The organism is Pseudomonas paraglycinae (genome assembly GCF_021601625.1).
GTDB classification, from domain to species: domain Bacteria; phylum Pseudomonadota; class Gammaproteobacteria; order Pseudomonadales; family Pseudomonadaceae; genus Aquipseudomonas; species Aquipseudomonas paraglycinae.
Genome location: NZ_BQHR01000001.1, coordinates 403,133 through 506,878, shown reverse-complemented (window position 1 = coordinate 506,878; position 103,746 = coordinate 403,133). Strand labels below are relative to the sequence as shown.

General features: G+C 61.9%; 85 protein-coding genes (1 of these 85 running past the window's edge). 54 read left to right on the top strand and 31 right to left on the bottom strand.

Annotation, left to right across the window (positions count from 1 at the left end):
- Positions 1-190: 190 nt before the first annotated feature.
- From speA to L6D82_RS02155, 4 genes are all read right to left on the bottom strand, one after another.
- On the bottom strand, positions 191-2,104 hold the full coding sequence (gene speA, locus L6D82_RS02170; RefSeq protein WP_011332271.1) for an arginine decarboxylase: 1,914 nt from the start codon (positions 2,102-2,104) through the stop codon (positions 191-193).
- Positions 2,105-2,322: 218 nt separating this feature from the next.
- Positions 2,323-2,694 carry a translation initiation factor Sui1 gene (locus tag L6D82_RS02165; protein WP_007951016.1) on the bottom strand — a complete coding sequence of 124 codons (372 nt, stop codon included), beginning with the start codon at positions 2,692-2,694 and terminating at the stop codon, positions 2,323-2,325.
- A gap of 186 nt (positions 2,695-2,880) precedes the next feature.
- Positions 2,881-3,438 (bottom strand): NUDIX hydrolase, encoded by a 558-nt coding sequence (locus tag L6D82_RS02160; protein WP_085746565.1) that lies wholly within the window; start codon positions 3,436-3,438, stop codon positions 2,881-2,883.
- A 3-nt stretch (positions 3,439-3,441) separates the two neighbouring features.
- Positions 3,442-4,509: a DUF2333 family protein gene (locus L6D82_RS02155; protein ID WP_102688343.1), complete on the bottom strand. Its 1,068-nt coding sequence runs from the start codon at positions 4,507-4,509 to the stop codon at positions 3,442-3,444.
- Between the two features lie 428 nt (positions 4,510-4,937).
- Here L6D82_RS02155 and gcbA point away from each other — a divergent pair, with 428 nt between their 5' ends.
- From gcbA to L6D82_RS02085, 14 genes are all read left to right on the top strand, one after another.
- Positions 4,938-6,608 carry a diguanylate cyclase GcbA gene (gene gcbA / locus L6D82_RS02150; RefSeq protein WP_102718619.1) on the top strand — a complete coding sequence of 557 codons (1,671 nt, stop codon included), beginning with the start codon at positions 4,938-4,940 and terminating at the stop codon, positions 6,606-6,608.
- 50 nt (positions 6,609-6,658) lie between these two features.
- Positions 6,659-8,605, top strand: coding sequence for a methyl-accepting chemotaxis protein (locus tag L6D82_RS02145; protein ID WP_102718618.1), 1,947 nt, complete (start codon positions 6,659-6,661; stop codon positions 8,603-8,605).
- Positions 8,606-8,663: 58 nt separating this feature from the next.
- Positions 8,664-10,421 (top strand): protein-disulfide reductase DsbD, encoded by a 1,758-nt coding sequence (locus tag L6D82_RS02140; protein WP_236187954.1) that lies wholly within the window; start codon positions 8,664-8,666, stop codon positions 10,419-10,421.
- 132 nt (positions 10,422-10,553) lie between these two features.
- On the top strand, positions 10,554-11,009 hold the full coding sequence (aroQ, locus tag L6D82_RS02135) for a type II 3-dehydroquinate dehydratase (RefSeq protein WP_007951022.1): 456 nt from the start codon (positions 10,554-10,556) through the stop codon (positions 11,007-11,009).
- A gap of 24 nt (positions 11,010-11,033) precedes the next feature.
- Positions 11,034-11,501 (top strand): acetyl-CoA carboxylase biotin carboxyl carrier protein, encoded by a 468-nt coding sequence (gene accB / locus L6D82_RS02130; RefSeq protein WP_007951023.1) that lies wholly within the window; start codon positions 11,034-11,036, stop codon positions 11,499-11,501.
- A 17-nt stretch (positions 11,502-11,518) separates the two neighbouring features.
- Complete coding sequence (gene accC / locus L6D82_RS02125) at positions 11,519-12,877, top strand: acetyl-CoA carboxylase biotin carboxylase subunit (RefSeq protein WP_064593229.1); 1,359 nt, start codon at positions 11,519-11,521, stop codon at positions 12,875-12,877.
- A 166-nt stretch (positions 12,878-13,043) separates the two neighbouring features.
- Positions 13,044-13,922: a 50S ribosomal protein L11 methyltransferase gene (gene prmA / locus L6D82_RS02120; protein WP_007951025.1), complete on the top strand. Its 879-nt coding sequence runs from the start codon at positions 13,044-13,046 to the stop codon at positions 13,920-13,922.
- A gap of 30 nt (positions 13,923-13,952) precedes the next feature.
- Positions 13,953-15,221 (top strand): DUF3426 domain-containing protein, encoded by a 1,269-nt coding sequence (locus tag L6D82_RS02115; protein WP_236187952.1) that lies wholly within the window; start codon positions 13,953-13,955, stop codon positions 15,219-15,221.
- 185 nt (positions 15,222-15,406) lie between these two features.
- On the top strand, positions 15,407-16,417 hold the full coding sequence (gene dusB, locus L6D82_RS02110) for a tRNA dihydrouridine synthase DusB (RefSeq protein WP_007951027.1): 1,011 nt from the start codon (positions 15,407-15,409) through the stop codon (positions 16,415-16,417).
- Entirely contained in the window at positions 16,414-16,734 is a 321-nt protein-coding gene (gene fis, locus L6D82_RS02105; RefSeq protein WP_002555375.1) for a DNA-binding transcriptional regulator Fis, read from the top strand. The genes dusB and fis overlap by 4 nt, the downstream gene beginning before the upstream one ends.
- Before the next feature lie 82 nt (positions 16,735-16,816).
- A complete protein-coding gene (gene purH / locus L6D82_RS02100) occupies positions 16,817-18,424 on the top strand; it encodes a bifunctional phosphoribosylaminoimidazolecarboxamide formyltransferase/IMP cyclohydrolase (protein ID WP_102688348.1) in 1,608 nt (535 codons plus the stop codon).
- Between the two features lie 172 nt (positions 18,425-18,596).
- Positions 18,597-19,889, top strand: coding sequence for a phosphoribosylamine--glycine ligase (gene purD / locus L6D82_RS02095; RefSeq protein WP_007951030.1), 1,293 nt, complete (start codon positions 18,597-18,599; stop codon positions 19,887-19,889).
- 102 nt (positions 19,890-19,991) lie between these two features.
- Positions 19,992-22,769, top strand: a complete 2,778-nt coding sequence (locus L6D82_RS02090) for a hybrid sensor histidine kinase/response regulator (RefSeq protein ID WP_236187951.1) — start codon at positions 19,992-19,994, stop codon at positions 22,767-22,769.
- Between the two features lie 63 nt (positions 22,770-22,832).
- Positions 22,833-23,429, top strand: a complete 597-nt coding sequence (locus tag L6D82_RS02085; RefSeq protein WP_007951032.1) for a MarC family protein — start codon at positions 22,833-22,835, stop codon at positions 23,427-23,429.
- 66 nt (positions 23,430-23,495) lie between these two features.
- Here the strand turns inward: L6D82_RS02085 and L6D82_RS02080 are convergent, their stop codons facing one another.
- From L6D82_RS02080 to cobG, 5 genes are all read right to left on the bottom strand, one after another.
- On the bottom strand, positions 23,496-30,635 hold the full coding sequence (locus L6D82_RS02080; RefSeq protein ID WP_373870895.1) for a TcdA/TcdB pore-forming domain-containing protein: 7,140 nt from the start codon (positions 30,633-30,635) through the stop codon (positions 23,496-23,498).
- Positions 30,636-30,959: 324 nt separating this feature from the next.
- On the bottom strand, positions 30,960-32,663 hold the full coding sequence (gene cobJ / locus L6D82_RS02075) for a precorrin-3B C(17)-methyltransferase (protein ID WP_102688351.1): 1,704 nt from the start codon (positions 32,661-32,663) through the stop codon (positions 30,960-30,962).
- The gene (locus L6D82_RS02070) at positions 32,663-33,397 is read right to left on the bottom strand and encodes a precorrin-2 C(20)-methyltransferase (RefSeq protein ID WP_007951035.1); all 735 of its coding nucleotides are present in this window, start codon (positions 33,395-33,397) and stop codon (positions 32,663-32,665) included. Before L6D82_RS02070 ends, cobJ begins: the two co-directional genes overlap by 1 nt.
- A complete protein-coding gene (locus tag L6D82_RS02065) occupies positions 33,394-34,020 on the bottom strand; it encodes a precorrin-8X methylmutase (protein ID WP_085609238.1) in 627 nt (208 codons plus the stop codon). The genes L6D82_RS02070 and L6D82_RS02065 overlap by 4 nt, the downstream gene beginning before the upstream one ends.
- Positions 34,013-35,311: a precorrin-3B synthase gene (gene cobG, locus L6D82_RS02060; RefSeq protein WP_102688352.1), complete on the bottom strand. Its 1,299-nt coding sequence runs from the start codon at positions 35,309-35,311 to the stop codon at positions 34,013-34,015. Before cobG ends, L6D82_RS02065 begins: the two co-directional genes overlap by 8 nt.
- A 144-nt stretch (positions 35,312-35,455) precedes the next feature.
- On the opposite strand from cobG, the gene cbiE reads away from it, so the two are divergent.
- The 23 genes from cbiE (at position 35,456) to ureC (ending at position 59,631) form a co-directional block, all read left to right on the top strand.
- The gene (cbiE, locus tag L6D82_RS02055; protein WP_102688353.1) at positions 35,456-36,667 is read left to right on the top strand and encodes a precorrin-6y C5,15-methyltransferase (decarboxylating) subunit CbiE; all 1,212 of its coding nucleotides are present in this window, start codon (positions 35,456-35,458) and stop codon (positions 36,665-36,667) included.
- Entirely contained in the window at positions 36,660-37,757 is a 1,098-nt protein-coding gene (locus L6D82_RS02050) for a cobalt-precorrin-5B (C(1))-methyltransferase (RefSeq protein WP_102688354.1), read from the top strand. Before cbiE ends, L6D82_RS02050 begins: the two co-directional genes overlap by 8 nt.
- The gene (locus L6D82_RS02045; RefSeq protein WP_102688355.1) at positions 37,754-38,473 is read left to right on the top strand and encodes a cobalt-precorrin-6A reductase; all 720 of its coding nucleotides are present in this window, start codon (positions 37,754-37,756) and stop codon (positions 38,471-38,473) included. Before L6D82_RS02050 ends, L6D82_RS02045 begins: the two co-directional genes overlap by 4 nt.
- Before the next feature lie 186 nt (positions 38,474-38,659).
- Positions 38,660-39,061: a DUF2946 domain-containing protein gene (locus tag L6D82_RS02040; RefSeq protein ID WP_102688356.1), complete on the top strand. Its 402-nt coding sequence runs from the start codon at positions 38,660-38,662 to the stop codon at positions 39,059-39,061.
- Between the two features lie 48 nt (positions 39,062-39,109).
- The gene (locus L6D82_RS02035) at positions 39,110-39,589 is read left to right on the top strand and encodes a copper chaperone PCu(A)C (protein WP_102688357.1); all 480 of its coding nucleotides are present in this window, start codon (positions 39,110-39,112) and stop codon (positions 39,587-39,589) included.
- A gap of 21 nt (positions 39,590-39,610) precedes the next feature.
- Positions 39,611-40,057, top strand: coding sequence for a DUF2946 domain-containing protein (locus L6D82_RS02030; protein WP_102688358.1), 447 nt, complete (start codon positions 39,611-39,613; stop codon positions 40,055-40,057).
- Positions 40,058-40,141: 84 nt separating this feature from the next.
- The gene (locus L6D82_RS02025) at positions 40,142-42,262 is read left to right on the top strand and encodes a TonB-dependent copper receptor (protein WP_102688359.1); all 2,121 of its coding nucleotides are present in this window, start codon (positions 40,142-40,144) and stop codon (positions 42,260-42,262) included.
- Between the two features lie 79 nt (positions 42,263-42,341).
- Positions 42,342-43,721 (top strand): PepSY-associated TM helix domain-containing protein, encoded by a 1,380-nt coding sequence (locus L6D82_RS02020; protein ID WP_102688360.1) that lies wholly within the window; start codon positions 42,342-42,344, stop codon positions 43,719-43,721.
- A gap of 162 nt (positions 43,722-43,883) precedes the next feature.
- Positions 43,884-46,010 (top strand): TonB-dependent receptor, encoded by a 2,127-nt coding sequence (locus tag L6D82_RS02015; RefSeq protein WP_102688361.1) that lies wholly within the window; start codon positions 43,884-43,886, stop codon positions 46,008-46,010.
- Positions 46,011-46,334: 324 nt separating this feature from the next.
- Positions 46,335-47,123 (top strand): ABC transporter ATP-binding protein, encoded by a 789-nt coding sequence (locus L6D82_RS02010; RefSeq protein WP_102688362.1) that lies wholly within the window; start codon positions 46,335-46,337, stop codon positions 47,121-47,123.
- On the top strand, positions 47,120-48,067 hold the full coding sequence (locus L6D82_RS02005) for an ABC transporter substrate-binding protein (RefSeq protein ID WP_102688363.1): 948 nt from the start codon (positions 47,120-47,122) through the stop codon (positions 48,065-48,067). Before L6D82_RS02010 ends, L6D82_RS02005 begins: the two co-directional genes overlap by 4 nt.
- Complete coding sequence (locus L6D82_RS02000) at positions 48,064-49,074, top strand: FecCD family ABC transporter permease (RefSeq protein WP_102688364.1); 1,011 nt, start codon at positions 48,064-48,066, stop codon at positions 49,072-49,074. Before L6D82_RS02005 ends, L6D82_RS02000 begins: the two co-directional genes overlap by 4 nt.
- Positions 49,075-49,279: 205 nt before the next feature.
- Positions 49,280-50,545: an urea ABC transporter substrate-binding protein gene (gene urtA / locus L6D82_RS01995; RefSeq protein WP_236187949.1), complete on the top strand. Its 1,266-nt coding sequence runs from the start codon at positions 49,280-49,282 to the stop codon at positions 50,543-50,545.
- A 142-nt stretch (positions 50,546-50,687) separates the two neighbouring features.
- Entirely contained in the window at positions 50,688-52,190 is a 1,503-nt protein-coding gene (gene urtB, locus L6D82_RS01990) for an urea ABC transporter permease subunit UrtB (RefSeq protein WP_373870892.1), read from the top strand.
- Positions 52,190-53,269, top strand: coding sequence for an urea ABC transporter permease subunit UrtC (gene urtC, locus L6D82_RS01985; protein WP_102688366.1), 1,080 nt, complete (start codon positions 52,190-52,192; stop codon positions 53,267-53,269). Before urtB ends, urtC begins: the two co-directional genes overlap by 1 nt.
- Positions 53,266-54,135 carry an urea ABC transporter ATP-binding protein UrtD gene (gene urtD, locus L6D82_RS01980; protein ID WP_085746541.1) on the top strand — a complete coding sequence of 290 codons (870 nt, stop codon included), beginning with the start codon at positions 53,266-53,268 and terminating at the stop codon, positions 54,133-54,135. The genes urtC and urtD overlap by 4 nt, the downstream gene beginning before the upstream one ends.
- 142 nt (positions 54,136-54,277) lie before the next feature.
- Positions 54,278-54,976 (top strand): urea ABC transporter ATP-binding subunit UrtE, encoded by a 699-nt coding sequence (gene urtE, locus L6D82_RS01975; protein ID WP_007950600.1) that lies wholly within the window; start codon positions 54,278-54,280, stop codon positions 54,974-54,976.
- Between the two features lie 43 nt (positions 54,977-55,019).
- Positions 55,020-55,859, top strand: a complete 840-nt coding sequence (locus tag L6D82_RS01970; RefSeq protein ID WP_236187946.1) for an urease accessory protein UreD — start codon at positions 55,020-55,022, stop codon at positions 55,857-55,859.
- Positions 55,860-56,085: 226 nt separating this feature from the next.
- Positions 56,086-56,388 (top strand): urease subunit gamma, encoded by a 303-nt coding sequence (gene ureA, locus L6D82_RS01965; RefSeq protein ID WP_039766748.1) that lies wholly within the window; start codon positions 56,086-56,088, stop codon positions 56,386-56,388.
- A 9-nt stretch (positions 56,389-56,397) separates the two neighbouring features.
- Positions 56,398-56,931: a GNAT family N-acetyltransferase gene (locus L6D82_RS01960; protein WP_007950603.1), complete on the top strand. Its 534-nt coding sequence runs from the start codon at positions 56,398-56,400 to the stop codon at positions 56,929-56,931.
- Between the two features lie 5 nt (positions 56,932-56,936).
- The gene (locus L6D82_RS01955; RefSeq protein WP_102716986.1) at positions 56,937-57,470 is read left to right on the top strand and encodes a GNAT family N-acetyltransferase; all 534 of its coding nucleotides are present in this window, start codon (positions 56,937-56,939) and stop codon (positions 57,468-57,470) included.
- Positions 57,470-57,775, top strand: coding sequence for an urease subunit beta (locus L6D82_RS01950; protein ID WP_064593167.1), 306 nt, complete (start codon positions 57,470-57,472; stop codon positions 57,773-57,775). Before L6D82_RS01955 ends, L6D82_RS01950 begins: the two co-directional genes overlap by 1 nt.
- Before the next feature lie 155 nt (positions 57,776-57,930).
- A complete protein-coding gene (gene ureC, locus L6D82_RS01945) occupies positions 57,931-59,631 on the top strand; it encodes an urease subunit alpha (RefSeq protein ID WP_085685440.1) in 1,701 nt (566 codons plus the stop codon).
- A gap of 48 nt (positions 59,632-59,679) precedes the next feature.
- On the opposite strand, the gene L6D82_RS01940 is transcribed toward ureC, so the two are convergent.
- Complete coding sequence (locus L6D82_RS01940) at positions 59,680-66,732, bottom strand: NEL-type E3 ubiquitin ligase domain-containing protein (RefSeq protein ID WP_236187944.1); 7,053 nt, start codon at positions 66,730-66,732, stop codon at positions 59,680-59,682.
- A 178-nt stretch (positions 66,733-66,910) separates the two neighbouring features.
- Between L6D82_RS01940 and L6D82_RS01935 the strand changes: the two genes are divergently transcribed.
- Entirely contained in the window at positions 66,911-68,038 is a 1,128-nt protein-coding gene (locus L6D82_RS01935) for a sensor histidine kinase (RefSeq protein WP_085746537.1), read from the top strand.
- Positions 68,039-68,042: 4 nt separating this feature from the next.
- Here the strand turns inward: L6D82_RS01935 and L6D82_RS01930 are convergent, their stop codons facing one another.
- Both L6D82_RS01930 and L6D82_RS01925 read right to left on the bottom strand, forming a co-directional pair.
- Positions 68,043-68,348, bottom strand: a complete 306-nt coding sequence (locus L6D82_RS01930) for a chaperone modulator CbpM (RefSeq protein ID WP_236187942.1) — start codon at positions 68,346-68,348, stop codon at positions 68,043-68,045.
- 23 nt (positions 68,349-68,371) lie between these two features.
- On the bottom strand, positions 68,372-69,325 hold the full coding sequence (locus L6D82_RS01925) for a DnaJ C-terminal domain-containing protein (RefSeq protein WP_102688381.1): 954 nt from the start codon (positions 69,323-69,325) through the stop codon (positions 68,372-68,374).
- Between the two features lie 293 nt (positions 69,326-69,618).
- On the opposite strand from L6D82_RS01925, the gene L6D82_RS01920 reads away from it, so the two are divergent.
- The gene (locus L6D82_RS01920; RefSeq protein WP_129973473.1) at positions 69,619-70,887 is read left to right on the top strand and encodes an Hsp70 family protein; all 1,269 of its coding nucleotides are present in this window, start codon (positions 69,619-69,621) and stop codon (positions 70,885-70,887) included.
- A 108-nt stretch (positions 70,888-70,995) separates the two neighbouring features.
- Here the strand turns inward: L6D82_RS01920 and L6D82_RS01915 are convergent, their stop codons facing one another.
- The 3 genes from L6D82_RS01915 to L6D82_RS01905 form a co-directional block, all read right to left on the bottom strand.
- Positions 70,996-72,009 carry an AI-2E family transporter gene (locus tag L6D82_RS01915; protein WP_007950612.1) on the bottom strand — a complete coding sequence of 338 codons (1,014 nt, stop codon included), beginning with the start codon at positions 72,007-72,009 and terminating at the stop codon, positions 70,996-70,998.
- Between the two features lie 347 nt (positions 72,010-72,356).
- Complete coding sequence (locus L6D82_RS01910; RefSeq protein WP_085746533.1) at positions 72,357-72,662, bottom strand: PsiF family protein; 306 nt, start codon at positions 72,660-72,662, stop codon at positions 72,357-72,359.
- A gap of 63 nt (positions 72,663-72,725) precedes the next feature.
- Complete coding sequence (locus L6D82_RS01905) at positions 72,726-73,520, bottom strand: AraC family transcriptional regulator (protein ID WP_085746532.1); 795 nt, start codon at positions 73,518-73,520, stop codon at positions 72,726-72,728.
- Positions 73,521-73,618: 98 nt separating this feature from the next.
- Between L6D82_RS01905 and L6D82_RS01900 the strand changes: the two genes are divergently transcribed.
- The gene (locus L6D82_RS01900; protein WP_236187941.1) at positions 73,619-74,512 is read left to right on the top strand and encodes a DMT family transporter; all 894 of its coding nucleotides are present in this window, start codon (positions 73,619-73,621) and stop codon (positions 74,510-74,512) included.
- On the opposite strand, the gene L6D82_RS01895 is transcribed toward L6D82_RS01900, so the two are convergent.
- The 3 genes from L6D82_RS01895 to L6D82_RS01885 form a co-directional block, all read right to left on the bottom strand.
- The gene (locus L6D82_RS01895; protein WP_236187940.1) at positions 74,509-75,399 is read right to left on the bottom strand and encodes an esterase/lipase family protein; all 891 of its coding nucleotides are present in this window, start codon (positions 75,397-75,399) and stop codon (positions 74,509-74,511) included. The genes L6D82_RS01900 and L6D82_RS01895 overlap by 4 nt on opposite strands.
- Positions 75,400-75,490: 91 nt before the next feature.
- Positions 75,491-75,796 carry a DMT family transporter gene (locus tag L6D82_RS01890; RefSeq protein ID WP_011332220.1) on the bottom strand — a complete coding sequence of 102 codons (306 nt, stop codon included), beginning with the start codon at positions 75,794-75,796 and terminating at the stop codon, positions 75,491-75,493.
- Positions 75,797-76,435: an FMN-dependent NADH-azoreductase gene (locus L6D82_RS01885; RefSeq protein WP_236187939.1), complete on the bottom strand. Its 639-nt coding sequence runs from the start codon at positions 76,433-76,435 to the stop codon at positions 75,797-75,799.
- Positions 76,436-76,554: 119 nt separating this feature from the next.
- On the opposite strand from L6D82_RS01885, the gene L6D82_RS01880 reads away from it, so the two are divergent.
- Positions 76,555-77,457 carry a LysR substrate-binding domain-containing protein gene (locus L6D82_RS01880; protein WP_064593150.1) on the top strand — a complete coding sequence of 301 codons (903 nt, stop codon included), beginning with the start codon at positions 76,555-76,557 and terminating at the stop codon, positions 77,455-77,457.
- 98 nt (positions 77,458-77,555) lie between these two features.
- The gene (locus L6D82_RS01875; protein ID WP_236187938.1) at positions 77,556-78,086 is read left to right on the top strand and encodes a ferritin-like domain-containing protein; all 531 of its coding nucleotides are present in this window, start codon (positions 77,556-77,558) and stop codon (positions 78,084-78,086) included.
- 155 nt (positions 78,087-78,241) lie between these two features.
- Here L6D82_RS01875 and L6D82_RS01870 read toward each other — a convergent pair whose 3' ends face one another.
- Entirely contained in the window at positions 78,242-80,317 is a 2,076-nt protein-coding gene (locus tag L6D82_RS01870; protein ID WP_236187937.1) for an AsmA family protein, read from the bottom strand.
- 381 nt (positions 80,318-80,698) lie between these two features.
- Between L6D82_RS01870 and L6D82_RS01865 the strand changes: the two genes are divergently transcribed.
- From L6D82_RS01865 to L6D82_RS01835, 7 genes are all read left to right on the top strand, one after another.
- A complete protein-coding gene (locus L6D82_RS01865) occupies positions 80,699-81,163 on the top strand; it encodes a hypothetical protein (RefSeq protein WP_064379127.1) in 465 nt (154 codons plus the stop codon).
- Positions 81,164-81,337: 174 nt separating this feature from the next.
- A complete protein-coding gene (locus L6D82_RS01860) occupies positions 81,338-81,970 on the top strand; it encodes a TetR family transcriptional regulator (RefSeq protein ID WP_007950628.1) in 633 nt (210 codons plus the stop codon).
- Between the two features lie 203 nt (positions 81,971-82,173).
- On the top strand, positions 82,174-82,674 hold the full coding sequence (ureE, locus tag L6D82_RS01855) for an urease accessory protein UreE (RefSeq protein ID WP_102688378.1): 501 nt from the start codon (positions 82,174-82,176) through the stop codon (positions 82,672-82,674).
- Positions 82,671-83,345, top strand: coding sequence for an urease accessory protein UreF (locus L6D82_RS01850; RefSeq protein WP_102716976.1), 675 nt, complete (start codon positions 82,671-82,673; stop codon positions 83,343-83,345). The genes ureE and L6D82_RS01850 overlap by 4 nt, the downstream gene beginning before the upstream one ends.
- A gap of 22 nt (positions 83,346-83,367) precedes the next feature.
- Positions 83,368-83,982 carry an urease accessory protein UreG gene (gene ureG / locus L6D82_RS01845; protein ID WP_236187935.1) on the top strand — a complete coding sequence of 205 codons (615 nt, stop codon included), beginning with the start codon at positions 83,368-83,370 and terminating at the stop codon, positions 83,980-83,982.
- Positions 83,983-84,009: 27 nt separating this feature from the next.
- Positions 84,010-84,582, top strand: coding sequence for a HupE/UreJ family protein (locus L6D82_RS01840; RefSeq protein ID WP_236187934.1), 573 nt, complete (start codon positions 84,010-84,012; stop codon positions 84,580-84,582).
- Positions 84,583-84,682: 100 nt separating this feature from the next.
- Positions 84,683-85,810 (top strand): AGE family epimerase/isomerase, encoded by a 1,128-nt coding sequence (locus L6D82_RS01835; RefSeq protein WP_102716974.1) that lies wholly within the window; start codon positions 84,683-84,685, stop codon positions 85,808-85,810.
- 39 nt (positions 85,811-85,849) lie between these two features.
- Here L6D82_RS01835 and L6D82_RS01830 read toward each other — a convergent pair whose 3' ends face one another.
- The 9 genes from L6D82_RS01830 to amaB all read right to left on the bottom strand — a co-directional run bounded on the left by L6D82_RS01830 (position 85,850) and on the right by amaB (position 96,858).
- Complete coding sequence (locus L6D82_RS01830) at positions 85,850-86,755, bottom strand: cation diffusion facilitator family transporter (protein ID WP_102686769.1); 906 nt, start codon at positions 86,753-86,755, stop codon at positions 85,850-85,852.
- Between the two features lie 129 nt (positions 86,756-86,884).
- Positions 86,885-87,649 (bottom strand): SDR family oxidoreductase, encoded by a 765-nt coding sequence (locus L6D82_RS01825; RefSeq protein WP_236187933.1) that lies wholly within the window; start codon positions 87,647-87,649, stop codon positions 86,885-86,887.
- 739 nt (positions 87,650-88,388) lie between these two features.
- Complete coding sequence (locus L6D82_RS01820; protein ID WP_102716973.1) at positions 88,389-89,105, bottom strand: ABC transporter ATP-binding protein; 717 nt, start codon at positions 89,103-89,105, stop codon at positions 88,389-88,391.
- A complete protein-coding gene (locus tag L6D82_RS01815; protein ID WP_007950657.1) occupies positions 89,102-89,974 on the bottom strand; it encodes an ATP-binding cassette domain-containing protein in 873 nt (290 codons plus the stop codon). Before L6D82_RS01815 ends, L6D82_RS01820 begins: the two co-directional genes overlap by 4 nt.
- The gene (gene livM, locus L6D82_RS01810; protein ID WP_039766706.1) at positions 89,971-91,272 is read right to left on the bottom strand and encodes a high-affinity branched-chain amino acid ABC transporter permease LivM; all 1,302 of its coding nucleotides are present in this window, start codon (positions 91,270-91,272) and stop codon (positions 89,971-89,973) included. Before livM ends, L6D82_RS01815 begins: the two co-directional genes overlap by 4 nt.
- A 3-nt stretch (positions 91,273-91,275) precedes the next feature.
- Positions 91,276-92,190, bottom strand: a complete 915-nt coding sequence (locus tag L6D82_RS01805; protein ID WP_007915894.1) for an ABC transporter permease subunit — start codon at positions 92,188-92,190, stop codon at positions 91,276-91,278.
- Positions 92,191-92,419: 229 nt separating this feature from the next.
- Positions 92,420-93,553, bottom strand: a complete 1,134-nt coding sequence (locus L6D82_RS01800; protein ID WP_011332206.1) for an ABC transporter substrate-binding protein — start codon at positions 93,551-93,553, stop codon at positions 92,420-92,422.
- A gap of 364 nt (positions 93,554-93,917) precedes the next feature.
- Positions 93,918-95,201, bottom strand: coding sequence for an L-pipecolate oxidase (amaA, locus tag L6D82_RS01795; protein WP_102686774.1), 1,284 nt, complete (start codon positions 95,199-95,201; stop codon positions 93,918-93,920).
- 166 nt (positions 95,202-95,367) lie between these two features.
- A complete protein-coding gene (amaB, locus tag L6D82_RS01790) occupies positions 95,368-96,858 on the bottom strand; it encodes an L-piperidine-6-carboxylate dehydrogenase (protein ID WP_236187932.1) in 1,491 nt (496 codons plus the stop codon).
- A 161-nt stretch (positions 96,859-97,019) separates the two neighbouring features.
- Here amaB and L6D82_RS01785 point away from each other — a divergent pair, with 161 nt between their 5' ends.
- The 3 genes from L6D82_RS01785 (at position 97,020) to nadE (ending at position 100,088) form a co-directional block, all read left to right on the top strand.
- Positions 97,020-97,925, top strand: coding sequence for a LysR family transcriptional regulator (locus L6D82_RS01785; RefSeq protein WP_236187930.1), 906 nt, complete (start codon positions 97,020-97,022; stop codon positions 97,923-97,925).
- Positions 97,926-98,032: 107 nt separating this feature from the next.
- Positions 98,033-99,256, top strand: coding sequence for a nicotinate phosphoribosyltransferase (gene pncB / locus L6D82_RS01780; RefSeq protein WP_085685119.1), 1,224 nt, complete (start codon positions 98,033-98,035; stop codon positions 99,254-99,256).
- Positions 99,257-99,260: 4 nt separating this feature from the next.
- Complete coding sequence (nadE, locus tag L6D82_RS01775; RefSeq protein WP_236187929.1) at positions 99,261-100,088, top strand: ammonia-dependent NAD(+) synthetase; 828 nt, start codon at positions 99,261-99,263, stop codon at positions 100,086-100,088.
- A 59-nt stretch (positions 100,089-100,147) separates the two neighbouring features.
- On the opposite strand, the gene azu is transcribed toward nadE, so the two are convergent.
- Entirely contained in the window at positions 100,148-100,594 is a 447-nt protein-coding gene (azu, locus tag L6D82_RS01770; protein WP_007950684.1) for an azurin, read from the bottom strand.
- Between the two features lie 341 nt (positions 100,595-100,935).
- Between azu and L6D82_RS01765 the strand changes: the two genes are divergently transcribed.
- Both L6D82_RS01765 and L6D82_RS01760 read left to right on the top strand, forming a co-directional pair.
- A complete protein-coding gene (locus L6D82_RS01765; RefSeq protein ID WP_085746516.1) occupies positions 100,936-101,523 on the top strand; it encodes an LOG family protein in 588 nt (195 codons plus the stop codon).
- A gap of 68 nt (positions 101,524-101,591) precedes the next feature.
- Entirely contained in the window at positions 101,592-101,771 is a 180-nt protein-coding gene (locus L6D82_RS01760) for a hypothetical protein (RefSeq protein ID WP_007950694.1), read from the top strand.
- 64 nt (positions 101,772-101,835) lie between these two features.
- On the opposite strand, the gene L6D82_RS01755 is transcribed toward L6D82_RS01760, so the two are convergent.
- Positions 101,836-102,726, bottom strand: a complete 891-nt coding sequence (locus L6D82_RS01755) for a transglutaminase family protein (protein WP_102686776.1) — start codon at positions 102,724-102,726, stop codon at positions 101,836-101,838.
- Positions 102,726-103,746, bottom strand: the end of a protein-coding gene (locus tag L6D82_RS01750) for a circularly permuted type 2 ATP-grasp protein (protein WP_236187927.1). Its footprint extends 1,466 nt past the window's final position; the window shows 1,021 of its 2,487 coding nt (coding positions 1,467-2,487); its start codon lies beyond the right edge, outside the window; it ends in the stop codon at positions 102,726-102,728. The genes L6D82_RS01755 and L6D82_RS01750 overlap by 1 nt, the downstream gene beginning before the upstream one ends.

The following is a 103,746-nucleotide window of genomic DNA, read 5'->3' as shown; positions in this document are numbered from 1 at the left end:
GAGCCATGGCCGAGTAGAGAGCCGAAGTACAAATTCGGAAATGACCTACGCGAAAAGCAGACGACATCACTTTGCTCGTCTGGACGAAAGCATTTTCGCGAAGAGAAAAAGAAGCGTCTCACCTGGTTGTCTGAAACGTCCGCAGTAAGCGGAACAATTTCAGACAACCAGATGAAAGCAGAACCTGGCCTCAGGAAGACAGGTAAGAGGAGCGGGTCAGACCCAGACGCAATGCATCGAGAAACTGAGTGCGCTCGCTGGCGCTGATGCGGGCACTGGCGCACTTGTCGCGGTAGTGGGTCATCAGCTCTTCCGGCGACAGGTGCACGTAGCGCAGCATGTCTTCGATGGTGTCGTGGGTTTCAATACCGGCGTGGTACACGCTGCCGTCGGCGTTCTGGTAGATGTTCACCGAGTCGGTGTCACCGAACAGGTTGTGCATGTCGCCGAGGATTTCCTGATAGGCGCCGACCAGGAATACGCCCAGCAAGTAATCTTCACCTTCGTTCAGCGCGTGCACCGGCAGGCTGGTCTCGATGCTCTGCTCGTCGACGTACTGATTGATCTTGCCGTCGGAGTCGCAGGTCAGGTCTTGCAGAACGGCACGACGCAGCGGCTCTTCGTCGAGACGGTGCAGCGGGATGATCGGCAGGACCTGATCGATCGCCCAGGTGTCCGGCAGGCTCTGGAACACCGAGAAATTGCAGATGTACTTGTCGGCCAGCTTGTCGTTGAGTTCGTCCAGCACCTGACGGTGCGAACGCTGACGCGCCTTCAGCGAGTTGTGCAGGCGACGGCACACGGCGAAGTAGCACTGCTCGGCCAGGGCTTTCTCGGCCAGGGTCAGTTTGCCGTCGGCGTACTGGGCGGCCACGTCGCTCATGTAGTGGGTGGCGCGCCAGTAGGTTTCGGTGACCATTTCGATGTCGGTCGGGCCCAGCAGGTCAACCAGCCACTGCACGGTTTCCGGCAGCGCTTCCTTGTTCTCGATCTGTGGCACGTCGTCGTTGTGCTTCTCGACGTCGGTCACCTGCACCACCAACATCGCGTGGTGGGCGGTCAGCGAGCGGCCGCTTTCGGAGAAAATGTGCGGATGCGGCAGGGCCTGCGCGTCGCAGAACTCTTTGAGCATGCCGACCACGACACCGGCGTAGTCGTCCATGTCGTAGTTGATCGAACTGGCGTTGCGCGAGTGGGTGCCGTCGTAGTCGACGCCCAGACCGCCACCGACGTCGATGTGATCGACCGGCAGACCGAGGTTGCGCAGCTCGCCGTAGTAACGGATCGCTTCCTTGAAGCCGTGCTGGTAGTCAGCGAGGTTGGCGATCTGCGAACCCATGTGGAAGTGCAGCAGACGAATGCCCTGATCCAGGCCCGCCGCGCGGAAGCGCTCGACCACCGACAGCAGTTGCGCCGCCGACAGGCCGAACTTGGATTTCTCGCCACCGGTGTCCGCCCACTTCGACGACGCCAGCGACGACAGACGCACGCGCAGGCCGACCTGTGGCTTGACCTTCAGCGAGGCGGCTTCTTCGATCACCAGTCCGACTTCGGATTCTTTCTCGATCACGATGAACACGTTGTGGCCGAGCTTCTGGCCCATCAGCGCCAGACGGATGAACTCGCGGTCCTTGTAACCGTTGCAGACGATGGTGCCGCCCTTCGGCGCCAGCGCCAGCACCGCCAGCAGCTCAGGCTTGGAGCCGGCTTCCAGACCGATGGAAACGTTCTGGGTGGCGATGATGTTCTCGATCACCGCTTCCTGCTGGTTGACCTTGATCGGGTACAGGGCGGTGTATTTGCTCTGGTATTCCAGACGCTCGATGTTCGCATCGAAAGCGCCGGTCAGCTGACGGACGCGGTCTTGCAGGATGTCGGGGAAACGCACCAGCAGCGGCAGGGACAAGCCACTCTTGCGCAACTGGTCGACTTGTTCGAACAGATCGATAGGCGAGCTGCTCGGGCCGTTCGGACGAACTTCGACGCGACCGGCGTCATTGATCGCGAAATACCCGGCCCCCCAATGGCGAATCCCGTAAACACTGCGGCTGTCCGCAACTGTCCATTGGCTGCCATCGTCTTTGCGTGTGCGTCGTACGGACATCGAAGTCCCCTATAAAGAAGTCATAGTGCGTCGCCTGATCTCAGGCCGGCGCAGTCTAAAGAATGAAAATGACGGTTCGTCAGCGGGGCGGTAGACCGCGCTGACAGCGTTGAGTTTAGAAACCGGTCATGAACAGGCTCTGTGAAAACCATGGAAACGACGTCAGGCCCAGGAACGCTGGAGCTGAATCAAGCCGCCGGTGGGTTTCACAGAGGCTGCTAGCCGCCGGACTTCTTCGCCTTGAAACCGTGCTTGACCAACTCGGCCAGGAGCAGCTCGACATGGTCGCCCTGAATCTCGATGATCCCGTCTTTCAACGCGCCGCCGGTGCCGCAACGTTTCTTCAACGTTGTCGCCAGCTCCTTGAGTGCGTCTTCGGCCAGGGGCACGCCGGTGATGGTGGTCACCGTCTTGCCGCCACGGCCCTTGCTCTCGCGGCGCACGCGGGCAATGCCGTCGCCGGCCGGGATCACGGTTTGTTTGCAGATACAGGCGTCCACCGGCTTGCTGCATTCCGGGCAATGACGACCTGCGTCGGTGGAAAATACCAGGCCGCCCAGGGCGGCGAAGGATGCGGCTTTTTTGGCCACCGGCAATCCTCTCGGGAGGACAAAGACTGATCGCAGCCTTGGGCAAGGCTATCGACCGCGAAGCCCCACTCAGGCAGGGGCAGCGCTACTGTGCCATCGGCTCGTGAAAGCGGGCCGGCACAGCTTGAAAAGGTCGCGCAGTGTAACGGCAAAAACGCCGATTGCTAAGTGCCAATCGGCGCCAATTTATGTGTTCTTTGCGACGTCGCTTTGCTGAGCCTTCAGATAGCGTTTCAACGCGGCCAGAGAGTCCGGGCAATAAGGCTTTTGCTGGATTTCCAGCATGACCTGCGCGACCGGAATGAAGCGCGCTTCGAGCACTTCTTCCGGCTGCAGGATCAGCGGCCCGTCCCACACCGCCGAAAACGCCGAACACCACAGGCGATTGCCGGTGTCTTCGAAGTAGAAATGGTCGTGGGCCGTCAGCTCGACGCCGCTCACCCCCAACTCTTCCTCCAGTTCACGGGCCGCCGACTCGGCGTACGTCTCGTTCGCCTGCACCATGCCGCCTGCCGCCACGTCCCAGTAACCGGGATAAATGGCTTTACTCAACGTGCGCCGATGCACGCAAAGTTCACCGGCGGAGTTGAACAGCATGATGTAGGTGCCACGGCCGATCAGCCCGCGCTCGCGCAGGTCGGCGCGCACCAGGGAACCGAGCAGGTTGTCCTGCTCGTCGACCCACGCAATCTGCTCGGCATCCGAGGCGGCGCGGTGGGCCGCCTCTCTGGCGCTCTCGTCCATGACTCAGCCCTGATTGAGCAGTTGACGCAAATCGATCACGGCGGCGTTGGCCCGGGAAATGTAGTTGGCCATCACCAGCGAGTGGTTGGCCAGCACACCGAAGCCGCTGCCATTGAGGATCATCGGGCTCCAGACCGGCTCCTGGGAGGCTTCCAGCTCACGAATGATCTGACGCACGCTGACGGTCGCGTTCTTCTTCGCCAGCACGTCGGCGAAATCGACCTCGATTGCGCGCAGCAGGTGCGACAGCGCCCAGGCCTGGCCGCGGGCTTCGTAGAACACGTTGTCGATCTGCATCCACGGAGTCTCGACGACTTCCTCGTCGACCTGCGGCACTTCACCCACCGCCGGCACTTCGGTTTTCAGCGCGGTGTTGAGCTTGACCCGGCCAACGCTGGCCGACAGCCGTTGCGACAGCGAACCGAGACGGGTGCCAACATCGCCCAGCCAGTTGTTCAGGTTGTCGGCGCGGGCGTAGAACAGCGCGTTTTTCTGGGTCGGGTCGGACAGGCGCGCCTGATAACGGCTCAGGGAATTGATGCCTTCCTGATATTCCGACTCGCTGGACGGCAGGATCCAACTCTTGTTGTCGAAGTTGAAGCGCGGCTCGGCCTTGGCCAGGTCGGCGTCTTCAGCCGATTGCGACTGCGAGCGGGCGAAGTCCTTGCGCAGGGCGCGGGTCAAATCGCGAACCTGCACCAGCACGCCGTATTCCCAGCTCGGCATGTTGTCCATCCACAGGCCCGGCGGGAAACGGTCGTTGGAAATGTAGCCGCCCGGCTTGTCGAGCAACGTGCCGGCAACGGTTTTCAGGGTTTCGACGGTGGTGTAGCCGACCACCATCTGCTTGCCCTCTTTCTCGGCGGCAACCTGAGCGTTCTGCGCCACGGGAAACAGCGCCGGCTCCTGGCTCCAGTACCAGCCAAGGGCAATAGTCACCAACAGGTAAATGGCGACCAGCGTGGCCAGCGCCCGGCTGAACAACAGCCCGCCGACATAGCTGCGGGTGGCCGACTTGGGCTCGGCGGCACGTTCAGGCGCGCTGCCCGCGCGGTTCTTCCAGTCCAGCATGGCGATATCCTTTCAATCTTGGGTTCAACGGTTCGACCACAACCATACAACAACGTGCCTCGACCGGGCACCCGTCAATATTGACAGGCGTTATCTCGCTACCCGACACGAGGCCTGTACAGACCGCCCTAAGGGATTCCCCGATATCCAATTCACCACCAATTCGATGCCGATACCCGCAACGCGACAGCACAAACACCCTGCCCCACCTTTCTCATACTCCGATAAATTCACCGGCGTACAGATCGGCAAATGTCCGGTAGATGGGGACTTCCGCGACGATCAGGGTCAAATTGAAACCCGGGAGTCAGAAACTGAATGATGTCGTACCGCAGATTATTGACGTACGACACTCATGTAAGGGAAAAGAGGTGCTAGCATAGAGCCACCAGTCGATCTCAGCATGCACCCTAACTAGTAGTCAGGATATGACCGAGCCAGAAGACCCCAGCCGTGAGCGCCTCAAGCACCACTTTGCCCAGCGGGTAATTCATCAGGCACGTCAGATTCTTGAGATATGGCAGCGCCTGCAACGCAGTGAGTGGTCCACTGCCGATCTCGCCGAACTGAGCGAGGCCAATTTGCGCCTGCTGCGTTTTGCCGAGCGTTTCGAACAGCCCGAACACACGCAGCTGGCCCGCCACATCAGCCAGTCGCTGGACGCGGTGGACGCCAATCGCGGACGCCTGAGCAGCGGCCTGATCACCGATCTCAACCGTTTGATGCAGCGTCTGTCGCGCACCGGCCTGCGCCATGGCGATCAGCTTGATCAAACCTTCCTGCCGCCCCTGCGCAAACCGATCTACGTGATGCTGCAGGATCACGACCGCGCCGAGCGGCTGGCCAAACAGCTGGAGTTTTTCGGTCTGAGCGCCCAGGCGCTGGACAGCGTGTCGGCGTTTCGCTCGTCGATGGTCGAGCGCCTGCCGGCCGCGATCGTCATGGACGTGGATTTCAGCGGCGTCGGCGTCGGCCTGAAACTCGCCGCCGAAGCCCAGCAAGGTCTGGAAGAACCGCTGCCCCTGCTGTTCTTCAGCCTGCACGAAACCGACACCCCGACCCGCCTCGCGGCAGTGCGCGCCGGTGGCCAGGAATTCCTCACCGGCACCCTCGAAGCCTCGAGCCTGCTGGAGAAGATCGAGGTCCTGACCTGCGTCGCCCAGTACGAACCCTATAAAGTGCTGATCATCGACGACTCCCGCGCCCAGGCCCTGCACACCGAACGCCTGCTCAACAGCGCCGGGATCGTCACCCGCACCCTGATCGAACCGATCCAGGCCATGGCCGAGCTGGCGGACTTCCAGCCGGACCTGATCATCCTCGACATGTACATGCCGGCCTGCACCGGCACCGAGCTGGCCAAGGTCATCCGTCACAACGACCGCTATGTCAGCGTGCCGATCATTTATCTGTCGGCCGAGGACGATCTGGACAAACAGCTCGACGCCATGAGCGAAGGCGGCGATGACTTCCTGACCAAGCCGATCAAGCCGCGCCACCTGATCACCACCGTGCGCAACCGCGCCGCCCGTGCGCGTAACCTGAAAGCACGGATGGTTCGCGACAGCCTCACCGGCCTGTACAACCACACGCACATTCTGCAATTGCTCGAAGACTGCTCGTTCCGCGCCCGCCGCGAGAACAAGCCGTTGAGCTTTGCGATGCTCGACATCGACCACTTCAAGCGGGTCAATGACAGCCACGGCCATCCCATGGGCGACCGGGTGATCAAGAGCCTGGCGCTGTTTCTCAAGCAGCGTCTGCGCAAGACCGATTTCATCGGTCGTTACGGCGGCGAAGAATTCGCCATCGTCATGCCGGACACCGATATAGAAGCGGCGCACAAAGTGCTCGACGAGATCCGCCAGCGCTTTGCCGAGATTCACTATCCGGCCCAGCCGCAGGATCTGTGGTGCACCTTCAGCGCCGGCGTGGTGGAAATGCACGACGACTCCGACAGCCTGATGATGGCCAGCCAGGCCGACGAGGCGCTGTATCGCGCCAAGGGCGAAGGACGCAATCGGGTGCAGACCGCGCGCGACTCAAAGCAAAGTGCCACTTTTTCATCGGATTCGACCCAATCGGTCATAACCCTGTAACAGAACCGCAATAAATTCAGGCGCTTACCATTCTGCCGTTGGTAGCCGTCATGCGCCTGAAGTTGCTCACCAATCTCAATACTCTGTTGCTGGTCGCCGTCTGCGTGGCCCTCGGCGCCACGCTGTGGTGGTCGCAGAAAGCCCTGGAGCGCCCGTATCTGTTGATGGAGCGATACCTGGGGCTGTCGCAGCAATTTCAGAATGACGTGGCACGCAACGTCGAGGATTACCTCGCCAGCGGCGACGCCCTGCGCCTGAGCAGAGCCAGCCAGGCCATCGATCAGTTGCAGAAGGAGCTCGACGAGCTGCCGCCGGCGCTGGCCGACACCTTGCGCCCGAGCCTCACCGGCCTCGATGAATTCAGCAAGACCGACCTGCTGGCCGCCGGCAAACTGGCCGGCGATCCGCAGGCCCTGCTGTTGCAGGCCGAGCGCGAATTGAGCGCCAGCCTCGATCAGCTCAGCACGTATGCAGGCGGCAACGCGACCTATCTCACGCCTCTGCTCGTTGCCTCTCAACATCTGGGCAAACTGTCGCTGGCCCGAGACAAACTGGTCAGCAGCGGGCGCAGTGAACTGGCTGCCGATGTCGAACGCGAAGTCAGCAACATCCGCGCCCAGGCCCAGACGATCGATGCCCTGCCCTTGCTCGGCGTGGTCGCCAGCAGTGAATCCGGCAGCGACGATTTCGCCGCGATGATGGGCATCGAAAGCACGGAAAAAGCCGCTGCCGAAGATGCTGGTGTCGGCCTCAAACGCGAGCTCAACAGCCTGCTGGGGCGTTACCCGGCGGAGCTGGCGCGCACCCGCGAGCAGATCCAGAAACGCACCGACCTGAGCACCGCGACCCACCAGAAAATCGCCGCCGTGCAGCAGGCCATCGCCGGTCTCGAACCCGTGGTGCGCGCCCAGCACGGGCAGATCCAGGGCGAAGTGCGGCTGATGCAAGGCGTGATGATCGGCCTGATTCTGCTGATCGCGCTGCTGATCGACACCCTGCAGCGACGCCTCGCCCGCACCCTGACCAACCTCGCGCCGGCGCTGTCGACCTGGGCCGAAGGCGACTTCAGCCGCGACATTCATCTGGGCAAGACCAACCGCGAACTGCACGACATCGAAGCCTCGCTCAATCGCCTGCGCGCCTATCTGGTGGATCTGGTCGGGACGATTCGCGGCAATGCCGAGCAAGTGGCCGGCAGCAGCCGCACCCTCGCCGAGCTGAGCAATGACTTGCACAGCGGCGCCGAACATCAGGCCGGCGATACCGCGCTGATCCGTGACTCCCTCGGCGAACTGGAAGCGACCATCCAGCAAGTGGCCGGCGATGCGCGCCAGGCCGCCGACGCCAGTCGCCATGCCGGGCTGGCCGTCGAACACGGGCAACAAGTGATCGGCCAGAGCCTCACCGGCTTGCACGCGCTGGTCGGCGAAGTGCAAGGCAACGCGCAGATGATCGAACACCTGGCCGAAGAATCGGCAACCATCGGCGGCGTGCTGACGGTGATCCGCTCGATTGCCGACCAGACCAACCTGCTGGCGCTCAACGCGGCGATCGAAGCCGCTCGGGCCGGGGAAATGGGCCGTGGGTTTGCCGTGGTGGCCGAGGAAGTGCGCTCGCTGGCGCAACGTACCGCCGGCGCCACCGCCGAAATCCAGACCCTGATCGCCGGCCTGCAAACCGCCGCCCGGCAATCGGTCGAGGGCATGCGCGCGCAGGTCGAACACGCCGAGGCCACGGCCAATCAGGCGCAATCGGCGGACGGTGCGCTGGACAAGATTGTCGGCGCGATCCAGACCATCTCCGACACCGCGATCCGCATCGCCGACATCACCGCGCAACAGAGCGGCGCGGTCAGCGAGATCCGCGATCACAGCGAACGGATTCACCAGTTGGGCGGGGACAATCTGCTGCGCATCGGCCAGGGCCGCGAGCAAGGCGAGAACCTGCTGTTGCTGGGCGGTCAGCTGCACACTGCCGTGCAAGCGTTCCGCGTGTGACACACAGCGCAGGGCCAAGTCCGCTATCATTCCCGCACCTTTGATTCGCGAGATTGTCATGCGCCGTCTGCTCTGCCTGCTGTTTTTCGTCTTCGCCCTGCCGGCCGGCGCCGCCGGTCTGTTTGACAGCAAACCCAGCGCCACACTGGGCTCGGTCAACAACAGCGCCGATTTCCTGCCGGTGCGCGAAGCCTTTCAACTGAGCCTGATCGAGAGCACGCCGCAATCGGTCAAACTGCGCTTCGTCGCCACCGAAGGCTATTACCTCTACCGCCATCGTTTCCAGTTTCGTGCCGAGCCTGCCGAGGTAAAACTTGGCGCCGCACAACTGCCCCAAGGCGAACAGAAACACGACGAGTATTTCGGCGACGTCGAGGTCTACCACGGCATTCTCGATGTGGAACTGCCGCGCAATGATTCCAGAGCCTTCACGCTGGCCGTCACCTATCAGGGCTGTGCCGACAAGGGTTTGTGCTACCCACCGGAAACCGAACGCCTGAGCATCGAGGGCAACGCAGCGGCGAATGACGCGCCCGCTCCGGTGAAGGGTTGGGACTGGCGTGATCTGGCGCTGTTTTTTCTGGCTGGCCTGGGCTTGACCTTCACGCCTTGTGTATTGCCGATGCTGCCGATCCTGTCCGGCGTGGTGTTACGCGGTCAGGTCGGTGGTTTGCGTGGCTTCAATCTGTCCCTCGCTTATGTGCTGCCGATGGCTGCGTGCTTCGCGCTGCTTGGGGCGCTGATGGGGCTGTTCGGCGCGCAACTGAATTTGCAGGCGCGGCTGCAGTCAGCGTGGGTGCTTGTGCCGTTCGCGATGTTCTTTGCGGTGTTCGCGCTGGCGATGTTCGGCGTATTCGAGCTGAAACTGCCGCACTTCATCAGCAGCCGTCTCGACCGGATCGCCGGCCGCACTGAAGGCGGCTCGCTGTGGGGTGCCGCGGTATTGGGTGTGGTGTCGAGTCTGCTGGTATCGCCATGCGTTTCCGCCCCGCTGGCCGGCGCGCTGCTTTATATAAGCGCCAGCGGCGATGCGCTGGGCGGCGGCCTGAAGCTGTTCATGCTCGGGCTGGGCATGGGCGCACCGCTGTTGCTGGTGGCTACCGGCGGCGCGGCGTGGCTGCCGAAAAGCGGGCCGTGGATGATGTACGTGAAGAATGGCATCGGCGTGTTGCTGCTCGGGCTGGCCATCGGCCTGCTCAGCCGCGTGTTGCCGGGGCAGATCACCTTGCTGCTGATCGGCTTGCTGGCTGGTGGCGTTGGCCTGTTCCTCGGTGCTCTGGAATTTGTCTACAAACCGCCGCGCAAACGCCTCGGCCAGCTGCTCGGCCTGTTCCTGCTGTTTTATGCGCTGGCCTGCTGGTACGGCGCGTTCAGCGGGCAGACCGACCCGTTGAATCCGATAGCCCCGGCACGCCTTGCCGACAGCGGCTCGACTGCGCAAAACAGCGGTTCGTGGCAGACCGTCAGCACCCCGACGGAACTGGATCGAGTGCTGCTCGAAGCGAAAACCGCCGGCATCCCGCTGCTGCTCGACTGGTACGCCGACTGGTGCATCAGTTGCAAAGTCATCGAACACGAAGTGCTCAATGACGCGACAGTCGTGGATCGGCTCAAGGGTTACCGGCTGATCCGCTTCGACATCACCGCGAGCAATGCCGAACAGCGCACCCTGCTCGACCGCTACAACCTGTTCGGCCCACCGGCGCTGATGTTCTTCGGCAAGGACGGGGCGGAACGTCGCGATGTGCGGGTGATCGGCGAGATCAACGCCAGCGACTTCGCCGAACGTGTTGCCAAAGCGAATGACCGGATTTAATCAGTCAGTCACATATTTTGCGCAAACATCGGTCATCGTGCTGGCTATTGCAGAGAACTGGACAGTCACAAAGTCTTTGCGGCATAGTCGCCGGGTTCTGACGAAGGCTCACCCATAACAAGGAACACGCAGATGGCAACGCTACTGGTGCTGCACGGCCCCAACCTGAACCTGCTCGGCACCCGGGAACCCGGGACCTACGGGTCGACCACCCTGGCGCAGATCAATCAGGATCTGGAACGCCGCGCCCGTGAAGCCGGCCATCATCTGCTGTATCTGCAAAGCAACGCCGAGTACGAATTGATCGACCGCATCCACGCCGCACGCGGCGAGGGCGTGGACTTCATTCTGATCAACCCGGCAGCATTTACACACACAAGTGTCGCATTACGTGACGCGCTGCTGGGAGTGAGCATCCCATTCATCGAAGTGCATTTGTCCAACGTGCACAAACGCGAACCTTTCCGCCATCACTCTTACTTCTCCGACGTAGCGGTAGGAGTGATCTGCGGCCTTGGCGCCAGCGGTTATCGACTGGCCCTGGAGGCTGCACTAGAGCAGCTTGAACAACAAGCTATACGCCCCTGACCGACCCTTGGGAGTTGATGATTCATGGATATCCGTAAAGTTAAGAAACTGATCGAATTGCTGGAAGAGTCCGGCATCGACGAGCTCGAGATCAAGGAAGGCGAAGAGTCCGTACGCATCAGCCGTCACAGCAAGACCCCGGCGCAGCAGTACTACGCTCCGGCTCCGATGCAGGCTCCGGCCGCTGCACCTGCCGCCGCTGCCGCTCCGGTTGCTGCTGCCGCAGCTCCAGCTGCCGCTGCTGCTCCAGCGCTGAACGGCACCGTTGCCCGTTCGCCGATGGTCGGCACCTTCTATCGCAAATCTTCGCCAACCTCGCCGTCCTTCGTTGAAGTCGGCCAGACCGTGAAGAAAGGCGACACCCTGTGCATCGTCGAAGCCATGAAGATGATGAACCACATCGAAGCTGAAACCAGCGGTGTGATCGAGTCCATCCTCGTCGAAGACGGCCAGCCGGTTGAGTACGACCAACCGCTGTTCACCATCGTTTGAACTGCGGAGAGCCTTTGATGACTGCGAAGTTGGAAAAAGTTCTGATCGCTAACCGCGGTGAGATCGCCCTGCGGATTCTGCGTGCCTGCAAAGAGATGGGCATCAAGACCGTCGCCGTTTACTCCAAGGCCGACAAAGAGCTGATGCACCTGGGTCTGGCAGACGAATCCGTCTGCATCGGCCCGGCTTCTGCCGCTCAGTCCTACCTGCACATCCCGGCAATCATTGCGGCCGCTGAAGTGACTGGCGCTACCGCCATTCACCCAGGCTACGGTTTCCTCGCGGAAAACGCTGATTTCGCCGAGCAGGTCGAGAACTCCGGCTTCGCCTTCATCGGCCCGAAAGCCGAAACCATTCGCCTGATGGGCGACAAGGTATCGGCCAAGCACGCGATGATCGAAGCGGGCGTGCCAACCGTTCCAGGTTCCGACGGCCCGCTGCCGGAAGACGAGGAAACGGCACTGCGCATCGGTCGTGAAGTCGGCTACCCGGTGATCATCAAGGCCGCCGGCGGCGGTGGTGGTCGCGGCATGCGCGTGGTGCACAAGGAAGAAGACCTGATCGCCTCGGCGAAACTGACCCGCTCCGAAGCAGGCGCGGCGTTCGGCAACCCGATGGTCTATCTGGAAAAATTCCTGACCAACCCGCGTCACGTCGAAGTGCAGGTTCTGTCCGACGGCCAGGGCAACGCCATCCATCTGGGTGACCGCGATTGCTCGCTGCAACGCCGTCACCAGAAGGTTCTCGAAGAAGCGCCGGCACCGGGCATCGACGAGAACGCGCGCAAGGAAGTCCTGGCCCGCTGCGTCAAGGCGTGCATCGACATCGGCTACCGTGGCGCCGGCACCTTCGAGTTCCTGTACGAGAACGGTCGTTTCTACTTCATCGAAATGAACACCCGTGTTCAGGTGGAGCACCCGGTTTCGGAAATGGTCACCGGTATCGACATCGTCAAGGAGATGCTCAGCATCGCCGCTGGCAACAAGCTGTCGTATACCCAGGATGATGTGGTGATCCGCGGTCACTCGCTGGAATGCCGGATCAACGCTGAAGATCCAAAGACCTTCATGCCGAGCCCGGGTACGGTCAAGCATTTCCACGCTCCAGGCGGCAACGGCGTTCGCGTCGATTCGCACCTGTACAGCGGTTATGCCGTTCCGCCGAACTACGACTCGCTGATCGGCAAGCTGATCACTTACGGCGCGACCCGCGACGAAGCCATGGCCCGCATGCGCAATGCCCTGGACGAAATCGTGGTCGACGGGATCAAGACCAACATCCCGCTGCACCGTGATCTGACCCGTGACGAAGGCTTCTGCAAAGGGGGCGTGAACATTCACTACCTCGAGCACAAGCTGGCTGGCGAGAAGCACTAAGCTTCAGCCCGCACCAGACAAGGCCGCCTTCGGGCGGCTTTGTTGTTTCCGAAGGTTTCATCTGCTCACACATTCCCCGCTCCCACAAAACCGTCGCGCTCGCGTAAACTTGCGCGCTTCTCGCAGGCCGCTAGGCTGCAATCAATCTTTTTCACAGGTGCCCGCCATGCCTTGGCTGCAAGTCCGTCTCGCCATCAGCCCAGAACAAGCCGAAACCTACGAAGACGCTTTCCTTGAAGTGGGCGCCGTTTCGGTGACCTTCATGGACGCCGAAGATCAGCCGATCTTCGAACCGGAACTCAATACCACCCCGCTGTGGGCGCACACCCACCTGCTGGCCCTGTTCGAGGGCGGCACCGAAGCCGCTCCGGTACTGGCCCATCTGGAACTGCTGACTGGCAGCCCGCTGCCCGAGCACCACAGCGAAGTGATCGAAGACCAGGACTGGGAACGCAGCTGGATGGACGGTTTCCAGCCAATGCGTTTCGGTCAGCGCCTGTGGATCGTGCCGAGCTGGCACGCCGCACCGGAGCCGGACGCGGTCAACCTGCTGCTGGATCCGGGCCTGGCGTTCGGCACCGGCACTCACCCGACCACCGCCCTGTGCCTGGAATGGCTGGACGGCCAGGACCTGAAAGACTGCAACGTGCTGGACTTCGGCTGCGGCTCGGGGATTCTGGCGATTGCCGCCCTGCTGCTCGGCGCGAAAGAAGCCGTGGGCACCGACATCGACGTGCAGGCACTTGAAGCCTCCCGCGACAACGCCGGGCGCAACAACATCGCTGACGAATTGTTCCCGCTGTACCTGCCGGAAGACCTGCCGCAGGTCAAAGCCGACGTGCTGGTGGCCAACATTCTGGCCGGCCCGCTGGTTTCCCTGGCGCCGCAACTGTCCGGCCTGGTCAAGTCCGGCGGGCGTCTGGCGCTGTCAGGGATTCTTGCCGAACAAGGTGACGAAGTCGCTGCCGCCTACGCGCAGGACTTCGATCTCGACCCGATCGCCAATCGTGATGGCTGGGTGCGCATCACCGGCCGTCGGCGCTAGAATGACCGCCTGCTCAATCCGGATCGCCGCATGACCGACAGCTTCGTCACCCAGTGCCCGCATTGCCAAACCAGTTTCCGTGTCAGCCACGCTCAGTTGAGCGTGGCCCGCGGGGTGGTTCGTTGCGGCTCCTGCCTGCAAGTGTTCAATGCCGCCAAGCAATTGCTGGAGCAACACGCAGGCAAGGAAGCAGTCACGCCGGTGGCACCGTTAATCAGCGAGCCGCCACCGATCAGCGAGCCGGCGCCTGTCGAGCCACCGGCCATCGTCGAAACGCCCGAGCCGCGCGCCATCAGCCAGAAGCAATGGAGCGCCGCCGAGCTGGATCTGGACAGCCTGGATCTGGACGAAGAACTGGCCCGCCTCGAACAACGGGAAATCCAGCCGACCACCGAGTTCGGTCGCCCGCGCGAAGACGCCCTGAGCGCTCGCCGCGATAGCCACGAACCGGAAGACACGACGTGGCCGGACAGCCTGTTCAGCGAACCGGCAGATGAGCGCGCCCCCGAAGCCGAAGATGAACCCGAAGCCATCGAGCCCGAACCGGTCCGACCGGAGCGCACCGAACCTTCGCTGTCGCTGGAGCCGGTGGATCTCGACGACGAACCGCCGATTCCGCAACTGCGCCTGCACGATCCGATCGACCCGAATGCCCGCCGCGAACGCCTGTCGGCCAGCGACGACGTCGATGACGAACTGCCACTGATCGAAGCCCCGCGCAAAAAGCGCGAACGCGTCGAAACCAGTGTCCGCGCCGAAGCCTTGCAGGATCTGACCGACGACCCGCTGCAACTGGACTGGCAGAAACGCCGCTCGCCCTGGGGCCGTCGCCTGCTCTGGCTGTTGCTCATCGTGCTGGCCGCCGCCGGCCTGGGCGGACAATACATCGCCTATCACTTCGACGAACTGGCGCGCCAGGATCAATACCGGCCGTGGTTCCAGCAACTCTGCCCGCAAGTCGGCTGCACGGTGCCGTCCAAGGTGGATATCGCCAAGATCAAGAGCAGCAACCTGGTGGTGCGCAGCCACCCGGAATTCAGCGGTGCGCTGGTGGTGGACGCGATCATTTACAACCGTGCGCCGTTCTCGCAGCCGTTTCCGCTGCTGGAGCTGCGCTTCGCCGACCTCAACGGTCACCTGATCGCCAGTCGTCGCTTCAAGCCCGGCGAATACCTCAACGGCGACCTCGAAGGCATGGCGGAAATGCCGCCGCAGACGCCGATCCACATCGCCCTGGACATCCTCGATCCAGGCCCGAAAGCCGTGAACTACAGCCTGAGTTTCCACTCGCCCGAGTGAAACGCTTCACCGCTCCCGGATTGACGGCAGTTTTCTGACTGCGCAGCGCGCGACCAAACCGCCGGTAATAACAGAATAACTGTTCAGATTTTGTTCAATTCAGCCTTTATCCAGTCATCGAGAGCGGGTATCATGCCAACCCTTTTTCGAACTCTCATGATCCGGCCCCACTTCAGGGAAGTCCTATGTCGGCGGTACGCATCGGCCCATATACATTGCAGAACGGCTTGATCCTCGCCCCGATGGCGGGAGTCACCGACCAGCCCTTTCGTCAGCTGTGCAAGCGTTTGGGCGCAGGGCTTGTAGTCTCGGAAATGGTCACCAGTGACATGAGCCTGTGGAACACCCGCAAGTCGCGCATGCGCATGATCCACGAAGGCGATCCCGAGCCACGCTCGGTGCAGATCGCCGGTGGCGATGCGCAGATGCTGGCGGATGCGGCCCGGGCCAACGTCGAACTGGGCGCACAGATTATTGATATCAACATGGGTTGCCCGGCGAAGAAGGTCTGCAACAAGGCCGCCGGCTCCGCGTTGTTGAAGGATGAAGCACTGGTTACCGAGATCCTGCATGCCGTCGTGGCGGCAGTTGATGTGCCGGTGACCCTGAAGATCCGCACCGGATGGGATCGCGACAACAAGAACGGCCTGACCGTGGCGAAGATCGCCGAGCAGGCCGGGATCACGGCGCTGGCGGTGCATGGCCGCACCCGCGCCGACTTGTACACCGGCGAAGCCGAGTACGACACCATTGCCGCGATCAAGCAGGCGGTGTCGATTCCGGTCTTTGCCAACGGCGACATCGTATCGCCGGAAAAGGCCCGCTACGTGCTCGACGCGACCGGTGCCGATGGCCTGTTGATCGGCCGGGCCGCCCAGGGGCGGCCATGGATTTTTCGCGAGATCGAACACTTCCTGCGTACCGGCGAAAAACTGCCGGCGCCGGAGCTGATCGAGGTGGAACGCATTCTGCTTGAGCATCTGGCCGCCCTCCACGCCTTCTATGGGGACGTGATGGGCGTGCGAATTGCCCGCAAGCATGTGGGCTGGTATCTCGCAACCTTGCCGGGCGCCAGGGAATTTCGCGCCCACTTCAATCGTTTGGATGGTACGGAAACACAATGCGCCAACGTTCGGGAGTTCTTCGCCGAACGTTACAAGAGCCTGACAGGGGACGGAGAAGGGGTGGCCGCATGACGATGATGACCGAGACTTTAGTGAGTGGAACAACACCCGTGAGCGACAACGTGAATTTGAAACAGCACCTCAATACCCCGAGCGAAGAAGGCCAGACCCTTCGCGGGAGTGTCGAGAAGGCGCTGCACAATTATTTCGCCCACCTTGAGGGCGCGTCCGTCACGGACGTGTACAACCTGGTGCTCTCCGAAGTCGAGGCTCCCCTGCTCGAAAGCGTGATGAACTACGTCAAGGGCAACCAGACCAAGGCCAGCGAGCTGCTCGGACTGAACCGCGGCACGCTGCGCAAGAAACTCAAACAGTACGATCTGCTGTAAGCATTCAATCAAACCAGAAAGGCGCCCGCGTAAAACCGGTCGCCTTTTTTGCTGACTTCCCTTGCTTTTGATGGAAATTGAGATGACCGACCAGACTACCCGCCTGCCGATCCGCCGCGCCTTGATCAGTGTTTCCGACAAGACCGGGATCCTCGAATTCGCCAGGGAGCTGGAAGCCCTGGGCGTGGAAATCCTTTCCACCGGCGGGACCTTCAAACTGCTGCAGGACAACGGCGTGGCCGCAGTGGAAGTCGCGGATTACACCGGTTTCGCAGAGATGATGGACGGTCGGGTGAAAACCCTGCACCCGAAAATCCACGGCGGGATCCTCGGTCGTCGCGGTATCGACGACGCGATCATGAACGAGCACGGCATCAAGCCGATCGATCTGGTAGCCGTCAACCTGTACCCGTTCGAAGCCACCATCAGCAAGCCAGGCTGCGACCTGCCGACCGCCATCGAGAACATCGACATCGGCGGCCCGACCATGGTCCGTTCGGCGGCGAAAAACCACAAAGACGTGGCCATCGTGGTGAATGCCAGCGATTACGCCAACGTCCTGGAAAACCTCAAGGCCGGCGGCCTGACCTACGCTCAGCGTTTCGACCTGATGCTCAAGGCGTTCGAACACACCGCCGCCTACGACGGCATGATCGCCAACTACATGGGCACCGTGAACCAGGCTGCTGACACCCTGAGCACCGAAGGTCGCAGCGAATTCCCGCGCACCTTCAACAGCCAGTTCATCAAGGCCCAGGAAATGCGCTACGGCGAGAACCCGCACCAGAGCGCGGCGTTCTATGTTGAAGCCAAGCCTGCCGAAGTCGGCATCGCCACCGCCACCCAGCTGCAAGGCAAAGAACTGTCGTACAACAACGTGGCCGACACCGACGCCGCGCTGGAATGCGTGAAGAGCTTCGTCAAACCGGCCTGCGTGATCGTCAAGCACGCCAACCCGTGCGGCGTGGCCGTGAGCCCGGACGCCGAAGGCGGCATCCGTCAGGCCTACGAACTGGCCTACGCCACTGACACCGAATCGGCGTTCGGCGGCATCATCGCCTTCAACCGTGAACTGGATGCCGAGACCGCCAAGGCGATCGTCGAGCGTCAGTTCGTTGAAGTGATCATCGCACCAAGCGTCAGCGAAGAAGCCCGCGCCATCGTTGCTGCCAAAGCCAACGTACGCCTGCTGGCCTGCGGCGAGTGGTCGGCGGATCGCGTTCCGGCCTGGGACTACAAGCGCGTCAACGGCGGCCTGCTGGTACAGAGCCGCGACATCGGCATGATCGGCGCCGACGACCTGAAAGTGGTGACCAAGCGCGCGCCGACCGAACAGGAAGTCCACGACCTGATCTTCGCCTGGAAAGTGGCCAAGTTCGTCAAATCCAACGCCATCGTCTACGCCAAAAACCGCCAGACCATCGGTGTCGGCGCCGGCCAGATGAGCCGCGTGAACTCCGCGCGTATCGCGGCGATCAAGGCTGAGCACGCCGGTCTGCAAGTGGCGGGTTCGGTAATGGCGTCGGACGCGTTCTTCCCGTTCCGCGACGGTCTGGACAATGCGGCCAAGGTCGGTATCACGGCGGTGATCCAGCCAGGTGGCTCGATGCGTGATGCTGAAGTGATTGCTGCTGCTGATGAAGCCGGCATCGCGATGGTGTTCACGGGAATGCGTCATTTCCGTCACTGATACACGGCAGCTACAAGCCTCAAGCTGCAAGCTGCAAGAAAGAGCAGTCAGGTATCGCTCCTTCTTGCAGTTGCAGCCTCATTAATTCAGAGCCATAAGCTGTAATCGAGAGTCACACACTCGCTCTTGCTTGCAGCTTGTAGCTTGCAGCTTTCTCCGAAGGAGTCTCTCTTTGAACGTTTTGATCATTGGCAGCGGTGGCCGCGAACACGCCCTGGCCTGGAAAGTGGCTCAGGATCCACGTGTGCAGAAGGTTTTCGTCGCACCGGGCAACGCCGGCACCGCGATTGAAGCCAAGTGCGAGAACGTGGCCATCGACGTGCTGGCCCTCGAGCAGCTCGCTGACTTCGCCGAGAAAAACGTTTCCCTGACCATCGTCGGTCCGGAAGTGCCATTGGTGGCCGGCGTCGTCGACCTCTTCCGCTCCCGTGGCCTGGACTGCTTCGGCCCGACCGCTGGTGCCGCGCAGCTGGAAGGCTCGAAAGCCTTCACCAAGGATTTCCTGGCGCGCCACAAGATCCCGACGGCCGATTACCAGAACTTCACCGAGATCGAGCCGGCCCTGGCTTATCTGCGTGAAAAAGGCGCACCGATCGTGATCAAGGCCGACGGCCTGGCCGCCGGTAAAGGCGTGATCGTCGCCATGACCCTGGCCGAAGCCGAAGATGCCGTGCGCGACATGCTCGCCGGCAATTCCTTCGGCGACGCCGGTTCGCGCGTTGTCATCGAAGAATTCCTCGACGGCGAAGAAGCCAGCTTCATCGTCATGGTCGATGGCAAGAACGTTCTGCCGATGGCCACCAGCCAGGACCACAAACGCGTCGGCGACGGCGACAGCGGCCCGAACACCGGCGGCATGGGTGCTTACTCCCCTGCTCCGGTGGTCACCGCCGACGTGCACCAGCGCGTGATGGACCAGGTGATCTGGCCGACCGTGCGCGGCATGGCCGACGAAGGCAACGTCTACACCGGTTTCCTGTACGCCGGTCTGATGATCGACAAGGCCGGCAATCCGAAGGTCATCGAGTTCAACTGCCGTTTCGGCGACCCGGAAACCCAACCGGTGATGCTGCGTCTGCAATCGAGCCTGGTGCTGCTGGTCGAAGCTGCTCTGGCTCAAGCGCTGGACAAGGTTGAAGCACAGTGGGATCCACGTCCGAGCGTCGGCATCGTGCTGGCCGCTGGCGGCTACCCGGGCGACTACGCCAAGGGCGCGCCGATCAACGGTCTGGACGCAGCCGCCGCACTGGAAGGCAAGGTCTTCCACGCCGGTACTGCGCTCAAGGACGGCAACGTCGTGACGGCCGGTGGTCGGGTGCTTTGCGCCACCGCCATGGGCGCCAGCGTCGGCGCCGCCCAGGAGCAGGCCTACAAACTGGCCAAGGCCATCGACTGGGAAGGCTGCTTCTACCGCACCGACATTGGCTACCGTGCCATTGCCCGTGAACGCGGTGAGTCTCAGTAATAAGCTACGCTGTGTTTCCGGCAGGGGCTCATCGCCCTTGCCGGACTGTTCCGACGCTGCGCATCGTTATATTCTGGCATCAACCTACGAAGGGATTTCGCCGTGCGCTGGCTCAGGATTGCCATAGGCTTCACCGTCACGCTGTTGACCTTGCTCTGCATGCTCCCGGCCCAGGCCGCGCAAGGCAGTGGCTGGTCGGTATTGCTTGACGATCAGGGCAACCTCCAGCTGAGCGACATCCGCTCCGCCCGCTACACCAATCAATTCAGCCCTATCGAACTTGACCGCCTGACCGCGGCCGAACCCGATGGCGCCCTGTGGCTGCGCTTCAGGCTGGCGCCCGGCAAGCACGAACAAGTGCTGCGGATCTTCGCCCCCGACCTGTCGCACCTCAATCTGTATGTCCTCGACGGCGATCGCCTGATCGAGCAACGCGACACCGGCACCACCCAGCCCCAGGTGGAGCGGCCGCTGCCCAGCAGCGACTTCATGCTGCCGTTGCCGCAGAGCGACAAACCCCTCGACGTCTACCTGCGACTGGTTTCCGATCACCAGTTGCGCCCTTACATCACCTTGCAATCGGCGGTGATGGCCGCGGCCAATCACAACCAGACGCTGATCTACGGCCTGCTGTTCGGCTGTCTGGCGATGCTGATCCTGCATAACCTGATCCGCTACGCCTACACCCGCTCGCGCAGCAGCCTGTGGCTCGCAGTGTGTGAAGGCCTGTTGAGCCTGAGCCTGTTGCTGTTGCTCAACCTCGCCGGTCCGTGGCTGCCGAACTGGCATGCGATCCAGACCCCCGGCGCCTATCTGGCCCTGCTGCTGACCGCTCCGGCGGGCCTGATGTTCGCCTACCGTTTCTTCGCGCCGCTCGGCCCGCATCCGCTGAACAAGCTGCTGATCGGCGACATCCTGTTCATCGTGATCTGCAGCCTGCTGCTGTTGTTCGTCAACACCCTGCCGCTGAACATCATTACCTACGCGCTGGTGGCCCTGGCCGGGCTGAGCATGTTGCTGGTGGGTTTCTATCACTGGCAGAAAGGCTACCGCCCTGCCCGGCTGTTCGTTGCCGCGATGGTGGTGTTCAACATCGGCACGCTGATCATCCTCCCGGCCTTGCTGGGGCTGACCCTGGTGGCGCCGCAAGGCCTGATCATGACCCTGATGGGTTTCATCTGCATCAGCGGCCTGCTGATGAGCATCGCCCTCGGCGAGCGTCAGCGCAGCATCACCGAAAGCCGTTTCAGCATCAGCCGCGACCTCGCGGCGAGCAACGCCGAGATTAATGCCAAGGCCGAGTTCCTGGCCAAGATCAGCCACGAGATCCGCACGCCGATGAACGGCGTACTGGGCATGACCGAACTGCTGCTCGGCACGCCGCTGTCGGTGAAACAGCGCGATTACGTGCAAACCATCCACAGCGCCGGCAACGAACTGCTGACCCTGATCAACGAGATCCTCGACATCTCGCGGCTCGAGTCCGGGCAGATCGAACTGGACGATGTACAGTTCGACCTCAACGCGCTGATCGACGATTGCCTGAGCATCTACCGCGCCAAGGCCGAACAGCAGAACGTCGAGCTGATCAGCTTTATCCAGCCGCAAGTGCCACGGGTCATCAGTGGTGATCCGACGCGCCTGCGCCAGACGTTGCTGAGCCTGCTGGAAAACGCCCTGAAGAAAACCGAAGAAGGCGAAGTGCTGGTGGTCGTCGCCCTCGACGAACGCAGCACCGGGCCACGCCTGCGCATTGCCGTGCAGGACAGCGGCCAGCCGATGGATCAGGAAGAACGCGACGCGCTGATGCACGCCGAGTTGCACAGCAAGCACTTCCTGTCGGCCAACCGTCTGGGCGGCAACCTCGGTCTGGTGATCGCCCGCCAATTGATCCGTCTGATGCAGGGCGAGTTCGGCATCAAGAGCGGCGCCAGCCAGGGCAGCACGCTGTGGCTGACCCTGCCGCTGGACCCTGATCGTCTGGAGCATCCGACCTCGGACCTCGACAGCCCGCTGCAAGGCGCACGCGTGCTGGTGGTCGACGACAACGACACCTGCCGCAAGGTGCTGGTGCAACAATGCAGCGCCTGGGGCCTGAACGTCAGCGCCGTGCCGTCGGGCAAGGAAGCGCTGGCCCTGCTACGCACCAAGGCGCATTTGCGTGATTACTTCGACGTGGTCCTGCTCGACCAGAACATGCCCGGCATGACCGGCATGCAACTGGCCGCCAAGATCAAGGAAGACCCGAGTCTGAACCACGACATCCTGCTGATCATGCTCACCGGCATCAGCAATGCGCCGAGCAAGATCATCGCGCGCAACTCGGGGATCAAGCGCATCCTGGCCAAACCGGTGGCCGGCTACACCCTCAAGACCACGCTGGCTGACGAACTGAACCAGCGCAATCGTGGCCAGGTGGTGTTCCAGCCACAGGTTGCGAGCCCCGCAGCACCGGTCAAGGTACCGAGTGACTTCCGCATCCTGGTGGCCGAAGACAACACCATTTCGACCAAGGTGATCCGGGGCATGCTCGGTAAACTCAACCTGCAGCCAGACACCGCCAGCAACGGCGAGGAAGCCTTGCAAGCGATGAAAGCCCAACGCTACGACCTGGTGCTGATGGACTGCGAAATGCCGATCCTCGACGGGTTCTCCGCCACCCAGCAACTGCGGGCCTGGGAAGTCGGCAATCAGCGCATCCGCACGCCGATCGTGGCGCTGACCGCGCACATCCTCGCCGAACACAAGGAGCGTGCGCGCCAGGCCGGGATGGACGGGCACATGGCCAAACCGGTGGAGCTGTCGCAACTGCGTGAGCTGATCGAGCACTGGGTGGCCCAGCGTGATCAGCAGAACCGTGCGACGACACAACCGTCGTGAGCCGACAGACACGATAGCGCCTGTTAGACTCCCCCCGACTTTCCCCGCCAGCGAGCCCGCGCCATGCTCCACGTGTTATTCAGTGTTTACCTGAAGATGCTGGTGCTCTACAGCCCGTTCTTCGTGTTGTCCTGCTTCATCAGCCTGACCCGCGGTTACTCGCGCAAGGAGCAACGCCGTCTGGCCTGGAAAGTGGCGGTCGCCACCCTGGTTTCGAGCGTGTTGCTCTACCTGTTCGGGCGGGTGATTTTCGATGTGTTCGGCATCACGGTGGACGCCTTCCGCATCGGCGCCGGCAGCGTGCTGTTCATTTCCGCTCTGGGCATGGCGCAGGGCAAGTCGGCCGTGCAGACCGACAACGTGCAGCAGGACGTGACGATCGTTCCGCTGACCATTCCACTGACCGTCGGCCCCGGCACCATCGGTGCGTTGCTGGTGATGGGCGTCAGCCAGCCGCACTGGGACGACAAGCTGTTCGCGATCATGAGCATCGCCCTCGCCAGTTTCACGGTTGGCGTGGTGCTGTACCTGTCGAACCGCATCGAACGCATTCTCGGCGATCAGGGTTTGCAGATCGTCAGCCGCCTGATGGGGCTGTTCGTGTGCGCACTGGCGGCGCAGATCATCTTCACCGGGGTCAAAGGCTATCTGGTGCCTTGAACCCTGAAACGAAAAGACCGCCGACGGCAACGTCGGCGGTCTTTTTTCGTCAGCGCCCGCGCACCGTCAACCCGCAGACTCGACGGTTTTCTTCGCATCCGCCTGATCGATCAGCGCTTTCAGCGTCACGCCCTCGGCGCCCTCCTTGCGCGCCTTCAGCCAGCGCACCAGCGTCGACACCTGGCACGGACGCAGGCCCTTGACCTCAAGCATGGCATCGCCCCGCAGCGAGGGATCTGATGCATCCGCATTGCGTATCAGCACACAGTGCTCACTGTCGGGATCGATCACCACCAGGTGATCGTCGACCATCCCCACTTCGAGCTTGTGTGGATCAGCCATGGTCAGGATCAAGCGACTCATGACCGCGGGAAACCCCACCAGCGGATAACGGCAATCAACCACCAATGAATCGAGCTTGCGCATCAGCGCCTCGGACAGATGCCACTTCATCCAACCGCGCCCTACCCGCAGAACCAGCGTGCGCACATCGTCCGGGATCACCGGCAGAAGATCGTAGACATCCACCCGTCCCTCGAGCACCAGCACGTCACCCGTGCGCTGGACGTAATCCAGCGGCTTGATCTGGCGCATGCTCGGATAACCCTGAACGACCCGCTCGCGCGATTCATGCAACAAGACTTCAGCGTACTTTCGGGTTCCAAGCAGCTCGTAATCCTCCGGCAGGTCGACAGCGGGAATCTGGATCAGCCGTGCACTGTCAGCGATATACCACTGCACACTGGCCTCCTGAGAAGCGATAGAGATGAATGGACGATGCGCTGCGTTCGCCAGCAAGGCTTGCAAGTCTCTGATCAGATGCTCGCCATGGGCCGCCAGCCAATCGTGTTGCACGCCAATGATCTGCGGTGGTTCCTGATGCTCCAGTTGCAGCACCACGCCTTCGCGCGTCGTGCCCAAGAGACCGGCACCGTCGACCCGTACATCGGCAAAGCGCCACGCCGTCCACTGCCGCTCTGGTTTTGGCAGCATCCGGCTTTGCAACAACTGCGAGCCGTCTCCGAATGCCGCCTGCAGTTGATGCGGATCGATAAACGTCTGGCGCCAGACCTCGCCACTTTCGGGCTCGAACAGCCACGCCGATTGATTGTCCGGTGTCATGCCCAGCAACCGGAGCTGTGTTGGTTGCGCGTCACACAACAACAAGCGGTTGTCCACGTACCAGGCGTGCAAGCGCGCATCCCCGGCAGTATTGGCAATGCCGACAATCGGGAACTTCTCCACTGCATATTGTCGGGCGATGGCGTCGAGCGCCAGCCACCATTGTTTGCGCCCCTTGAGCCAGGACTCGGTCAGACCCGCAAAACGCACTTCACCGTCAGCGCCGATTTCGAATGACAATCCGTCCCCGGTGCGGGCCTGATAGCCATTGTGTTCAGCCGTCACCTGCTTCAGGCGCTCGGGCTGCACCCAGCGGTGCGACCACTGAATCTGTTCCAGCGTCACGGTGCGCTGCACCCGGCACAGGCTCTGGAACTGCCGGTCGTAGATGACAAACACGTCGCCGTCATCACTGGGCGTCAGCAGCATCAGCTCGTTCAGGTTCTGGATCGAGTCGGGCCAGGCGCGGGCATGGTGGCGGCGCGGTACCGGGCGCACGATCAGGTTGTCACGAGTACGGACCCAGGCCATGTCCCGAGCGTTGTCTTCGATCTTCCAGCAGACCGAAACGTAAGCAGCGAACTGCCAGTCGACCGTGGCGTAGCCTTTGTCTGCATCGACCGGTTTGAGCGATACCCAATCACCCAGTACCGATGTCCAGGCAGGCAACGGCGTGCCGTCATCGAGCAACATCTGGAAACCCGGCTCAAGTCCACGGGTAACCGAGCTCAGCCACAGTTCACCTTCATGAATCAGGTAGTTGAGGCGCTCACGCGTACCGTCCTCATACGCGTATTCCTGCACCACATGGACGACACCCTGCCCATCGGCTTCGACGCTAAGAATCGTGCTGACGCCGGTGCGTCGAAACATCAAACGAAAGCGATGACTGAGCAGGCCGGTGCCGGCATCGACCTGACAGATTTCGTAGCCAATCGGATCATGGAAAAATGCCGAATCGCCGGCCACCACCGACAACAGCCCTTCATCGTCGAACACCTCGTCGTTGCGGATATAGAGGATCCGGTCCTGCACAGCGTCATACCAGCCATTGGTGTAACGCGGCGCCTTGATGTTCTCGAACGGAATCAGGTAGTCGTGGATCGGCGTATAGCGCAGCGCCAATCGATGGGCTCGCGCCAGGTCTTGCAGATGATCCTGCAGGACCTGGCCGTCCAGGCCTCTGGGCGCCTGTTCTTCCAGAAGATCCAGTTCAGTCCGTTTATTGCCGGCAATCCGGAAGAGCCGGCCATTTTCGATCAGCAGGGAAATCTCCGGGGCAATGTCCGCCGTCACCTTGAACTCGCAACCTTTGATACCGAACTGCCCGTTGTTGCCCAGCACGATGTCCTTCTCGACGGCCCACGGCGCGACAATGATCCAGCGGTCCTTTTGTTTGCCCACTGACGTCAGTCCGACATTGACGCCGGGGTTGAGCACGAGTGTGCATGTGCCTCCACCACCCTGAATCCGATAGCTGACCTGCTCGCGCCAAGGCTCGGGGATCACCGGCACAACCAGTTTGCGCGCCTGCGCATCCAGCGTGACCCGGATCTCGGTCGGGCGATAATCGGGGTACATCCGATGGACAATGTAATGGCTGGGGAACGAGTAGAACGAAAACAGGAACAGCCACTGACCGTCCGCTTTTTTCTTCTCCAGACGCCGGGCGATGTCGAAACCCTTGTCGTGGCGCTGTGATGCGAACGGCAGGATCTGGTACTCGTAGCGATAGCAGGTAAGCGGCGTGCACGGCAAGACAATGGCCTGCTCGGCGGACGGTGAGAACTTCATCTCGGCTGGATAGCCCAGTTCTTTGCTGAGGTGGATCGCTCGCGGGTAATCGACCTCGAAATCCGGCACGCCGAAATGATCGCGCAGCGGGTAAAGACGGGTGCTGTCGAGCAGCAGCTTGCCCGTACTAAGGTCCAGATCGTTGATGATCAGCGAGGGTCGCGGCAACCAGGCACCTTGCTCGCCGCTGTAGTGAAATCCGTCCCCGTGATGCGCCTGCTCCAGTTCCGCAAAAAACAGCCCGACCGCCTTCGCTTCTTCAGCGATAGTGGCAAAGCTCTGCGCCAGCGCAGTCACGCCGACCGCAAGGCCACCCAGAATCACCCCGGCGCCTCCCAGCACCGCTGCTGCCGTACCCGCACCGGCAAACGCTGCGCCAAGTCCCGCGCCGGTGAGGGCCAGACTGCTGGCATCGAAGGTCAGCTGGGTGGCGTAGGTGGCTGTCTCCACATCATTACGTGCCGTCGCCAACTGATAGATATCGAAACCGACATTGGCCAGACCCAACACCGCGCCGACGCCTTCGTTGCCCAAATGCCCGGCCACAGCGCCGAGGGATCTGCCGGTCAACGGCTCGAGCGCTTCGCCGACCACCTTCGCAGTGGTGCGGGCGATCAGTTTTTCATCGCGCAGCGCGGCCTGCACCAGACCGATCAGTCCCGCCACATCGACCACATTGCCATGCACCAGTTGTGCGTAATTGACGTAGGCATGCCACTGCACCGCCGTTGTCAGTGTGCGGTCTTCACCTTCGCGACCACGCAAAGCATTCATCAAGGCCTGCACCGCGAAACCGGCATTGAGCGTATGCACTGCCGCTGCCTCGGTCGGATCCACAGCATCACCGACCGGACGCTTGCGCCCGAGGCTCGAAAACAGGTCAGTCAGGTAATTTTTGATTCGCAGCAGGCGATCATCCCGGCTGACGACCGTGGCGACCAACTCGCCGGTCTGTGGATCGATCATGCCCACCCGATAACTGCCCTCGGGCGTCACTTCCAGCGAGTCGAACAACGGCACAAGAGGCGTCACCGAGTCATGGCCCTCCTGCAACCGCGCCGTCATGTCGGCAATCTCCCCGCCCCACCAGTCATTGTCTGAAGACAACAGTGCCTTGCCCAGCCGCGAGTTCTCCATCAGCGTTCGTCCGTGAGCACTGTTCATCCTCTGGCGAACCGACCTGAACGGTTTGTCCGGCAGCGGCTCGTCCCTGAGCAATTGACTTACCTTGCTGCCGTTCGACAGGTTCAGATCGGCGACTTTTTCCCCATGCACATCGATCAGATCGAACTGTGGCCGGCCAGGTTTGCCGTACACGGCGTAATGACGGGCGATCTGTGCCTGCTTGAAAAATTGCCCAAGGGCCATTCTGAAGGTTACGGAGCTGTCGAACTGGAACAGGCCGAAGTTCGGATCGTAGAAGTGATAAATGACCGTACTCCCGTGTACAGTCCGAGCCACCAGCATCGAGTGGTTATCCGAGTTGAGCATCAGGGTTCGCGGCCCCACGGACGCCTCGAGTGTCGCGACCATCTTGTCCAGATCGCCCCGCCCCAGCGCCGTGCCCACATCGGCTGCGTTCACGCCACGCATTTCCTCCAGCGCGGCCAGAAACGCCTTCGAGTCCGGGTGCTCCGGCTCAAGCACCGCCAGAAAGAATCGCTCGCGCAATTGCCGGGTCGCTCCCTCGCCCTGTGTGAGGGCGGCCCCCATCGCCAGCGCCAGCGGAAAACAGCGGCCGGCCGCAGTGTCACCCGGCCCGTGCATCAACAAATCCTGAGGCACCATTTTGACAGTGCCGGCCTCGAACTGACTGAGCACCTGTTCCAGCCGCTCCAGAACCTGTTCGCGGTGTTCCTGAGTAGCGAGCCGCTGGATCTGCGCCACCTGACGCCCCCAGTCAAACAGTGTCGCAGTGTTGGCCAAGGCATTCTTTTTCAGGCCAAGTGCGGTGATCGGATGCGCGGGCAATTCATCACCCACACTGGACATGCCTGCCATGAACGCAGGTGCGCGGTGCTGATAGAGATGCTGTTCAATCGCCGCATAGCGCCCTGCCGTACCGCGCTCACTGAGGCTGTTGATCAGATTGTCCAGCGTACTGCGCAAGGCGGAAAAGCTTTGAGCGTCCAGTGAATCAGCGCCCAGCAATGCTCCGATGGTCAAACGCTGCAACGGGGTGAGCTGTTCGAGTTGCCAGGAACCGGCGCCCAACCCGATCAACAGCTCATCCAGTGCGAGGCTCTGGGCAACCGGATTTTTCGGGAATGCCGGTGGCCGCAGGCGAGTGTCCTGATTGCGGATGGCCTGACGATCATCGAAGCTCAGCGGCAATCTTTCAGCGAACACAAGGGTGCCGTCGTGACCGTTCGTCATCGCCTTGGTGAACGGCTCGCCGAGGTGATCAGCCATCCGCTGCAACAGCTCGGTATTCAGGACATGACGTCCTTCGATGAGCGGCCAGCCGAGTTCGAATTCGACGGTCGTCTGTTTCAACAACTCAGCGATGTTCCCGGCGTAGCGGCTCTTGAATTGGCCATCGCGCCAGCGTTGCTGCTCAGTCTCGAGCCACTTCTGAGTATCGGTTTCGTTTTCCTTCCAGGAGTGATCCAGTTCCTCTTCAGTGAGTTGATTGACCGTCTGCAGAGGTGCGATGGCCATTTCCCGCCGTGACGCCTGCGCGCCCTCGGGCGTTAAAAATGCCTTTTCGAAATCGCCGGTGCCATCCTTGATCGCGACCGGTCCGGTCAAATAAATGGTCCCCTCATTTTTTGGTCGGATACCTTCGTTGTGGTATCCGGCTGCGGCATTTGCCAGATAAGACGCAAAGATGGCTTCCATTCCGGGCAAATCAAACAAAGGCCCGTAAGACTTTTCCAGCACTTCACCAGCCAGTGTATCCATGGCTTCATGCTCTTGAAGACTGATACCTTTGTCAGTGGCCAACCGTGCGGTGTCATCGATCAATTCATAGTTGAACCTGAAGCGCTGGAGCACGGACTCAAGTACCGCCGAGCCGGCATGCGCCATCATGTAGGCATTGCTGATCGTGTTTCCCTTTGCCACCGCGCGCAATGCGTAGGGACGGACAAGCAGATCCTGTGGAGGCTGAAACACTTGGGTCAAAGGCGGCCGGCTTTTGGCAAACGCTTGCAGTACCGTGCGATGCTCTTCGGGTATTTGCAACAGCTTGTCTCTGTATTGCCCCCGCAACGCTTGTCGACCTGGCATCCAGTCAGGATTCTGATCCAGCATCAACTGCAAAACACCGAGTCGAGCATCCTCACCAAAGTCGCTTATATCGACACCTGCAATTTCCTTCAGCAACGGCGGCAAGTTATCGACATCGGTGTAACTGCCGCCCTCAAAGTACAAGACCTCTGCTCTTACGATATCCGATGCCGCCGCCAGGTTGCCCCGCATGCGCATTTCCCGCTGGTAAATATCCCGCAACTTCAAAGGTATTTCCGAACCCGCCAGATCGCGCACGCGAACGTCACCTCCGACCAGCGCATCAATACTTTCACGGTTCTTTGCCTTCAACACCCGTAAGTCCTGAGAACTCTGACCATAAGCACGGCTCAACAACTGCACCCTTGCTTCATCGGCTGATTCGCCCTTCGCAACTGCCGCATCAATGTGTTCGCTCATTTGTTGCTTCAACGCAATAGCGCGGGCCACATACATTTCGCCCAATACCTTATCGGAAGTGCTATCGACGCCCCCGTGCTCCATGGCGTCCGCCTTCGCCGCATCGACCATCAAGCGATTGGCCTGCCAGGCCAGCAACGCATCACTGTCATACCAGACGTTGATCTGATAACCCTGACCAGCCAATACCTGCTTCCAGACATTGATGTAGTCGCGCTGAATCTCGCCGATGCCGCCACCCAGCCAGATGAAGTGCAGGATCTTCGGCACTTGCGTAGCGGGCGTTTTCATCAGTTCGACGCTGTAACTCAGACGCGACTCAAAATCGGCGACTCTGGCGCCGATTTCTGAAAGATCAGGTGTCTTCTTGCTGTCCAGGCCCGGAGCAGGCGCCTGTTCCACTTCACGTCGTACCCGCAGGCCATCGAACTCTGCAAGCGCCCGCTTGAATAGCGCGAGCGGTTGCAGAAGCCTTGGCGAATCGAGCAAACCGACACAAGCAAAGTAGTAACGGATCACTTCGTCATGACGAACAGTATTCTTGTAGGGCAACAGCGCCTGTTCAAGATCAGACAACTTGAACAGATTGACGAACTTCACATAGCCGCCATCGACAACATCAACATTAGCATCCTGCATTTTAATACTTCCCTGAGTGGTGAACCATGTGCACTGCCAATCGGCTGGCACACGTCTGCACTGCAAGTAACAAGACTTGCAACACTTAAAAATCATCAATATAAAAAATTGAGCAAGCTTCACAAAATTGAAACTAGTACAAAACAAAAACCAAAAACACACACAAAACACTTCAAACAATGTCCAGGGAAATATTCAATAACATCGAGCCAACTATCGAAATAAACAAGCCATTAAAAAGCACATAAAAAAACAAGGCCGCGAATGGCGAATTCGCGGCCTTGTTTGTTTTATCGATCATTGCCACTCGACAGTGCGGGGATATCAGCCGGCCGGTTTTTCCCCGTACCAGCGCGGCGTATAAACCCACTCCCCGCCCTCGGCTCGAGGGAAAGTGCAGGTAGTGGAAGAACCGATCAGCACCATGGTGCGCATGTCCACTTGCTCCGGAGTCAGCGCGCCCAGTGTCGTGACGCGCAGCGTCTGCCCCGGCCGACCGATATCGCGGCCCAGCACCACCGGTGTTTGCGGCGTGCGGTGTTGCGCGACGATTTCCAGCGCTCGCCCCAGTTGCCACGGACGGGCACGGGAGATCGGGTTATAGAAGGCCAATGCCAGATCCGCCTCGGCGGCCAGATCCAGACGCTTCTCGATGATCGACCACGGTTTGAGGTTGTCCGACAGCGACATCACGCAGAAGTCATGGCCCAGCGGCGCACCGGCCTGAGCGGCGGTGGCGAGCGACGCCGAAACACCCGGCAGGATTTCCAGATCGACGCTGTGCCACGCCGGATCCGTCGACTCGTGCAATGCTTCAAGCACCGCCGCCGCCATGGCGAACACGCCCGGATCGCCGGACGAAACCACGATCACCGAACGACCCTCAGCGGCCAACCGGAAGGCGTGACGGGCACGCTGCATTTCTTCGCGGTTGTCGGTGCAATGCTGCACCTGATCGTCGCGGAACGGGCCGGCCATGCGCACATAGGTTTCGTAACCCAGCACGTCAGTGGCGCGGGCCAGTTCGGCTTTCACCGCCGGCACCATCAACTCTGCCGCACCCGGGCCAAGGCCAATGACAGCAAGGCGACCACGCGGACGACCGATCTGCGAAACATCCAGCGGCTGTTCGGCCACGGCGATGGCAAGGTCGCGGGATGTTGTGATGATTCGAGCGTCGGGGACTGCATCGCGAACCAGCTCAACGATGTCACTCGCCGGCGCGACAAAGCGCAACGGCACAGCCAGTTCAAGCGCGGCGTCACGCAACGCCGGACTGGCCATCTGAGTATCAGCCGCCACCAGACAGGCCAGCGATTGAATTGCCACACCGGCCTGAAGTAACGCATCGCGAATTACATCCGGTAGATCGGCCACATCTGTATCGACCGCCACCGCCACGCTACGCGGATAAATCAGCAACTCACTGGCGTTCGCCGCGCGGGCATCGCTGCCCACATGAATCGAGCGCTGCGCCTGTGGATCTTCCGGCAGTTGCGCCTGCTCAAGCCACGGCGCAGCACCGTCGATGCGTACGCTGTGGCCGGCGAGCAAGTCGGAGACAAAACGCTTGCCCTGCTCCAGATCGCCGAGGGCATAACCGCCGGGCGGGTTGAGCAGGCAGGTGCCGAAACGCAACTCGCCGCTGGTGGTAATCGCCGCTGCCACTTCAAGCGCAGACGCAATCTCGCGGGCCATGACGTTCACCCCGCCGAGGCCACCGAGCAGCGGCACCACGGCGCTGCCGTCTTCAGCCACGGCGAGCACCGCTGGCTCGACGCCTTTTTCCAGCAACAGCGGCACCAGGGTGCGAATGACAATGCCGGCCGCGCACAGGGCAATGATCGGCGTGTCCTGTTGATACAGCTCGCGCAGGGTTGCGCCGAAGTCGCTGTAAGTCAGGTCCGCGCCTTCGACGCGCCCTTTTAGTCCATGAATCTGCGCGGCCGGATAGACCTGCTGAAGACGACGGGCCGTGCCCAGTGCGCCCTGGCCGAGAATGACGATGGCCGGTGTGGAATGGGTCATCAGCCTTGCCACCGTTCGCCGGGCACAATGATCAGCGAGAAGTACGGCGACGACATCGGCTCGACCTCATCCAGCGGTACGATCTTCTGGTTGGCCATGGTCGCGCGCTCGACGTACAGCGCACGCTCGGCCAGACCCAGCTCTGCCAACACGTCGCGCACCTTCGGGAAGTTGCGCCCCAGTTTCATGATCACCGCCGCATCGGCATCCGCCAGGCGACGCTTGAGTTCATCGTGAGGCAGCACGCCGGACAGCACCGACAGGCTCTGATTGCGATACACCAGCGGCGCGCCCAGTACCGAAGCGCCGCCGAGCATCGAGCAGACGCCCGGCACCACTTCGGCTTCGTAACGGCTGGCGAGGCGATCGTGCAGGTACATGTAGGAGCCGTAGAAGAACGGGTCACCTTCGCAGATCACCGCCACGTCGCGACCGGCGTCCAGATGCGCGGCCACTTCTTCTGCCGCGTCATCGTAGAAATCGCTGATCACCTGTTCGTAGGACAGCGGCGCCGGCAGCACTTCGGTGGTCACCGGGTACACCAGCGGCAGTAGATTCTGGGCGTCCTGCAGGTGCGCTTCGATGATGCCGAACGCGTTGCCCTTCTTGCCCTTGGCCACGAAGTACGCCACCACCGGCGATTCGCGCAGCAGGCGCAAGGCCTTGACGGTAATCAGTTCCGGATCACCGGGGCCGACGCCCAGGCCAATCAAACGTCCTTGAGCCTGCATCATTCGATCTCCGTGGCGAGAGCATTGACCGCAGCGGCGGCCATGGCGCTGCCGCCGAGGCGGCCCTGCATGATCACGAACGGCACGCCACGGCTGTTGGCGGCCAGTTCGGCCTTGGATTCGGCGGCGCCGACGAAGCCCACCGGGAAGCCGAGGATCAACGCCGGTTTCGGGGCGCCGGCGTCGAGCATTTCCAGCAGATAGAACAGCGCGGTCGGCGCGTTGCCGATCACCACCACGCTGCCTTCCAGATGCGGACGCCACAGTTCCAGCGCGGCAGCGGAGCGGGTGTTGCCCAGCTCGCGCGCCAGCTCCGGCACGCTGTCATCGCGCAAGGTGCAAATCACCTCGTTGTTGGCCGGCAGGCGCGCACGGGTCACGCCCTCGGAAACCATCCGCGCATCGCACAGGATCGGCGCGCCAGCGGCCAGCGCATCGCGCCCGGCCTTGCCGGCGCCTTCGGAGAATTGCAACCCGTCGATGGCCTCGACCATGCCGCAGGCGTGGATCACCCGCACCGCGAGTTTTTCCAGGTCGGCCGGGATGCGAGCCAGGTTGGCCTCGCTGCGAATGATCGCGAAGGAGTTGCGATAGATCTCCTGACCGTCGCGGATGTAATCAAGCATCAAGGGGGCTCCGTGAGCGGGCGGCGAGCAGGGTCGCGGCCGCTTCGATAGTAAGGTTGTGAGCGTGCAGCGCGCCGAAACCCGGCAGGGCTGCACCGCGAAAATAGAGATCGTAGTGGCCGGGGCCGACCGCCAGCAGAGTCACCGCTGCCCGATGTGCGGCGGCGCAGGAACGCGGGCAACCGGACAGGTGCACATCAACGGCGTGTGGCAACAGCGTAGCCAGCAGGCGGGCATCGTGTTTGGTGTCGGCCAGGCCTTTGCCGCAGCCGTTGGCGCCGGTGCAGGCGATCAGGTGTGACAGGGGGTCTTCGATGCGGGTCAGCAGGTTCAGCTTGCTCAATTTGTCGAGCACTTGAACCGCATCGGTTTCCTGCACATTGGGCAGCAACAGACTCTGCCAAGGGGTGAAACGCAGGCTGCCGTCACCAAAGGTTCTGGCCAGGTGTGCGGCGCCACGCAGCATGTCCGGATCAAGGCGGCCAAGCGCCGGGGCAGCACCGACATAGACCTGACCGGCCGATTGCTGAGGGTGGATGCCAAGGTGCAAACCCTCCGGTCCGGCTTCGCGCTGCCAATCAGCAGCGGCTTTCAGGCTGATCCGCTGAGCGATTTTTTCCAGGAACACCGGCGCCGGGCATTCATCCAGCAGATGGCGCATTCGCGTCTGCTCCGGTCGGGCCAGATCGAGGAACAGTTCCAGCACCGCGACCACCAGCGCATGTCCGTGCGCAAGCGCCACAGCGGCCAGCGGTCGATCCGTCGGACAACCCGCCAGGCCGAACGCCAGCAGCGTGTCGCCGCGATCTTCGAATGCCGACAACCACAGGTCATGGGGATGTTCGAGCATCGCCAGCGCTTCACCGCCGTCCAGTTGCACGGCGAACTTGGCGCTCAGCTCGTGGAAGCGCGGATGACTTTGCAGGGTTTCGAGGATCTGCCCGGCCAGTGGACGAGTATCGAAGCGCATCTGCGGGTCGATGCCGGCGGCGGGGCTGAGCATCAGGTTGCGCACATCGTCGCCCGCTGCGGTTCGCGGCCCGAGACCGGCGGCCAGCAGGCTTTCGATCAGCGCGGCGGACTGCTCGCCGATCCCGCGAATCTGCAGATTGCCCCGGTTGGTCGCCTCGATCGCCCCGCCGGCAAACCGCTCGGCGGCATTGGCCACCGCATCGGCCTGATCGGCCGTGATCGAACCGCCATCGAGCTTGATCCGGCAGATCCCGCCGTCCAGCGCCTGGACGATACGCAGCAACCCCGGACAGGCCGAGGGGCGTATGGCGTTGGACATCGGACGTTCGTTCAAGGGCTGGCAGCTCTGTGGGAAAGGCGCTTCGCGGGCGAAGGCGCGGTATTATGCCTGCTTTGTCCGACGGCATGAAAAGTCTGCCCGTCGGAACGGCGCGTTTGCGGACACTTTTTTGAGGGGCTACAGATGTCACCCTGGCTGACAGTAGTAGGAATCGGTGAAGACGGCTTCAAGGGCCTGGGCAAGAATGCCCGGCGCGCCTTGATGGGCGCTTCGCGGATCATCGGCGGTCAGCGTCAGCTGGATCTGTTGCCGGTGTGCATCCGTGGCGAGCGCCAGTTGTGGCCGAGCCCGTTTTCCCTGGCCCCGGTGCTCGAGCATCGCGGTGAAGCGGTGTGCGTGCTGGCCAGCGGTGATCCGATGTTCTACGGCGTTGGCGCAAGCCTGGCGCGGCAGGTGCCGGGGGCCGAAATGCTGGTTCTGCCGGCGCCGTCGTCCTGCTCGCTGGCGGCGGCCCGACTGGGCTGGCCGTTGCAGGATGTCAGTGTGCTGTCTCTGGTGGCTCGCCCGCTGGCGGCCCTCAACGCACAACTATTCAGCGGCGTGCGCCTGTTGTTGCTGAGCAATGACGGACAAAGTCCGGCGGCTGTTGCCGCGTTACTGCGTGAGCGCGGATTCGGCGCCAGTCGCCTGAGCATCCTGGAACATCTGGGCGGCAGCGACGAGCGCCGCATCGACGGCACCGCCAACGACTGGAATGATCCGCTCATTGCCGACCTCAACGTGATCGCCATCGAGTGCCTGGGCGATCCAGATACACCACGTCTGTCGCGCCTCGCCGGCCTGCCTGACTCGGCTTTCCAGCATGACGGCCAACTGACCAAACGCGACGTGCGCGCAATCACCCTCGCCCGCCTCGCCCCGACACCGGGCGAACTGCTGTGGGACGTCGGCGCGGGCAGCGGCTCGATCGGCATCGAGTGGATGCGCGCTCACCCGAGCTGCCGCGCTCTGGCCATCGAGGCCGATGATGGCCGACAACAGTTGATCGAACACAACCGCGACGCTTTGGGCGTTCCCGGTCTGCAACTGATTCGCGGCAGTGCCCCGCAGGCTCTCGCCGGGCTGGAATGTCCGGACGCGATTTTCATCGGCGGCGGCGTGACGCGCGAAGGCGTGCTCGACACCTGCTGGGAACAACTCAAACCCGGCGGCCGACTGGTCGCCAACGCCGTGACCCTGCAAAGCGAAATGACCTTGATGAGCTGGCGCGAACGCCACGGCGGCGAACTGACCCGCATCCACATTGCCCAGGCGCAGCCGCTGGGCGAGTTCGACACCTGGCGCCAGGCCCTGCCGATCACCCTGCTCGATCTGGTCAAACCCCTCGATGCGTGACGAAACCGCCGAACAACCCGCGCCCTTGCGCAGCGGCCTGACCACCGGCAGCTGCGCCACGGCCACCAGCCTCGCCGCGGCGCGCCTGCTGCTCGGCGGAGCGGTGGCGGACGCCGTGCAGATCGTGTTGCCCAAGGGCAAGCAGGTGCAGATGCGTCTGGAGTTCTGCCGGCTGACCGAAGACGGCGCTGAAGCCGGGACGATCAAAGATGCGGGCGACGACCCGGACGTGACTCACGGTGCCCTGCTTTATTCGCGAGTGCGGCTGATGGCCGAGCCGGGAATCCGCTTCATTGCCGGCAAAGGCGTCGGCACCGTCACTCGGCCGGGGCTGGTGCTGGGCGTCGGCGAGCCGGCGATCAATCCAGTGCCGCGCAAGATGATCAGCGATCACCTGACGCTGCTCGCCGAAGAAACCGGCTATCGCGGCGGCTTCGAGGTGACGGTCAATGTCGAGGGTGGCGAAGCCCTGGCGCTGAAAACCATGAACCCGCGTCTGGGCATTCTCGGCGGCCTGTCGATCCTCGGCACCAGCGGCATCGTCAGGCCGTTTTCCTGCGCGGCATACATTGCCTCGATCCATCAAGGCATCGACGTCGCGAAAACCAACGGCTACCTGCACATCGCCGCCTGTACCGGCAACGCCAGCGAGGACACCATGCGCCGGGTCTACAACCTGCCGGAAATCGCCCTGATCGAAATGGGCGACTTCGTCGGCGCCGTGCTCAAGCACCTGCGCAAAGTGCCTGTGGATAAACTCAGCCTGTGCGGCGGCTTCGGCAAGATCAGCAAACTGGCGGCCGGGCACATGGATCTGCACTCGCGCCATTCGAGCATCGACTTGCCGCAACTGGCCGAATGGGCGGCGGCGATTGGTGCCGACGACGATTTGCAGCAAGCCATTCGCGGGGCGAACACCAGTCAGCAGGCATTGGCGATGGCCAGTGCGGCGGGCGTTGCGCTGGGCGATGAAGTCTGCCGCCATGCTTTGGAGTTCGCCCGTAGCGTGGTGCCGGCGCAGGTTCAGGTCGAGGTGTTTGCGATTGATCGTCAGGGCGGCATCGTTGGCCATGCGGGAGCCTTTGTATGAAGCGAATCTTGTTGCTCGGCGGCGTGACTGAAGCGCTGGCCATCGCGCGCACGTTGGGGCCGGAACACATTTACAGCCTGGCCGGGGTCGGCCGGGTGCCGACCGATCTGACGTGTCAGGTGCGCGTCGGCGGCTACGGTGGCGCCGAAGGTCTGGCGCAGTTCATTCGCGACGAAGGCATCACACTTTTGCTCGACGCGACCCACCCCTACGCCGCACAGATCAGCCAGAACGCCGCCACCGCTGCGCAACTCACCGGCACCCCCTGCTGGGCCCTGCGCCGCCCCGCGTGGCAACCGCAACCCGGCGATGACTGGCGCGAAGTCGCCGACTGGGCCGAACTGATCACCGCCCTCGAACCCTTCCGCCGCCCACTGTTCACCCTTGGCCGCGAACCGCTGCAACACCTCGACGAAATCCCCGCGCACCAGTTCTGGACCCTGCGCGCCCTCGACGTCTACCCCGGCAACGAACGCTGCGAAGTCATCGGCGCCCGTGGGCCGTTTCTGCTGGAAGATGAGCGGGCACTGTTCGAACGCCGGCAGATCGACGTGCTGATCAGCAAGAACAGCGGCAGCACCGCAACCGAGCCGAAACTGGAAGTGGCGCGGGAGCTTGGGGTGCCGGTGCTGGTGTTGAAGCGGCCGGTGTTGGCGGGGGTTGATCGGGAGTTTGCGACGGTTGATGACGTCAGCTCGGCTCTTGAAAAACCTTGATCAGGACGGAGCTTTTCCTCTCGCGATAGCTTCAGTTGTTGATGCAAGTCCCATGCAATGCAAATTCGAGCCGCTACACTCTCTTGAAAGATCGCTGCGACACCAAACCGCACGACGCTTTTTTACTTATCGGCCCTGATCAGGCTAAATAGCCGCGCCTGATCGCCCACCCTACGGATCTGTCCCATGAACCGACACCGGCTCGCATTTGCCTGGATCGCCTGCTTTGCAGTGCTGTTCAACATGCTCGCCATGCCGTTGACGGGAGCGATGGCGCAGGCGGCGCAGACGCCGGCCGAGCAGTTGCTGTGGAGCAGTTTCTGCACCGGCAGCGGGACGAAGATGGTGGCGATCGACATCGGCAGCCTCGATCAGAAAGCGCCGCAGAGTGGTGACAGTCATTCGACCATGCAGCATTGCTGGTGCTGTTCCGGATCGGCGCCGGTGGTGGCGTTGCCGGGGCATTCGCCGCAGCTGTATTTCGCTCAATACGAAAGCAATCGCAGCGTGGCGCCCGCCGTGCTGCAAACTCCGACACCGCGTCAGCAATGGCCGAGCCTCAATCCCCGCGCTTCCCCTCTGGTTTGATTTGTTCCCGCATTTGACCTGCGTTTCAAATCGTTCTGGAGAACTGCCATGTTGAACAAATTCATCGTCATCGCTGCGCTGTTGCTGCCTGCGTGCTTCGCCCATGCCCACGAATACAAGGCCGGCGAGCTGGAAATCGCCCACCCGTGGTCACAGGAACTGCCGCCGAACGCGCCGACGGTTGCCGCGTATTTCATCATTCACAACGGTGGCAAGACGGCTGACCGCCTGCTCAGCGTCGACTCGCCGATCGCCCCGACAGCGGAACTGCACGAGCACGTGATGCAGGGTGATCTGATGAAGATGCAACAGGTGTCGAACGTGGCCATCCCGGCCGGTGGAAACGTGACCTTCGCGCCGATGGCCTATCACGTGATGCTGATGAATCCGACCGACCGCAGTCTGCTGACCGACGGCAAGCGCTTCCCGCTGACCCTGCACTTCGAAAAGGCCGGTGACGTGACCGTCGAAGTCGCCGTGCAGAAGAAGCCGCCGGAAGCCACGCAAGCCCACGCGCACGCCCAGTAACCGTTCCGGCAGACTCCGCCCATGCGCCCCCTGAGCGCCAGGCCCTCCCTGCAACGCCGTCAGACTGAACACCTGACCCGCGGCAGCTGGATCGCCCTGTTCGCCATGTTGATGATCTTCATCGGCCCGCTGATTTCCCAGTCGATGCCGATGGATCAGCACGCCTCGACCTCCATGCCGATGAGCATGGACATGTCGATGGACATGCCGGGCATGGATCATTCCGGGCACAGTGCACAGCCCTCCACCGAACACTGCCCACCGCAATCCTCGCACCATGTGCTGTGGGAAAAGTGCGGCTATTGCAGCCTGCTGTTCAACTGCCCAGCGCTGACCGGTGGCGGCAGCTTCGCCACTTTCAGCATTCCACTCGTCAACACCTTCACCCCGCCCTCCCCGCGTCTGGGCCATGCCCGGCAGACCTTCTTCCCCGGCGCCCGCACCCGCGCCCCGCCCGTCGCAGCGTAAACACCCACCTCTGATTGCACACGGTTGAGAAGACAGCTTCAGGCTGCCGGCCGTGTCGTTTACGACTGTTTGATGGAAATTGTCATGTCCAGGTTTTCTGCTGTCCCACGCCCGGGTTCTGCCCCGGCGTCCTTTGCCCTGAACGAATCCCGCGTTCGTTTCAGGCACGCTACCGCCGTCCTTTGCGGCGTCCTGCTGTCCCCGCTGGTCCACGCCGACGAACACGCCGGCCACACTGATGAGCTGAGCCCGACGGTGATCACCGCCATCGCCCCGAGCTCGCCGCTGACCATCGTCACCAACCCGAAAGACCCGCGCCAACCGGTGCCGGCCAGCGACGGCGGCGACTACCTGAAGACCATTCCCGGCTTCGCCCTGGTGCGCAACGGCGGCACCAACGGTGATCCGGTGCTGCGCGGGATGTTCGGTTCGCGCCTGAACATCCTCACCAACGGCAGCATGATGCTCGGCGCCTGCCCCGGCCGGATGGACGCGCCGACCTCGTACATCTCACCCGAGACCTACGACAAACTCACCGTGATCAAAGGCCCGCAAACCGTGCTCTACGGGCCCGGCGCGTCGGCCGGCACGATCCTGTTCGACCGCGAGCCGGAAAGCTTCGGCGAGCTCGGCACCCGCGTGAACGCCAGCGTGCTGGCCGGCTCCCACGGGCGCCTCGACAAAGTCGTCGATGCGGCAGCCGGCGGCTCGCTGGGCTACGTGCGGGTGATCGGCAACACCGCGCATTCCGACGACTACCGCGACGGCAACAACGACATCGCTGCCTCGCGCTATGACAAGTGGAACGGCGACGTGGCGCTGGGCTGGACCCCGGATGCCGACACCCTGATCGAACTCACCGCCGGCAAGGGCGACGGCGAAGCACGCTACGCAGGACGCGGCATGGACGGCTCGCAATTCCTGCGCGAAAGCCTCGGTCTGCGCGTCGAGAAATCCAACATCACCGATGTGCTGGAGAAGCTCGAAGCCCAGGTCTACTACAACTACGCCGACCACGTGATGGACAACTACACCCTGCGCACGCCGTCCGGCACGGGGATGATGGCCGGGCCCATGGCGTCCAACGTCGACCGCCGCACCCTCGGCGCACAGATCAAGGCCACCTGGCGCTGGGCCGATATCCAGCTGATCACCGGCCTCGACGCGCAGACCAACGAACACCGGCAGCGCAGCGGCATGGGCATCGATACCTACAAGGATCAGCCGTACACCAAGGACGCCGACTTCCATAACTACGGGGTGTTCAGCGAAATGACCTGGTACGCCGCCGACCGCGACCGGCTGATCACCGGCGCCCGGGTCGACCGTGCCTCGGCCAGGGATTTCCGGCAGACCACCGGCTCGGGAATGATGTCCCGGCCGAATCCGACCGCTGGCGATACCCGCGCCGACACCCTGCCGAGCGGCTTCGTCCGTTACGAGCATGACCTGGCCGACAGCCCGACCACGCTCTACGCCGGCCTCGGCCACGCCCAGCGTTTCCCGGATTACTGGGAGCTGTTTTCGCCCAAATCCGGCCCGGCCGGTTCGGTCAATGCGTTCGATTCGATCAAGCCGGAAAAGACCACTCAGCTCGACTTCGGCGTGAACTACAAGAGCGCCGAGCTCGAAGCCTGGGCCTCCGGTTACATCGGCCAGGTGCGCGATTACATCCTCTTCGATTACACCCCCGGGATGATGGGCATGAGCACGTCCCGCGCCGAGAACATCGACGCGCGGATCATGGGCGGCGAACTCGGTGCCGCCTACAAACTCACCGACAACTGGAAAGCCGATGCGACCCTGGCCTACGCCTGGGGCAAGAACAGCAGCGACGGCAAGGCTCTGCCGCAGATGCCGCCGCTGGATGCGCGCTTCGGTCTGACCTATACCGAAGACAACTGGAGCGCCGGCGCACTGTGGAGGGTGGTTGCCGCGCAAAACCGTATCGACCAGAACAAGGGCAACGTGGTCGGCAAGGATTACGACAAGAGTTCGGGCTTCGGCGTGTTCTCGCTCAACGGCGCCTACCGGATCAACAAACACTGGAAGGTCAGTACCGGCGTCGACAACCTGTTCGGCAAGGCTTACGCCGAACACCTGAACCTGGCGGGCAACGCCGGGTTCGGCTACCCGGCCAACGACCCGCAAGCGATCAATGAACCGGGGCGCACGCTCTGGACCAAGGTGGACATGAGTTTCTAACCCTCAAGGGCGCTCGCTCCCTTGAGGGAGCGGGCGGCAACAGACAACGAGAAGATCCAAGCCAAGCGGAGCACACGTGATGAAACAGCCCAAACCGAATTTCTACAACCTGGCCTGGCGTTGGCATTTCTATGCCGGATTGTTCGTCGCGCCATTCATGGTGATGCTGGCCCTGACCGGCATCATTTACCTGTTCAAGCCGCAGCTCGATTCGCTGATGTACAGCAGCCTGCTGAACGTCCCCGCCGGGCATCACACCGTGCCGGCCGATGACTTGCTGCAAAAGGTCAAAAGCGCTTATCCACAGGGCCAGGTCACCCAGTACCTGCCACCGGCGAATGCCGAGCGCAGCGCGCAGTTTGTCGTGGCCAATGCCGGCCATGAACTGAACGTATTCGTCGATCCGTACCACGGCGACATCCTCGGCGAGCAGGATGCCAAGCAGAACCTGCAAGCCATCGCCCGGGCGATTCACGGCGAACTGATGATCGGCACCGTCGGTGACCGACTGATCGAAATGGCCGCCGGCTGGGGCGTGGTGCTGGTGGTGTCCGGGGTTTTCCTGTGGTGGCCGCGAGGTCAGGCAGCGGGAATTTTGTGGCCACGCCTGAGCAGTCGCGGCCGCGTGCTGTGGCGTGACCTGCATGCCGTGACCGGATTCTGGGGCGCGGCCTTGCTGCTGGTGATGCTGCTCAGCGGCATGACCTGGACCGGCTTCTGGGGCAAGCAGTACGCGCAGGTGTGGAACGTGTTCCCGGCGGCGATGTGGGACAACGTGCCGACCTCCGACGTCGAGGCCGGCAGCCTCAACAACGCTGCGCGCCAGACCGTACCGTGGGCGATGGAAAACACGCCGATGCCGATGTCCGGCGACCACGCCGAACACATGGCCCACGGCGGCATGCAACACGGCCCCGCTGCACCGACCATCCGCCTGCAGGATGTGCAAAACATCGCCATCGAGCGCAAGGTCGAGCCGGGCTACAGCATCACCCTGCCGACCACTGCCACCGGCGTGTTCACCATCGCGGTATTCGCCGACGACCCGCGTAACGATGCGACCCTGCACGTCGATCAGTACACCGGCAAAGTTTTGGCCGACGTGCGCTTCGAGCAGTACGGCGCTGTTGCCCGGGCTACCGAGATCGGCGTGATGCTCCACGAAGGCAAGATGTTCGGCACCTTCAACCAGATCATCGTGTTGCTGATCTGCCTGATGATCCTGCTCAGCGCTGTCAGCGGCGTGGTGATCTGGTGGAAGCGCCGGCCACAGGGCAAGTTCGGCGTGCCGCCGCTGCGCCACGACCTGCCGAAGTGGAAAACCGGGGTGGCGATCATGCTGGTGCTGGCGGTGGTGTTTCCGCTGGTGGGGGCTTCGCTGGTGGTGGTGTGGTTGCTGGATCGGCTGCTGGTGTCGCGTCTGGGCCGACAAGCTGAATCTGCCTCAACTTCATCATGAAACAGGCGAGATGCGCGATTTAGACAGATCTTTAAACTGCCGGGGCTTAAACTCCGGCAATTTTTAGTGTTACTGTATAACGCAAATTTGCTGCTCTGCCCGCAGCCATGCACCGTCATGAGCCTGCGGGCTTTTCTTTTGAAGAAGTGATTCACCGCCCCGATGAACAAGTACCTCTTGTCCAGCCTCTGTCTGTTCGCCTTGAACAACAGCGCCCACGCCGACAATGCCCCGCTGACGCTGCCCACCGGCACCATCACCGCCCCGGCCAATGACGACCAGACCGTCAGCCTGACCACGCCGACCAGTGCCGGCTCGCGTCTCAACCTCAGCGCGATGGAAACCCCGGCCAGCGTCGAAAGCCTCAGCGGCGAGCAAGTCCGCGCCCGTGGCGATCGCAGCGTGCAGGACGCGGTGTCGCGCAGCACCGGCATCAGCCGCACCGGCACGCCGGGCGATGGCGGCACCTCGTTGCAGGCTCGGGGTTTTACTGGGCAGAGTTCGGTGATGCAGTTGTATGACGGTAACCGCATGTACACCGGCATGGGCACCGTGACGTTCCCGGTCGACACCTGGTCGGTGGAGCGCGTCGATGTCCTGCGCGGCCCGGCCTCGGTGCTGTACGGCGAAGGCGCGACCGGTGCGGTGGTCAACGTGATCCCGAAGAAACCGTTCGAAGGCGAAATCGAAAACCACGTGCGCGTCGGCTACGGCTCGTTCGACCGCCAGCAACAGGCGTTCGACAGCGGCGGTTCGCTGACCGACACCCTGAGCTATCGCCTCAACCTCAACCGCCTGCGCAGCAATGGCTGGGTCGATCGCGGTGATTCATTCAGCGACTTCATCAGCGCCGCCCTGCGCTGGCAGGCCACTGACGACCTGACCTTCACCTTCGCCCACGATTACGGCGATCAACGCCCACAGAACTACTTCGGCACGCCGCTGATCAACGGCCAGTTGAAAGACAGCCTGCGCAACAAAAACTACAACGTGCACGACGACAAGCAGCACTACAACGATCAATGGACGCGCCTGACCACGGACTGGCAGATCAACGATGCAGTCAGCGCCAGCAACGAGCTGTACTACCTCAAGGCCCAACGCCGCTGGCAGAACGCCGAGAACTACAACTTCGACGCTGGCAGCCAACAACTCAGCCGCAGCGGTTACTTCGGCATCGGCCACAAACAGGAACAGGTCGGCGACCGCCAGACCTTCACCTTCAAGCATTCGCTGTTCGGCCTCGACAGCCAGACCGTGACCGGCGTCGACTACAACCGCATACGCTTCCAGCTCGACAGCAACTCGCCATTCAATGACGTATTGCCGAACGGCCAACCGCTGGATCTGTACCACCCGCAAACCGGTTACTTCGAGAGCGCCGACCCGTATCGCGATCAGTTCGACAGCACCACCAGACAGATGTCGGTGTTCGCCGAAAACCGCACGCAACTGAGCGAACGCTGGTCGTTGGTAACCGGTGTGCGCCGCGACTACGTGCATGTGGATCGCAACAACCTGGTCGACGGCAGCCAGAGTGACAAGACCCTGACCGGCAACAACTGGAAGGCCGGCCTGGTGTTCGCACTGACGCAGGACACTTCGTTCTATGGCCAGGTCGCCACCAGCACCGATGGCATCGGCGGTCTGATTTCCCTGAGCCCGAGTCAGCAGCAATATGATCTATCCACCGCGCGGCAAACCGAGATCGGCTTGAAGCAGCTGTTCTGGGATCAGCGCGGCGAGTTCACCCTGGCGGCGTATCGCATCGTGAAGAAGAAGCTGCTGACCGACGATCCGGGCAACCCGACGCTCAAGCAGCAGGTCGGCCAGCAATCGTCGAACGGCCTGGAAGCCAGCCTCGATCTGCAATTGCCGAACGCCTGGCAGCTGCAGGCCAACGCCGCCATCGTCAAAGCCAAGTACGACGATTTCGAAGAAGTGGTCGGTGGCGTCCCCGTGTCGCGCAACGGCAATCGCCCGGTGGACGTACCACGGCGCACCGCCAATCTTTGGCTGAGCAAGGCGCTGACCGATGACCTGAAAGCCGGTGCCGGTGTGCGTTACGTCGATGCGCGCTACGCCGACATGGCCAACCGTAACGAGCTGCCGAGCTACACCGTAATCGATGCGACGCTGTCGTGGAAAGCCCTGCGCAACACCACGCTGGGATTGCAGGTGAACAATCTGTTTGACCGAACGTACGCGCAAAGCCAATACAATGAGGGCCAGCAGTGGATTCTGGGTGAACCTCGTTCGTTCTTTGTCACGGCTGACTACACCTTTTGACTCACTGGCCCCGCCCTCACCCTAACCCTCTCCCGGAGGGAGAGGGGACTGACCGAGGTGTTTGGGCAAGTTACACCGACCTGAAATACCGGGTCGAACTCAGGATTTGAAGAGCACGAAGATCGGCTCCCATTTCCCCTATGGACGGGGCTGACCGAGGTGTTTGGGCAAGTTACACCGACCTGAAATACCGAGTCGAACTCAGGATTTGAAGAGCACGAAGATCGGCTCCCTTTCCCCCTCGCCCCCTTGGGGGAGAGGGCTGGGGTGAGGGGGATGGATCTACCAGACAGACATAACCTTAGAAATCACACTGAACCTCACATGACCTCACTGTCCCTCACTAATCTCGCTTGGTCCCCCTTGGGCCACGGCCACTGTCATCACCAGTTCCAGCTGCGTGACGCCTCGCTGCAAGTGGCCGCCGGTGAGTTCGTCGGGCTGATCGGGCCCAATGGCAGCGGCAAGACCAGCCTGTTGCGTTGCGCCTACCGCTTCAGTCAGCCGGAAACCGGTGAGGTCAGACTCGATCACCACAACGTGTGGAAGCAATCCTCGCGCTGGTGCGCGCAACGCATCGCCGTGGTGCTGCAGGAATTCCCCGACGCCTTCGGCCTGACCGTCGAAGAAGTGGTCGCCATGGGCCGCACGCCGCACAAAGGCCTGTTCGACGGCGACACGCTGGAAGACCGCCACCTCGCCACCCAGGCCCTCAAATCCGTGGGCCTCGACGGCTTCGAAGACCACGCGTTCGCCACGTTGTCCGGTGGTGAAAAACAACGCGTGATCCTCGCCCGGGCCCTGACCCAGCAACCGCAACTGCTGATCCTCGACGAGCCGACCAACCACCTCGACCCGCGCTATCAGCTGGAACTGCTGCAACTGGTCAAGCGTTTGCAGATCGGCACGCTGGCGAGCATCCACGACCTGAACCTGGCTGCCGCGTTCTGCGACCGGCTGTATGTGATCAACCACGGTCGCATCGTCGCCAGCGGCACCCCGCAACAAGTCCTGACCGTCGAACTGCTGCGCGACGTGTTCGGCGTCGAAGCATTGATCGATCCTCACCCCCTTCACGGCTACCCGCGAATCACCTGGATAACCCGACCATGACTGTGCGCTCCCTGCTTTGCCTCGCTCTGTTGCTGGGCACCACCCACGCCTTCGCCGAGGCCACGAAGTACCCGCTGACGATCCAGAGCTGCAACCGTGAAGTCACCTTCAAGGAAGCGCCGAAGCACGCGGTCAGTCACGACATCAACATGACCCAGATGATGCTCGCCCTCGGCCTCAAGTCGAAGATGGCCGGCTACAGCGGCGTCAGTGGCTGGAAGTCGGTAACGCCTGAAATGCAGAGTCTTCTCGACGGTCTGCCGGAGCTGGCAGCCAAGTACCCGTCGGTGGAAACCCTGCTCAACGCCAACGTCGATTTCTTCTTCGCCGGCTGGGATTACGGCATGCGTGTCGGCGGCGATCTCACGCCGCAGACCCTGCAACCGCTGGGCATCAACGTCTATGAACTGACCGAGTCCTGCGCCTTCGTGATGAATCGCCCGGCCGCGACGTTGGACGACACCTACAACGACCTGCGCAATCTCGGAAAGATTTTCGACGTGCAGGATCGCGCCAACGCGCTGATCGCTGACATGCAAAGTCAGGTCGCCGAAATCCGCAAAGACCTGCCCGCTGAAAAACCACGGGTGTTCCTGTACGACAGCGGCGAAGACCGCGCCATGACCTCCGGCCGCCTCGGCATGCCGCAAGCGCTGATCGACGCGGCCGGTGGGCGCAACGTTCTCAATGACGTCGAAGCGAGCTGGACCCGGGTCAACTGGGAAACCGTGGTCGAGCGCAATCCGCAGGTGATCGTGATCGTCGACTACAGCGAAATCACAGCCGAGCAGAAGATTGAATTCCTGCTGAAGAACAAGGCGCTGCAATCGGTGGACGCGATCAAGAACCAGCGCTTCATCGTCATCCCTTACGTGCAGGCCACGCCGGGGATCGACAACGTGCTGGCGGTGGAAACCCTGGCCAAAGGTTTCCACGGCGAATGATCAATCGTCGTTACGGCTGGTTGCTGATAGCCCTCGGTGCGGTGCTGCTGGTGTCGTGCGTGGTGTCGCTGGGCTTCGGTCCGGCACGGGTGCCGGTGGACGTGGTGTGGCGGATTCTGCTGCACAAACTGTTCGGCCTCGGTGTGCCGGACTGGAGCGCCGGTCAGGAACACATCGTCTGGCTGATCCGCGTACCGCGCATGCTGCTCGGTGCATTGGTCGGTGCCGGGCTGGCGCTGATCGGCGCGGTGTTGCAAGCGGTTACGCGCAATCCGCTGGCCGATCCGCACCTGCTTGGCGTCACCTCCGGCGCCACCCTCGGCGCAGTGATCGTGGTGCTGCACGTCGGTGAAATCGTCGGCCTGCTGACCTTGCCGATTGCCGCATTCATCGGCGCATTGTTGAGCATGTTTCTGGTACTGGGCATCGCCAACCGTCACGGACGACTGGACAGTGATCGCCTGCTGCTGTGTGGCGTGGCGGTGTCGTTCGTAATGATGGCGATCGCCAATCTGCTGTTGTTCATGGGCGATCACCGGGCCAGTTCGGCGGTGATGTTCTGGATGCTCGGCGGCCTGGGTCTGGCGCGCTGGGAGTTGTTGGCGGTGCCGGCGCTCAGTGTGTTGCTCGGACTGATTCTGCTGATCGGCATGGCCCGTCCGCTGAACGCCTTGATGGCCGGCGAACAGACCGCCGTCACCCTCGGCCTGAACGCCCGGGCGGTGCGTCTGCGGGTGTTCGTGATTGCTTCATTGATGACCGGGGTGCTGGTGTCGATCAGCGGCTCCATCGGCTTTGTCGGGCTGATGGTGCCGCACATTGCCCGGCGCCTGATCGGTGCCGAGCACCGACGTCTGCTGCCAGTGTGCGTGTTGCTCGGCAGTGTGTTTCTGGTGTGGGTCGACGTCGCGGCGCGGACGCTGATCGCCCCCGAAGACCTGCCCATCGGCGTCGCCACCGCCGCCCTCGGCGGGCTGTTCTTCATCGGCTTGATGCGCCGCCGCTGAATCCTCCGGGTGCGCCCCAATCTGGCGCACCCCGCTGCACCTTTGCATGCAACACGTCCCCTCATGGTGCGCCAACTCCGTGCACAACCGCTCTAAACCGACATTTCCCTGCCCAAACCCGACCGGGCACAGCCCTTGCAAAACAGCCTTCAGTCGTTCGCATCTGCCAACCATAAAAAACTTTAACGTTCATGGAGATCGCACAATGAAGCGTCGCAGTTTGATCAAGGCTTTCACACTCACGGCATCCATTGCCGCGATGGGCATGACCTGGACCGTACAGGCCGCCGAGACCATCAAGGTCGGGATTCTGCATTCGTTGTCCGGCACCATGGCGATCTCCGAAACGTCGCTCAAGGACATGGCGTTGATGACCATCGACGAGATCAACGCCAAGGGCGGGGTGAACGGCAAGATGCTTGAGCCGGTGGTGGTCGACCCGGCGTCGAACTGGCCGCTGTTCGCGGAAAAGGGCCGGCAGTTGCTGACCCAGGACAAGGTCGCGGTGGTGTTCGGCTGCTGGACCTCGGTGTCGCGCAAATCGGTGCTGCCGGTGTTCGAAGAACTCAACGGCCTGCTGTTCTACCCGGTGCAATACGAAGGTGAAGAGATGTCGCCGAACGTGTTCTACACCGGCGCCGCGCCAAACCAGCAAGCGATCCCGGCGGTTGAATACCTGATGAGCGAAGAAGGCGGCAGCGCCAAGCGCTACTTCCTGCTCGGCACCGACTATGTATACCCGCGCACCACCAACAAGATCCTGCGTTCGTTCCTGCATTCCAAAGGCGTAGCGGACAAAGACATCGAAGAGGTCTACACCCCGTTCGGTCATAGCGACTATCAAACCATCGTCGCCAACATCAAAAAATTCTCGGCCGGCGGCAAGACCGCTGTGATCTCCACCGTCAACGGCGACTCCAACGTGCCGTTCTACAAAGAGCTGGCCAACCAGGGCCTGAAGGCCACCGACGTACCGGTGGTGGCGTTCTCGGTGGGTGAAGAAGAACTGCGCGGCATCGACACCAAGCCGCTGGTGGGCAACCTCGCGGCGTGGAACTACTTCGAGTCGGTGGATAACCCGGCTAACAAGAAATTCGTCGCCGACTGGAAAGCCTACGCGAAGAAACACAACCTGCCGGGCGCCGACAAAGCGGTGACCAACGACCCGATGGAAGCCACTTACGTCGGCATCCACATGTGGGCGCAGGCGGCGGAGAAAGCCAAATCGACCGACGTCGACAAGGTCCGCGAAGCCCTCGGCGGCCAGACCTTTGCCGCGCCGTCCGGCTACACCCTGACCATGGACAAGATCAATCACCACCTGCACAAACCGGTGATGATCGGCGAAATCCAGAGCGATGGTCAGTTCAACGTGGTGTGGCAGACCGAGGGGCCGATTCGTGCGCAGCCTTGGAGCCCGTTCATTCCGGGTAATGACAAGAAGCCGGAGTATGCGGTGAAGAGCAACTGAGTTAACCCGCTCAACCTGATCGTTCCCACGCTCTGCGTGGGAATGCAGCCGGGGACGCTCTGCGTCCCAAGAGCGGACGCGGAGCGTCCGTTGAGGCATTCCCACGCAGAGCGTGGGAACGATCAATACAGGAATGCCCGTTATGCCCACTGCCCTTTACCGCTTGATCCTGGCCGTCGCACTTTTGCTGCCGATGGCCGTCCATGCCGGAGATGCGGAAGACTTCGTCGCCGCCAACCCGATGCAACAGGCCAAACTGCTGGAAGCCTGGGCCGCGCAGCCCGATCCGGCGCGTATCGAACTGATCAACGCCCTGCAACAAGGCGAACTGACCGTCGACGGCCAACCCAAAACCCTGCGCCTGAACAACCGCCTGCGGGGTCTGATCGACACCGCTCTGGCCAGCCACCAATTGCTCGCCGCCGACGCCAAAACCCGTCTGACCGCCGCGCAGCAATTGCAGAAAAGCGCCAAACCGGCGCAGCTGAAATTCCTCGACCAGCAACTGGCTGGCGAACAAGACGAAAGCGTCCACGCCGCCCTGAGCCTTGCGCTGGCCAACCTGCAACTGGTCGACACCGACCCGGCGGTGCGCCTCGCGGCCGTGCGTCTGCTCGGTGAAACCGGCGATCCACTGGCCCGCACCCGCCTCGAAGGCCTGCTCGAACCCGGCGTCGAAACCGATGCCAACGTGCGCACCGCCGCCGAAACCAGCCTCGCCCAGGTCAAGCGCAAACTGCTGGTCGGCGAACTGCTCGGCCAGGCCTTCAGTGGCATGTCTCTCGGTTCGATTCTGTTGCTCGCGGCGCTGGGTCTGGCGATCACTTTCGGCCTGCTGGGTGTGATCAACATGGCCCACGGCGAGATGCTGATGCTCGGCGCCTACTCGACCTACGTCATGCAGCTGATGTTCCAGCGCTACGCGCCGAATGCCATCGAGTTCTATCCGCTGATCGCGCTGCCGGTGGCGTTCTTCGTCACGGCCGCCATCGGCATGGCGCTGGAGCGCACGGTGATCCGTCACCTCTACGGTCGACCACTGGAAACCCTGCTCGCCACCTGGGGCATCAGCCTGATGCTGATTCAGCTGGTGCGACTGGTGTTCGGTGCGCAGAACGTTGAAGTGGCGAACCCGGCGTGGCTGTCCGGCGGGATTCAGGTGCTGCCGAATCTGGTGCTGCCGTACAACCGCATCGTGATCATCGCTTTTGCGTTGTTCGTGGTGGTGCTGACCTGGCTGCTGCTGAACAAGACCCGCCTCGGCCTGAACGTGCGCGCCGTCACCCAGAATCGCAACATGGCCGCCTGCTGCGGCGTGCCGACAGGGCGCGTCGACATGCTCGCCTTCGGCCTCGGTTCGGGCATCGCCGGGCTCGGTGGCGTGGCGCTGAGCCAGATTGGCAACGTCGGCCCTGACCTCGGCCAGAGCTACATCATCGACTCGTTCCTGGTGGTGGTGCTCGGCGGCGTCGGCCAACTGGCCGGCAGCGTGTTCGCCGCATTCGGCCTGGGCATCGCCAACAAGATTCTCGAACCGCAGATCGGTGCGGTGCTCGGCAAGATCCTGATCCTCGCGCTGATCATTCTGTTCATCCAGAAACGTCCGCAAGGCCTCTTCGCACTGAAAGGACGGGTGATCGACTGATGAACCAGCCTCTACTAGTCACGGCCACACAAAAGGCCGGCCCGAAAGTCACCCTCGCCATCGGCGCGGTGGTGCTCGCCTTGCTGATCGCCCTGCCGCTGCTGTCGCTGTTGCCGGCGGACAGTGCGCTGCATGTTTCGGCCTACACCCTGACGCTGGTCGGCAAGATTCTCTGCTACGCCATCGTCGCCCTGGCGCTGGATCTGGTCTGGGGTTACGCAGGTCTCTTGTCGCTGGGTCACGGTCTGTTCTTCGCCCTCGGCGGTTATGCAATGGGCATGTACCTGATGCGTCAGGCCGCCGGTGATGGTCTGCCGGCGTTCATGACCTTTCTGTCGTGGACCGAGTTGCCGTGGTACTGGAGCGGCACCGGCAGCTTCCTCTGGGCGATGTGCCTGGTGGTGTTGGCGCCGGGGTTGCTGGCGCTGGTGTTCGGTTTCTTCGCCTTCCGTTCGCGGATCAAGGGCGTGTATTTCTCGATCATGACCCAGGCCCTGACCTTCGCCGGGATGCTGCTGTTTTTCCGCAACGAGACCGGCTTCGGCGGCAACAACGGTTTCACCAATTTCCGCACGATCCTCGGTTTCGGCATCACCGAACCCGGCACTCGCGCGGTGCTGTTTCTGGCGACGGTGTTGCTGCTGGTGGCGAGCCTGTTCATCGGCTGGCGCCTGGCCCGCAGCAAGTTCGGCCGGGTGCTGACCGCGCTGCGCGATGCAGAGAACCGCTTGATGTTCTGCGGCTACGACCCGCGTGGTTTCAAGCTGTTCGTCTGGGTGTTGAGCGCGGTGTTGTGTGGTCTGGCTGGCGCGTTGTACGTGCCGCAGGTGGGGATCATCAACCCGAGCGAAATGTCGCCGACCAACTCGATCGAAGCTGCCGTGTGGGTAGCCCTTGGCGGGCGCGGTACCCTGATCGGCCCGCTGCTCGGCGCCGGCGTGGTCAACGGCATGAAGAGCTGGTTCACCGTGGCGTTCCCCGAATACTGGCTGTTCTTCCTCGGCGCGCTGTTCATCGTCGTGACGTTGTACCTGCCCAAGGGTGTGATCGGTCTGCTGAAGAAACGAGGTGAATCATGAGAGTCACGGCGAGCGCTGAATTCATGCTGGAACCGGCCTTTTTCCCGGTGGAGCCGAACAAGGACGAAGGCACCAGCCGCGACTCGATCGGCCTCGGGCAACGCGTCGGTCCGGGCCTCGACACCCGCCACGGCACAATCCTGACCCTGGAAGACATCAGCGTCAGCTTCGACGGCTTCCGGGCGCTGAACAATCTGAACCTGTACATCGGCGTCGGCGAACTGCGCTGCATCATCGGCCCCAACGGCGCGGGCAAAACCACGCTGATGGACGTGATCACCGGCAAGACCCGGCCGAGCCACGGCAAGGCGTGGTTCGGTGAAACCCTCGACCTGACGCAGATGAGCGAAGTGCAGATCGCCCAGGCCGGCATCGGGCGCAAGTTCCAGAAGCCGACGGTGTTCGAAGCGCTGAGCGTGTTCGAGAACCTGGAGCTGGCGCAGAAAACCGACAAGTCGGTGTGGGCCAGCCTGCGGGCGAGGTTGAGCGGCGAGCAGAAAGACCGGATCAGCGAAGTGCTCGACACCATTCGCCTGACCACCTCGGTCAATCGCCCGGCGGGGCTGCTGTCCCACGGACAGAAACAGTTTCTGGAAATCGGCATGTTGCTGATGCAGGACCCGCAACTGCTGCTGCTCGATGAACCGGTGGCCGGCATGACCGACGCCGAAACCGAGTTCACCGCCGAGCTGTTCAAGTCGCTCGCGGGCAAGCATTCGCTGATGGTGGTGGAACACGACATGGGCTTCGTCGGCTCGATTGCCGACCACGTCACCGTGTTGCACCAGGGCAGCGTGCTGGCCGAGGGGTCGCTGGAACAGGTGCAGGACAACGAGCGAGTGATCGAGGTTTACCTCGGCCGCTGAAGAGGAATCCGATCAGATCGTTCCCACGCTCCGCGTGGGAATGCATCCCGTGACGCTCCGCGTCACATCACGGCGGACGCAGAGCGTCCATGGCGGCATTCCCACGCAGAGCGTGGGAACGATCACCGGGGAGAATTTGAACATGCTGCAAGTCGACAAGCTGCACCAGTACTACGGCGGTAGCCACATCCTGCGCGGCCTGAGCTTTGACGTGAAGGTCGGCGAAGTGACCTGCCTGCTCGGGCGTAACGGTGTGGGCAAGACCACGCTGCTCAAATGCCTGATGGGCCTGTTGCCGGCCAAGGAAGGCGCGGTGAACTGGGAAGGCAAACCGATCACCACGTTCAAGCCGCATCAACGGGTGCACGCCGGGATCGCCTACGTGCCGCAGGGCCGGGAAATTTTCGGCCGGCTGACCGTGGAAGAAAACCTGCTGATGGGTCTGTCACGTTTCCCCGGCAGCGAAGCCAAAGAAGTGCCGGCGTTCATCTACGAGCTGTTCCCGGTGCTGTTGCAAATGAAACAGCGGCGCGGCGGCGACTTGTCCGGTGGTCAGCAACAGCAGCTCGCCATCGGCCGCGCACTGGCCAGCCGTCCGCGTTTGCTGATTCTCGACGAACCCACCGAAGGCATCCAGCCGTCGGTGATCAAGGAAATCGGCGCGGTGATCAAGAAGCTCGCGGCCCGGGGCGACATGGCGATTCTGCTGGTGGAGCAGTTCTACGATTTCGCCGCCGAACTGGCCGATCAGTACCTGGTGATGTCCCGGGGCGAGATCGTGCAGCAGGGCCGTGGCGAAAATATGGAAGCCGAAGGTGTACGCGGGCTGGTGACTATTTGAGGTTACGGTCTAATCTGTAGCGTCCTAACGATAATCAGAAAACATGAACTTACCTGTTGCGACTGCCCTGTTTACCCCGAGCTGGCACGCCGAGCTGGAGCTGGCCTACGCCCGCTTCGGCGATTGCACGCGGCCGACCCGACGCCGGCACCTCGGCCCGTTGCGGGTGCAAAAGCATCTGTATGCCGAAGGGCCCGAGGTCTGTCAGCACATCATCGTCCACCCGCCGGGCGGGATCGCCGGCGGTGACCGGCTGGACATCAGCGCCCGCGTCGAACAAGGCGCCTGGGCGCAGATCACCAGCCCCGGCGCGGCCAAGTGGTATCGCGCGGCAGGGCCCGCTTATCAGTCGCTGAACCTGCATGTCGCCGATGGCGCGACACTGGAATGGCTGCCCCAGGAAACCATCGTCTACAGCGCCGCCCAGGCTGAACTCACGACCTCGATCGAGCTTGAAGGCGATGCGCGACTGTTTTACTGGGACGTGGTGGCCCTCGGGCGTCCGGCCAGTGGCGAGCGTTTCGACCTCGGGCATTTCCAGGCGCATCTGGATATTCGCCGTGATGGGCGGTTGTTGTGGCATGAGCGCCAGCGCATCGTCGGCGATGACGGCTTGCTTGATTCGCCGATCGGACTGGACGGCAATCCGGTGTTTGCGACGTTGCTGGTCACCGGTGAGATTGATGCTGAATTGCTGGAGCGCTGCCGCTCGCTAAACCACCACGTGCGTGGGGATCTGACGCAACTTCCCGGACTTTTGGTCGCCCGTTGTCTGGCCGGTGAAGCGTTGCTGGCGCGGGCGTGGCTTATTGAATTGTGGCGCTTGTTGCGGCCGAAATTGATGGGACGCGAGGCTGTACCGCCAAGAATATGGAACACCTGAAAACCAGCCCTCACCCCCCGCCCTCTCCCGGAGGGAGAGGGGGCCTGACCGAGGTGACCGCTGGAAATGTTTCAGACACGAGAATTCAACTGACTGAACTGGCCACTGAAAACGACCGAGATCAGTCCCCTCTCCCTCCGGGAGAGGGTTAGGGTGAGGGCTGGGTCTGACTGGCACCCCACTCACCACAAGAACCACACAAATCTGCCCAAATGGATTTAAAACGATGGACCTGACCCCACGCGAAAAAGACAAGCTGCTGATCTTCACCGCCGGCCTCGTTGCCGAGCGGCGACTGGCCCGTGGCGTGAAGCTCAACTACCCGGAAGCCATGGCCTACATCTCGGCGGCGCTGCTCGAAGGCGCTCGTGACGGCCAGACCGTGGCCGAACTGATGCACTACGGCACCACCCTGCTGACCCGCGATCAGGTGATGGAAGGCATCCCGGAAATGATCCCGGAGATCCAGGTCGAAGCGACGTTCCCCGACGGCACCAAACTGGTCACCGTCCACCAACCGATCGTCTGAGGCCGCGCCATGACTTACACCATCCGCGATGCCCTGCACGCCGACCTGCCGGCGATCCGCGACATCTACAACGACGCCGTGCTCAACACCACGGCGATCTGGAATGAGTCCGCCGTCGACCTCGGCAACCGTCAGGCGTGGTTCAGCGCGCGTCAGGCCCAGGGTTATCCGATCCTGGTGATCGTCGACGCCGACAACACCACCCTCGGCTACGCTTCGTTCGGTGACTGGCGGCCGTTCGACGGTTTCCGCCACACCGTCGAGCACTCGGTCTACGTGCGCAGCGACCAGCGCGGCAACGGCCTCGGCCCGCAACTGATGACCGCGCTGATCGAACGCGCGAAAACCTGCGACAAGCACGTCATGGTCGCCGCTATCGAGAGCGGCAACGCTGCGTCTATCCGCCTGCACGAGCGCGCCGGTTTCATCACCACCGGGCAGATGCCGCAAGTCGGCACCAAGTTCGGCCGCTGGCTCGACCTGACCTTCATGCAACTGACCCTCAATCCTGGCGCGGAGCCGCCGCCCGCCCACAAGGAGTGACACCGATGAACCCCGCCCAACTGCGACGCGTCAATGCTGAAAGTTTTGCGCACTATCGTCAGGGCCTGATCGACCTGCTGCTCGACGCCGTGGGTTATGGCGCCAGCGTCGGCTTCATGGCCGACCTCGATGCCGCGCAGGCCCGCGCCTATTTCGACGATGTGCAGGACAACCTGAACAAGGGCAACGTCTTGCTGTGGGTGGTGGTCAAGGACGAACAGGTGCAAGCCAGCGTCCAGTTGAGCCTGTGCCAGAAGGCCAACGGCCTGAACCGCGCCGAGGTGCAGAAACTGCTGGTGCGCGAACACGCCCGGCGACGCGGCCTCGGCCAGCAGTTGATGCAAGCACTGGAACAGACCGCGCGTCAGTACAAGCGCGGCATGCTTTACCTCGACACCGAGGCCGGCTCCCCCGCCGAAGATTTCTACAAGGCCCTGGGTTACACCCGCGCCGGGGAAATTCCCGACTACGCCTGCGACCCGAACGGCACCTACCGCCCGACGGCCCTCTATTACAAAGTCCTGCAAGGAGCGAACTGATGATTCCCGGCGAATACCGGATCCAGCCCGGCGACATCGAACTCAACGTCGGTCGTCGCACCGTCAGCCTGAAAGTGGCGAACAGCGGCGACCGACCGATCCAGGTCGGCTCGCACTACCATTTTTTCGAGACCAACGACGCCCTGACCTTCGACCGCGCCGCCAGCCGTGGCATGCGCCTGAACATTCCGGCGGGCACCGCCGTGCGCTTCGAGCCTGGGCAGAGCCGCGAGGTGGAACTGGTGGACTATGCCGGGCACCGGCGGGTGTTCGGGTTTGCCGGGCGGGTCATGGGTGACCTCTGAGTCCGCGTGTACCGCAGCCCCTCACCCCAGCCCTCTCCCAGGGGAGAGGGAGCCAACCACCGATAACTGCCTCACCGCGATCAGTCCCCTCTCCCTCCGGGAGAGGGTTAGGGTGAGGGTCAATGGCTCACCGCTATTTTCCTGAAGGACGCCAGATGAAGATTTCCAGACAAGCCTACGCCGACATGTTCGGCCCCACCGTCGGCGACAAGGTGCGCCTGGCCGACACCGAGCTGTGGATCGAGGTCGAACAGGACTTCACCACCTACGGCGAAGAAGTGAAATTCGGCGGCGGCAAAGTGATCCGCGACGGCCAGGGCCAGAGCCAGTTGCTGGCGGCCGAAGTGGTCGACACCGTCATCACCAACGCGCTGATCATCGACCACTGGGGCATCGTCAAGGCTGACGTGGGCCTCAAGGACGGGCGCATCGCCGCGATCGGCAAGGCCGGCAACCCGGACGTGCAGCCCGGCGTGACCATTGCCATCGGCGCCAGCAGCGAAGTGATTGCCGGCGAAGGCATGATCCTCACGGCCGGCGGCATCGACACCCACATCCACTTCATCTGCCCGCAGCAGATCGAAGAAGCGCTGATGAGCGGTGTCACCACCATGATCGGCGGCGGCACGGGACCAGCCACCGGCACCAACGCCACCACCTGCACTTCAGGGCCGTGGCACCTGGCGCGGATGCTCCAGGCGGCGGACGCATTCCCGATGAACATCGGCCTCACCGGCAAGGGCAACGCCAGCCTGCCGGAGCCGTTGATCGAACAGGTCAAGGCCGGCGCCATCGGCCTCAAGCTGCACGAAGACTGGGGCACCACCCCGGCGAGCATCGACAACTGCCTGAGCGTCGCCGACCAGTACGACGTGCAGGTAGCGATCCACACCGACACCCTCAACGAGTCCGGTTTCGTCGAAACCACCCTCGGCGCGTTCAAGGGCCGGACCATCCACACCTATCACACCGAAGGTGCCGGTGGCGGCCACGCGCCGGACATCATCAAGGCCTGCGGTTTCGCCAACGTACTGCCGAGTTCGACCAACCCGACCCGGCCGTTCACCCGCAACACCATCGACGAACACCTCGACATGCTGATGGTCTGCCACCACCTCGACCCGAGCATCGCCGAGGACGTGGCGTTCGCCGAGAGTCGCATCCGCCGCGAAACCATTGCCGCCGAAGACATCCTCCACGACCTCGGCGCGTTCTCGATGATCAGCTCCGACAGCCAGGCCATGGGCCGCGTCGGCGAAGTCATCACGCGCACCTGGCAGACCGCCGACAAGATGAAGAAACAGCGCGGGCCGCTCGCGCAGGACGGCGAAGGCAACGATAACTTCCGCGCCAAACGCTACATCGCCAAGTACACGATCAACCCGGCGATCACCCATGGCATCAGTCATGAAGTGGGTTCGGTGGAAGTCGGCAAATGGGCCGATCTGGTGCTGTGGCGCCCGGCATTCTTCGGCGTGAAACCGACGCTGATCCTCAAGGGCGGCGCCATCGCCGCCAGCCTGATGGGCGACGCCAACGCGTCGATCCCGACCCCGCAACCGGTGCACTACCGCCCGATGTTCGCCAGTTACGGCGGCTCGCTGCACGCCACCAGCCTGACCTTCATCAGTCAGGCGGCGCAGGCGTCGGGATTGCCCGAAGCATTGGGCCTGAAGAAGAAAATCGCGGTGGTCAAAGGTTGCCGCGACGTGCAGAAAACCGACCTGATCCACAACGACTACCTGCCCAACATCGACGTCGACCCGCAGACCTATCAGGTCAAGGCCGACGGGGTGTTGCTCTGGTGTGAACCGGCCGAAACCCTGCCAATGGCCCAGCGTTACTTTCTGTTCTGAGCCAAAGCCCCGGTCGTCGAGCTTTCGACGATCGGGGCTGGCGGCGCCTCAGCGGGTTGAGGTGTCCATCAGATAACCTGAAGTACCAGGCTGCTCATCGTCGAGCCCGACCGTCACCGGTTCGCCGGTTTCCAGGCGCGACAGGGCAATCAGTTGCTGGTTGCGCTCGATACCACGCTCGATCTCGAGCGCCTGAACCGCCTCTTGGTATGCCGTGCTGGTCACGCCCTCATATTCGTCCTCAAGTCGTTGCAGCTTTTCATCCGCGCTGCGCTTGAGCGCACCGAGCTCATCCGGGTACTTCTCGGTCAGGTACTGCACCCAGTAATCGCGGCTGATCAGTTCTTCATAGAACCGCTCGCCTTTTTCCGCCTTCACGACGGCGTCACGCGCGGTCGCCAGCTCCTCGCCCCTGATCGGCCGGGCAAATCGCATGTGGCTGGGTTGCCCCGGCAGTTGCAGACCGTCCTCCCAGCCTGAAGTCAGACCGATCCGGTATTGCAGTCGCACTTCCGCCGGATCGGCGTGACGGCCCATGCTGCGTGCGGCCAGTTTTTCCACCTCGCCCAGGCGGAACAGCTGCCGCGACAAGTCGAGCAAGGCGCGCCCCTTCGCCGCGAGGCCGGGCTGCAAGTGTCGCAAGGCGTTGTACTCGAAGACCTTGACCTCGATTTCACTGAGCGCCAGGGTGCGGCCATCAACACAGGTGGTGTGGGTGGTCGCCATCGAAAACAGCGTGTCGCGCAGCTCCTGACTGCCATCCGCCGCCTCGACAACTTCCCACACGCGCCGGGTCAGGTCGGCGCGAAACACCCGGAACTCTTCGGTGTCCGGCATCCGTGAAAGCAGATGGAAGAACGCCCCGTTGTCAGGCTCGGCAGCCAACCGCTGCCACATGGCCCGATATCGTGCGGCGTCCTCTTGCGGGATGTTTTCAATCCAGGGCGCGGCTTGTTGTTCGAGGATGCTTTCAGCGAGTGTCGGGACCACTTCATCCGGTTCTGCATCACTCTCTGTACCCGCGCCTTCGTCGTCGCTTTCGGTCGTACTTTCCATGTCATCGATCATCCGGTCGATATCGGCATACGTCATACCCAACACATCGCGACGCCCATGGGCATCGGCGTACTCACGCAGGCGCATCAGGCTTTGCTGCGATATCTCGTAGTTCTCCGACAGATTGCTGCCGGCGAGCAACATGGCATGGTCGCGGTCGTACAACTCGACAGGAATCGACGAGATCTCGTTGTTGCTCAGGTCGATCACTCGCAGACGGGGCGCTTGCAGCACGCCTTCCGGCCATGCCGTGAGCAGGTTGTCACGCAGGTCCAGCCGTTCCAGTCGCTCGAGACGAGTGACGCTGAATGTGCGCAGGCCGTTATGGCTCAGGTCCAGCCACTGCAACTGCGACAGCCCCTCGAGCGCTTGATCCAGCGCTGCGGAATCCGCGAGGCCGGTGAGTGACAGTTCCAGTCGTTCCAGCTGACGCATTTGCCCGACAGGCTCAGGGATTGCCGGCAAGTGGTTGCCGCTGAGGTTGAGCTTTCGCACCTGCGTGAATGCCCTGAGGAAAGCACTGGAGCCATCGGTGGAAAGCTTGACCCCCGCCAGATTCAGGGTGCTCACCGCAGGAAACGCCTCTGACAGTTCAGGCAGATTGCCGACTTGCAGACCGTCGAGGTTCAGCTCTCGATCAGTCACGCCATTCCAGTCAATCGTACCTTCACGCCAGCATTCGATGATCCGCTGCGCCGCAAGTTGGCGGGTGCGCGATGACACGACCCAATCCATGCCGCGGGTTTCATGGGTGAACAGCCAATCGTTCAGACGCCGGGTCAGCGACTCGAATGTCTGCTCCCATGCGTCGATTCGCGCACCGATCTGCACCTCGGTCAACCCGGCGCCCTGCATCCGTACTATCGCCTGCTGCGCCTGCGCGCTGTCGTACTGCGGACGCAAACGCCGGACGCGAGCAGCCCACCCGGCCGCCCCCTCGCCCGTTGCCGTGAGCGGAGGCAGCGGCAGCAACCGCCGGGCGATCACCGAGCCGCTTTCCGCAGGCGGCGTGCGATGGCGCGGTTCTTCCAGGGCAAAGCGCTGAAGCGATCCAGGCATCAGACCTCTGGCCTCTTCGATGCGCTGGCGCGCACTGCCCAGCGACACTTTGGCCTGCTCGGTAAGCGGTGTGCCAACCAGGCTGGTATCAAGCAACAACGCATCACGCGCCAGCAACGCCTCCGGCAGCGCGGTCAACTGACTGTCGCTGAGATCCAGCCAGGTCAGCTCCGGCAGAGACTCCGCACCGACCGGCCATTCGCGCAGGGTCGTCGCGCTAAGGTCCAGTGCCATCAGGCGATTCATCCCGCGCACATCGATGCTGTTCAGCGGGTTGTCATGCAGGTTCAGGGTTTCGAGTGCCGGCAGATCGCTTGAGTCCAGCGGCAGTTCGGTCAAGCCACAATGGCTCAGGTCGAGGTTATCGACCCCGCGAAACGTGCGGATAAAACCGCGCAACTGTTCGACCGGGGCCTGCAACCCGGCCAGATTCAGACTTCTGACATGAGCGAACCCCTCAGGCGACAGGGCCGGCAGACTGTCCACCGGCGAGCCGAGAATATCCAGCACCGAGGCATCATTGGGCAGGCTGACATACAGGTTGTAAAACAGGCTCTCGGTGCGCGCGCCATAACGCTGGAACAACCCGCTGCGCCAGCTGGTCTTCAGCGCCTCGGCCACTGCCGAACGTACTGCACCGCCGTTGAGGACCGTCGGCTCGGAACCGACCCACTCCTGAAGCCGGTTGAGTTCGCTGAACTGCTCGCTCAGGGATTCGATCGCGGCGAAGCGGCTGCCGATGTCTGGCCATTGCGCCTTGAACCCCGTACTCAGGACATCGAAAAGGCTCGGCTCCATGCCGACAAAACGCTTGAGCTCACCGCGGCAGTAATCCGCGACCATTTCGTCCAGATCGATCAAATGCCGGGGCTGGCTGCGGATAAATTCGTAGATCGGCTTGAACACCCGACGCGGGAATTTCGACCAGTCCAGCGACAGGCCGGACAACAGCCGCTGATGGCCTTCATAGATTTCCATCGGCAGGCTATTGATCGCGGTTGATCGCAAATTCAGGCGTTCCAGTCGTGGCAAGTCCAGAACACCGCGCGGCCACTGGTGCATTTGCGGGCTGCCGATTTCGAGCCTGCGCAATTGGCGCATGCCGCCGACGTCGAGCGTCATGGGCACCACCGGGTTCATGCCTCCAGAGGAACAGTGCAGCTCCAGCTCTTCAAGCCGGTTCAGTTCCCGAAGCCGTGTCGCCACTTGCCCGGTAATCGGTGTGGAAAGTTTCAGGCGGGTCATGTGCCGCAACGTCCTCAACGTCGCGAGCACTTTGTCGAACTCCGCAACACTGGCGGTCAATGTCAGTTTCTCGACATTGGGAAATGCCGCAAGCGTGTCGCCCACGACCGGAACGCGCAACATCAGTTCGCGCACATGGGAAAAGTCCGCCGCCAACGAAGGCAGCGACGCGTCACTGATCAGCGTCAGGCGGGCCGCTTGCGGATCGTGTCCGGCCAACGGTGCATTGCGCCAACAGTCCTTGATGTTTTGCACCACACTGACGAACTCGTCCCGAGAAGCGCGCAAACGCAAATTCTGCGACATCAACCATTGATCGAGCGTTGTTTCCAGACTCCGCCACTCGCTCAATCGATTATTGAGCAAATGAAAGATCTGCTGGTCATTCTTGCCCAGACGCCATTGTTCAAGGATGAAACCGCGTGCCTGAACATCGGTAAGATCCGGGTAGACATTCTGGACGTGACCGGTCAACGACGGATCCGGCCCCGGCCCATCGCCACTCGCGCGATAGCCAAGCAGTCGGGAGGCAATACGCTGCGGCGGCTTGAACCATGGTTTTTCTGCGGCGCCTGCACGCAGAAGCCAGGCCGACTGACTGCGCTCGGCAAGCGCTCGTTCAGCGATCGCACCTTGCAGCTCGACGCTCTGTCCGACATGCGGCAGCCCCAGCGCCTGCCGTGCCGGATCGGGCAAGGCATGCATCAACGAGCTGAAAAAGTTATCCCCCCTGTGGGGAATGCCATTGAGCGGCTCGCCACGCTCGTTGGCGGCTTGAAAGGCATCGGCGTACTTGACCAGATACTTGTGCGCAGAGGCCGTTTCGCTGCCGATGGCATCCAGCAGCGGGCCGCTGATACTGCCTTCGCGGAGTTCCAGACGCACGTCATCCGACCAGCCCGGCAGCCGACCCAATGTCTGCAACGCGAGATGACGGCTGTCGGGCGAGGCCATGGTCTCACTGCGCAACCCGGCCAGCGCCCGGGTAAGGCGTCCTTGCTGGCCATACCAGCGACCGAGCTCCTGCAAATGCGAAGGGACCTTCGCAGTGCCGTCCAATCGGGCCAGTTCCTCGGCGTTGGCCTCGCCCAACGCAGCTGTTGCGGCCCGCCCGGTCAGCCCGGGGACGACTCGTTGCAGCTTTGCCGCCCGGGGCTCGACTGGCTCGGTTGCCTTGAGAAGACTGTCGAACAACGCAGGCTGGTGCGCGCTGGCGTAGTCGGCAATCTGCCTGGAGAACTCCTGGGCCCTCGACGCGCGAACCCGTGCAGGCTCGCCACCCAGCAGACGCACCGTCTCCGCCTCATCCAGTGCCGCGAGTATCCGGCTCGGTAGCTCACCGTTCAGCACCTCGGCCCGGCTGATCCGGATCGGCGCCTTGCCGCCGCGCTTCGTCCCGTAACCGATTGCCCGCCCCGAGAAGTCAGGATTGTCGAAGATCTGCAGCCTGCGCCCGAACGGCCAGCGTGGCATGTCGGGAAGCAGCGGCAACAGATGCATGAAGCGACTGTCGACTGCCTGAGTGCCGGTTGCCTGTTCGACGATCGATCCGGCATCGCGCTCGGCGTTGAACAGTTGCATGGCATCGGCCAGTTCCGGCGGCGGCAAGGCGTTGTCCAGGTGCATCTTGCGCAAGGCGTTGTCGCTGACACCGGCCACATCGGCCATCGTCAATAATTGCTCGTCAGCAAACGGGTCAGTGCTGTGGCCGATACGCCGCAACAACATCAACCGGTCCCAGTCCTGCGGGCGTTCCAGGGTATGCCGCCATGCACCGGCGCCGTTATGCGTCAGGGGCGGCTGATAGGCCTGCGAATCGCTCGGATGCTGGATGCGCCAGGCTTTGAGCGACTCGTCGTAAGTCTGCTGGTAAGTCTTGCCGTCGAGGCGGATGCAGGTTTTTCCTCCCGACTCGTACTGCCCCAGCGCATTCGGTACAACGTTCGCGTCCAGTGTGACCGGACTCTCGTAGCCACTCAGATCAGGCTTCCACAAGCGGGCCGTGCCGTCGGGCATTTCCACCTGATGCAGGTTCTCGATGACCGGTGTCGATCGGGCGGCGGTCAGCCGGGCGAGCCCTTTGCCGGCACCCGCCATCAAGGCAATCAACGCCAGGTTCTGCGCGACATCGATCAGATGCGCCTTGGCGGCCTTGCGATCACCCTCGCTCCACTCGATGGCGCCTTCAAGGGTTTCTTCGAGCAGTTGCCCGGCCATCACCACCATCATCACTTCACCCAAAACCGGCACGAACATCGAGACGCCCATCAGCACCAGCATGCCGATGTTCAACAATCCGGCGAATTTTTCCGAACGCACTTTGGCATCGACATCCGCCGTCGGCACTGCATGGCTGCGGGCATCGTCCATCATCCGGTCGCGATGCCGGTGATAAAGGTAATCCCACAAGTCAACGTTTTGCGCCCAGATGCCATGGCCTTTGCGCGGCAGGCCGACCGGGTTCAGATAGGGATCGGTGTTCGGCACCTGCTCGATCGACGGCGCAGGCGGCAGTTCGTGAATACCGGTCAGGGCGGCGTTGAATGGATTGACCGCTTTGTAAAACTCATTGAGCAGCGCTTCATAGGGAGCCAGCCTTTGGGCGAGCGTACGGTTCGGCGGGTCGTCAGTGAACTGGCCGAAGTAACGCGAGCGGTCGCCATACGCGACGAACTGGCTGAAAAACCGTTGGTAGCCGTTGGGTTCCGCTGGATGAGCCTGAGTAGCATCGGGTGCGGTGAACCGCCGCTTGAACATCGCGGCCATCTCCCCGCCCCTGTAGCGCTTGAGCGGGTGACAGGGATCGCCCGGGATATACAGAATCGAATCGTCGCTGTAACGGTACTTCTCACAGATCGTGAACATGACGCAGCCAGTCATGCGCCGGCCCATCAGGCTCAGATCGCGAAACCATATCTGCCGATCGCCCTGAACCGGTGCCAGCTCACCGTCGAGGATTGAACGAATCGAGGCGTAGTCTTCACGCCCGATATCACCTTTGACCAATGCCAGTTCGGCAGCCGCACGCAATGCGGTTTTATGGGCGTCGATGAATTTATCGCGCAGCGCGTGCTCGGCCACCGCGTCCCTGGGGTGCAGGAAATCCTTGAGGTAAGCCTGGTATTTCGCCCCGATATCCAGCGAGCGGCACAGGCCGGTGAACTGCTCGACCGTCAGGGAAGTGCTCAACGGCGCAAGGGTGCCGGGTTCCAGGCTTTCACTGCGAAATCCCGATGTTTCATGAAAAGCCCCGCTTTTGCATTCGCGGGCTTCGAAGTTGTGCAGCGCCGCCTGTAGCAGAGGCAGTTTCAATACCTCAAAGTAATCGATGTCGATGGCGAAGATGCCCATCTCCACCGGTTTGTTCAGCACCAGCCAGGTCTTGCTGACGTCCAGCGTCACGTTGAAGCGGTCCTTGAGGGCCCTGGTCAACAACGGCGCGGCGAAGCTGTCGATGTCCTGAAAGGTTGACATGGCGTTATCCAGGCGGGTCTGGGCGGCGACGCTGGCGGTCACGGCATCGCCCACGGCTTTGCGTTGATCGCGCGATGCGCGCCTGTACCAGTCCGGCGTGGCGGCATTGGCATTTTTCAGCGCGTCCTGCTGCCGAACCGGTGCGTTGACCAACCAGTCCGGGCTGGCCTTGTGCAGGAAATCGGCGTGCAGACTTTGCGTCGCGAGCGGCCCCGGCGAGGAGGTGACGTTATCGGTTGAAGAGAGGGAGACAGGGATTTCGGGCATGGTTTCACTCCTTGAAATGGAGCGAAAGCAGACCATGGCGAGCCTCAACGGCGGCGGTACATAGGTATCGCGGCACGGCGTCTTGTCAGCGGAGATTTCAGGCCCGAGCGGCACTTTCATTCCCGCCCAAAGGGGCTAATATTCGAACGCCCCGACTTGAATTTCCAGGAACCCGGACATGCGTTTATCCGAATTTATCCGGCAACACGCGGATCACATCGTCGAGGAGTGGGAACAGTTCGCCAGGACCATCACCCCGGCGGCCGAGACCATGGACAGAACGGCGCTGCGCGATCATGCCAGAGAGATTCTGCTGGCCGCCGCCCGCGACATGGACACCGCACAGACCGCCAGCGAGCAGATTGCCAAAGCCAAAGGCGAAGGCCCGGAGAAAACCCCGAGCCTGGACGAGGCCGGTGCCAGCCACGGAGAGTTGCGCCATACAGTGGGTTTCGATCTGGTGCAGATGACGTCCGAGTTCCGTCATTTGCGTGCCTGTGTGATCCGCCTCTGGGTCAACAGTCTGGAATCACCGGACATCGCGTACTTTCAGGACATGATCCGTTTCAACGAAGCCGTTGATGAAGCCCTGGCCGAATCGACGGCCGCTTACGCCGAACAGGTTGCTCATTCACGGGATATCTTTCTCGCCATCCTCGGCCATGACCTGCGCGCACCGTTGCAAGCGGTCAGCATGTCCACCGAATTGCTGATGCGCAAAACGGCGCTGGAAGGCGATGCGCTGACCTGCGCGCTGAACATCAGACAGGGCGCGCGGCATATGGCAGCGATGGTCAGCGACCTGCTGGAACTGGTGCGCAGCCGCCTGGGCAAGAGCCTGCCGATCGAACCGGCACCGATGGACCTGGCCGACGCGGCGCGCGCGGCCATCGCCGAAGCCTGCGCCGGCAATCCGGAAAGTGATCCGACACTGAAAACCGAGGGTGACACCCGTGGCAACTGGGATGCCGGACGGATCGATCAACTGCTGCAGAATCTGATCGGCAATGCCTTGCAGCATGGGTCTGATCCGCGCGAAGTGATCGTGACGTTGAAGGGAGAAGCCGGGCACGTGCTTCTGACCGTGCACAACTGCGGCAACCCCATTCCCGCAGAAGCCATCGGTACGATTTTCGATCCATTGGTGCGCAGTGCCGACGAAGAACTCGGCCAGCCGTCGACCAGCCTCGGTCTGGGCCTGTTCATCATCAAGGAAGTGGTGACCGCCCACGGCGGGACGATCGAAGTCAGTTCAAGCGAAGCCGACGGAACGCTGTTCAGCGTGACGCTGCCCAGACAGGTTTGAAGCGCTACTCGACCACCAGCCGCGCCAGACGCTGACGGAGCATGCGGTTCTCGGATCGCAACTCCTGCACTTCTTCCAGCAGGTCCAGCGCCAGGGCGACGCCTTCCCATTCCAGGTCAAGGTCGCGCCGCAGCTTGGCGGCGCGTTTTGCCAGGGCCAGTTCGTAGTCGGTGAAGCGCCATTCCCGGGGCTGCGCGCCCTGAGGTTCGAGGATGCCGTGTTCGACGATTTCGATCACGTAGACGTCCGACAGGTCGGCCGCCTCACAGAATTCTGCCATGTCCAGTTGAACGATCAGGGGGCTGCTCATGATGGGCTACTCCGTCGTCAGTATCAGAAGTTCTCTCGCGGATTGAAGGCGGCCTTCTTCGCCAGTTCCTGCCACAGCGCCTTGACGTCATCGCCGTTGGCTTTGGGCATCACGGCCTTGAGCTGGACGAACAGATAACCGCGCTCGCCGGCCTTGTTCTGCAGGCCGTGGCCCTTGGCTCGCATGCGCTGGCCATTCTGGCTGCCGGCCGGGACCTTGAGGTTGATCTTGCCGGTCAGGGTCGGCACGGCCACTTCGGCGCCCAGCGCCAGCTCCCAGGGAGCAAGCGGCAAGGTGATGATCAGGTTTTCGCCTTCGACGTCGAATTTCGGGTGCGGCGCGAAACGGATGGTCAGATACAGATCGCCATTGGCGCCGCCACCAATGCCCGGTGCGCCCTGACCCTTGAGGCGGATGCGCTCGCCGTCGGCCACGCCGGCCGGGATCTTCACGTTCAGGCTCTTGCTGGTGTTGCTGACGTGCTGGCCCGAACCGTTGTATTGCGGCACCTGAAAGCTGATCTTTTTCGATTCGTTCGAAAGCGTCTCTTCCAGAAAGATCGGCAGTTCCAGTTCCACGTCTTGCCCTCGCCGTCCGGCGCTGCGGGATTGCCGGCCAGCGCCACCACCGAAACCGGGGCCGCGATTGCCGAAGATCGAACTGAAGAAGTCCGAAAAGTCACCGGTGTCCTGACCGCCACTGTTGCCAAAGCCGCCACGGCTCTGCCAGCCCGGCGGGCCCTGGAACGGCTGACCGTGCTGGCCGTAACGGCGCAGGTCATCGTATTCGGCGCGTTTGTCGGCACTTTTCAGCGCTTCATAGGCTTCCGAGGCGTCCTTGAACTTGGCCTCGGCGTCCTTTTCCTTGCTGACATCGGGGTGGTATTTGCGCGCCAGCTTGCGATAGGCAGCCTTGATTGCCTTGTCGTCAGCCGTCGGCTCCACGCCGAGTATCTTGTAATAGTCTTTGAAGTCCATCGAAGGAATCACCATCCGTTATCGATTTCGCGCCGATCCCAGCATGCGCCTATTCGCGCGTGCCGGGTTGACCGATCTCAAGTTTGTGACCGGGTGGCGCCGCAGAAGTTTATCGGCAGTGGACGGCGGTTCTTGCGACCGCCGGTATTTCTGCCGGCCCATGCCAGCAAGTTTGGGGCAAAGCGCCGAGTTTCAAGCAAGCTTAGTCGTGAAATAGCAGATGACCGGCCTTCGAATCTGTCGCGCACTGACATACACTGCGCGGCCGTTTTTTTGACCGGAACCGAAAGACCATGAAAGACGCCTCTCCAGCCCGTGCCTGCGGCATCGACTTCGGCACGTCCAACTCCACCGTCGGCTGGCTGCGCCCCGGCATGGAAACGATGATCGCGCTGGAAGACGACAAGATCACCCTGCCGTCGGTGGTCTTTTTCAACATCGAAGAGCGCCGCCCGGTTTACGGCCGTCTGGCGCTGCACGAGTACCTGGAAGGCTATGAAGGCCGGCTGATGCGCTCGCTCAAGAGCCTGCTCGGTTCCAAGCTGATCAAGCACGACACCAGCGTCCTCGGCACCGCGATGCCGTTCAAGGACTTGCTCGGGCTGTTCATCGGCCAGCTCAAGAGCCGCGCGGAAACTGCCGCCGGTCGGGAGTTCGAGCAGGTTGTACTGGGCCGCCCGGTGTTCTTCGTCGACGACGATCCGCTGGCCGACCAGGAAGCCGAAGACACCCTGGTGGAAGTGGCGCGCAAACTCGGTTTCAAGGACGTGTCGTTCCAGTACGAGCCGATCGCTGCGGCCTTCGACTACGAGTCGACCATCGAAAAGGAAGAACTGGTGCTGATCGTCGACATCGGCGGCGGTACGTCAGACTTCTCGCTGGTGCGCCTGTCGCCAGAGCGTCGTGGTGTGGATAACCGTCACGACGACATCCTCGCCACCGGCGGCGTGCACATCGGCGGGACCGACTTCGACAAACAATTGAGCCTGCAAGGCCTGATGCCGCTGTTCGGCTACGGCAGCCGCATGAAAAGCGGCGCGTTCATGCCGACCAGCCACCACATGAACCTGGCGACCTGGCACACCATCAACTCGGTGTACTCGCAGAAATCGACCCTGGCCCTGGGCAGCATGCGTTACGACATCGAGGACACCGGCGGCATCGACCGTCTGTTCAAGCTGATCGAACAGCGCGCCGGGCACTGGCTGGCGATGGAAGTGGAAGAAACCAAGATCCACCTGACCCACAACGACAGCCGCCATGTGCCGCTGGATCGCATCGAGCCGGGCCTGAGCGTGGAACTGACCCGGGCGTTGTTCGAGTCGGCGATCGAGTCGCAGCTGGAGCGCGTGCGCGGCAGCGTCACCCAGTTGCTGGCAGACGCCAACGTGGCGGTGGGTCAGGTTGATACGGTGTTCTTCACTGGCGGTTCGAGCGGTATTCCGGCTCTGCGCAACAGCGTCTCGGCGATGCTGCCGAACGCGCGGCATGTGGAAGGGAATATCTTTGGCAGTATCGGTAGCGGTCTGGCGATTGAAGCCATGAAACGCTACGGCGTTTAACGCCAGCCTCAAGTTGCAAGCTTCAAGCTACAAGTAAAAGCAAAGGCAAGAGCGACCACCGCTCTTGCCTTTTTCTTGCGGCTTGCAGCTCAAAACTCGCAGCTGCTTTTAAACCATCCCGCCCAGCTTCAGCTCACTCTTCAGATACGCGTAATAGATCGGCCCCGCCACCACCCCCGGCAGGCCGAACGCGGCCTCGAACACCAGCATTGCCAGCAGCAACTCCCAGGACTTGGCACTGATCTGCCCGCCGACGATGCGCGCGTTGAGAAAGTATTCGAGCTTGTGGATAAAGATCAGATAGCCCAGCGCCGCAATCGCCACCCAGATCGACAGCGACAGGCCGACGATGGTGATCAGCGTGTTCGACATCAGGTTGCCGATCACCGGCAGCAGACCGAGCAGGAAGGTCAGCACGATCAGGGTCTTGGTCAGCGGCAGCTTGATCCCGAACATCGGCAGGATCACCGCCAGGAAGATCCCGGTGAAGAAGGTGTTGAGCAGGGAAATCTTGATCTGCGCGAAGACGATGTTGCGAAACGCCTGAACCAGCAAGTGCAGGCGGTCGAACAGTGCAGCCGCCAGCGGTTTACGCTTGGTGACGTCCGGCACCCGCTGCAAGGCGATGATCGCGCCCAGCACCATGCCGATCAGCAGCGTCACGAACATGTGCGCCGCGTCCTTGCCCACCAGTTGCAGGTCGGACAAATGCTTGCTCGCCCATTCACCGATGGCCACCCGGAATTCGGCGGCACTGGCCGGCAGGTAGCTGTCGAGAAACGGCGGCAGCTGCCCGCGCGCGCGGTCGACCACGCCCATGAATTTATCGAGGGAAGCGCCGGGGTTTTCCGCCTCGTGCAACAGGAAACTGATGGCCCCGGCAAAGATCAACGCCAGCACACTCACTACCAGCGTGCCCAGCAGCGCCACCGCCAGCCACCGCGCACGGCGACCTTCGATCAGCCGTTGCAGTTGCGGGGTGAGCATGTTGACCAGTTCGAACACCAGCAACCCGGCCAGCAGGCTGGGCAGCAGACGCAATGGCAACACCAGCAACAGACCGCCGAAAATGATGATGCAACTGACCCAGAACACTACATGACGCTCAGAAAACGTTGGCATACAGCCTCAAAACGAACGGCGTAAAAGGATTGGCAGTCTGCCAGCGATCCTTGGGGAGCACTAGGGATATGCGGTGTTTGTAGGTTTGGGGCTCGGCTTGAGAACCACCCCTCACCCTAGCCCTCCCGAAACGTCGGACCGCCCGTAGGGAGAGGGAACTGATTGCGGGATGCTCGGGTGATCCGGCGACCTGAAAGCTCTGTATCGAATCCATAATCGACCGGATGTTTCAGGTCGAAGAATGCCTGGAAACAACGCGGTCAGTCCCCTCTCCCTCTGGGAGAGGGTTAGGGTGAGGGCCTGGATCCCAAGCCGGACACATCTGCCAGTCACCACTCAAACCCGCTTTATTTTTTCTTCAGGCAATCACTCATGAAGGTCTTGCGCGCATCACCCGTCAGCGCCTTGGTGGCCGCATCGGCGTTGCAGGTTTTCATTTTCTGTTGCTGCGGGGTCAGGGCCTTGGCGTCGTTTGCTGCCGGGGTTGCCTTGAGGCAGGTGCTCATGAAGGCTTTGCGCTCGTCGCCCTTGAGGCTCTTGGCCGTGGCGTCGGCGTTGCAGGTGGTCATTTTGTTCTGTTGCGCCGTGGCGGCGAAACCCTGGGAGCACAGCAGCAGACCGATCATCAACAAAGGGACACGCAGCATCTTCATGGAGTTTTCTCCTTGGCGCCGCCTCGATGGAGGCGGCCTCCGGCTGAGTGTAGTCAAAGCTTGTTACACCTTCCTGCCCTCAAGATGGCTGCGCCGGTATTGTTCGGGGGTACATCCGGCCTGCCGGGCAAACATGGCGATGAAGGCCGAGCCGCTGCTGTAGCCGAGATCGAAAGCGATTTCCTGCACGCTGCGCGCCGACTCCAGCGCCTCGATGGCCGCGAGATAGCGCAGCCGCTGGCGCCATTCGCCAAAACTCATCCCCAATTCCCGCACGAATTGCCGGGCCAGAGTGCGCTCGCTGACATGCACTTGCGCCGCCCAGTGCGCCAGCGGCTGATTGTTGCCGGGCTCGGCCTGCAGGGTTTCGAGAATGGTCAGCAATCCGGGGCTGCTGGCGTAAGGTAAATAGCATTGGTGAACCGGCGCCTGGCGCAATTGATCCACCAGCACCTGGGCCAGACGCTGGTCGGCTTCGAACGCGGGGATCTTCACATCACGGGCGGCGAAGTCCTTGAGGATCGCCTTGAGAATGTCGCTGATCGCCAGAGTGCAGGCCTGCGTCGGCAAATCGGAACAGACATCCGGGGCCAGACACACCGCCCGATAGTTGACCGGCTGATGGCTGTAGAAACTGTGCTCGACCTGCGGCGGCACCCACACCGCGTATTGCGGCGGCGACATGAAGCGGCTGCCGTCGACATCCATGTGCAGCACGCCGTGGGCCGCGTACTCCAGCGTGCCCCACGGATGGCGGTGCGGCGCGGCGTATTCGTGGGCGTTGAAGTCGGCATAGCGGAAATACACCGCCGACGGCAGTTCGCTGAAATCCAGCAGATCGATGTGTTTACTGTTCATGCTGTCCGGAATCAGGGGCGGGTTGTCCGGTTCGCAGTATAGGCCTGCATCCAGACAAGGGATAATCACCGTTCATCAACGTACTGGTTTCTCCTCCCATGCAATACGCGTTTCCCCTGCTGGCGATTTTCATCTGGGCCGGCAACACCGTGATCAACAAGCTTGCGGTCGGTGCGATCTTTCCCGCCGAGATCGGCTTCTACCGCTGGCTGCTCGCCGGTCTGCTGTTCACGCCGTTCATGCTCAAAAAGGTGATCGCGCACTGGCCGCAGATCCGCCCGAATCTGGGCAAGATTTTCATCCTCGGCGTGCTCGGCATGGCGGTCTATCAGAGCCTGGCCTACTTCGCTGCGACCATGACCAGCGCCACCAACATGGGCATCATCCTGTCGTTGATGCCATTGATGTCGCTGGCCATGGCGATCATCAGCCTCGGCCAGCGCCTGACCGCCGGTGCGCTGGTCGGTGCGGTGCTATCGTTCGCCGGCGTGCTGGTGGTGGTGTCGTCCGGCAGCCTAGGCGCGCTGCTGCAACACGGGGTGAACCTGGGTGACGCAATGATGCTGATCGCCACCCTCGCCTACGCGATCTACAGCACCCTGCTGAAAAAATGGCAGCTGCGCCTGCCGCCATTGGTGTTGCTGTACTTGCAGGTGCTGGTGGCGGTGGTGGTGTTGTTTCCGCTGTACGCGACTTCACCGAAAACCGGCCTGACCCTGCAGAACATTCCGCTGGTGCTGTACGCGTGCCTGCTGGCCTCGATGCTTGCGCCGCTGGCGTGGATGCAGGCCGTGCAGCGTCTGGGCCCGAGCCGGACCACGCTGTTCTTCAACCTGCTGCCGCTGATCACCGCGCTGATTGCCGCAGTGGTACTGAAGGAACAACTGGCGATGTATCACCTGGTCGGTGGCTTGCTGACGCTGGGCGGGGTGATTCTTTCCGAGCGCTGGACCACCGCCCTCGGTCGCTCCCACACCCCGAGCGCCGCCTAGACCCCGGCGGCTTTCAACCGCGCCGCATGCTCGACGAACAGCCGCACCGGATCCGCGCCTTTGCCAACCAGACCCAGCGACTGGTTGACGATGTCGAAGTGATCCATCGGGTAGTCATCGCCGATGACGGTGCCCAGGTGCGAGCTGTAGCGTCCGACCATGCCATCGCACTGCCCCGGCTCGCGCACGAAGGTTTTGGCGAACAACCGACAGCTGCGGTTGGTGCCATCGAACAGGTTGCCACCGCGATCGGTCTTGCCCGGCTGCAAGGTGCCGGACCACGAGTAATACCGCACGCCGTTGACCTCTTCCGGCCCGTGCCCACCCCAGGTTTGCGGCAGGCCCTGTGGATAACGCTGGTTGAACAGCGCCACGCCTTCGGTGGTCAGGGAATGGTGCGAAGCGTGGATATCCACCGGCAGTTTCGGCCCGTGATAACCGGTTTCCAGCAGCGCCATCAGCCAGCCGACAAAACGCAACAGCGCCTCGAGGATTCGGCCCTTGGCGCTGTCCGCCGGATAGTGTTTCGCCAGATAGTCGGCCAGTTCCGAACCGTGATTGGGCCCGGCAACCGACGTCACCGACGCCACCAGATCCGGTCGCTTGGCCGCCGCGTAACGTGCCGTCAGCGAACCCTGGCTATGGCCGAACAGATTGACCTTGGCCGCGCCGGTCTCCCGAAGGATTTCATCGATGCGCGTCAGCAACTGCTCGCCGCGCACCTCGGTGGAATTGAGCGGCGACACCTGCACCGCAATCACCGTTGCACCACCCCGGCGCAACGCCTTGATGATTCCGTACCAGTACGGGTACAGCACCAGACGGATGAAACCGAGCATTCCCGGCACCAGCACCAGTGGATAACGTGTGGCCGAATCTTGCGCCATGGGCAAACATCCTTGTGGTCGGTGAGTGGATGCAGGACGTGCAAAACGCCCGCCAAACATCCGCCTCGATGATGACAACTCCACGACCAGCCTACTTCAGCCCCACCACCCCCGCCACAATCAGCCCCACCGACAGCAGCTTCACCAGCGTCAGGCTCTCGCCCAGCAGGGCGAAACCGAGAAACACCGTGCCGAGCGAGCCGATGGCCGTCCAGATCGGATAAGCGATGCTCACCGGCAACTCGCGCATCGCCAGGGTCAGGAAGTACACCCCGCCCACCGCCGCGACCACGGTAATCAGCGACGGCCAGAGCCGGGTGAAACCCTCGGCGTACTTCATGCCCATGGCGAAGGTGACCTCGAACCCCGCTGCGATCAGCAGAAACAGCCAGGCCATCTAGAACGCCCGGGCGAGGTCGAGCAAGCGCTGCTCGGCCTCGGCCACCGACACCGCGAAGGTACGCTCGGCGGATTCCTCGCCCTCGGCCGCGACCACCGTGACGTCGTTGATGCCGATGAAGCCAAGCGCGGTGCGCAGCCATGGATCGGCGTGGTTAAGCGCTTCCAGTTCGCCGCCCGGGCCGAAACCGAAACCGCCGCGACTGGTGACGATCAGCGCCTTTTTGCCGTGCAGCAGTGGCGTGTATTGGGCGATGCCATTGTCCAGCGTATGGTCGAACGTCAGACCCAACCGCACGATCTGATCGACCCAGGCCTTGAGGCCGCTGGGCACGTTGAAGTTGTACATCGGCGTGGAAATCAGCAGCAGGTCGTGATCGAACAACTCGCCCACCAGTTGATCGCTGAGCGCCAGATCGGCCTGCATCGTCAGCGGCCGAGCCTCGGGATCCGGATAAAACGCCGCCGCGACAAACGCCTCGTTCACCGCCGGAATCAACGCCCGGCCGACTTCACGGCGAGTGACCTGAGCCTGTGGATGACGGACTTGCCAGGCACTGAGAAAGGTTTCTGCCAGACGCCGCGAATGGGAACGCTCACCGCGAGGGCTAGCATGGATCACAAGAATCTTGCTCATCTGAATCTCCTTGGGACTAGACTTGAGTGACGGTGTGGCGCCAGATTGCGGGCATCACTTCATCACCTCAAATGAGCAAAAATCAGTCAGGATGAATTTATTTCATCCGTGGAGCTTTCATGTTCGCTGCCTTGCCCCTGACCGCCCTGCGCGCGTTCGAATCCGCTTCACGCCTGTTGAGCTTCAAGGCGGCCGCCGAAGAACTGGCGGTGACGCCGACGGCGATCTCCCATCAGATCCGCTCGCTGGAGGACTGGCTCGGCGTGGCGCTGTTCGAACGCCTGCCGCGTCAGGTGCGCCTGACCGAGGGTGGCGAGCGGCTGTTTCGCAGCCTGCACGGCGCATTTCTGGAAGTGGCGCAAAGCGTCGACACCCTTCGTCCGCAACGCAGCGGCAGCAGCCTGACACTGTCGACCACCGCCGCGTTCGCCGCGCTGTGGCTGGTGCCGCGACTGGGGCGGTTTTATGCGAAGCATCCGAACATCAATGTGCGGCTGGACACACATTGCGAAGTGATCGATCTGCATCAGGACGCCAGTGTCGATCTGGTGCTGCGCTACAGCCTCGACGATTACCCGAACCTCTACGGGTTGTGCCTGTTCGATGAATCGTTCGGCGTGTACGGCTCGCCGGAACAGGTGGCGCTGGCCGCCCGCCGCACCCCGGCGCTGATCAGCGTGCATTGGCACAATTCGAAACTGTACGCCCACGGCTGGGAGGCTTGGTGCGCGCAGTCGGGCGAGAACTGGCTGAATCAGCACCCGGCCGTCCGCGAATACGACGAAGAGCATTACGCCCTGCAAGCGGCCATTGCCGGACAGGGGCTGGTGCTGGCGAGCAACATCCTGGTGTCGCAAAGCGTCGCCAGCGGTCTGCTGGTGCCGTACAAGGGCGAGGTCCAGGTCGATGGCGCCGGATACAGCGCACTTTGCGTACCGGGCCGCGAACGGCACCCGCCGGTTAAGGCGTTTTTTGCCTGGCTGCGCGAGGAGGCATTGCTTTCGGGACATGCCCCGCGCTGAATCCGACAAAACTTTTTGCCGCGTTCATCACTCACAACCAGGTAACGATCACGTCAGCAGAACGTGACGCCAATCGGATTAGCCTCCAGGAGACTGAAATGAGTGACCTGCAATTGTCTGATGTTCAAACCCTGCGCGAGCGCGCACGCCAGCACGTGGAAAACGGCGCAGTGACCGAAAGCTACAGCGCCAACCGTGAAGAAGTGCTGCGCCTGCTCAACGAATCGCTGGCCACCGAACTGATCTGCGTCTTGCGCTACAAGCGCCACTACTTCATGGCCAACGGCCTGAAAGCCAACGTCGCCGCCGACGAGTTCCTCGAGCACGCCACTCAGGAAGCCGAACACGCCGACCGTCTCGCCGAGCGCATCGTGCAACTGGGCGGCGAGCCCGAGTTCAACCCTGACCTGCTGTCGAAGATGTCCCACGCGCAATACGTGGCCGGCAACACCTTGAAGGAAATGGTCTACGAAGACCTGGTGGCCGAGCGGATCGCCATCGACAGCTACCGCGAGATCATCCAGTACATCGGTGACAAGGATCCGACCACCCGCCGGATCTTTGAAGACATCCTGGCTCAGGAAGAAGAGCATGCGGATGACATGGCGGATATTCTGAAGGACCTCTAATCCCCGCTCCCCCCGCTGACCGATCGTTCCCACGCTCCGCGTGGGAATGCATCCCGGGACGCTCCGCGTCCCAAGAGCGGACGCAGAGCGACCATGGCGACGTTCCCACGCAGACGGTTCGACGCCTCGACGTGGGAATGATCGGGTTGCTGCGATTACTTGGTAGGTTTGACAGTCACCGGCGCCTTGCCCGCCTTCATCTGCTCCAGCAACGGCGCGCACTGATTCGGCTCGCCACCACTCGGCGCCACCAGCGCCAGCAGCCCCGCCGCCGGCGCAGCGATCACGCCCAGCGCCACCATCCCCGCCCCGCGCAACATCAACGGCACCGCTTTCACCCCCGCATCCGGCTTGATGAACTTGCCCCGTACATACAACGGCGAGCGCAGGGAAATCAAACGCCAGCCCTTGGATTCCGGCGTCACCGTCAGGTCCAGTTGCTCGGTGGCCATGTTCGCCGTGCCGTCGATGTAGATGATTGCGTTCTCGGTATCGAACACAAACAGCCGCGTGTTCGCCAGGCCAGTCTTGATGTCGAAGTCCGCCGCCGCGCAGTTGATCTTCACTTCCTTGTCGCCAAAGATCTTGCCGACCACGTAGTTGCCGACGTTGAGCCCGGCCAGCTCCATCAACTCGCGACTGATCGCGCCGTCGTTGATCAGCATCTTCAGGTTGCCGTTGGCACCGCCCAACAGTTTGGCCACCGAGTTGCCGCGACCGGCGATATCGGCATCACCGTTGAGCTCGCCGAAACTGGTCTTCATCGGTTCGAAGGTCGGGAACAGCTGTTTGAGCTTGAACTTGCGCGCGGTCAATTTGGCCCGGCCCTCCAGCGGTTCGGTGCGACCGTTGAGGCGAATCTGCGCATCGAGGTTGCCACCGGCCACGCCGAAGCGCAGCGGCTCCAGACTCAGCTCGCCGTCGTTGAGTTTGAGGTGGGTATAGAGGTCGGTGAACGGCAGTTCTTCGCTGTGGACGATGCGCTTGCCGGTGAATTCGACGTCGGCGTCCATGTCGCGCCAGCGCTCGGTCTTGAACTCTTCCACCGGCAGCACCTTGTCCGCCGGCTGCTTGCTCTCGCCGCCACGGGCCTTCTGCTTGGCATTGGAATCGGCACCGATCAGCGGCGCAAGGTCGGCAAACAACAATTGATTGGACAGCAGCGCGCCACTCAGCTTGGGCCGTGGCTGACTGGCGACGTAGGCCAAATCGCCATGGATGTCGCTGCTGCCGATCTTGCCGTTGAACTGTTCATAGCGGAACTGCGCCCCGCCCGGCTCATGCAGCTTGGCGATCAAATGGCCGTCGGTGGCATAAGGCGGGGTGTCCGGCAGGGTTACGCCGGTCAGCGGATACAGGTTGCCGAGGCTGGCGCCGGCCAGTTTCAGGCGCAGATCGAGGGCGCCGAGATTCAGCGGATCGGTCAGGGTGCCGGCGAGTTCGACGCTGGTATCGCCGATCTTCGCCTGGGCCTGCAACGGGAACGGTTTGCTCGCGTCCTGCAGAGCCAGCAAGCCACCGATCTTGCCCTGGCCGGCGAGTTTCTGGCCGTGATACTGGCCGGTGACTTTCAGGCCGAAGGCGTAATCCTGCGGTGCGCCGCCCTTGTCCTGCGCGGTTTTTGCGGCTTTGTCGCCGACGATGTCGCTGAACGGAATCGGCTTGCCCAGCGGATCGATCAACAGGTCGAGGTTGGTCTTGAGGGTCTGATCATCGAGGGTGACGTGGCCCTTGTCGAAACCGATGGCGCCGATGTCGACCACCCAGTTCGAGGGCTCGGCATTCGGGTCCTTGGGATCGAACTTGAAGGTCCAGTTGGCGCGGCCGTCGGCCAAACGCTGCAGTTGCGCGTTGGGTTCGGTCAGGTCGATGCGCGGAATCGCGACCCGTTGCGCCAGCAAGGCCAGTGGCGAAATGCGCAGCTCGACCCGTTTAAGGGTGACCATCTGCGGCTGCTTCGACCAGTCCGGGTTGCCCAGCGTCAGGTCTTCGGCGACCACGTGCGGCCACGGCACCCAGGCGCGCCAGCCGCCCTCGTCGAGTTCACGCCGCCAGACCACCGACAGGTTGCCGTTGATGGCGAACGGTCGGTGCAATTCTTCCGAGACTTTGGCATTAAGCGGCGGCTTGATCCGGTTCCAGTCGAAAAACACGATGACCAACACCAGCACCGCCAGAAGCAGCACAAGGGTGGCGAAGGTCCAGGCGAAGATTTTACGGGTGCGCGTCATGCACAAAGCTCCTGAAGACGACTGCATCCATTGGCACGACGCAGCTGAAACGACCGGCCGTGATGGCCCTCATGAAATCTGTGACTGACAAACAGCCCGCAGGTTTAATCCAAAGCCCCATCGGGGCCAAAAAACGGTGGCCATTCTGACCGATCGGTCGAGTTGGCGTTACCGCACCCGCACTTTTGCGGAGCGCGAGTGGGTGGAAAATACCCACCACAGTGCAAAACCGCCCGCCTGAAACGCCCGAACTAGAGCCTCCCAAGCGAACAATCAATTCTGTTGATTATTACCATTGTGTTTATGAACTTTTATATCGACTTATCGAGAGTAGCATTAGCTTCGTACCCACTTTATCGCCCTCCCAAGGAGCAACTCATCATGAAACGCCAACTTCTGTTCAGTCTTACCCTCTCGATGCTGGCCAGCACCGCTTTCGCCCTGCCAGCTGCCGATCAAGCGACTCCGCAAGTCAAAACCAGCCACTCGGTGTTCAGCCAGACCGTTGCTGCTGATGGCTCCGACCGCACTCCACAAGGCCAGACCCTGGCTGAAAACGGTCGCAACCGTCTGGAAGAAAAAGGCCTGGTTCAAGATGGCTATGACAAAACCCCACAAGGTCAAACCGTAGCTGAAGGCGGCCGCGATCGTCTGGAAGAGAAAGGTCTGGTTCAAGACGGTTCGGATCGCACTCCACAAGGTCAAACCCTGGCATCTGACGGTGGCGACCGTACCCCACAAGGCCAGACTCTGGCTTCTGACGGCGGCGACCGTACCCCACAAGGTCAAACCCTGGCCGAAGGTGGTGGTGACCGTGTGATCGAACGCAACAGCGCTTTGAGCTAAGCCCATGGCGGCCTGGAAAAAAAGCCCAATCCCCGGATTGGGCTTTTGACTTTTCAGCAGCCTGTATAAAGAAGTCGCGATTTCCCTGCTCCATCTCCCCCGCTGCCGTTCGACGCCGACAAAGCCGATTTGCTAGAGTGCGGCGCTTGTCTTGCCTAAGAACACACCCTTGCGATGCTGCCCCGCGCCGAACAGAAACAACAGACCCGCAACGCCCTGATGGACGCTGCCCGCCACTTGATGGAAAGCGGCCGAGGATTCGGCAGCCTGAGCCTGCGTGAAGTGACGAAAACCGCCGGCATCGTGCCCACCGGTTTCTACCGGCATTTCGCCGACATGGACGAACTCGGCCTGGTACTGGTCAGCGAAGTCGGCCAGACCTTCCGCGAAACCATCCGCCTGGTACGCCACAACGAATTCGTCATGGGCGGCATCATCGATGCGTCGGTGCGGATTTTCCTCGACGTGGTCAGCGCCAACCGTTCGCAATTCCTGTTTCTGGCCCGCGAGCAGTACGGCGGATCGTTGCCGGTGCGTCAGGCCATTGGCCGTTTGCGGGAGGACATCAGCTCCGACCTGGCGGCGGATCTGGCCTTGATGCCCAAGCTCCAGCACCTCAATCGCGAAGGCCTGAGCGTAATGGCCGACCTGATTGTCAAATCGGTGTTCGCCACCCTGCCGGACATCATCGACCCGCCGGCCGAAGCCCTGCCCGAGCATCTGACGCCCCAGGCGAAGATCACCCAGCAGTTGCGCTTCATCTTTATCGGGTTGAAGCACTGGCAAGGGCTCGGCAGTACCGAGTGAGAAAGCAAAAAATCGCAGCCTGGAGCTGCGATTTTTTTGCGCTGCAAATTGGTGCATGAAAAAAACTTCATGCACCAAAACACCCCACAATCCTGCAACATCTTGAAACATCCACTAGGCTCCGACAGGGTTTTCCTACGCTTCGTCCGATTGGCAAGCCCCTTGCTCTAGCCTGAGCATTGTCCATTGCTGGAAGCTTTCCGATGCTGGTGATTCATCGCAGAATCGAGCCCCACCCCGTCTGGGCCGCCGAGTTGCACCTGACCTTTGAAGCCAGGAGCAAAAGCCGCTTGCGCTGTTTCAGTGCCGAAGGCGAGGACGTCGGACTGTTTCTGGAGCGCGGTCAACCGCCGCTGTATGACGGCGAGTGCCTGCAAGCCGAAGATGGCCGGATCGTCCGGGTCTGTGCCCGCCCTGAACAATTGCTGCACGTCACCTGCGCCAACGCCTTTGAACTGACCCGCGCGGCCTATCACTTGGGCAATCGCCACGTCGCGCTGCAAGTCGGTGACGGCTGGTTGCGGCTGCTCGACGATTACGTGCTCAAGGCGATGCTTGAACAACTCGGCGCGCAGGTCGAATCGATCGAAGCCCCGTTCCAGCCGGAACACGGCGCCTACGGTGGCGGCCATCATCATTCGCGGCACGGTGACGAAGACTTCAACTACGCGCCGAAACTCCATCAGTTCGGCGTCCGTTTGTGAACCCGGCCTGGGCGCTGCTGCGCCTGGCCAGTCCGCAATTGCCGATTGGCGGCTACAGCTATTCCCAGGGCCTGGAAATGGCTGTGGATAACGGCCGTGTCGACAGCCCGGACAGCGCCCGCCGCTGGATCAGCGATCAATTGCTGCTCAACCTCGCGCGGTTCGAGGCGCCCATGTTGCTTGCCCATTGCCAGGCCGCAGCGGATGAAAACTGGGATGAATTGCGCAAGCTCTGCGAAAGCCATCGCGCCAGCCGCGAAACCCGCGAACTGCATCTGGAGAGCCGGCAGATGGGCTACTCGTTGCAGCAACTACTCAACGGCTTGCCCGAACTCGATCAGGCCGCGCGGGGCTTTCTCGAACACTGCGCCGAACCGCACCTGGCCCTGTGCTGGGCACTGGCCGCGCGCGCCTGGCAGATCAGCCCGCAGGACGCCCTCGCCGCGTGGCTGTGGAGCTGGCTGGAAAACCAGCTCGCGGTGCTGATGAAAACCCTGCCGCTGGGCCAGCAAGCCGCCCAGCGCCTGACCAGCGAACTGCTGCCGCTGCTGCAACAGGCCCAGCAGGACGCCACCCGAATCAATCCCGAACACCTCGGCAGCGCCGCGTTCGGTCTGTCCCTGGCGTGCATGGCCCATGAGCGCCAGTACAGCCGCCTGTTCCGTTCCTAGGGCCTTTTATCTGGAGAATCACATGAACACACAACCCCTGCGCGTCGGCATCGGCGGCCCGGTCGGTTCCGGGAAAACCGCGTTGACCCTGGCCCTGTGCCTGGCGCTGCGCGAACGCTACAACCTGGCCGTAGTCACCAACGACATCTACACCCGCGAAGACGCCGACTTTCTGGTGCGCAACGAAGCGCTGGCGCCAGAACGCATCATCGGCGTGGAAACCGGCGGCTGCCCGCACACCGCGATCCGCGAAGACGCTTCGATCAACCTCGAAGCGGTGGATCAACTGAACCGGCGTTTTCCGGGGCTGGACCTGATTCTGGTGGAGTCCGGTGGCGACAATCTTTCCGCGACCTTCAGCCCGGAACTGTCCGACCTGACCATCTACGTGATCGACGTTTCCGCCGGCGACAAGCTGCCGCGCAAGGGCGGGCCCGGCATTTGCAAATCCGACCTGCTGGTAATCAACAAGATCGACCTCGCGCCGCTGGTCGGCGCCTCGCTGGAGATGATGAACAGCGACACCCAACGCATGCGCAACGGCAAGCCGTTCGTGTTCAGCAACCAGAAAACCGGTCAGGGCCTGGAAGACATCATCGCCTTCATCGAACGCCAGGGCCTGCTGACCGAAGCCTGATTCACTGATCAACAAGGAAGCTTATCCATGACACTCAAACGCATTCTCGGCGCCGTCGCGCTGCTGCTGACCCCGGCCCTGGCCTTCGCTCACCCCGGCCACGGCGACTCTGGCCTGGTGGCCGGCATCAGCCACCCGATCAGTGGCCTCGACCATTTGCTGGCGATGGTGGCCGTCGGTCTGTGGGCGGCGCAGCAGCAAGGCGCCGCACGCTGGGCGCTGCCGTGCACCTTCGTTGGAACCATGCTGATCGGCGGCCTGCTCGGTTTTGAAGGGCTGGAATTGCCGGCGCTGGAAAGCGGGATTGCCGCCTCGGTGCTGGCGCTGGGCCTGGCGGTGGCACTGGCGGTGCGTCCGCCGTTGGTGATGGCGGTGGCGGCGACGGCACTGTTTGCGCTGTTCCATGGCGTGGCCCATGGTCTGGAGTTGCCGGACATGTCGAGCCCATGGGCGTATGCCGCCGGATTCGTGGTCGCAACGGCTGCGCTGCATGCGGCGGGTTATGCGGTCGTGCGTTTTCTGCCTCAGGCGGCCGCGCCGCTGGTGCGACTGGCCGGCGCCGCTTCGGCGGTGACGGGCGCGTGGTTGCTGGCCGGCTGAATTGTACCTCTGATCGTTCCCGCGTATGGCGCGGGAACGATCGATCGCCACTCTCTGCTACCATGTCGCGCAATCGCCCCTGCCGTGACGACGTCCGCCCATGCCCCACGCCTCCCGCTCCACCTCCCTGCCTGAACTGACCGCCCTGTTCGGTGAAGTGCAACAGCACTTTCTCGACGTGATCGTGCCCCTCTGGCAAGGGCCGGGCTGGAACGCCGACATGGCGTTGCCTTATGAGGCGCTGGACGCTGCACATCAGCCGCTGCCACCACAGCGCTACCGGGCGATGGCCTGCGCACGGCAGCTGTACTTGTTCTCAAGCCTGATCGGGGTTGTGGATAACGCCGAAGTCCGCGCGGCTGCGTTGTTCCGTTCCCTGCAACGGCACTTCCACGATGCCGAGCACGGCGGCTGGTTCTACAGCATCGATCCGCAGGGCAAACCGCTGGATAAGCGCAAGGATCTCTACACCCACGCCTTCATCCTGTTTGCCTGCGCGCATTACTGGGAAAAGTCCCGCGAGCCCTTGGTCGAATCGACCCTGAACGCCGCGCTGGAAGTCATCGGTCGGCGCTTCGCCACTGGCGACGGCCTCTACGAAGCCTGCCTCGACCGCGACTGGATCACCCTGGAAACCGGCCCGCTGCAAAACCCGCTGATGCACCTGGCCGAAGCGTTCCTGGCTACGTTGGCCGTGCGCGAAGATCCCCAGACCCGGCAGGCGCTGAGCGAGTTATGCACAGCCATGCACAGGCGCTTCATCGAACCGCAACAAGGCGTGCTGATGGAAAAACCGCTGGGTGCTGTGGATAACTGGTTTGAGCCGGGGCATCAGTTCGAATGGTATTTCCTGCTGGAATCCTCACCGCTGCTGCGCGGGTCGAAGCTGCACGCGGCACTGGATCGTGCGTTTGCCTTCACGGAACAGCAGGGCGTCGAGAGCGACACCAGTGCGGTGCTGGCCATGCTCGATCCGCAAGGACACGGGAAGGATTCGACCCAGCGCATCTGGGCCCAGGCCGAATACCTGCGCGCCCTGACCTTGCGTCCGGGCAGTGAAAGTGCGGTGCTGCGCCAGTTGCAGGCGCTGCAACAGCGCTTCCTGCATGCCGGCGGCTGGCACGAATGCCGTGACGATCAGGGCGAGGTCAGCCGCAAGGACATGCCGTCGACCACGCCGTATCACTTGGCGACCTGCTACCGCGGCCTCGCCGACTATCTGAGCTGACAGCCGTGGCGAGGGAGGCGACTCCCTCGCCACGCAACATCAGGCAATCCACTTCCTGTCGCCGGTGAAGCTGATGGTCAGCCAGCGCGCCGCATCCGGTTTGCCCAGCTTCGCGGAAATCTCCTCACGCAGCACATCCAGCTGACCGACGCTCTGCAGCCGGTAATTCGCCGGCAACACCACATGAATTTCGATGAACCGCGCCCGCCCGTGCTTCTGCACGTAGGACACGTAGTCGTCGAAACCATGCTCGACCTTGGCCGCATCCATCACCTGGCGCACCTGATCGTCCAGCGTGTCCGGCGCAATACCGAGCACGTCCCGCAGCGCCGGGCCGAGAATCTTGAAGGCCGGTGGCAGCATGGTCAGGGCCAGCACGATCAGGATCAGCGGGTCGACGAACTTCGCCCACTCGCCATAACCCTGGGACTTGAGCAGCAGCGCCGCGAGGAAACTGATCAGCAGGCCCACCGACAGCATCGCGTCCACCAGCCAGCTGATGTTGTCGAACTGGATGAGGCTCGACTTGAGCTTGCGATTGCGGTGACGCACGTAGAAGAAGTAGGCGAACTCGACAACGGTGAACACCGCCGCGTAGATGATCACCAGCCCCAGCTCGATTTCACGACCGCCGTTGATGATGCCGAACACACCGTTGAGAAACGCGTAGATGGCGATCAGCAGCAGGAAACTGCCCTCGATCAGCAGCACCATCGGCTCCAGATGCCAGAAACCGAACTGGAAACGCTGGTTGCTTTGCTTGGCGATCAGCTTCGCGGTGATCAGCATCAGAACTTTGATGAAGGTTGCGATCAGCGAAAAAAAGCCATCGAACAGGATGGATTGGGAACCCGAAACAAAACCGGTGGCGATCCCGGCGATCGACACGGCCAACATCAGGATGGTCGATTGTTTGAGCAGCGACTGCTCACCTCGGTTACTCACTTTGACTCCTCGAAAACCTTGAAAACCGCAGGGTGCGGTGGGGTCCTTGAGGAGTGAGTCTACCTTACTGCCAGAATTTGGCCGATTTGCCCTCTTCGCCAGCAGACTGGCAAAGAGGGCAAAACCGTATCAAGCCTTGTTACGCTCGATGGCAAAACCGGCCCAGGTCTGGCTCACCGGCATCAGCTCAAGGCTGTTGATGTTGATGTGCGCCGGCGCATTCAGCACCCAGAAGATCGTCTCGGCGATGTCCTGCGGCTGGATCGGCTCGGCACCGGCGTAGGTGGCGTCGTAACGCGCCTGGTCACCGGCGAAACGCACCAGCGAGAACTCGCTCTCGCACAGGCCCGGCTCGATGTTGCTGACGCGCACGCCGGTGCCCTGCAGGTCGCAGCGCAGGTTCAGCGAGAACTGTTTCACGAACGCCTTGGTAGCGCCATAGACGTGGCTACCCGGGTACGGGTAGTTACCTGCGACGGAGCCGAGGTTGACGATGCCGGCGCCGCGACCGTGGGCGATCAGGCGAGGCAGCAACAGGCGAGTGCTGTACATCAGGCCTTTGACGTTGGTGTCGACCATGGTGTCCCAATCGTCGAGGTCGCACTTCGGTGCAGGGTCCACGCCCAGCGCCAGCCCGGCGTTGTTGATCAGGCCGCGCAGCTTGGCGAACGATGGCGGCAGGTTGGCAATCGCCTCCTCCATCGCCTTGCGATCACGCACGTCCAGCACCAGGCCATGCACTTCGGTCTGCTTCGACAGCTCGGCGCATAGCGCATTGAGGCGTTCTTCACGACGACCGGTCAGCACCAGTTTCCAGCCGGCCTCGGCAAAACGACGGGCACAGGCTTCACCAAAACCGGAGGTCGCGCCGGTGATAAACAGGGTGTTGGACATCGTGTTCTCCTTGCTTCGGCCGCCGGGGCAGCCATTGGAATAGAAAATCAGCGGGCAGCATGCCCGGCCCCGCTTTAACCGGCAACCACCGAATCCTGCTCATTAATTGATCAGCGGCCGCTACGCCATATGCGCCGCGGCCTGTAGCCATGTGCACGCACGTTATCCACAAGCCCTTCCACAGTTTCCGGGGGCAAGTGGAAAAGCGCAAAGCCGCGCCACACAAGGCTTTGCGAGCGATTCAGAAAGTTTTTTGCTTGACCCTGAACAACCAGTTGTGCCGGGCAGGGCATTTTGCACGACCGACCGGTCATGGCCATGATTGCGCGAGGCCAGCAATTACGGCCCTTAGCCAAGTCTTTCCAGAGTTTAATCACAGACTTATCCACAGGATTGACCACAGCCATCAGCGCTGTTTTGCACCCCCATAAAAAGGTTGACAAACAGGCCTTCTCCTCAGCGAAAACACGCTGATCAAAAAACAACCACAGCGCTGCAAGCCACGGTTTCAAAGGCTTTCAGCCAGCTACACCCACGTTATTCACAGCCAGCTCCACAGCAAACGGGGACAAGTCAAAACTGTGGAAAAACAGCCATTTGCAGCGGCTTTATGTCGCGCTTTGGCAGGTTGGCGATTTTGTTTTCCACAATTTCCCGAAAGTCCTGGTTTCCAGTGAACGAGCAGACGCAAAAAAGCCCCGACACTCACGCATCGGGGCTTGTGGACAACTTCAAACGATCAGTGACCGCCGAGGTAAGCGTTGCGCACTTCCTCGTTCACCAGCAATTCCTGGCCGGTGCCCGTCAGGCGGATCTCGCCGTTGACCATCACGTACGCCCGGTCGGACAGTTTCAACGCATGGTTGGCGTTCTGCTCGACGAGGAAAATGGTCATGCCGGTTTTCGCCAGTTCCCGCAGGGTGGCGAAGATCTGTTTCACCACGATCGGCGCCAGCCCCAGGCTTGGTTCATCCAGCAGCAACAGCTTGGGCCGGCTCATCAGCGCCCGGGCGATGGCGAGCATTTGCTGCTCGCCGCCGGACATGGTCATCGCCCGCTGCGTGCGGCGCTCTTCGAGCCGCGGGAACAGCTCGAACATGCGCTGCATGTCTTCCTTGGCGTACTTGTCACCGATCGGAATGGTGCCCATCAGCAGGTTTTCCTCGACGGTCATGTCAGGGAACACCCGCCGCCCTTCCGGCGATTGCGCAATGCCGTTGGAAGCGATGTAGTGCGATGACTTGTGGGTAATGTCCACGCCTTGATAGAGGATCTGTCCGCCCGCCGCCCGTGGCTGGCCGAAGATCGACATCAGCAGGGTGGATTTACCGGCACCGTTGGAGCCGATCAGGCTGACAGTTTCCCCTTCGTTGATCTGCAGCGAAACGCCTTTGAGGGCCTGGATCGGACCGTAGAACACGTCCAGATCCTTGAGTTCGAGGATGGGTTGCGTCATACGACTTCCTCTTCGTCGGCGCCCAGGTAGGCCGCGATCACTTTCGGATCGTTACGAATGGCATCCGGTCCGCCCTCGGCGATGACGATGCCGTGGTCCAGCACCACAATGTGATCGGAAATGCTCATTACCATGCCCATGTCGTGTTCGATCAGCACCACGGTCAGATCGTGCTCGTCGCGCAGCAGCCGGATCATCGCGCTCAGCGCTTCGGTTTCCTGAGGGTTGAGGCCGGCGGCCGGTTCGTCGAGGCAGATGATCTGCGGCCGCGTGCACATGGCCCGGGCGATTTCCAGACGGCGTTGCTGGCCGTAGGACAGTTCACCGGCCAGACGGTTGGCGCAGTCCACCAGATCCACCACTTCCAGCCAGTAGAACGCGCAGTCCAGCGCGTCGCTTTCAGCCTTGCGATAGCCCTTGGTGTTGAGGATGCCGGCCAGCATGTTGCGGTTCACCCACATGTGCTGGGCCACCAGCAGGTTTTCCAGCACCGACATTTCCTTGAACAGGCGAATGTTCTGGAACGTCCGGGCCAGGCCCGCGCGGTTCACCAGGTGGGTGCCGCCGAACATCTTGTAATACAGACGGCTGGCAAAGTTTTTCGGCGAGACGAAGTCGGTCGGCTTGAACGACTCGCCCAGTAGCTGGATGACGTTGGTCTGCTGGCCGCGCACGTTGAGTTCGATCTTGCCGCCGGAGGCTTTATAGAAACCGGTCAGGCAGTTGAACACCGTGGTCTTGCCGGCGCCGTTGGGGCCGATCAGGGCGAAGATCGAGTTGCGCTTGACCTTCAGGCTGACATCGCTCAAGGCCTTGATGCCACCGAAGTGCATCATCAGTTTTTCAACAGAGAGTACGACTTCACTCATGGCGCAGTCCTCTCATAGTGAATGGCACCTTTGCGTGGAGTGACTCCGGTACGGCTGATGCGGATCAGCCCGCGAGGTCGCCAGATCATCATCAACACCATCAGGATCCCGAACAGCAGCACGCGGTATTCGGCGAAGCCGCGCAGCAGTTCCGGGGCGACGGTCAGCACGAACGCTGCAATCACCACACCGATGGTCGAGCCCATGCCGCCGAGCACCACGATGGCGAGGATCAATGCCGATTCGAAGAAGGTGAACGAGGTCGGGTTGACGAAGCCTTGGTAAGTGGCGAAGAACACACCCGCCAGACCTGCCGTCGACGCACCGATGGTGAACGCCGAGAGCTTGACCAGCACGTGGTTGAGGCCCATCGAGCGGCAGGCGATTTCGTCTTCACGCAGGGCTTCCCAGGCGCGGCCGACCGGCATCTTCACCAGGCGATGCTTGATGTACAGCACGGCCAGTACCACCAGGAACAGCACGGCATAGATGAAGTAATACTTCACGTCCGGGTTGTAGGCGATGCCGAAGAACTCGTGAAACGGTACCCCGCCATCCTTCGCCCGCTTGCCGAATTCCAGACCGAAGAAGGTCGGCAGTGGCGCCGGCATGCCGTTCGGGCCGCCGGTCAGGGACAGCCAGTTGTTGAGCACCAGACGAATGATTTCACCGAAGCCCAGGGTCACGATCGCCAGGTAGTCGCCGTGCAGGCGCAGCACCGGGAAACCGAGGATGCAACCGGCAAGGCCAGCAGTGATCGCCGCCAGCGGCAGCACGGTCCAGAAGCCCAGGCCGAGGTACTGATAACCGAGCGCCAGACCGTAGGCACCGATGGCGTAGAACGCCACGTAACCCAGGTCGAGCAGGCCGGCCAGACCGACCACGATGTTCAGGCCCAGACCCAGCAGCACGTAGATCAGTCCGAGGATGACCACGCCCAGCAGGTAGGAGTTGGAGAAGAACGGCAACGCCACGGCGATGGCGATCATCAGCGGGATGATCCAGCGCAGGCGCGATTTGTAGTCCGGGGCCAGCACGTGCACGCCGGAACCGGTGCTCTCGAATCCGTCGAGAATGCGCAGGCCCTTGGGGGTTTGCAGGAACAGACTGAGGGCAAAACGGCCGGCCATGACGATGGCAATGATCCACGCCACGCGGGTCGGTTCGAGGTTGAAGCTGTAGCCGTCGAGTACCACGCCGACAATCGGCCCGAACACGATCAGGGCAATCAGACCGGCGAGAATCGCCTCAACCAGGCTTTTTTTGACATCGATGGATTTTGTAGTGGTTGAAGACATCGCTTACACCTTCGACACAAGAGGACGACCCAGCAGGCCCTGAGGCCGGAAGACCAGAACAAGTACGAGCAGCGAGAAGCTGAACACGTCTTTGTAGTCGGAGTTGACCAGGCCCGAGAACAGCGACTCGGAGATCCCGAGGATGATCCCGCCGAGCATGGCGCCAGGCAGCGAACCGATCCCGCCCAGTACCGCCGCAGTAAATGCCTTGATGCCGATGATGAAGCCGGCATAGAAGTCGAAGGTGCCGTAGTTCATGGTGATCAGCACGCCCGCCAACGCCGCCATGGCCGCACCGATGATGAACACGTAGGAAATGACCCGGTCGGTGTTGATGCCGAGGATCGAAGCCATTTTGCGGTCTTGCTGGGTCGCACGGCACATGCGCCCGAGCTTGGTGTACTTGATGACGTAGGTCAGCAGGCCCATGCCGACGAATGCGGCCACCAGGATGAAGACTTTGGTGTAGGTCAGTTGCACGAAGCCGGTACCGACTTCGACACGCCATGCACCGGTCAGCAGCGTGGGTACGCCCTGTTGTTTGGCGCCCTGGGCGATCTGTGCGTAGTTTTGCAGAATCAGGGAGATGCCGATGGCGCTGATCAACGGTGCCAGTCGGGTGGAGTTGCGCAGGGGTTTGTAAGCGACTCGCTCGATGACCCAGCCATACACCGCCGTGATCACGATGGTGAATATCAGGGTGCCGAGCATCAGCAGTGGGAAGGATTCAATACCGAAGTAAGCCAGCAGAGCCAGACTGATTGCCGCGAGGTAAGCGGAAATCATGTAAACCTCGCCGTGGGCGAAGTTGATCATGCCGATGATGCCGTAGACCATTGTGTAGCCGATGGCGATCAGGCCGTAGACCGACCCGAGGGTCAGGCCGTTGACCAGTTGCTGCAGGAAAATACCATCCATAACGCAATCTCACGCAGTGAGAACCTGCACACCCTGGGGCGCGCGGTTCTTCTAGGAAAAATACAGATTTACGTCGGAGCAATGTCAGACAGGAAACCGCAACCCCCTTGTGGGAGCTGGCTTGCCAGCGATAGCGGTAGAACATTCAACAAAGTTGTCGACTGTCAGGCCGTCATCGCGGGCAAGCACGCTCCCACAGGGAATGTGGCGTCCGGTTGATCAGGTGCCGTTATTTCTGTTTTTCCAGCTGGTGATATTTGCCATCCTTGTCCCACTGGTAGACCACGTAGTCGGAGACCTTCAGGTCGCCTTTGGAGTCCCAGGTCTTCTCACCCATGACGGTCTTGACCGGGTTCTTCTTCAGCCAGGCAGCGGCCTCCTCGCCCTTGTTCGACTTGGCGCCGTTGAAGGCGGCGGCCAGGGCCTGAACCGATGCATAGGCGTACAGGGTGTAGCCTTCAGGCTCGGTGCCAGCCTTGCGGAACGCATCTACCACAGTCTTGCTGTCTGGCAGCAGGCGCGGGTCGGCACCAAACGTCATCAGCACGCCGTCGACGAATTGCGGGCCACCGGCGGTGGTCACCAGTTCGTCGGTCACGATGCCGTCATCGGACATGAACTTGACGTCTTTCAGGCCTTGCTCACGCAGTTGGCGAACCAGCGGGCCGGCTTCCGGGTGCAGGCCACCGAAGTAGACAACATCGGCGCCGGCGCCACGGATCTTGGTGACGATGGTGCTGAAGTCTTTTTCGCCACGGGTCAGGCCTTCGTACAACACCGGCTTCACGCCGCGTTTTTCCAGCTGAGCCTTGGTGGCATCGGCCAGGCCCTGACCGTAGGTGTCCTTGTCGTGCAGCACGACGACTTTCTTGCCCTTGAGCACGTCGACGATGTAGTCGCCGGCCACGATGCCTTGCTGGTCGTCACGGCCGCACATCCGGAACATGGCGCTCAGGCCGCGCTCGGTCACTTGCGGGTTGGTGGAACCCGGGGTGATCGCGATGATGCCGGCTTCGTCGTAGATCTCGGACGCAGGAATGGTGGAGGACGAGCAGAAGTGGCCGACCACACCGGCGACCTTCTGGTTGGTGAGGTCCTTGGCGACCGTCACCGCCTGTTTCGGCTCGCAAGCGTCATCGCCCTTGACCAGGACGATCTTCTCCCCGTTGACGCCGCCCGCCGCGTTGACCGCGTCGGCCGCCGCTTGTGCCCCTTTCATGTACTGTTCGCCAAATGCCGCGTTGGCGCCCGTCATCGGACCCGCCACACCGATTTTCACATCAGCTTGTGCAAACGCAGAAACACCCAGCGCAGTAGCCACTGCGAGGGCCAGAAAGCCTTTCTTGTAAAACGTCTGGGACATGAGGTGGTGCTCCAAGGTTTTTTTTAGTTGGCACTGCGACTTCACTTGAATGCTCAGAGCAAGGGCCGTGCCATCGGTTTTTTATTCTTCAAAAAGTCGCTGCTTTCTTGTTATTTCGACTGTTTCGTTCCCATTTTCATTGGGCGTGCAACCGTCTAAACCGCGGAAGGTGAAACCAATTATTTTTTCAGGCGCAACCCGCACGCGCCATCATTGCAACCGCGGCGCCAAACGACGTGCAACCAGCCTGTAACAGCCCGCGTCACCGAACTGCACACTGCTGGTGCGGGACTGCTACAACCCGCACCATTACAGGCTAGTCGCTACATCGAAAAGCGCCGCTTCCGGCAACATATTTCAACACTCAAATGACGATCCGCAGGCACTGGCCCGCGTGATACAGCGAGAACCCCGCCTCGTACAGACAACTGCGCAAGCCCACACCCGCCAGGGGCTGCATCGGTGCGAAGGGAATCGGCAATGCCTGAGGATTTCCGTTACACAGGTAATCGGCGAAGGCCTTGCCGACCACGGTGCCGGTGGTCACGCCACGGCCGTTATAACCAGTGACGGCCACCAGTCCGGGCGCCGGCTCGAACAGGCGCATCAGGTGATCGGGAGTGAAAGCGATGCGCCCGGTCCAGGTGCATTCCCACTCCACGGGTTTGAGGTTGGGGAAGTAATGCTGCTGCACCCGGTCGGCCCAGGCCTTGAGGAACCAGGTCGGTTTCTGATTGCCGTTGCCGAGACTGCCCAGCAGCAGACGACCATCCTTGTCACGGCGGATGCTGCTCAGCACCTGACGGGTATCCCACGAGCCCTGCCCGCCCGGGAGAATTTCCTGGGCGGCGTCTTCGGTGAGCGGCACCGAAGCGACCTGATAGTAGTAACCGGGAAAGAAGTTGCGCTTGAGTTCGGTCCAGTCGCCTTCGGTGTAGGCGTTGGAGGCGATCACCACTTGTTCGGCGAGCACCGAACCCTGCTCGGTCTGCACCGACCATTTCTGCCCCTGGCGCTCAAGACGCGCGACCGGGGAATGATCGAACATTTGCCCGCCAAGGCTCATTACAGCGTTGGCCAGCCCGGTGACGTAGGCCATCGGATTGAGCGTACCGGCGCGCCGGTCGAGCAGCGCGGCGGCAATCTTCTGTGTGCCGGTCGCCTGTTCACAGGCCTTGCCGGTCAGCAGTTCAACCGGCGCCCCCCGGCGTTTCCACTGTTCTTCGCGACTGCGCAGGTCCGCCTCGCCCTTGGCGTTGTGCGCCATGTGCAGGGTGCCTTCGCGGCGCAACTGGCAATCGATGTTGTACTTATCCACAAGGCTGAACACCAGCGCCGGCGCCGCACCAAGCATGCGGTTGAGCTGGCTGCCAACCGCCTCGCCAAAGCCGGCCTCGATCTCGTCCGGCGGAATCCACATCCCGGCGTTGACCAGCCCGACGTTGCGCCCGGAGCCTCCATGCCCGGCGCGATGGGCTTCGAGCACGCAGACGCTCTTGCCTTTTTCCAACAGATGCAGCGCCGCCGACAACCCGGTAAACCCGGCGCCGATCACGCAGACATCAACCTTGACCTCGCCCCTGAGCGCCGTGTTATCCGGTCGTTGCGGCGTGAGGTTTTCCCACAGACATTCTTCGCGTAACGGCATTGCCAGACTCCAACAGAAACCTGCCAAACACACCTAAAAGATCGTTCCCACGCTCTGCGTGGGAACGCAGTCAGGGACGCTCTGCGTCCCGAAAGCGAACGCGGAGCGTTCGGTGCAGCATTCCCACGCAGAGCGTGGGAACGATCAATAGCTTTTGAGAAAACTGTCAGTCGAAAGTAATGCCCTGCGCCAGCGGCAACTCCAGCGAGTAGTTCACGGTGTTGGTCTGCCGGCGCATGTACGCGCGCCATGCATCCGAGCCCGACTCGCGACCACCACCGGTTTCTTTTTCACCGCCAAACGCGCCGCCGATTTCCGCGCCGCTCGGGCCGATATTGACGTTGGCAATGCCGCAGTCACTGCCGACCGCCGACATGAATTTCTCGGCTTCGCGCACATCGGTGGTAAAGATGCACGACGACAGACCTTGCGGCACGGCGTTGTTCAGGCGCAGCGCCTCTTCAAAATCGCTGTAGCCGACCACGTACAGGATCGGAGCGAAAGTTTCGCTGCACACCACGTCGCTCTGCTCCGGCATTTCAACAATGGCCGGCGCCACGTAGTAAGCATTGGGGAATTGATCTTCCAGTTGGCGCTTGCCGCCGAATACCCGACCGCCCTCGCTCAACGCTTGTTCCAGCGCGTCCTGCATGTTTTCGAAGCTGTGCTTGTCGATCAGCGGACCGATCAGGTTGCCTTCCAGCGGGTGACCGATCCGTACCTTGGAGTACGCAGCCTTCAGTCGGGTGACGATTTCTTCTTTCACCGATTCATGGGCGATCAGGCGACGCAACGTGGTGCAACGCTGGCCGGCGGTACCGACGGCGCTGAACAGAATGGCGCGCACGGCCATGTCCAGATCGGCACTCGGGCCGAGGATCATTGCGTTGTTGCCGCCCAGTTCGAGAATGCTGCGGGCGAAGCGGGCGGCGACTTTCGGCGCCACTTCGCGGCCCATCCGGGTGCTGCCGGTGGCACTGATCAGCGCGACACGCGGGTCATCCACCAGCGCTTCGCCGGCATCACGACCGCCGATGATTACCTGGCTCAGGTACGCCGGGGCATCGCTGAAATTCTTCAGTACGCGTTCGAACAGCGCCTGACAGGCCAGCGCGGTCAGCGGGGTTTTCTCCGACGGTTTCCACACCACCGGGTTGCCGCAGACCAGCGCCAGCGTGGTGTTCCACGCCCACACCGCGACCGGGAAGTTGAACGCACTGATCACGCCGACCACGCCCAGCGGGTGCCAGGTTTCACGCATGTGGTGGCCCGGGCGCTCGGAGGCGATGGTCAAACCGTACAACTGGCGGGACAGGCCGACGGCGAAATCGCAGATGTCGATCATCTCCTGCACTTCACCCAAGCCTTCCTGAGTAATCTTGCCGGCCTCCCAGGAAACCAGTTCGCCAAGATCATTCTTGTATTCACGCAGCACTTCGCCGAACTGACGCACCAGCTCGCCGCGACGCGGGGCCGGCACCTTGCGCCATTGTTCGAACGCATGATCTGCGCGACTGATGTGCTGCTCGACTTCGGCCGGGCCTTCCCAGTTCACGGCGCCGATGCGGCTGCCGTCGATGGGCGAATGCACCGGCACTTTGCCGTTCTGGTACAGGGCCGGGTTCACACCTAGACGATCAAGCAATGCGGCAACCATGGGTCACTCCTCGAGCAAAAAACTGAATGTGTGCGGGCGCGATTTCACGACCGGGCAGACCTTTAGTTGTAGCGTCAGGAAGGCTGGGCAACAAACGACCTTTACGCGAGATATCATTCCGTTTATTCATGCTGCGCAGAAAGACAAGAAAAGGATCGCCCATGCTGAACAAACGCCACTTGCCGTCGATCACCGCGTTGCAGTGCTTCGAGGCCGTGACCCGGCACCTGAGTTTTACCCGGGCCGCCGAGGAACTGAACCTGACCCAGAGCGCCGTCAGCAAGCAGGTGGCGCAGCTCGAAGAATTGCTGCAGCACTTGTTGTTCCGCCGGGTGCGCCGCCGCTTGCAGATGACCCCGGCCGGCGATCTGTATCTGGTGGAAGTCAGAAAAATCCTGACCCAGGTCGAGATGTCGACCCATTACCTGCGCTCCTACGGCGGCGAAACCGAAGTCCTGCGCGTCTCCACACCCTCGACCTTCGGCGCCCGCTGGCTGGTGCCGCGCCTCAAGGGCTGGCGTCTGCGTCATCCGTCGATTCATCTGGACCTGTGCAACGAGCAGGAAGCCGATGACCTGCTGCAAGGGTGCAGCGACCTGGCGTTCTATTTCGGCCAGGGTTCACGCCCCGGCACCGAATGCCTGAAGCTGTTCGGCGAAGAGCTGGTGCCGGTCTGCGCACCGAGCAGCCTGCCGGACACTCCGTTGTCTGATCCAACGCAACTCACCGATCTGGTCCTGCTGCAGAATGCTTCGCGCCCGCAAGCGTGGCACGACTGGTTCGACAGCCAGGGCTACCAGACCGAACACAGCTACCATGGCCCGCGTTTCGAAACCTTTTATATGTGCATCCGCGCCGCGCAGGTCGGCTGCGGCGTCGCCCTGCTGCCGAGGTTTCTGGTGGAAGAGGAATTGGCCGACGGCAAACTGGTCATTCCCTGGCAGCATGCAATGCCCAGCACCGATGCCTATTACCTGGCCTACCCGGAACACGCGGCAGAAGTGCCCAAGGTGCGTGATTTCGTGAAGTGGATGCTGGAGCAGATCGACAGTCCCGATGCGGTCTGAGGCGCTGTGCCGGGATAAAAATCGCTGGCAATCCCCACCCCGGATATGCGCCACTAGCGCCATTGATTGATACCGCGCCAACGCGCGGCCCGCCTGGAGACCCCGTTATGAGCGAGAGTGTGTTTGCCGATCGCATCGTGCAGAACCTGCTCGACACCGACTTCTACAAACTGACGATGATGCAGGCGGTGCTGCACAACTACCCCAACGTCGAAGTCGAATGGGAGTTCCGTTGCCGTAACAGTGAAGATCTGCGCCCGTATCTGGCGGAGATCCGGTTCCAGGTCGAGCGTCTGGCCGAGTTGAGCCTGAGCGCCGATCAGTTGAGCTTTCTCGAGCGCATCTCGTTCCTCAAGCCGGATTTCCTGCGCTTCCTCGGCCTGTTCCGCTTCAACCTGCGCTACCTGCACACCGGCATCGAGAACGGCGAGTTGTTCATCCGCCTGCGCGGGCCGTGGCTGCATGTGATCCTGTTTGAAGTGCCGCTGCTGGCGATCGTCAGCGAAGTGCGCAACCGCTATCGCTACCGTGAAACGGTGCTGGAACAGGCCCGCGAACAGCTGTATCGCAAATTCGACTGGCTGACCGCCAACGCCTCGGCGGAAGAATTGTCGCAGTTGCAGGTCGCCGATTTCGGCACACGCCGGCGGTTTTCCTACCGCGTGCAAGAGGAAGTGGTGAACGTGCTCAAGCACGATTTCCCCGGGCGTTTCGTCGGCACCAGCAACGTCCACCTGTCCCGCGAACTGGACATGAAACCGCTGGGCACCATGGCTCATGAGTGGATCATGGCCCACCAGCAACTCGGTCCACGGCTGATCGACAGCCAGATCGCCGCCCTCGATTGCTGGGTTCGCGAGTATCGCGGGCTGCTGGGGATCGCCCTGACCGACTGCATCACCACCGACGCGTTCCTCGGCGACTTCGATCTGTTCTTCGCCAAGCTGTTCGACGGTTTGCGTCACGATTCCGGAGATCCGGTGCAGTGGGGCGAAAAATGCATCGCCCACTATCACAAGCTCGGCATCGACCCGATGAGCAAGACCCTGGTGTTCTCCGACAGCCTGACGCTGCCCAAGTCGCTGGAGATCTTCCGGGCGCTGCGCGGCCGGATCAATGTCAGCTTCGGCATCGGCACCAACCTGACCTGTGACATTCCGGGTGTCGAACCGATGAGCATCGTGCTTAAAATGACCGCCTGCAATGGCCAACCGGTGGCGAAGATCTCCGACGAGCCGGGCAAGACCCACTGCAAAGACCCGAATTTCGTCGCCTATTTGCGACACGTTTTCCAGGTTCCTGCCGTTTCCAGCCTTTCTAGCAAGGAGTGAATTCATGCAAGCCGTACAGCGTGAGATTGCTGAACAGCTCAACGTTCAGCCGCCGTTCGCCGATTACCAGGCCCTCGAAGCGGAAGTCGCCCGACGCATCACCTTCATCCAGGATTGCCTGACCAGTTCCGGACTCAAGACCCTGGTGCTGGGCATCAGTGGCGGCGTCGATTCGCTGACCGCTGGGCTGCTGGCCCAGCGCGCCATGCGTGAACTGCGCGAGCGCACCGGTGACGAGGCCTACAAGTTCATCGCCGTGCGCCTGCCGTACGACGTGCAGTTCGACGAACACGACGCCCAGGCCTCGGTGGACTTCATCGGTCCGGACGAGCGCCACACCGTCAACATCGGCCCGGCAGTGAAGTCCCTAGCCAGCGAAGTCGCTGCCTTCGAAGGCAAGCACGCGGTGTCGGTGGATTTCGTGCTCGGCAACACCAAGGCGCGGATGCGCATGGTCGCCCAGTACACCATCGCCGGCGCGGCCCACGGTCTGGTGATCGGCACCGACCACGCAGCGGAAGCTGTGATGGGTTTCTTCACCAAGTTCGGTGACGGCGCCTGCGACCTGGCCCCGCTCAGCGGTCTGGTGAAAAATCAGGTCCGGGCCATCGCCCGCAGCTTCGGCGCACCGGAATCGCTGGTGGAAAAAGTGCCGACGGCGGATCTGGAGGACCTGTCGCCGGGCAAGCCGGACGAGGCGTCCCACGGTGTGACCTACGCCGAGATCGACGCCTTCCTGCACGGCGAGCCGGTGCGTCAGGAAGCGTTCGACATCATCGTCAACACCTACAAAAAGACCCATCACAAGCGGGTCATGCCGTTTGCGCCTTGAATCCAGGGCATAAAAAAAAAAGCGTCCTTCAGGACGCTTTTTTTTTGACCTTGTATTGCTTACTTCAGGGTCACGGTGCCTTTCATCATCGAGATGTGGCCTGGGAACGAGCAGAAGAAGCCGTATTTCTCGTCAGCCTTGAGCTTGGACACGTCGATGGTCAGCGAGTCGGTTTCCTTGGCGCCGATGATCTTGGTGTGAGCGATAACGCGCTCGTCACCGTCCTTCAGGTAGTTCTTGTCGATGCCGGCGGCCAGGCCGTCGGTGGCGATCGGCTGCATGTCGGCTTCTTTGCTGATCACCAGGTTATGGCCCATGACGTTCTTCGGCAGGCTGCCGGAGTGGGTCAGCTCGACGGTGAAGGTCTTGCAGCTCTTGTCGATCTCGATGGCCTTGGTGTTGAAGGACATCTGGTCGGTGGAGTCAACGGTGGTTTTGCACTCGGCAGCCATCAATTGGCTGCTGGCCAGCGCCAGCAGGGATACCGCAACAACTTTGGAAAACATGGTGAATCTCCAAGGCAGGGTTAACAAAAACACGAATGGTTGGAAGACTGCCTGAAATCTTCGCAAGTTCCTATGACTTGAGTCAAAAATTGTATACAACTTTCAGGCTATGACACTCATCGAAACAATCTAACAGCCAGACGTTTGGCCGGGCCGTATCTTCAGGGCTCAACGTTCATCTGGAGCATCCGTCATGTCCTTCAACAGCCTGTTGTGCAGTCTGCTCGCCGCCTACGCCTGTGGTGCAAGCGGCACCTATGAAACCCCGAAACGCGAAGTCTAGCCCTTGGATCAAGGCGTGCCAGCCATTACCCTGTGACCGATTGACCCAGGAGGAAGGCATGTCTCTCACATCCGTTTGTGTATTTTGCGGTGCCAACGCCGGCACCACCCCGGCGTACACCAAAGCCGCCATTGCCCTCGGCACAGCTCTCGCAGAACGTAAGCTGACGCTGGTCTACGGCGGTGGCGCCGTCGGTCTGATGGGGATTGTCGCTGACGCCGCGCTGGCGGCCGGTGGCGAAGTGATCGGCATCATTCCGCAGAGCCTGATGGACAAGGAAATAGGTCACAAGAGCCTGACCCGTCTGGAAGTAGTCGACGGCATGCACGCGCGCAAGGCGCGGATGGCCGAACTCAGCGATGCGTTCATCGCCCTGCCCGGTGGCCTCGGCACCCTGGAAGAGTTGTTCGAAGTCTGGACCTGGGGCCAGCTCGGCTACCACGGCAAGCCGCTGGGCCTGCTGGAAGTGAACGGTTTCTACAGCAAACTCACTGCATTTCTCGATCACATCGTCGGCGAAGGCTTCGTTCGTGCGCCGCACCGTGACATGCTGCAAGTGAGTGAATCGCCGCAAACACTGCTCGAAGCCCTCGACAACTGGAAGCCCACCGTCACGCCAAAATGGGTCGACCAGAAACCCGGTTAACCGCCGGGCACCGATACAGGGCAGAATACGCGCCGCTCAACCTCACCTTCGACCCCAGAGGATCGCCCATGGCCAAACCCAATTACTCCTTCGCCAAACGTCAACGTGACCTGGCCAAGGAACAGAAGAAAGAGGAAAAGCTTCAGCGCAAGAAACAGATGGCTGAAGAAGCGGCACTGAACCCTGACGGTGAAGTGGCGACCGATGATGATGTTGAGGCACCGAAAGACCAGGCACCCGACGCCTGAGCTGAATCGCGAAATTGAACACCCTCCATTGTGGGAGCTGACTGGCTCCCACGATGGATCGCACTTACTCCAGTGGCATCACCGTGACCCGCACCTCCGGATCATGGCTCCCTCCCCCCAGAATCACCCCACGCAACGGCGAGACATCGGAGAAATCCCGGCCCCAGGCCAGGGTGATGTGCTCCAGTGCCGGCTGCACATTGTTTGTCGGATCGAAGTCCACCCAGCCCAGCACCGGGCAAAACACCGAAACCCAGGCATGGGACGCATCGGCGCCGATCAACCGTGGCTGCCCCGGTGGCGGCTGGGTCAGCAGGTAGCCGCTGACGTAACGCGCCGCCAACCCGCGTGAGCGCACACAGGCGAGCATCAGGTGCGCGAAGTCCTGACAGACCCCGCGCCGGCGCTCCAGCACTTCCACCAGCGGCGTCGCGACCTGTGTCGCTTCGGCATCGAAGGTGAATTCGCTGAAGATCTTCTGCATCAGGGCCTGCACGCCCAGCATCAACGGTCTGCCGGTCGGGAAACAGCTCTCCGAGAACTCGACGAAACTGCGCTTCAGATGCACGTAGGGCGACTGGAATCGATAGCGACAGGCTTCCAGCAACGAGGCGGACAGCGGTTGACTGCTGTAGGTCAGCGCGTTGCGCGTCAGTTCCCAGGCCGGTGACTGCTGGAAATCCACCACGGGTCGCGCCAGCACTTCCACCGTCAGCCGTGCGTTGACCTGCAATTCATCGTGGGGTCGTTCGAAGGCGAGGCGAGTCAGCGGATTGCCGAACACATCCTGCTCGTCACGGCGGGCGGTCGGCTCCGGACTGATCAGCAATTGCTGCTCGCTGCAGCGCTGCCACTCGCATTCGCGCGGCCACAGATGCGCCAGTTGCTGGGCCAGGGACACCGGGCTGTCGTAGCGATAGCAGGTGTCGTGAAGGATCTGGTAATGGGCACTCATCAGACGGACACCGTGCGCTGGCTGACATCATCGACATGGGCGAAATGGCGCAGGGCCAGTCGATCCGACACCTGACTGCTGGCGTCGGCGATTTCCTGCAGCAGGTCCGCCAGACCGTCGAGGGCCGCGCGCACGCTGGATTCGCCGAACAGCGGATTCTCCAGACAGCTCAGATCGAAGCGCGCCAGACGCTCGACCAGCGGCGGCAATCCTGCCTCCCTCGGCACACCGAAGTCATCATTCAGCCGCTTCAAGGTGCGAGTCACCAGCTTCAACTGGAACAGCACCGCATGGGGGTTCTGCTCATCCAGCAGCAACAGGTCGAGCACCGGAATCAACTGCGCCACCGCCAGATAACGCGAGCGATAGGTGATGCTGCTGTTGCCCAGCTCAAGCAACCACTCAAGCCCGGCCTGATCGAACGCGCCAGCGCCGCGCAAGAAACCCGCGAGGCTGCTGCTGAGAAATTGCAGGCGCTCGATCCGCCGGCCGATCATCAGGAAGCGCCAGCCTTCGTCGCGAGTCATGTCGTCAAGGGCAAACCCGGACAGCGCCGCCAGCGACATCACCAACCGGTTGAGAAAATCCAGCAGTTCGCCGAAATCCGGCTCGTCAGTGTCCAGCTCTGAAGCCTCACGCTGCAGCTCCACCAGCGCCTGCCAGTTTTCCCGCGAGAGCTTGCCACGCACTTGCGATGCCGCCCACTGCAAGCGTTGCAGGTTGGAACGCAAACTGAACGACCAGTCCTCGCCGAGCAGCGCCGCGAGCAAGCGCTCCGGCAGTTCACCTTCGTCCGGCAGCAGCATCAGTCGCTCGCCCAGATCCACCGCAGCCTGCAGGGCTTGCGGGTCATCGCCGTCGACGTAACGCGCGAGCATGATCCGCAGCAGCCGCGCGCTGTCGTCGCAACGCTCGCAGTAACGGCCGAACCAGAACAGGTTTTCCACCACCCGCGACGGCAGATACGGATCGCGTCGCACCAGATCGGGCACACCGATGTTGCGCTGGGCTTTCCACTGT

Coding starts and splice junctions, on each gene's coding strand:
- amaA (WP_102686774.1), bottom strand. CDS start 95,201: ATGCCGTTACGCGAAGAATGTCTGTGGGAAAACCTCACGCCGCAACGA.
- L6D82_RS01785 (WP_236187930.1), top strand. CDS start 97,020: ATGCTGAACAAACGCCACTTGCCGTCGATCACCGCGTTGCAGTGCTTC.
- L6D82_RS02155 (WP_102688343.1), bottom strand. CDS start 4,509: ATGCTGGACTGGAAGAACCGCGCGGGCAGCGCGCCTGAACGTGCCGCC.
- L6D82_RS02080 (WP_373870895.1), bottom strand. CDS start 30,635: ATGCAGGATGCTAATGTTGATGTTGTCGATGGCGGCTATGTGAAGTTC.
- L6D82_RS01755 (WP_102686776.1), bottom strand. CDS start 102,726: ATGAGTGCCCATTACCAGATCCTTCACGACACCTGCTATCGCTACGAC.
- urtD (WP_085746541.1), top strand. CDS start 53,266: ATGAGAGTCACGGCGAGCGCTGAATTCATGCTGGAACCGGCCTTTTTC.
- L6D82_RS01760 (WP_007950694.1), top strand. CDS start 101,592: ATGGCCAAACCCAATTACTCCTTCGCCAAACGTCAACGTGACCTGGCC.
- cobG (WP_102688352.1), bottom strand. CDS start 35,311: ATGTCCAACGCCATACGCCCCTCGGCCTGTCCGGGGTTGCTGCGTATC.
- L6D82_RS02045 (WP_102688355.1), top strand. CDS start 37,754: ATGAAGCGAATCTTGTTGCTCGGCGGCGTGACTGAAGCGCTGGCCATC.
- urtB (WP_373870892.1), top strand. CDS start 50,688: ATGCCCACTGCCCTTTACCGCTTGATCCTGGCCGTCGCACTTTTGCTG.
- L6D82_RS01950 (WP_064593167.1), top strand. CDS start 57,470: ATGATTCCCGGCGAATACCGGATCCAGCCCGGCGACATCGAACTCAAC.
- accC (WP_064593229.1), top strand. CDS start 11,519: ATGACTGCGAAGTTGGAAAAAGTTCTGATCGCTAACCGCGGTGAGATC.
- L6D82_RS02015 (WP_102688361.1), top strand. CDS start 43,884: ATGAACAAGTACCTCTTGTCCAGCCTCTGTCTGTTCGCCTTGAACAAC.
- L6D82_RS01915 (WP_007950612.1), bottom strand. CDS start 72,009: ATGCCAACGTTTTCTGAGCGTCATGTAGTGTTCTGGGTCAGTTGCATC.
- dusB (WP_007951027.1), top strand. CDS start 15,407: ATGTCGGCGGTACGCATCGGCCCATATACATTGCAGAACGGCTTGATC.
- urtA (WP_236187949.1), top strand. CDS start 49,280: ATGAAGCGTCGCAGTTTGATCAAGGCTTTCACACTCACGGCATCCATT.
- L6D82_RS02140 (WP_236187954.1), top strand. CDS start 8,664: ATGCGCCGTCTGCTCTGCCTGCTGTTTTTCGTCTTCGCCCTGCCGGCC.
- L6D82_RS01955 (WP_102716986.1), top strand. CDS start 56,937: ATGAACCCCGCCCAACTGCGACGCGTCAATGCTGAAAGTTTTGCGCAC.
- cobJ (WP_102688351.1), bottom strand. CDS start 32,663: ATGACCCATTCCACACCGGCCATCGTCATTCTCGGCCAGGGCGCACTG.
- L6D82_RS01905 (WP_085746532.1), bottom strand. CDS start 73,520: ATGAACAGTAAACACATCGATCTGCTGGATTTCAGCGAACTGCCGTCG.
- amaB (WP_236187932.1), bottom strand. CDS start 96,858: ATGGTTGCCGCATTGCTTGATCGTCTAGGTGTGAACCCGGCCCTGTAC.
- L6D82_RS02145 (WP_102718618.1), top strand. CDS start 6,659: ATGCGCCTGAAGTTGCTCACCAATCTCAATACTCTGTTGCTGGTCGCC.
- L6D82_RS01895 (WP_236187940.1), bottom strand. CDS start 75,399: ATGGCGCAAGATTCGGCCACACGTTATCCACTGGTGCTGGTGCCGGGA.
- prmA (WP_007951025.1), top strand. CDS start 13,044: ATGCCTTGGCTGCAAGTCCGTCTCGCCATCAGCCCAGAACAAGCCGAA.
- L6D82_RS01940 (WP_236187944.1), bottom strand. CDS start 66,732: ATGCCCGAAATCCCTGTCTCCCTCTCTTCAACCGATAACGTCACCTCC.
- L6D82_RS01865 (WP_064379127.1), top strand. CDS start 80,699: ATGAAACGCCAACTTCTGTTCAGTCTTACCCTCTCGATGCTGGCCAGC.
- ureE (WP_102688378.1), top strand. CDS start 82,174: ATGCTGGTGATTCATCGCAGAATCGAGCCCCACCCCGTCTGGGCCGCC.
- L6D82_RS02065 (WP_085609238.1), bottom strand. CDS start 34,020: ATGCTTGATTACATCCGCGACGGTCAGGAGATCTATCGCAACTCCTTC.
- L6D82_RS01825 (WP_236187933.1), bottom strand. CDS start 87,649: ATGTCCAACACCCTGTTTATCACCGGCGCGACCTCCGGTTTTGGTGAA.
- pncB (WP_085685119.1), top strand. CDS start 98,033: ATGAGCGAGAGTGTGTTTGCCGATCGCATCGTGCAGAACCTGCTCGAC.
- livM (WP_039766706.1), bottom strand. CDS start 91,272: ATGTCTTCAACCACTACAAAATCCATCGATGTCAAAAAAAGCCTGGTT.
- L6D82_RS01960 (WP_007950603.1), top strand. CDS start 56,398: ATGACTTACACCATCCGCGATGCCCTGCACGCCGACCTGCCGGCGATC.
- L6D82_RS02030 (WP_102688358.1), top strand. CDS start 39,611: ATGCGCCCCCTGAGCGCCAGGCCCTCCCTGCAACGCCGTCAGACTGAA.
- L6D82_RS02115 (WP_236187952.1), top strand. CDS start 13,953: ATGACCGACAGCTTCGTCACCCAGTGCCCGCATTGCCAAACCAGTTTC.
- L6D82_RS02005 (WP_102688363.1), top strand. CDS start 47,120: ATGACTGTGCGCTCCCTGCTTTGCCTCGCTCTGTTGCTGGGCACCACC.
- accB (WP_007951023.1), top strand. CDS start 11,034: ATGGATATCCGTAAAGTTAAGAAACTGATCGAATTGCTGGAAGAGTCC.
- L6D82_RS01820 (WP_102716973.1), bottom strand. CDS start 89,105: ATGACGCAACCCATCCTCGAACTCAAGGATCTGGACGTGTTCTACGGT.
- L6D82_RS01910 (WP_085746533.1), bottom strand. CDS start 72,662: ATGAAGATGCTGCGTGTCCCTTTGTTGATGATCGGTCTGCTGCTGTGC.
- aroQ (WP_007951022.1), top strand. CDS start 10,554: ATGGCAACGCTACTGGTGCTGCACGGCCCCAACCTGAACCTGCTCGGC.
- urtE (WP_007950600.1), top strand. CDS start 54,278: ATGCTGCAAGTCGACAAGCTGCACCAGTACTACGGCGGTAGCCACATC.
- L6D82_RS02020 (WP_102688360.1), top strand. CDS start 42,342: ATGAAACAGCCCAAACCGAATTTCTACAACCTGGCCTGGCGTTGGCAT.
- speA (WP_011332271.1), bottom strand. CDS start 2,104: ATGTCCGTACGACGCACACGCAAAGACGATGGCAGCCAATGGACAGTT.
- ureG (WP_236187935.1), top strand. CDS start 83,368: ATGAACACACAACCCCTGCGCGTCGGCATCGGCGGCCCGGTCGGTTCC.
- L6D82_RS01930 (WP_236187942.1), bottom strand. CDS start 68,348: ATGAGCAGCCCCCTGATCGTTCAACTGGACATGGCAGAATTCTGTGAG.
- L6D82_RS01805 (WP_007915894.1), bottom strand. CDS start 92,190: ATGGATGGTATTTTCCTGCAGCAACTGGTCAACGGCCTGACCCTCGGG.
- L6D82_RS01885 (WP_236187939.1), bottom strand. CDS start 76,435: ATGAGCAAGATTCTTGTGATCCATGCTAGCCCTCGCGGTGAGCGTTCC.
- L6D82_RS01920 (WP_129973473.1), top strand. CDS start 69,619: ATGAAAGACGCCTCTCCAGCCCGTGCCTGCGGCATCGACTTCGGCACG.
- L6D82_RS01935 (WP_085746537.1), top strand. CDS start 66,911: ATGCGTTTATCCGAATTTATCCGGCAACACGCGGATCACATCGTCGAG.
- L6D82_RS01900 (WP_236187941.1), top strand. CDS start 73,619: ATGCAATACGCGTTTCCCCTGCTGGCGATTTTCATCTGGGCCGGCAAC.
- L6D82_RS01890 (WP_011332220.1), bottom strand. CDS start 75,796: ATGGCCTGGCTGTTTCTGCTGATCGCAGCGGGGTTCGAGGTCACCTTC.
- ureC (WP_085685440.1), top strand. CDS start 57,931: ATGAAGATTTCCAGACAAGCCTACGCCGACATGTTCGGCCCCACCGTC.
- ureA (WP_039766748.1), top strand. CDS start 56,086: ATGGACCTGACCCCACGCGAAAAAGACAAGCTGCTGATCTTCACCGCC.
- L6D82_RS01765 (WP_085746516.1), top strand. CDS start 100,936: ATGTCTCTCACATCCGTTTGTGTATTTTGCGGTGCCAACGCCGGCACC.
- L6D82_RS02010 (WP_102688362.1), top strand. CDS start 46,335: ATGACCTCACTGTCCCTCACTAATCTCGCTTGGTCCCCCTTGGGCCAC.
- L6D82_RS02025 (WP_102688359.1), top strand. CDS start 40,142: ATGTCCAGGTTTTCTGCTGTCCCACGCCCGGGTTCTGCCCCGGCGTCC.
- nadE (WP_236187929.1), top strand. CDS start 99,261: ATGCAAGCCGTACAGCGTGAGATTGCTGAACAGCTCAACGTTCAGCCG.
- L6D82_RS02000 (WP_102688364.1), top strand. CDS start 48,064: ATGATCAATCGTCGTTACGGCTGGTTGCTGATAGCCCTCGGTGCGGTG.
- L6D82_RS01875 (WP_236187938.1), top strand. CDS start 77,556: ATGAGTGACCTGCAATTGTCTGATGTTCAAACCCTGCGCGAGCGCGCA.
- purH (WP_102688348.1), top strand. CDS start 16,817: ATGACCGACCAGACTACCCGCCTGCCGATCCGCCGCGCCTTGATCAGT.
- L6D82_RS01925 (WP_102688381.1), bottom strand. CDS start 69,325: ATGGACTTCAAAGACTATTACAAGATACTCGGCGTGGAGCCGACGGCT.
- L6D82_RS01840 (WP_236187934.1), top strand. CDS start 84,010: ATGACACTCAAACGCATTCTCGGCGCCGTCGCGCTGCTGCTGACCCCG.
- L6D82_RS01970 (WP_236187946.1), top strand. CDS start 55,020: ATGAACTTACCTGTTGCGACTGCCCTGTTTACCCCGAGCTGGCACGCC.
- azu (WP_007950684.1), bottom strand. CDS start 100,594: ATGTTTTCCAAAGTTGTTGCGGTATCCCTGCTGGCGCTGGCCAGCAGC.
- L6D82_RS02160 (WP_085746565.1), bottom strand. CDS start 3,438: ATGGACGAGAGCGCCAGAGAGGCGGCCCACCGCGCCGCCTCGGATGCC.
- L6D82_RS01880 (WP_064593150.1), top strand. CDS start 76,555: ATGTTCGCTGCCTTGCCCCTGACCGCCCTGCGCGCGTTCGAATCCGCT.
- L6D82_RS02050 (WP_102688354.1), top strand. CDS start 36,660: ATGCGTGACGAAACCGCCGAACAACCCGCGCCCTTGCGCAGCGGCCTG.
- L6D82_RS02085 (WP_007951032.1), top strand. CDS start 22,833: ATGCTCCACGTGTTATTCAGTGTTTACCTGAAGATGCTGGTGCTCTAC.
- L6D82_RS01800 (WP_011332206.1), bottom strand. CDS start 93,553: ATGTCCCAGACGTTTTACAAGAAAGGCTTTCTGGCCCTCGCAGTGGCT.
- gcbA (WP_102718619.1), top strand. CDS start 4,938: ATGACCGAGCCAGAAGACCCCAGCCGTGAGCGCCTCAAGCACCACTTT.
- L6D82_RS01815 (WP_007950657.1), bottom strand. CDS start 89,974: ATGAGTGAAGTCGTACTCTCTGTTGAAAAACTGATGATGCACTTCGGT.
- L6D82_RS01860 (WP_007950628.1), top strand. CDS start 81,338: ATGCTGCCCCGCGCCGAACAGAAACAACAGACCCGCAACGCCCTGATG.
- L6D82_RS02035 (WP_102688357.1), top strand. CDS start 39,110: ATGTTGAACAAATTCATCGTCATCGCTGCGCTGTTGCTGCCTGCGTGC.
- L6D82_RS01870 (WP_236187937.1), bottom strand. CDS start 80,317: ATGACGCGCACCCGTAAAATCTTCGCCTGGACCTTCGCCACCCTTGTG.
- fis (WP_002555375.1), top strand. CDS start 16,414: ATGACGATGATGACCGAGACTTTAGTGAGTGGAACAACACCCGTGAGC.
- L6D82_RS02040 (WP_102688356.1), top strand. CDS start 38,660: ATGAACCGACACCGGCTCGCATTTGCCTGGATCGCCTGCTTTGCAGTG.
- urtC (WP_102688366.1), top strand. CDS start 52,190: ATGAACCAGCCTCTACTAGTCACGGCCACACAAAAGGCCGGCCCGAAA.
- cbiE (WP_102688353.1), top strand. CDS start 35,456: ATGTCACCCTGGCTGACAGTAGTAGGAATCGGTGAAGACGGCTTCAAG.
- L6D82_RS02070 (WP_007951035.1), bottom strand. CDS start 33,397: ATGATGCAGGCTCAAGGACGTTTGATTGGCCTGGGCGTCGGCCCCGGT.
- L6D82_RS01835 (WP_102716974.1), top strand. CDS start 84,683: ATGCCCCACGCCTCCCGCTCCACCTCCCTGCCTGAACTGACCGCCCTG.